Source organism: Treponema sp. OMZ 799, from assembly GCF_024181365.1.
GTDB lineage: Bacteria > Spirochaetota > Spirochaetia > Treponematales > Treponemataceae > Treponema_B.
On record NZ_CP051301.1, the window covers coordinates 288,358 to 403,700 of the forward strand.

Consider the following 115,343-nt stretch of genomic DNA (forward strand, 5'->3'; position numbering starts at 1 on the left):
ATTTCGGCTGCGGAAAGGCCTATTTAAGCTTTGCTCTTTACTACTATTTGACTGAAATTGAAAGCTTGCCGGTTAAGATATGCGGCTTGGACCTAAAAGAGGATGTTATAGATTTTTGTAATAATTTAAGTAAAGAATGCGGTTTTAAAAATCTTGTCTTTAAAGCCGGAGATATAGGCCGATTTAACTTTGATAAGGATCCGGATATGGTTATAAGCCTCCATGCCTGCGATACTGCGACCGATTTGGTTATAGCTAAGGCAATCAAAAGCAACACAAAAATAATATTTGCGGTTCCATGCTGCCAGCATGAGCTTAATACCCAAATACGTAAAAATAAGGACAAGGTTATAAAGTCCTTTTCCCCTATGCTTGATTACGGTATTATTACAGAAAAATTTGCTTCCCTGCTTACGGATACAATCAGAGGAAAACTTCTCGAATCGGAAGGATATAGAGTAAGCGTAGAGGAATTTATCGAAACGGAACATACTCCTAAAAACATTTTAATCAAGGCTGTAAAGCTTGATGATAACTCAAAAACTAAAACGGTACTTATTGAAAAAGCCAAAGAGGAATTTAAAGAAATAAAACAAGCTTTTTTAATTGAGCCTTGTTTGGAAAAACTTTTAAATGGAAACTGAGAAAAACAACGATATAGAGGAAATTATGATATACGAACAAATAGATAGTCCTATCGGAAAGATACTTATCATTGCCGATAACTCCGGTTTAAAAGAATTGAGATTTGTAAACAAGGATTCTGTCATACAGATTCCTGAATCAACTCAAAAAAATGTCGAACAAGCCGTAAAAATCTGCACTCAAGCTAAAGAAGAATTAAAACAATACTTTGAAGGAAGTTTAAAGCAATTTACGGTTCCTCTTGCTCCTGAAGGTACAGACTTCCAAAGGTCCGTCTGGAAAGAGCTTTGTAGAATACCTTACGGAAAAATTTTATCATATAAGCAGATTGCTCTAAATTTAAATAATCCTAAATCCTACCGTGCCGTAGGAAACGCCAACGGGAAAAATCCTATACCGATTATAATTCCATGCCATAGAGTAATCTGCACCGGAGGAAAATTAGGCGGCTTTTCTGCAGGCTTGGATAGAAAAAGGTTTCTTTTAAACCTAGAGCAAAAAGAGTGCCAAATCGAATTAATTCCTCTTGTGGATAACTTGTGATAAACTTAGGTTAAAATTAAGCATAAAAGCAATGTTTCACGTGAAACATTTTTATTTATAAGATAGGCAAAAATAAGCCTAAAATAGCCTTTTTGATAGACTTTTTAGAGTTTTATCACCTTTTTTCTTCCTTTTTCAAAAAAAAGATATCGATATAAAAAGATTTTATAAAATATTCTAATTTTTGCTTGTGGATAACTTGTTTATTAAATTTGAATAACTGTGAATACGTTGCACTTTACTTATTCTTTTTTAATATGGATTTTTTTAAATCTTTTAAAGCTTTTGCCAATTCGGGCGGGAGATTTTTATCGGGCTCGTTAATTGATTTTTGATTATCTTCTTCAATATCCGTTGTCAAGCCGTTTCTAAGATTTTCAGATACATCTGCTTTTTTCTTTAGCTCAAATTCGGACTCAACAAAAACCGATATATTTTGTATACCCAATGCAGGATAAAATTTATTAAAATTATATATTATTTTTTTCTTTCGCATTAAAAGCTGCTGACTCCAGCCTGTATGCTTGGTTTTTATAATTGCCGTATCATTTTTTATATCGTAAAGCTCGCAATAAGAAGCTAATTTTTTATCGCCTATTACTTTTTCCCAACTTTCATAAACGGATAAAGCTTGCTCTCCATCCAAATTTGAAGTAAGTTCAAGCATTTTATTAAATTTTTGAGAAAAATTATCTACTATTTCTTTGGATGTTTTAAAAAGCTTCATATTTTTTTAATCATACAGATTTTCTACGGCATTTTCGATAAACTTGAATCCTTTGACCTTCCAATCGGGAGTCTTATCTATATGCTTAAAAGCCATGTCAATATCGGCGGTAAAACCGGTATGGGAACTTATGATCATTTCACATTTTTTTTGAAGGGCGATTTCTTTTAGTTTAAAAAGCGAGCGGATATTTTGTGCCGTATCAATATTCCATAGGTCATACATACTGTAGCCGCCTTCATCATTCATTATAAGGCAATCGCCCGAAAAGATGATTTTATTGTTCAAGATATAAGCAAGATGCCCGAGGGTGTGGCCAGGAGTAAAAACGGCTTCTATGCTAGTCCCATCCAAATTAACGGTTTCGCCATCCTCAAGGCAGGTATAATCTTTAAATATTTTGATAGGAGTTTTAAGGTTAAAAAAAAGCACTTTTTTGCGGAAATAAATCGACTTAAGGTATTTTTCTTCTTCCTTTCCTAAAAATATTTTTGCATTCGGGAAGATATTATCACATCTCCCGTCAATGCCGCCGGCATGATCTAAATCTAAATGAGTTAAAAAAAGGTATTTTACATCGTTTTTGTCTATATTAAGCTCTTTTAAACCCTTAATAAGATTTTCACTGTTTTTATAGCCGGAATCTATGGCTATATAGTAGTTTTGTGCTTTGATTAAAAAGACATTTACATCCTTATCTCTTATACAAAAAATATCATCCGTGATCTTCCCTGTAGGTATGGGATTGAGCATATTTTTGCCTTTAGTAATTTTAGGCTTTACCGTAGTTCCGAAAAATTCTATTAAGTTCATGTGTTTTCCTCCTGCATATAATACACTCTAATTTTAATTACAAACTTTTATCTTCATTTTTTTACAAATCTCAGCTAGGGCCGTATTATTAGTGATTAATGTACCGTCATTCCTTCGAGTTAAAACCAAATAGTACATATCATAAATTGAATGATTATTTTTGATTCCTTCAGATAAAGATTCTTTCCACAATGTATTTGCATCAATGAAATCATCCACCATATCAAGCCCGTCTTGTACATATTGAATACAATCTTCATATGTTATAAGTCCGGCTTTATAATACTTCCATAAAACATTTGTGATCTCGGCAACAAATAAATCAGGAGCTATAATCCAACCGGCTTTAGAATAAAGCTCGGAGAATAAGCTGCTCTTTTCCCGTTGAAAAAGTATTTCTATTGCAGCACTTACATCAAGAATTATAATCACCTGTCTCTGTCCTCTCTGATAAGTTCTACAGGATTTACGATTTTTATTTCATAAGAAACATCCCGGCTTTGAATCTTTTTTAGAATATTTTTTCGGCGTGAAATGTTTGATTCTTCTTGCCCCAAGGCTTTTTCAAGTAAAACAATGATTTGCTGTGCAATAGTTCTATTTTCATTTTTTGCGGCATAAGTAATTTTTTTATAAATATCTTCAGGACATTCCCGCACTTACAAAAGCGGCATATCGTACCTCCTGCATACAATATACATCATTTTGTATGATTTATCAATGGAAAAAGGCCGTTTTTAAGTTTATTAATTTCTTTTAAGCCTGTAAAATAATTATCTTCGATACGCACCATTCTTATTTATCATATTCTTTTAAATACATAACCGGATAAAAGAGTATGCATTATATCTTGCAATATAGGTATTATTTTTTCCTCGGATGTTTGTTTTAAGAGAACATCGATTTTTGTTTTTAGGTCTGAAAAGGTTATTTCCATATTATATTATTTTTTAATGTGTCTAAATATATTTCAAGACTTTCTTTTAAAGAAGCAATGAGGAGTTTTTTAAAAGGAATCTCATCATTGTTTTGCTGCCAATTTTCGATTGCATCTAAATATTCATTTCGCAGGCTTACCTTTATGACTGCAGGCGGAAAACCGTATCGGATGAGGATGAGGTTCATAATTAAGCGGGCTGTTCTGCCGTTTCCGTCGATAAAAGGATGAATGCTAACCAACTTTGTATGTGCTTCGGCAGCGATAAGTACAGGATGTTCTTCTTTTTTGGAAAAAAGCCAATTAAAATAGTTATCCATTTCATCAAGAATTTTAAGCGGATCACAGAATTTATGAATTGTGCCGTTTTTTAATCTAATATAAACGGGAACTTTTCTAAAAATGCCGGCATTTTCGGTATCGATGCCTTTTAGTATGAGATGATGAATATTTAAAATATCATTACGGGTAAAACCGCTTAAATTCTTCTTTGAAAGTTTTTCTATATAATCTATGGCTTCTTTATGATTAACGATTTCTAAGTGTTCCCGAGCGGATTTGCCTCCGATGGTTATACCTTCCAAAAGCACAATACGCGTTTCTTGAAGATTGTATGTATTTCCTTCTATCGCTGTAGAGTTATAGGTAAAATCAACATCAAACAATCTTTTGAGGTTTTGAAGCTGTTTAAGCGAAAGAGGCCGTAACAAATCCAATTCTGCCTTGAGTTTGTCGATCTCAAGCAGTTCCGATTTTAAGTCCATAGCCTATTATAACCTAAAAAATTATTTAAGAAAAGACGGGGAGGATTGCTTTTCTGATTGTATCAATCACCATGAAATAAGATAAATCCTCATCCATGAATTTTTGAAAACCGTAATGTTCATAAAAGTTTTTTGAAGTTTCTTTTGCATCTACTATTATCAAATAAAGGCCGGTTATATCTGCTACTTGAATAACCTTTATAAAAACTTGTGAAAGAAGCCATCCTCCTATTCCTTTCCCCTGTAACTCTTTATCAACAGCTAGCCTCGCAATTCTTAGTGCAGGAATTGGATATTTTGGTAATTTATCTCTATATTCATCCGGAATCTCTTGATAAGCGACTTGAGCTGTAGCTAAAGTAAAATAGCCTAAAATCCGGTTATTGGCATTCAGAGCAACAAAAGTTCTACCTATACCCAACTCCTCATTTTTTATTGCATATCGCGATAAAAACTCATTTAATTGCTCAATACCGCAATCAAATTTTTTAAGTAGAGATTTTTGCTGTATTTCTTTTATTGAAACTAATCTATAATCACTAATCATTGAAATAATCTTTTCAAAGCCTCATTAGGTTCCGGCGGATTATCTAAAGCAGCAATCATTAAATCTCGATCCCGATTAGAAAGTATAAGAGTTTCATTTTCTGTTAAATCTCTCTGTGCTTGTTTTAATGCAGTCGAAAGAATATATGAAGATAGAGAAATATGCTTAAGCTCAGAAGCTCTCTCAAGTATAGATTTTTGGTGGCTGCTGGCTCTCAAATCAATTCTAACATTTTTTAATGTAATTGCCATTTTCGTTACCTCCATATTAAATATATCATAATACCTGTAATTTGTACACACAATATGATATAAAATCAGGGCAAACGCATAATAGTTTTATCTTCGCAAAAAACATAGGCTGTTCAACCCGCCTTTCGCCGCTGTGCGGCTGCAAGAGAGGTATTCACAGCCCATTTTTTTGCTATTTTATTTACCCTCATGATGCGGTTGCCCTTTTTTGAAAAATATGCGAAATTTTGTTCAAAATTTCGCACAGTAAGGAAGGCAACCGCTTCAGAAACATTCCGGTGCGGTTGCACTGATTTATGAAGTTAATATTTTCGGTCTTTACTAAAATTGTATATCCAACTTTTTTTTCTTTTTTGTGCAGTCTTTAAGATACAAATTGATTAAATTTTGATAGTTATACCAAATCTTCTATAGCCCAATCCTCAATTAATAAACCTTCGACTCTTGAAAACTCCCCGACATTGTGTGTTATCAGTGTTCCGTTGTTTGCTAAAACTGTTGCTGCAATCATCATATCATTGGGACCGATTATCACACCATTTGAAGATAAAATTTTTCTTAATTTTCCGTATTCTACCGATGCTTTTTTATCAAAAACTGCTGTCGGATATAAATCCAAAAACGGTTTATAAACTGAAATTGTTTTTTCATAATCATTGGAATTTCTTGCTCCATACTCAAGCTCGGCAAGCACAACAGACGGAATGACTATATATTTTTCATGTTCTTCCAGTTTTTCTCCAATCTTACGAAATTTTCCCTTTATAAAATAGATTACAATATTTGAATCTAAAAAATACTTCACATTGCCTCCAATTTTGTATCAGCAGAGAAATCTGGTTCATTGGGTATATTCATTTCGATATCTTTACCGCTTCCAAAATATTGCCAGATATTTTTTTTATTTGTATCATCTCTAAGATCGAAAGGAAGTCCATTAACTGCAACCGTTTTTTTCATAAAAATTCTGATGGCTGTCGGTAAATCGAGTCCGTAATGCTTATAGATATTAGTAACTTCATCTTTTAGAGCTTCATCAACTCTGAATTGAACAAGCGTTGTATTTGCCATTATTGACTCCTTTTAAGTATTCGGTATTCATACATTTGTATTAATATTATATATTTAAATAAGCAATTTTTCAAGATTATAAATCCACCAACAAGAAATAAAAAGATGAAACTTGGAATTATTGTTCCATTTTTGATCTGAAAATCAATTGTAACTAAAAAACTATTTTATACACTTTTATAAAGATTTGTTTCACTATTCTGTAATCCGATTTTGTTTCATAACCTTTTTATAGTCAAAGTTATGTTCACGTGCATAGCTGATAAATTCTTTTTCTTCTTCCGTTACTCTAATTTGAAATTTTAAGGGAGAGCCTAGCTTTTGTTTTCTACCGGCTCCGGGTCTTTTACCTCCATGCCCAAAATGAACTTCATAATAATTATCACCTGACAATTCTTTATATTCCGCCTCAGATATGATTTTTTCATCAAATTCTACCTGTGATTTTAACTTTTTAGCGACAAATCCTTCCATATCTTTTACAAAAACATAATCCATATCTATTCTCCTTTCAATCTAGTTTTAGCAAGCTTTATTAAATCATCAGGTGCTTTACGGCTTTTTTTTACATATATTAATCCTATAAGAATAATAGCATTTTCCTTATATTTAAACAAAGCTCTAATATCATTACTTTTAATTTCAAAAATACCTTTTTGTAAAAATCTACGTTTTACGAATTCTATACCGATAGTTTCAATAATTTCAAAATCTCTATCCAATATTTTTCTTTGAGTGTCTGTTAATTCCAAATATTCTTTTTCTGCTTCAGGAATTTTCTCTACCTTAAATTTCATATTATAATTATACAATATTTATCTTGATTTTGTCAACAAATTCATTTTTTTAAAGATTAAGTCAGGTGTTAATTTATTTAATATTATCAAAAGAATTTTATTAACTTGTTACCACAGAATTAATCGTAAAATTTGATTCGTTATCCATACCATAGGAATCGGTATGACAGGTCTTTAATCTGTAAATGGATTTAAAAACTATGTTAGGCGTTCATTTGTTTATTAATATCATTTAACCAATTTTTAACATTTTGAATTTGTTTTTCACGAGAATAATCGTGTGCAAGAATTTCTTCGTCTAAATTTAAGTTACCTATGATTATGTTATTATAATAGTCTTTTTCTTTCTTAAAACAAATTTTTTCGTAATCTTTTACTGAATGTTGTAAAACTTCAAAAAGAATTTTAGACATAAAAGATTTTTCATTTGGAATTACACCAAACCAAAAGTGTGCTTTATTATCTTCATTGTTCTTTTTATTTACATACCAGCCATTTCCATCTGCATAAATATATCCTTTTTCATCCAAAATATAAGTACCATTAAGCTCAGATTCTTCAAAAGCCTGCCTCAAAATATCGTTAAAATTGTTTTGCTCACTTTTTATCCTTGAAATATCAAATTTTAATGCTTGAAATCCTTCCATATCATTATCCTCTATAAATTCTCTAAATTGCACAGCCAACTCATCTCGCGATTGAGTTAGAATTTTATAAATATCTGACCATTTCTTTTGATGATCTGAGTTTATACTTTCCGTTAATAAGTTAAATTTAGTCAAACTATAGACTTCACAATTTGGTCTTTCATTTTTTAAGAGGTTATAATCATCTAACTGATCTTTGCAACCTATGTTTGATTCATGTAGACCAGAATCTACTTTAACTTCAATAAAAACATGTTTGTCATTATCTACTGTAATATGTATATCTGGTATTAACTTACAATTTTGGTTATTATTTTTAACGTAATATGCAACTTGTGTTTCAATATTAATTTCTTTACTTTCATTAATGCCAAAAAGCTGTAATATTTTGTCACCTATCCTTTTGTCGCACTCAAGAAGATGCTCAATTAACCAAACTAAAGCTTCTGTACAAAAATTTTCCAATGGTGTAACAAACTCTGTCATTTTATACTTACATAGTTGAATAAATAAGTTATGTTTCATATTCTTTCTCCAATCCAATTTTAAATTCATTAGATTTTGTATGATAGTACCAGATAGCATAATCTACCTAACAGTTTCCCTATCATATATTTAATAAAAATGGACTTTTATTTAGTATCCGAAAAATCAAATTTTTTGCTGTTTTTTTATACCAATCATATGTACTATTGCTAATATTAGAATGTATTCTTGCTATTGGAAATTCTATTATGTCTTTTTTATTAGCTAAAAGTTGATTATTTTTCAATTCTTTTAACAAATAATTACGCATCGGATCTTTATCACTTCTTATAGCTAAGACTAGATTATTAATTAAACTCACTTCTTTTTTACACTCATCAATAAAATTTATTAAATTATCTATTTGTTGTTTCTGGTCAGAAGACGAATTGCGTATAAAATAGTTTCCATTCTTGTCTTGAGCTAAAGCTAAATAATCTTTTCCGTCTTCTCCATTAGGCTATTCTTTTATTATATTAAGCATAGGTTTAATTGAACAAAACAAACTTGTTTTTCCCGCATTGCTATGACCACCAATAAATAAAACATTCATTTTTTCATCTCTACTTTGCAATTATATAATTTTTCATCCCATCCGGTATTAATATCTCAGGATGTTGTCTAATACGCCCTCTTCCACCAAATTTACTTAGCTGTTTAACTTCATCGTATACATAATTTGATAAATCGAGCAAACAAATATCATTATTTTTATTTTCTTTAACACAAGAAACGATTGAATGTGTAAAATGTCCACCTACATCTTCAGATTCTTGTGCATACTCATATTCTCTTGCAGCTGTAAATATTGCAGTACTTCTATTCTTTAATGTTCTCACTACAATATTATTGTCAATGCCACCAGACTGGCAGGTATCAATAAGTATAAGTTTTCTTCCATGAATATTTGTTACTTGCAAGATATCATTAACATTCAAGCAACCATTCAAATTTGGATGCAAACCATCCAAATCCACAAACACATCTTTTGGCAAAATGTAAAAACTTCCATTGACTGAAATGCCATGGGCTGCAACGAAAAATACAGCAATATCATTAGGGGCCATTTTTTCAAAAAAAGCCATATTTTCTTTTATGGTCTGTTTGGTAGGTTTTAGAGCAGAATCATCCGAAAGTTGTAATACATGTATTTTATTATATGTTTTTCCTTTTTGAGACTTAAATATTTCTATAATTTTATTTGAATCAGAAACAGCATTTTTTAAGTCTATCAATCCGCTGCCATTATTTGGTCTATTCTTGGGTAAACTATCATAGTCATTGATTCCAATTGCATATATCCACAAATCGGGCTTTGTTTTATGTGTCATTTCATTAGATGTCAAATTTATTGTCTGCATTCCATAACATGCTTCATTATCTGCAAGCACTTCAATAAGATTTTCACCATGTTCTAAGTCAACCTCTATTTCAAAATTCAAGAAATTTGAAGCTTTGTCTTTGGGTACAATTGATGTATCTGATACTGCTATTTTTTTACCTTTTGCTTTTGACAATTCAGAAAAACTAAGCATTCTGCCATTGATAAAGATTTGAACAGAATCTAATGGATACTTCAAAGCAGGATCTAAGACAGTAACTGATAATTTTGCAACTGTGCCTGTTAATTTCTCTTCTACTTTTACAATTGGAGGAGCTACACTCAATTTTAAGTCCCCAAAGTACCTTACTATGTTAGGGTCTTTCTCTCCTCTACTTCTAGCTTCCAACACTTCTGGATGATAATAAGCTTTGCTAAACTGATTCAATCCGAACGTATTTAATCCGTATCTAACATTTAAGTGTTCATCTCCATGTATAGAAGCATTGTAATAGCCATCAGGAGTCAGACTAATCCATTCACCGTCATCAAAATAAGAAGTTTTATAAATATAATCTAAAACATCTTTTTTTTCATCTTTTTTTGAAAGATTAGTGTTATATATTCTAACAGTCCTATCGCTACACCCAAATACAATATACTTCATATCTGAAGAAAACGAATAAATCTTTAAAAGATCAGAAGGAACTTGTTTACCATTGACTTGAAAAACTTCTTCGCCAAAATTATCTACATCTAAGCTATAAATTACTGCTCCTGATGATAAATATTTTTCGTCATCAGTCAATGTATACCACCCATCAGTAAATGGATACCAGCCTTGATTTTTAGATGTAATTTCTCGATAAGTATGTGCATCCCATATATCACCTTTTTCATTAATAAGAAATTTACCATCTGGTGTAAATATAAATAACATACCAAAATTTTTTCTTGGTATAGCTTTTATTTTATTTCCATTAAAATCAAAAACTTCCACCGTATCTGGTAAAAATGAAATCACTATATTTTGTAATGATCTATTCACTGCAATATCATAAATTTCTGTTCCATTTATATTATATTTAAATCTTGACAAATAAGCTCGTTTATCAATATCATAGGTGCATATTTCAACTTCGGAATAATATTTTCCAAAAACCCACTCTGAAATTTTTGTAGGCATAAGAAACACACAAATATTCGAATTACTTACAAATAACTCGGGTTGAGGTTTTAGGTAATTATTAAAAACTTTTTGCTTAAATACAACTTTCATATTATCTAATTCAAAAATAACTAAATAAGCATTTTTTAGATCAATAGAAACATCGCCAGAGGGATTTCCCGAAATTATGCCTAAGTATTTTTTGTCAAATGAAATCTCAATATGCATTACAATATGATTAGTCATATTTGCTTCTTCAAAAAAAGACTCTATACTGTCAAATAATGTATGAACACTTCCTGTAACTAATTCAATCTTATGAAGCCCATTCGTACCAAAAGATGTCAAAATATATTTATTATCAGGAGTAAAAGTTACAGGATTTTTTTTTACTTTTATATTAGAATCTGAATAAATCTTAATTTCTTCAGCGCAAAGTAGTAACATATTCAAAAACAATAAAAAAATAACACACAAAGCCTTTAATTTTCTGCTAGTCATAAAAACACCCCCTCACAGAATTTAGATGATTTTTTAAGGAGGCTCTAAAACCCAATTTGTGTAGAGACACTCCTTAAAAAGTATATTTCTAGTTTGTATAAACCTCAAAAGTGGCATTATATTTTGCATTGTTTTTTATGATAACTCTAAAAGTGCCTGTCCATTTAGGAAAAAATGAACAATAAGCACCTTCTATAGCTCTCTCATCGTACACAATCAAATTTCCATTTTCATCATAAACATATAAGTCTAAATCAGCACCATCCATTGAGTGAACAGCAACTTCTGCAGGTCTTCCTCCATCAAAATACCAATCATAATATGTAGTTCCTCCATTAGCATAAGCAAAACTAGCTGAATATAAAGCACCACCACTTGCTCCTCTAGTAACAGTTTTTAAAGATTTTTCTATATCATCAGCCCATGCTAACATAGTTTTATCTTTACCAGCAAATTTTCTAGCATCTTTTACTAGTTCATTGGGAATAAAATTCTTTTTTGCTACATTAGCATCTTTTCCTTTTTTCCCTTCTTGTTTAGCTGTTACTTTTGCAGGTTGCTTAGGAATTTGTGCTAAAATTTCAGCTGCTTGTAATAATGCTGAAGCTGATTCATTCGAATATCCATAATCTGCCAGCTCATAAGCTAATTGTAATGTCTTTATGTCACTATTCTCAATAACAACATCCTTTACTCCTTTAGGACCAACTTGACCAAATACCATTATTCCTAAAAATAATAGATTTACAAAAACTATTAACATTTTTTTCATAAAATCCTCCTACGATTTTATTTTTTAGTTTAAATAAATGTTACAGATTCATTTAACACAAATTTATTGGTAAATGATTAATTATTCTTATAACATTATTTATATATCATATCCCAAAACTAAATTTTTTACAATCCATATTTTAGAGATTTCTACTCCCTCTCCACACTAAACTTTCCATCTTCAACAAAAAATATTTTAGTTTTTTCTTTTTGGTAGTTTTTGTAGGGTTCGCCGGGGAGGAAGGTGCAAAAGAGTTGTTCGTAAGGGGGGAGGAGTTCCATGAATTTTTGGCGTTTTTCGGGGTCGAGTTCTAAAAGAATATCGTCCATTAAAAAAATAGGCTTTCGGCCGGTTTTTTCGGAATAGATTTTGGCTTGAATCATTCTTAAAACAAGGGAGATAAGCCTCCTTTGGCCGTTTGAGGCTCTTTCGGTAAAGGGCTTTTTATCCTTTATAAAATGAATGCGGTCGCGGTGAGGCCCTGCAGAGCTTGTTCTATCGATTAAATCGTTCTGGCGTTTTTCGGCAAGCAAAATGAGCAAATCTTCTTCAGTCTCTACCTTAACGGAGGGACGATAAACCATTTCTACACCGGAAACGCCGCTTATATCCTCGTAAATTGAAGAAAAATGCTTTGAATACTCATCTACGATATTCTTTCTTTCATTTGTGATTAAAAGAGCAAGGGAAGCAAAAATTTCGTCTATAGAATCTAAAAGAGAAGCCTTTTTTTGCTCCAATATTACATTTCGTGATTTTAAGGCCTTTGAATATCTTACTAAGGTTTCTATAAAGTCGGAATTACAAAGCGAAACCGATTGATCTATAAAAAACCTCTTTCGGGAAGGGGTTCCGACAGCAAATTCTATATCGTCTCCATGAAAAAGGATACAGGGAATCGTACTTATCAATTCCTTGGAATTTTTAATCTTTTTAAAATTCTTTTGAATGTCTTTTTTTTTATCTTGAATTATTATCGAAATTGTATGGCTTATTTGATCGGTTTCTTTATAAAGAGCCCTTACGCTGAACTCCTTTTCGTCCCTTGTACATATTTGAGCTAAAGAGCGGGTTCTAAAAGAAGTTCCATAGGAAGAAACATAGAGAGCTTCCAAAAAATTAGTCTTCCCCTGTCCGTTTTTTCCTACCAAAAAAACTTCGGGGGAAGAAATATCTACTGTGGCATTTTCCAGATTTCTAAAATTATAGAAAGAGGCGGAAAGAAAGGGCACTTAGAACCTTACTCCGTCTGCATCGGCATTATTATATGGAAAAAGTCTTCTTCCGGTTCAGGCTTCAAGGTAATAGCCTTCATAGCTTCGGTAAATTCTACCTTTATTCTGTCCGAACTTATGGTTTTCAATGGGTCTTCGATATAAACATAGTTTAAGGCAAGCATAACCTCTTGGCCGTCATATTTACAAGGAATTTCTTCACGTGCGCTTCCTATTTCGTTTTCTTGAGAAGAAATTATAAGAGAACCGGGAAGAATGTTTAAAAAGATTCTTCTTGTTTTTAATTCTACCAAAAGAGAAACACGCTTTAAGGCTTCGATAAATTCGGTTCTTGAAACTTCAAAAGAAAGGTTTTGATTTTCAGGGATTACCCTTTCGTAGTTCGGGAATTGGCCGTCAATCAAAACGGAGGAGAATTTATAAGAATTAAAGTTAAAGAATATGTTTTTTTCGCCTATTCCTACTTCTATATTTCCTTCATCGGATGCTCTTTTATTGATGATGTTTAAAATTTTAGGAGGAACAATTACTCCTTTAAATTCGGGGATAGGGATTCCGAAATTTTTCTTAATATGAGCAAGGCGTCTTCCATCAGTTGCAACAAAGAATAAAGAATCTTCTTTGTTTTCAATATAAACACCGTTCATAAAATAACGAGTTTCATCATCTGAAACCGAAAAAATAGTTTGATGAATCATTTCTTTAAATTCTTTTGTAGGAATATTAAAGAAGTTTACATTTGTAGGTTCTGTAAATGCAGGGAAGTCGTTTTCCGGTATTGTTTTAAGCTGGAATTTAGCCTTTTTTACTACCGATTTTATTGTGAGCTTTTGATCTTTTTGTTCTATTTCTACTTCACCTGAGGGCAAGGATGAAAGAATACCGGCGAATTTATCGCAAAAAACTGTTGTTGAGCCTTCTTCAATGATATTTACGGGTATCTTTGTTTCAAAGCTTACCTTTATATCGGTTGCTTTTATTGTAAGGCTTCCATCTTTAACGGATAACAATACGTTTGAAAGGATCGTAAGGGCTGTTTTTGTAGCGATAATTTCCTGAGCGATAGAGATTTCTTTTAAAAGAGCGTCTCTGTCAAAACTTATTTTCATATTTTTTCTCCTTGTTTTATAATATCTATATTATAATATTAGTAGTTATAGTAGTAAGCCTTGTGAATTTGTTGATAAGCTGCTTAATTCTATATTGAATATAGAGTTATAATATTTATAAGTCCGTAAAATTATAAACATTTTATTACTGGTTATACAGCGGTAAAAGAATTATCCACAAAACCGAACTATATATTAACATATATTCTAAAAAAAATACAGAGGTTATACACTCAAAATGGAGTGTTTTATTTTGATTTTTTGTGTTATAATCTAATTTATGGAAAATACAAGTATTTTATCTATAGAAATAATTAATGCCGACATTACAAAATTAAGGGTTGATGCTATTGTAAACGCTGCAAATACTACTCTTTTAGGCGGAAGTGGGGTTGACGGGGCTATTCATGCCGCTGCTGGTCCTGAATTATTGGAAGAATGTAGAAAATTAAAGGGCTGTAAGACAGGGGAAGCTAAGATAACAAAGGCTTATAAACTTCCTTCAAAATATGTTATCCATACCCCGGGACCAGTCTATGAAGGCGGAAAAAACGGAGAGGCTGAACTTTTAGCTAGTTCTTATAGATCATGCTTAAATTTGGCTCTTGAATACGGCTGTAAGTCCATAGCCTTTCCCTGTATAAGTACAGGAGTTTACGGTTATCCTAAGAAAGAAGCTGCAAAAATTGCCTTAAAAGAAATTTCCGTCTTTTTAAAAGAGCATAAGAATATGAAGGTTTTTATCGTTTGCTTTGGAAAGGAAAACGAGGAGATTTATAGAAGAGTGATGGAAAAAAGCTATTCTACATAAAAAGTTTAACATATTTATCAAAAACAAATATTCTATTTCGTGAATAACCGGTCCGCTCTTTTAGTATATTTAGTTCAATAAAAGCATTTATCAAGCTATTGGCTGTCTTGGCGGTAATTTTCATTTCTTTTTGTAGAGAAGCACTTGTTATGACGGGACTATGAAAAAGGAGATATAAAAATTCGTTTGCGGTTTTAGTGCGTTTTCCAAGAGAAACTAATTTGTTTTTTTCCAAATCGGTTTTTAAGTCAATTATTTTCTTTAATGCTTGGGCCGAATTTTCGGCAGTTTGACTTACTCCTTCTAAAAAATACTTTATCCATTGAGGGAGATTATTTTTTGTACGGACAAAAGTGAGGTTATCATAATAAAGGGTTTTATTTTTTTCAAAAAAATCGGAAATATACAAAAGAGGTTTTTGTAGAACCTTGCTGTGTACCAAATAAAGACTTATTAAAAGTCTTCCGATTCTGCCGTTTCCGCCTAAAAAAGGATGTATAGTTTCAAACTGGTAATGAGCTATTGCAATGCGTATTAAGTGAGGAATGTTGATATTGTTGTTGTTTAAAAAAAGCTCAAAATCCGACAAAAGATCCGGAAGTTCTTCATGTGAAGGAGGAATAAAAACTGCATCTGAAAGAGTTGTTCCGCCTATCCAATTTTGAGAAATTCGGAATTCTCCCGGACTTTTATGTTCTCCTCTTCCTGTTGAAAGTAATATTTTATGTGTATTTTTAATCAATCGATTTGAAAGCGGTAATTTTTCAAGCTCCTGTATTGCATTATTCATGGCTTTTACATAATTATGAACTTCCTGCCAATCATCTCTTTTTTCAGGGTCCAAATTATTCTGTTCATTTAAAGCTTCTTCAATATTTGTACGAGTTCCTTCAATACGGTTCGATATAACAGATTCTTTAAAAATATGCATTATGATAAACATATCTGCATCCGGAACCAAAGATGAAAAAGAATTTAATGCACCTAAATGAAAAGAAGCTTTTTCTAAAAGAGTGTTGATAGAGGGATCTTCCCATGAAAAATCATGATTTATTTTTTCAGGCATAAAATATTGATATTTATATCCTTGTTTTAAGCAGCCAGATTTAAAGTCTTTTATATCCATTTTTTCTCCTAATAGGCTCATTTTAACATAAATTTACCAAAATAACAAGTTATAATTTACTTTAAGCCATTAAAGTAAATTATAAATCTTCATAATTTACTTTAATGATGATTTTTGTATGTAAGTTGTAAAACTATCAAGTATGTTTACTATTTTTTATTGTGTTTTTAAGAAATTTTTTTAATGTTTTTCCGTTTCGCCTTTTTTAGCAAGGTTTTCAAGCCGTTTCAATTCATTTAGATAATCTTTTTCCGCCCGGCTCAAGGTTTTCATCGAATATTTTTTATACTCTGTTTCTACTTTATTTTCCATCTGTGGTCTAGAGACTGTTCCACTGCCGGTTAAAAGATTCTCCCCTGCAGCTTCAAGTATTTTATCTACATGCTCTATCCAATCTTTCATTGTCATAGGAATTTCTTTTTCTGCTTGCCTTTCGGCAAAATCCAGATATCCCGATACCAAATTATTTAAGCCTTTAAGCTCTTTTTCTGTCAAGTAGTTTTTTGCCGTTTTTGCTTCCTTTAAAGTGGGAAGTTCTCCTTTAAAAACCGTAAGCCCCATAAATTCTTTTTCGCTATCTACGCGGCCGTAAATTAATTCGGCTGCCGTGTGATTGTGTATTGCATAATGCATCTTGTTTTGTACAGTTGCAAAGAATAATTTGGCCTCTTCGGTATTAGCATTATAGTCGACACTCGTTGCAAATAAATCCAAGACCTGTCGGTAAAAAACCTTTTCGCTTGAACGGATATCCCTGATTCTGTCTAAAAGCTCTTTGAAATAATTGCCGCCTCCGAGGTCTTTGAGCCTGTCATCGTCCATGGCAAAGCCTTTAATGATGTATTCTTTTAAAATCGTTGTTGCGTAGTTTCTGAATTGTACACCCCGAACCGACCGCACCCGATAGCCTATCGCTAAAATCATATCGAGGGAGTAATAGGCAATTTTTCTTTGAATAGTTCTCTGTCCTTCGTTTTGAACTGTCAACTTATAGTTGACAGTTGAAGCTTCGTACAGTTCGCCATCGTCAAAAATTGCTTTGATATGTTTGCTTATATTCTGCTTTGTAGTTTGAAAAAGCTCCGCAATCTCCGCTTGACTCAGCCATACAGTACCATGCTCTTTTTGCAGATTTATCTTTGCCTTTCCGTCTTCGGTAGTGTAAATGATTATTTCTTTATTCATCTTCGAGCTCCTTTACGATTTTGTTTATGGCAGATCTTCGTTAATCTTACAATAAATTTAAGAGATTTCCAAGCATTGACAATAACATTTCTTTATTTATAATGTACTCGACTTAGGTAAAATCAAATGACTTCAAAGCCTTTAAATTTTAAAAACAATTTTTTTTCGATACTGCCTTTTAGGCAGCTCGCGGTCTTGTTCTTTTTGGCTCTTGTGTCGGCCTTGGCTCCCTTTGTGAGTTTTTGGGCTCTTTCAAAGACAATCGACGCTCTTTCAAGCCTTTCTCAAGCTCAAAATGTCATCCTATACATAATCTTTATAGGAGCTTTTTTAGTTACAAACGATAGTTTCGAAGCTGTCCGCTGGACCTATTCTACCTATATGGAGGGAAAAATCTTTTTGGAGATGAAAGAAAGGCTTTTGGAAAAGGTTTCAAAATATGCGTACATCGACATCTTTGAAAATCCCGACTTTTTAAATAAGTTAAGACTGGCCGATCAGCTCATCCCAAAATTTAACAGCTTTTTTAATTCGCTTGCCATGCTTTTTTCGGGAGTGCTTGGCTCTCTCCCCTTTTTATGGATTGGAATTACGACAGCTTGGTGGGTGCCCCTTGTTCTGATTGCGGGTTTTTTACCGAGCTTAATTATAAAATGGAACCTTGAAGAAAGGCTATGGGCCTTGGAAATTCAAAACGGAGAGTCCTACAAGGAGGCGGCCGTTCATGAGCACATTCTTTTGGATTCTGCCTTTGCAAAAGAAATACGCCTTTGGAATGCCGCTTCCTTTATTCTAAAAAGATGGAAAAAGAATAGATATAATCTTTTAAAGGAAACTTCTCATCTTAGAAATAAGAGTATGGGGATGACACTTTTGGCGCATATTTTTGAGGGTCTTGTGGATTGCGGAGTGATTGCATACTTATACATACTTGTAAGCCGAAATGCCTTAACAACGGGAGCCTTTGTTTTTGCGGTTACGGCGGTTATTCAGCTAAGACAAAATGCTTTTACTGTGCTTTTATTCGGTGTCGATCTTAAAAGCGATTTTAACAGGCTAAAGCCTTATTTCGATGTTATAAATTACGATGAAACTATAATAGACAAAAACCGTCCTTGCGATGAGGAAATGAAGGCTTCTCAAGCAGAACAAAATACCATAGTCCTAAAATCGCTTTCATTTTCTTATCCTAAATGCGAAGAAAAGGCCTTAAAAAATATAAACCTTGAAATTAGAAAAGGAGAAAAGATAGCCGTCGTCGGGGCAAACGGTTCCGGTAAATCTACCCTGATTAAAATCATAAGCGGAATGTATCCCGATTTTGAAGGAGCTTATTTTTTTAATGGGAAAAATTCAAAAGATATTGCGGTTAATGAATTAAGAAGGTCTTTTGCAGCCGTCTATCAAGACTTTGCCCGTTTTCCTATGACTTTTGAAGAAAATGCAGCAATTTCCGAAATTGCCGAGCAATTTAACGCTGAAGCGGATTCTTTTAAGAGAGAAATCGAAGAATTTAAGATAGATGCCTTTAAATTTGAAGAGCTTTGTAAGTGCTTTCCGATAGCAAATTCCATGTTAGAACCTAAGACCCTGCTTACAAGACAGTTTGAAGGCGGGCTTGATTTGTCGGGCGGACAATGGCAGAGGCTTGCCCTAATGCGCTGTGCTTGGGCTGATAGGGAAATAATTCTTTTGGATGAACCTACTTCAGCCCTTGATCCCGACTCCGAGCACGAGGTTCTTGAAGCTATGATTGAGCTTATGAGAAAAAAAACGGCAATAGTTGTTACGCATAGGTTGGCCCTTTGCCGCAGCGTCGACAGAATAATTGTAATTGAAGACGGCTCCATCATCGAAACCGGCACCCATACCGAACTTATAAACAAAAACGGCCGCTACGCCAAAATGTTCAAAAAGCAAAGTGCTCGGTATAAATGAAAAAAGCCCTCGGAATCGAGGGCTTTTTTGTTTAAGTGTTAGCGGGCGTATTCGACGATACGTGTTTCGCGTATTAGGGTTACGCGGATTCTTCCGGGGTACTGTAAATCGTTTTCGATTTTTTTTGCAATGTCCCGGGCCAAAATCTTGGTATCTGCATCGGAAATCTTTTCGTTGTTGATAACAACCCGCAATTCCCTTCCGGCTTGGATTGCATAGGCCTTTTCGACTCCGCTAAAGCCTTCAGCCAGCTGTTCAAGGTTTTCAAGCCGCTTAACATAGTTATCCATAGTTTCGCGTCTTGCACCGGGACGGGCAGCTGAAATTGTATCCGCAATCTGCACTATTACCGATTCAATGCAGGTGGGCTCTATATCGTTGTGGTGAGCACCTACGGCATTGACAACCCTCGGATCTTCATTGATCTTCTTTGCAAGTTCCATTCCTATCTCTGCATGGTTTTTATCGGAGTCGGTTTCTGCACCCTTTCCGACATCATGCAGCAAGGCACCGCGTTTTGCGATTTCGACATTTGCGCCGATTTCACTTGCAATCATTCCGGCTATTACTGCAACCTCTTTAGAATGTTGCAGAACATTTTGTCCGTAGCTCGTTCTAAAGTAGAGCCTTCCCAAGGCCCTTACGCCTTCTTGGTTCATGTTATGGATACCGAGGTCGAATAAAACCCTTTCTCCTTCTTCATAAACCTTTTGCGAAATTTCTCTGGTTACCTTTTGCACAATCTCTTCAATGCGGGCCGGGTGAATTCGGCCGTCAAGAATCAATCTTTCTAAGGCAACCCTTGCAATTTCCTTGCGTACAGGGTCAAAACAAGATACTACAACAGCCTCAGGTGTATCGTCGATTATTATGTCTACACCGGTCAGCGTTTCCAAGGCTCGAATGTTGCGGCCTTCGCGGCCGATAATTCTACCTTTCATCTCATCGCTGGGCAAGCTGACCGTTGAGACAGTGATGTCGCTCGCCGTTTCCGTTGCAAGACGTTGGATCGTCGTAATTAAAATATCTCGCGCCTTTTTTTCTGCCGTAAGCTGAGCTTCTTGTTCTATCTTGTTTATAATAGTAACTGCATCATGCTTTGCCTCAGTTTCTAAGTCACGGATAATCAAATCCTTTGCCTGCTGCTGGGTCAAACCGGAAATTCTTTCCAATTCTTCCCTGTATCTTTCTTCTTCGCCGCTTAAAATTTCAGCACGCTCATCAAGTGCGGCTTCCCTCTTGACAAGTTCTTTTTCTTGTTTTTCTACAGTTTCGACACGTTTATCGAGGAGTTCCTCTTTTTGTGTCAATCTGCGTTCAAAACGCTGGAGGTCGCTCCTGCGTTCCCTATTTTCCCGTTCCTGCTGTTTTTGTTCCCGAATCAGCTGCTCTTTTGCTTCAAGAAGAAATTCCTTCTTCTGAGCTTCAGCATCTTTAATTGCCTCCTGTAAAATCCGTTCTGCACGTTGTTCAGAAGCAGATAGTTGAAATCTGGCGTAAAGCCAGCGAATCGTCCATCCAAGAATTATACAGACAGCAGGAAGGATGACATACAAAATCCAATTCATCGGTATGCTCCTAAAAAGTATACTACTGTCCAGTCTCATAATACAGGCAATCGAAAAAAAAGTCAATAAAAATTAGGAAATTTATTCTTGTTTAAGCGTAAATTTTATGATATACTTTTTATTAATAAGGAGAGTTTTATGAAACATAAAAAAAATGTATTTGCAGCCGGTTTATTTTTTATCGGTTTGGTTTTTGCTTTATCGTTCACCGTCTCTTGCGGAGGTAAAACCGAAAAGCAAAAAGTAGTATTAACCGTACAAGCAGAACAAGGCTGGATGCCGTATTATAAAGAAGCAGTAAAAAGGGTTGAAGAAACTCATCCGAATACGGAAATTAAACTTATTGAAGTAGGAGCTTTCGATCATTTGGATAGGCTTGATGCCACAGATGCTTCAAATAAGGATGTAGCAGATTTATTTGCAATTCCTGCCGATAGACTTTACGGACTTGCGGAGAATGAAGCTTTAGCTTCCATCGATTCCAAAAAAATTTCTTCCGAATTGGGCGGCTGGTCGAATTTTGATTTAGGACTTGGCGGAAACTTAAAAATCGGTAACGAATATCTTGCTTTCCCCCTTAATATAGAAACACTCATTACCTTTGTAAATACAGCAAATGCAAGAGCACAAGGTGCCGATTATGCCAAACCCTTTGAACTTGCAAATCAAAAAGATCCTGCAACCGTTTTATTGCCTCTTTTTGATGCATGGTACGGAGTTGCTCCTGCAAATTCGGCTGCAATCGAATTCTTAGGAAAGAAAAACGGAACGGAACTTTTTTCCGATATGGTTATGGAATTTAAAGATTTACCGGCAGAAAAAAGAGCTGCAATTGAAACTATATACAATTATTGGAAGCTCAATTATGAAAACAAAACTCCGCTTTTTGATGCAGATGCCGGTTGGGGTTATATTGATAAAGAATTCAGTAATGGAAATAAGGGCGTTATCCGTTTGGGCGGACCGTGGGATACGGGAAGTATTTTAGAACAGACAAAAGGAAATCTTGTAATTTATCCTATAAGCCATATTACCTTAAACGGTAAACCGATTTTACATTGGAAAGGCGGCTGGGGACTTGCTATTAATTCCCGTATCGAAAAAGATGCAGAAAAATATGCACTTGCCGAAGCGATGATAAAAGAAATCGTAAACCCTAAATATGCCGTAGACTTTTTTAAAGCGACCGGTAAGATTTTGGAAAATGTTCCTGCCGAAACATATGCCGCTTCAAATCTTTCAGATACGGAAAAGGCTGTTATTAGGGCAGTAATAGAATCTTATAAAATTTCCCCTGCCCGTCCTTTATTTAAAGAATGGGGAAAAGTTTGGGATACATGGAGAAATGCCGTTCTTTCATGGAACAGTGTTAATCCTAAAAATGTCGAGGAAGCATATAAAGAATTAAAGGCTTCTTTCGATGCAATGATGGCAAACTTTAAAATGTAATGGTCAGCTCTAAAATTTATGTCAGATTTTTAGAGGTTTCCTAATATCCTAAAAGCTGTCGGCATAGTATTGTCCGGCAGCTTTAAAACCGGAGGTGAAAATGACTTATTCAAAAACTTTGTCGGACGGTATCGGTAATATTCACCCTAGGAAAAACCTATATCTGTTAGAATTGGCGGAAGCCGATTCTGCAAAACGCAAAGAACTTAAAGCTGCAAAGTCTTCACACGAATACAATATTAAACTTGAAGATTTTAAGGTAAAACGGAAAGAGTTTTTAAAAACATTAAAACGGAAAACAAAACAATATTCGGCTTCTCATAGAGAAGATGCTGCAACCGATTATTTAAATTTACGGCTTTTTAAAGCGGAGCGAAAAAAAGAATTTTATAAAGATTTTGCTGAACTTTCTTATGACGCTTTTTTGGAAGCAAAAATTGCAGAACTTGAAATACGATATATACCGGATATCCTTGCCCATAAAGCATTGCTTCAAAAGAAACTCCAGACAGTAAAAGAAAAACTAGCAGATATTGATGAAGATGAAAGAACAATTATTCAAAAAACAATTGAGCTGACCGTTGCAGAGCGTAAAGAAAAATTAAAAACTGAACTGAAAACGCTATCGGAAAAATATACATCCAAATCCATTTCAAAAAAAGCCTATAAAACCGAATGTAAAATCAAAAGAGCTGCATATAAGGAAGATGTTCTTGCTGCATCTTTTACCGACCCCAAAGTGAGTTTACAAGAAGAAATTAAAAATATTACATATCGGCTTAAAATGGATATAAAAACAAAACTGAATGTTTTAGAATCGGATATTGCCGATGTAAGAAGAAAAACGCCTATCGAATTGGAACGGTTTCCTTTAATTTCCGTTTTTACTTGTTTTTTACCCGGTCTCGGACAGTTATTAAATAAACAATATGTAAAAGCCGGTATTTTCTTTTTATCTTCAATTTTTATTTATCTCATTGCATTCCCCTATATTTTAGGCTATACGAATTATCAAGGTTCCGGAATTTCAGGGCTTATCGGACTTGCCGAAGGCGGAACAAAAATAGATAAATCAATTATTTTTATGATTGAAGGCATTATAGCTCTAATTTTAATTCTTTTTTCGGTCTTGCTGTATACTGTTTCTTTTAAAGATGTTCGGAAGGTTGAAGTAAATGCCTTAAAAGGCATAAGACGGAAAACTTGGTTTGAAAGCAAACGGAGCATTGAACGGGAGGGCTTTCCTTATTTGGTGTCAGCTCCGGCTTTAATTGTTATTGTATTTATCGTAATAGTTCCGATTTTGACGACGGTTTTTATTTCGTTTACAAATATGGATCCGGTACATCAAAATAAATTTTCATGGATAGGTTTACAAAACTATAAAACGCTGATAACGGGACACGGCGTTGCAGGTAAAGCATTTTATCTTATTTTGGGATGGACTCTTATTTGGACGGTAGGAGCCTCCACGCTTTCGATTGTTATAGGCTTTGTTTTAAGTCTTATTGTCAATCAAGAAAGAATAAAAGGAAAATCAGTTTTTAGAACAATTTATCTTTTACCGTGGGCGGTGCCTGCGTTTATAACAATTATGTTTTTTTCGATAATGGCTTCGCGCGGCGGTCCTATTTCAGAATTGCTTGAAAAACTGTTTGGGCTTTCGATTGATATTAAAAATAATCCGCATCTTACCCGCACAGCACTTATTCTTTTACAGAGCTGGCTCGGTTCCGCATATATCTTTTTACTTTCTACGGGCGTTTTGCAGGGCATTCCAAAAGATTTATATGAAGCTGCCGAAATAGACGGTGCAACCGGCTTTCAGCGTACTATGAAAATTACCGTGCCTTTAGTGCTTTATCAAACCGCTCCGCTTTTAATAATGCAGTATACCTTTAATTTTAATAACTTTTCGATTATATATCTTTTTAATTTGGGCGGGCCTTTTAACCCGACAAAATATGGAAATTTGGCAGGAAGTTCGGATATATTGATTTCTTATATTTATAAATTAACTATCGAAAATCAATATCAAGCGATAGGGGCTGCAATTACGATAGGAATTTCGCTGGTTCTTATGGTATTTGCATTTTTGAATTTTAGAAGAACAAAAGCTTTTAAAGAAGATTAAGACAAGGAGAATAAAGATGAAAAAACAAAATGAACTTTATTTGTCGGATAAGCAGCCTCTCAATACCGGAGGTAGAATTTTTCTTACCCTTTCCTATCTGATTATGATCGTCTGGGCTTTATTTATTATTTTGCCTCTGGCTATTATTGTTGTATCGGCGTTTAACGGAAATCAAGGGAAAAATATTTCACTTCAATCGGTGTTCAGTTTTTCGCTTAAGCACTTTGAATATCTTTTTACCGAGACCTATTTTTTTATGTGGGTAAAAAATACGCTTATTGTAGCTATTGCAACCGCCTTACTGACACTTTTAATCGTGTCATTTACCGGTTATGCGTATTCACGGTATAAATTTACGGGCAAAAAAACTATTCTTATGGGAATTATGCTTATCCAAATTATACCGGTTTTTGCGGGACTTACCGCGTTTTATACTCTCCATTCGATTATTTCTACGGCAATTCCGTTTTTTTCAAAAAAGGCAATGCTTGTTTTAATTTATTCGGGAGGAGGAATCGTAGGAAACACATTTATACTAAAAGGCTATATAGATTCAATTTCGCGGGAGCTTGACGACGCTGCAAAAATAGACGGATGCTCAAATATGGGGGTTTATCGGCTGATCATTATGCCGATTGCGCGTCCGATGCTTGCCATTATTGCACTTTGGTCGTTTATCGGGCCTTTTATGGATTACATGTTACCGAAAGTTTTACTTACTAATTCAAAAGATTATACGCTTACCGTAGGCTTATTTACACTTATAAACGACGCAAGAACTATGAACGCACCGGCATTTGCGGCGGGCGGCTTATTAACGGCAATACCGATCATAATCTTGTTTATCAGTTTGCAAAATCAACTGGTTTCAGGGCTAAGTTCCGGTTCGGTAAAAGGATAGAAACATGATAATTAATTATACATTACATGAAGGGGAGATAGTATGAAAGTTAGTTTAAAGGATATCGGCAAAAAATATGAAGGAAGAGAAAATTTTACGATTAGACATATCAATTTGGAAATTGATGATAAAGAATTCTGTGTGATTTTAGGTCCTTCAGGCTGCGGAAAATCTACATTATTGAGAATGATAGCGGGGCTGAATTCGATAACGGAGGGTGAACTTATTTTCGGAGAAAAGATTGTAAATAAAGTTGCTCCGAAAGATAGGGATATTGCAATGGTTTTTCAGTCTTATGCCTTGTATCCGCACATGACGGTGTATGATAATATGGCTTTTTCATTAAAAATGAAAAAAGAAAGAAAAGAAATTATCCATGAGCGGGTTTTAGAGGCAGCAAAGATTTTACAAATAAGCGACAATCTTTATGCAAAACCATCGGATATTTCGGGCGGACAAAGGCAGCGGGTAGCTTTAGGACGCGCTATGGTAAGACGTCCGGGCGTTTTTTTAATGGATGAACCGCTTTCAAATCTTGACGCAAAGCTGCGCGAACACATGCGAGTTGAATTGGTTCGGCTGCATAAACAACTTGGCACTACCTCAATTTATGTAACGCATGACCAAACAGAAGCAATGACAATGGCTACAAAAATAGTGTTATTAAATAAAGGAAAGATTCAGCAAGTGGGCAAACCCGAAGAATTTTACAATAAGCCTGCCAATATTTTTACCGCCGAATTTATCGGCTCTCCCACAATGAATATTTTTGAAGGCAAAATTGAACATGGGCGTTTTATAACCGCTTCGGGTGTCATTGAAGTATTCCCGAAAGAAGCTGACGCAAAAGTTCTTGCTGCTTATGAGGGCAAAAAACTATACCTTGGTATACGCTCCGAACGGTTTATTGCAGGAGAAAATGAAAAAAATTCCTTCCATGCAAAAATAGATGTAATTGAAGTACTCGGAAAAGAACAGCTTTTATATACAAAGTTGGACGACGGTACCGACTGTATTATGAGCGAACCAGGATATTTTAAATATGCTGTGGATGAAATTCATAACTTTACATTTGATTTAGATGCTTTGCATTTTTTTGACGGAGAAACTACCGAAAGGATAAATTAAACGGAGTTTTTACAGGAGACATTTATATTTACATAAATATTTTATATCTTAAAATAAATCGAATAACCGGCTTGCCCTATATTTTAGAATTTTGTATATTGTAACCAATCGGGAAAAATGATTTTTTCTAATCTAAAATTATAAGGAGATGATTATGGCAGTATTGGATATTACAAATGCTAACTTTGATGAGACCCTAAAGACTACCAAGCCCGTTTTAGTTGATTTTTGGGCTCCTTGGTGACCGGGATGCGTACAGCTCAGTCCTGAGCTGCAGGCTGCCGAGGCGGAACTCGGCGATAAGGCTGTGATTGCGCAGTCTAACGTGGATAATGCACGAGAATTAGCAGTAAAATTTAAGTTTATGTCGATTCCTACCCTCATCGTTTTAAAAGACGGAAAAGAGGTAGACAGGCACACAGGTTTCATGGATAAAAAGAACCTTGTAAACTTTGTTTCAAAGCATATCTAAAAGAAAAGGCGGGAGCTTTTAAAGCGTCCCGCCTTTTTTGTTTTTAAATGTAATCGGCCTTGTGGAGTATATCCCTTGCCTTGGGTAAGTCTTCTTCGCTTACCATGATTACGGGGCCGGTACAACCCATTCCCGTTTCGGCATAGATTCCTTCCTTCCAAAGAGCCTTACATGCGTCTTCGATTTCGATAACATCGATTCCGGGGATACCGGCATCAACCGTTTTCTTGGGCGGAGCCTTTACCTCTTCGGCAGCGGCTGCAGCAACAGGCTTTGCTCCGGGCATGTCTTCCAAGAGTTCATCCAAGCCTGCTTTTTTAGCGGCCTTGAGTTCTTCTGCATAAATGCCGTGAACATTGTTCTTTGCGCAGTCTGCAACGAATTTTAAGGCATTTGCGATTGCAGGAGCTCCGGATGCTCTCGAAATAATTCCGACAACATCATCATAGCCTGAACCGATACAGGGTCCGTAACCGAAGCCTGAACCTTCATAGCTTCCTCCGGTTACAAAGGAAGAAAAGAGCTTAATAAGCAGGTTTCCTGTAAGGGTATCGCAAACCATTACATCGGGAGTTCCCTGCAAGAGGTCGTTTCCTCTCATGCGGACACCTCCGTCTGCACGGTTGGATTCGGTGTAGCTTACCTTGTAACCCCTTTCCTTCATCTTGTTTAAGGCCTTTTCGATAACGGCAATGCCGTCAATGTTCAAAAGACCTACAGTGGGCTCGGCTATTCCTGAAGCCTTAGCAACGGCAATACCGCCGATAGCGTTTAAAAGCATGGCCTTGTAGCGGTTTGCATCGGTTGTTCCCGTAGTGGTAGCAAGAATCATCTCGCGTCCCTTTCCGGGGGTTACGACCTTTCCTACTGTGCTTACGCCCAAGGGGAAGTTATAGTGCATGGTAACACAGGCCTTAATTGTTCCTTCTTTAAAAAGGCGTTCCATTTCTTTATGAGCATCTTCGAGAGTTGCTGCAGGGAAATGCTTTAAGCCCTTTACTTCAGGGCCTCCGATAAGGATTACATCCAAATCGGGGTTCCTTTTTGCGGCAAGCTCTGCGGCATAAACAAGCTCTGCTTCGCCGTGTTCGCTTCCCGGAATGGTTAAACCGACGGGGAATCGGCCGGCAAATGAGCCGCCTTCAAGCCCTTCGGCAAGTCCTAAAAATAAATCAGCAATTTGTTTTTTATCTGCCATATTCTTATCTCCTTAGTTTTGGGATTTGAGAATATTTTCGGCTACGTTTCTCATTGCTTCGGCAACAATCTTCTTTATTCCGGCTGTGTCCTGACCTGCAGAAGCGGAGCCTTTTCCGTCATTGGCTTCAATCAAGAAGCTCAAGCCGTCAAAGAGGTTTGTAAGACGGCCGAGGAACAAACTTCCCTTTCCGATTATCATTGTATTTTTGAGTTTTCCTGCCATCATATCGCGGCGAGCATGTCCGATGAAGGGAACGCCTGAGGGGATGTGTCCCTGAGTGGGAGCAAAACCTACAACTCCGTGTTTTTTTACGAATTCGGCAATTTGAGTTTTTTCAAGCTGGCCTTTCATAACGCTTAAGGCTGCAATCATCTTTACGTTTGCTTCGGGTACGTTACCTGCACCTGCGGGAGCGGTAATTTCGTGGTTTTGAAGCTCTGCCGAGTATTTTTCGATGTCGGTCATCTTTAAGCCGGCAGCATTAAGAGGATCGTAAACTAATACGCTCATAACGGCCTGAGGGGCGGAACCGGAAGAAATTACGTGCTTTCCTACAACTTCGGTGTTGATAACGGGGTTTACTCCGTCGTCTGCGCTGAGCATAACGGCAAAGCCTCCGATCATATCTTCAAAGAGGGGAAGGTCTTTTTTTACATGATCCTTTCCATTCATACCGAGCTTGGGTACTGAACCTCCCGAAACGACCATTACGTTTTTAAAGATACCTGCTGCTACAAGAGCGGCTCCGTGGATTATTGCGTGAACGGGAGCTGCACAGAAACCTCGAACGTCTGAACCTGTTGCGTTTACACAGCCTGATTTTTCTCCGACTGCCTTTGCAATGTTTCCTCCGCCTCTCTGGTTAATATCGCCTGCGGCTTCTTCTGAACATTCGATGATGTATTCGACATCCTTCATATCGATGCCTTCGAGTTTTCCCATGTGCCATGCGGAAAGAATACCGGAAGCCTTTGTGGCGAGGTTTTCGAGCATGGTGTGGGCACTCAAGTTTTCGTCTGTGTCGTGAGCCTGCTTTACACAACCGATGAGCTTTCCCTGTTCGTAGAGGCCTTCAGCCGTGTGAGCGTCTACCATTTTTTGGATTTCTGCAATGTCGTGGCCTTCTCCGAGCTTAATGTCTTGGGTTTTCATAATCGGGTGATTTTCGATGAGTTTTGCAGCTTCGGCTGTGAATTCCTTTGAGAAATAAACGAGTTCAAAAACGTCGGCATGTTTCATTAAAATGTAGAACTCGGCCTGAGTCATAATTTCGCCGAATTTACCCTTCTTTTCGGCTTTTTTTGCATCCTTGTACCAAGGTTCGGGGATTTTTTCCAAATCTTCGGGAGCCATGTTTCCGATATAAACTTGGTTAGGCGGATAGTTTACTGCCTCTTCAAAGCTTCGTAAGTGAGAGGGGATTGCCTTTAAATATTCATCCTCAGGGTTTGCAAGCCTTGTGCCTGTTTGAGTTGAACCGTTGTGAAAGAGAAGATCGGGAGCATGAACTAGGATGTAGCTTGCTCCTTTTATAGCGACTTTTGCCATAATGCCTCCAAAAAATTTATATAAAATTTAAAATGATTTGCCAAGTAATATGATGGCTTTTTTATTCTATATTAAATTCGTTTATTATTCAAGTGTCTTGTGAGGAGGGGGAGAATTGATATTTTATTACGCTTGATAGAATGTGGTTTTTATGCTATATAGCTATATATAAATAAAGATTTTAGATATACTATTAGTCTGGTGTCATTGGAGGATTTATATGAAAAAGAGGATAAGTGTATTTTTTATAATCATATTTGCTGCTATTTATTGCTTTTCAGAGAATTATGAGCAAAATCAGCGAGCTGTTGAAATGCTTAATTATTTAACCATGCAGACTCAATTTATCATTGACTCTAAAAATAACAAGGTCACCCTTGAGGAAACTTATAATAAAATTATTAATAATATAGCACCCAGTGCTGTGGATAAAAAAACAAAGGAACAGTTGACTTATATCTTAGATGAGATTCACAAATTAAGATTATTGGAAGCAAATAGAGAACAGCTTCAAATTTTATTTGAAAATGATCAGGCTCAAGCTCTTTCAAAGGCAATGCCTAACCCGACTTATTTACTCAGTACGGTAATTTCCGGTGATCCCCTAAAAACGGTTGCCTCCATTGCAATGACAGGTTTAAGTTCTTGGGTAAACTATAATAATGCAAAAAATGACTCAATAATTGCTAATTTAAAATCAAAATGGGAATTAGACAAGCAAGAAATGCAATCAATTCATAGTATAAGAAAAAATGCATTTACCTATATGATAAGGATAGTTAATTCTTATAAGGGAATAAAAGATTCATATACTCTAAATGAAGACAGTGTCAAAGAATTTATCTCTTTCCAAATGACCGAAAACCCTCATCAAAGAAAACTGAGGCTTGAAGGTAATCAGCATAAATTTGAAAAATACGGACAATATTGGGGCTTACTTGCCAAAACATATTTTGAAATTGATGATTTTAAAAGCTGTTTAAAGGCTATAAAAAAATATGAAGAAACAAGGACATCAATTTTTAGATATGATTTGGAATTTGCAAATGTCCTCCCTTATGCTGTCATGGCAGCCGAGAAAGTTTATGGAGCAAAAGATAAAAAATATATTTACGAAGCTGAAAGATATTTAAAGCTTTTAGAGAAGGAAACGCCGACAAATCAATGGCAAATGAGATATTTTATTTCCCAAGCATATATTTTACTTGCTCGCAATTCTAATGATAATTCATATTTAAATAAAGCATATTCTATCGTAAAATTGGATTTACCTACATTAGCATCAGAACAAGAAAATGGGTCGAAAACTATATAAAACCGGTGGATGAAAGGATTTCTGATAAGTTAACCCCCGGTGATAAAAAACGAAGAGAGCAAGAAATAGAGCAGGAAAAATATTTAAAAAGTATAGCTTTTATACCATATCATGAAGGGTTTTATCAAAATTATCGCCTATTTCGTGAATTAGTTGATTTATTAAAGATAAGTAAAGATGAAGTGTTTAAAGTAGATCTAGCACTATTATATGCATTATCTATTTATGAAGAGCGCTATTATGTAGCTGGAAGGAAATATGACAAGGAATATATAAACAGCTTAATTGAGAAATATGCTTCAAATTTTAGTGAAGTCGATAAGCAAAGCATTTACAGAGTTTTTAATTTTCGAGCGAGGGTTGATAAAGAAATTTATGATGGTGATGAAGATATTGCAAACCTTATGAAGGATATTATAAAAAATTTTAAAACAGATAATTATTATTTACCATCGCTAAATAATTCCTATTGTTATTATAATGATCCATGGTTATCTTTATTTAAAGATAGATCATTTGAACTAGGTATTCCTCTGTGTTTATTAACTGAACAATCAAATATTATAATGCAAGTATGGGAGTCAGAACAAAATAATGACTTTACTAAGATTTATGAAGAAAAATTTATAATTCCAGAAGATCGAGTTATTGCTCATCCTTATAGTTATAAAGCATCATATCCTAATCCAAGTTATCTTAGCTATTGTTATTTAAAATTTATTCCAAACCAAAAGATAACTTTTAATAAAAAGAATAGATATAGGATAGGAATGATTATCAAGGATCCATATTTTAATATAATGCTTATATTCGATGCCACCAATATGAATGAATATAGAAAAAATAAATTGATCAATTTTATTGATGTAATAAATTTAAATGATGAATAAAAAAATATATACGACTTTAATTTTAATTTTTGTTTTTATCGGCACAGGGTTTTGTGACACATTAAAGATTTTATCTTTTAATCTTAATGGTAATTATAAAGGTCATAGGTTAGAAGTAAGTGAACTCTGGGCAGACGATATAATTACTATAATAAAGCAGTCAGAAGCAGATATTGTATTACTTCAAGAGGTTTACATTGATCTGATTAAAAGAAGTGATACTCCTTATTTTAAGAATCCTAAACCTAATAATGTTTTAGATTATTTTGTACGAAAGTTAAGCGGATACAGCGGTACTTGGAAATATTTGACCTCAGCAGGATATATGCTGCGCAAAGATATGACTGTCGATGGTAGTAAGTATATAAGCGGTAACAAAACACAAAATAATGCTGTTTTGTTCAACTCAAACAAGCTTGAAGGTATTGATCAGGCTAAAATGCTGGGATTTGATCAATTTACAGGCAGCTATTTATTTGATAAAAATTCCGTACAAGTTATCGAATTTACCGACATAAATAAAAATTCTAAATTTGTTGTAATCAATGTTCATCTTCCATATAATAACTGGGAGAATGCGGAAAGGGACTTAAATACCTTAGAGAAACTCTATTCTCTATTCAAATTGAAGACAGGAGTTATCATAGGAGGTGATTTTAATACACAAAGACAGTTCTTAACAAAGAGGAATTTTGATAATGTTGATGGAACAAAAAGCTGGTACTATGATAAAAATTTTGGTTTACCCACAACAATTTCAACAACCGATGAGGAATCCTTTAAGTTTTATAATGATTATGATCATTTTATCTTTAATAATAAAATAAAAGAAGAAACAATAATGCAACGCCTTGGTATTCCGGTAGATGACATGAGTTTTTATGCCATAAGAATTGGGAATAATAATTTTTATAACTCTAAAGATTTTTTCGATAGAATTTCAGATCATTATCCAATTATTTTTGAGTTTTCTGTTGAGTAATATAGGGATATAGAATTTTTGCGTGACAGGTTCTTGGCTCCTATAGAATATGATTCGGCAAAAAAGGGGTATTACTATACTGGAGAATATAATATGCCCCTTAACAGCATTTCGACAAAAAACTTAATGGCTCTTTCCTCTGCAAAAATTCTTCTTTCGAATTATAAGGGAACTCCTATTTACGATGATCTATGCAATGTTATTAATTTGCTGACATTTTCCGAGATAAGAGGAAATGCAGATTTTATTGACAGGATTGCCGTACTACCTGCTTCGCCCATAATAATCGATGAGGCAATTTGGAATGCAATTTACACTGCTATGAAAATAATTCGATTATAGAATTTTATTATAACGGAAGACATAATATCGAAACGACTCATCGCCGTGTGCACCCTTATCAGATTTTAATAAATGAAGGCGTATGTTTTTTATTCGGCTTTTGCGAGCTTCGTAATGCGGAACGCCTTTTTTGTCTTTCTCGAATTAAAAATCTCATCATCACTGATGATAATTTTAAGCTGCCCCAAGATTATGAATTTTCATCCCGCTGCGGAGGAGGCAAATTCGGAACCTTTATTTCAACCGATATTCGAACATATAAAATCCGTTTTTACGGTCCGGCTCGTCAGTATGTAAAAGATAAAATCTAGGCTGATGATCAAAAAATAACGGATTACGATGAAGAAGGTTTCACTGAAATTAGTTTTTCCTCTTCACAAGATGATGTTATTATGGAGTGGGTTTTAGCTCAAGGAGCAAATGTTCTGCCTATTGAACCTAAAGTGTTTGCAGATGAGTGGAAAAATCAAATAAGATGGATGGCGGAGCGGGCCGGGATATTATAATTTGACAGGACTAGGTGAAAGGTAAAATAAATTAATCAAGCAAATTTAATTACTAATCTATTTTTTTTTGAAAAAATATGATAAAATATTTATAGTATGGATTATGTAGGAGGATAAAATGACAGTTGCAGCTTCTGAACTGACACAAATGATGAAAATGCTAACAGAAGAAGATTGTAGTGCCGCTATAAAATATATTGAGTTTCTTATCAGCTCTCGTAAAAAAAATACCAAGGCCACTATTCGCCAAATACAGGAAATTTTTACCGATGATAAAGGATGGGCTTCTGAGGAAGAAATGTTGTTGGATATGGCGGCTTTTCGCCGTTCAAGGTTAGAATAATGCGGATTTTTTTAGATACTAATGTTCTTATTTCTGCATTTATATTTGCGGGTAAGGCAGGTAATCTTTTAGAAATGCTTTTTGATGATGGTTATGACTTGCTTATTTCTGAATATGTAGATTTGGAATTTAAAGCAAAACTTGAGGAAAAATGGAGTTCAAAAGCAGATAGAATTTATTCGCTATATCGCAGTTTACCGTTTATATTTTGTGCAAGTACGGATGAACGATATGACATGATCCGCGATAAAAAAGATATTCCGGTGTTAAGCGATGCTCTTTTTCATAATGCCGATATTATTCTTACAGGTGATAAGGATTTTCTTGAATCTGATTTAGAAAAACCTTTGATATTTTCTCCTACAATGTTATATGATTATTTAATAAATATGAATGATGACTGAAATGATTTTAAAGGGGACATGGCAGAAAATTATGCTTTTTTATGGAAAACTATTGATTAATCGATATGAATAATGTTCGAAGATGTAAGATTCATTATTATGAAGAGGGTTTTAGCTCAGCTTCTTACAAACATATTAAGAGTTTTTAATTGCCTATTCTTTTTTTTAGAAGTTCTTCTCTTTTTAGGATGCAGTCATTTATAGTTCGTATATATATATTTACTGTTTCTGTGTTCCAACTGTTCGGAGAAGTATTTAATTCTTTTTTTAATTTTTCATCGATATCTATAAACGGCTGAAAGCACAGACATTCAATATAATCTTCAAAATTCTTAAAAAGATTCCAAAATATTTTTGTTTCATCAAAAAGATTTTTCATTTCATTATCGCAGTCGATTGTCTTGTTATTGATATATGTTTTTACAAGTTCTAAAAACATAAAAAAATTATCTTTGTAAGGCTCCCTTGCTCTCTGCGTATTTATCGAAGCTCTCGGGCGATTCGGTTTAGGGATAATAAAAAAAGAACCTATTCTGCCGTTATTTAACAGCGTTTTATCATTACATGTACAAAACTCTAAATTTTTTAAATCAAGACCGTCTATTTTACCGAGTAAATTTTCCGTTTTTACCTTATGTTCAAATTTCCCCAGTATTGACTTATACGTTCCGAGCGTATCTCCGCGTAATATCAGCTCTTTTGAATTTTCATCTTTTAAGAGGATTTCATATCTGCCGGAACCTTCCTGCGGACTGACACAATAGTCCCAAATTTTATCCGTTTTAATTATTTTTGCTTTATTCGTGCGGAGGGTTTAATACCCCGACGCTCTGCGTCGTAACAAAGGGTATTAAAGCCGACTGCAACCACCTTATGAGAACAACATACCCCGATGCTTTGCGGCGGGGTATGTTGATTCTTTTTCTCCTCGATGATATCAAAGAAAAAATCAATATAATGATTGACAACTTTCTCATCTGAGTCGGGATCAAAATATGTTTCTGTTTTACAGGTGCAATATCTACAACCATTTTCTTCAGAATGCAATTCTATGTAGTTCTTATTCCATTTGACAGTATTATCTTTTTCCATAATATTCTCCCTCGTTGTTTACTTTATATTATAGAAGTAAGGTGAGTAAGGTCAAGCTCTTATGCGAAATCACCTGCCGCTCCCGCACTGCGCTTTCCAAAGCCGCTTGTAGTAAGTTCCGTTTTTTAAAAGCTCATCGTGTTTTCCTTTTTCGACAAGGCTCCCCTTTTGGAATATGAGGATTTGATCAGCTTTTTGGATAGTCTTTAAATGATGAGCGATGACCAGTACCGTTCTGTTTTTTGAAAGCTCTGTGATTGCTTCTTGAATAAGGGATTCGCTTACGGGGTCGACATTGCTTGTCATCTCATCGAGAATTAAAATCGGAGCGTCTTTTAAAAAAGCTCGTGCAATCGAAATACGCTGACGCTGTCCGCCGGATAAGAGACCGCCGTTTTCGCCTATATCGGTTGCGTAATTATCGGGAAGGCTCATAATAAAATCGTGTATCCTCGCTTTTTTGCAGGCTTCAATAATTTCTTCTTTGGAAGCAACTTTTTTCCCGACGCGGATATTTTCTTCGATGGTGTTATCGAAAAGCTGTACGTTTTGCATAACAATACCGATTCTGTCCAAAAGCTCGTCATAGGGAATATCGCGTATATCGGCACCGCCGAGCTTAATGCTTCCCGCTTGTACATCATAAAACCGCAAAAGCAAATTCGTTATTGTCGTCTTACCGCTTCCCGATTCTCCTGCGAGAGCCGTCATTGTTTTCTCCGGAACGGTAAAACGTACCTTTTCCATTTTAAACTCATCTTCTTCATAAGAAAATTCCACATCTTCAAAAGCAATATCGTTTTGTAAAGGAATGATGCCGTCCGTTTTATCGGCTATTACCTCGGCATGAAGAATTTTACCTAAGCGGTGATAGCTGTCTACCGCCGACACATAATACATGTAGTGAGTTTCCATAGCCGCAAAGGGTTTATAAAATTCTTTTGAAACTACAGCGATAATCATAAAGCTGAGCACATCAATACTCCCTTTAAGTGCGGCAAGACCCGAATAAACCAAAAGCACAAAATATCCTGCATCGATTAAAAACGAAAAAACCGAAAGCTGTCTTGCCTTAAAGCGGGAAGAAGCCTTGCTTGTTTCGCCGAAGGTTTTTGTCTTTTCAAAAAGTTCATTGTCAAGGCTCTTATTATGCGAAAAACTTTTTAACACAGGAATGCCGCGCACATACTCGATAAATAAACTTACCATATCGGCGAGAGCCGAGTTGTTTCGGCTTTCAATTTTTTGCGCCTGCTTAATCGTATAAAAAAGATAGAAAAGCGCAAGCGGAATTGAGGCAGCCATAACAAGGGCTGCTTTAAAATTGATGAGGGCAAGACCTGTAAAAACCGCAAGGGCGATAAAAAAATCGCCGAACATTCTGGGCCACATGTGCCCTACCACCATTGACATATTGTCCACATCCTTATGAAGAATCGTGTTTAATTCTCCCAACCGCTCATTCGTATAAAAGCCCAAACTAAAGAGTTTTAATTTTACAATCATACGCTCCCTTATTTGCTGCACCACATCAAAACCCGCCCCGTGTTTTTTTAAGTCTGCAATCATATTGCAAAGACCCTTAAAAATGACTAAGCCTATCAAAACCGCAAAATCAACATAGAGCCCCTCAAATTGAGTTCCCTCATTAATCTTAAATAAAATAGAAAACACCGTAAGAAGCATTCCCACCGAGCTTAATCCGTACAATGTAAAAAACAATGACGAAACGAATACATCGATTTTTCCCTTCTTACTCAAAAATGCAAATAATTCTTTATACATAAATACTCCTATAATTACCCTGCAACGTTCCAGCTGTCCACTTTATTTTGAGCGTCTGTCATTTCTTTATAAAAGGGACAGCGGTTTATCAATTCGGCATGTGTTCCCGAATCCAAAATGCGGCCCTTGTCCATAACTACAATTTGATCGGCGTTGCGGATTGTGTTCAGATGATGGGCTATCGTGATGACCGTTTTATTTTTTCTTAATTCTTCGACGGCTTCGTTTATGAGTTTTTCGTTTTCGCTGTCAACGGCGGCCATCGCTTCATCCAAAATTAAAATCGGAGCATTTTTAAGAATCACTCGTGCGATGGAAATGCGCTGTTTTTCTCCGCCTGAAAGTTTTACGCCCATCTCGCCGGTTTTTGTGTTGTAACCCCTAGGCAGGGCGGAAATAAAATCGTGGCAGCGTGCTTTTTTAGCGGCTTCTATAACCTCAGCCTCGGAAGCCCCCGCCTTACCGATTGCGATATTTTCAAAGATACTCATATTAAAAAGGATAACTTCCTGCTGGACACTTCCTATAAGGGCGGAAATACTGTCCGTGTCATAGCGTGAAATATCTTTGCCCGAAATGGTGAGCGAGCCTGAATCGACATCCCAAAATCCCATTATAAGGTTTGCAAGGGTGCTTTTGCCGCAGCCGCTCGGGCCGACAAGAGCATTTAAACCGGTTTCCGTAAATTTTAAATTGATATCTTGTAAGGCAAAGCCGTCTTTTTCGTACTTAAAATTTACATTTGTAAATTCTATGTCGCCGGGTTTTAATTGTTCGCTGATTTTTTCTTTTGAAAGAGGAGCACATAAAATCTTGGCTATGCTTTTGATTTTTTCGGTAAACACGATGGAAAAATGATGAAGGGTTGCCGTTTTACTTATCGCCGACACAAAGACCGACGATAGAATGACGGACAGTATAAATTGCGCCGTAGAAATATTTTGATGTAAGAGCAAAATGCTTCCTAAAATCATAACCGCAACGATCCCGGCTTCCATAAAAATATCTATGAGAACCATCGGACCCGTAACGGCTCCCATACTCTTTTTTACATCTTGAACATAAGAGCGAGCAGAAGCCAAAGTTTGTCCGCTAAAGCTTTCTTCTTTTGCAAAAGCCTTTATAACGGCAATGTTTTTTACATATTCCATCATGTCTTCCCTCATCTTCATCTCTCTTGAAAAATACATTTGAAATCTTTTTTGCATTGTCTTTGCGGATAATTCTTTTACAAGAAACATGAGCGGAACCCCTGCAATCATTATCAAAGCAAGTCTGTAATCTATAAAAAGCATTGCAATAAAAACCAAGGCGGGAAGAAGGGTTGCCGACATAATTTCAGGAAGCCCGTGAGCAAGATATATTTCGACCTGCTCTACATCGTGTTCGATAATACTGGTAAGCTCGCCCGTGTTATGCTTTTTAAAAAAGCCTAAAGTGAGTTTTTTTAAGTGATCGATTATTGCAAGCCGTAACTCCGTCAATTTGCCGAAAGCTCTGTCATGAGCTGTCTTTGTTGCAAGATAGTTAAACACAGCTTTTAAAACAAAAGAAATCAGCATACCCGTAATGAACATTTTAAAATGCGGTTGTGTAATTTCTTTTGAAAATAATTTGCTTATCATCAGCACCAATAAAACCTGCGGTATCAGGTCAAATACTATTTTAAGCGCAAGCAGCAGATTGGGTAAAAAGTTTTTACCTGTTACCTGTTTTTTCAATTCTTTTTCATTCATACAAACTCCTAAAATTGAATAATATTGAATTTTAATTCAATATTAAGCTAAAAGTTTTCTCTTGCTAACTTCAAAGTCAGTTTTTACCGTTTTTTGATCCTCATAAAATGAGAACATTTAAATTACAGTGACTCAACGCCGTTAAAATAACACTTGTTAAGAACAAAGAGCATGTCTTCGGCCCATTTTTCATTTTTATAGTGCCTTGCAATTTCCATCAGATTTTCCACATAATTATTTGCCAAAATATGGGCAAGCATGGGATCGTGCTTGGTTTTTGAATACCGTTTTAAGCCGTCTTTTATATGCTGCTCCAACCGCTTAACCCACATATCTTTTGCACTTTCATGTTTGGTTCCCGAACTTTTATCAATTAAAATAATGAGCTTGATTCTTTCCCGTAAAAGCTCCGGAAGCTGAATGCCTCCGCCTTGGGTAAATCTTTCGTAAGGGCTGCCGGCTTCCATTTTTTCTTCATCTTCCATCATTTTAATAATTCGATTAAGAATACCGCCGACCGTTTCGTCAAACAAAGAAGCTTTATCTTTAAAATATGTGTAAATAAGGGCGACGGGAACATCGGCTTTTTCCGCAATGTCCGTGAGTTTTGCAGACCTATAATCTTTTTCATAAAAGACCTTTACCGCTGCTGCGAGTATTTTATTTTTAATTTCTTCTTTTAATACTTGGGCCATTTTTTTATCCTATCTTAAAACTGAATTCTAATTTAATAATAAATCTTTATTCAATATTTGTCAATAGAGGTAAACAAAATTTATTATAGTTATCCGGTTAAAAATTCAATAGTATTTGCATCTTGATTTTATTGATTTGATATGTAATAATTTATTCCACAAACAACACAAAAGGAGGCGGTATGCCGCAAATAACCAAGGGCGGAAAGTTTATTTTCGGAAAATCGCTGATAAAACAAGACGGAACGGTTCAGATTCCTACTCAGGCGGTGGAAGAATACGACATCACCGCCGATACAAAAATATACCTTTTTACGGGAAGCAAAAAAACCGGAGGCTTTTGTATCACCCGAAAAGGCTTGCTTGAGCCTTCAACACTCGGACACATTTTAACTGATAACCCAAATCTGCAAAACTATGCTTCCGGCTGCGGTGAGTTTATCAAATACAAAGGGCGTTTCTATTGTTGGATTGATATATCGGAAGTCGGAATCATTCGCTTGACAAAAAAGATGATGGACTTTCTTGACATCAAACCCGGCATGTACCTGCTTGCTATCCGCAGCAGCAATATTGCATTTACGATGGGTGCAAAAGGGCCGTTAATTGTGAAGGCTCATAACTACGAAGGGGTTATTCCGGAATTTTAAACCGCCGGTTTTAATATGTGAGGCCTCCCGTATTTGAAGATTATAACGGTTTTGCCGGTGAACTATTCTAAACTAATAAAAAACACCTAAAAAGAGAGATTAATCGGTTGGAAAAGGTTATTAACTGATATATAATAGCGGTAGCCTAATATTCGTTAGATAGATAACCAAGAAAGGAGAAATAAATGGCGTTGTTTAATTTGGAAAATGAAAAATTAAATTATATAAAAGAAGAACCTTTTAAGTTGGAAAAAGAGATTCAAAATCTCTGTGAAAAAAATATGCAAGAGTTATTACATTGCGAATTTGTAAAGACGGAATTCGTAATTGAAAATTTTCGCATTGATTCTCTGGGCTTTGATAAAACTACATCTTCATTTGTAATAATAGAATATAAAAGAGATAAAAACTTTAGTGTGATCGATCAGGGTTATGCGTATTTGTCTTTAATGCTTAATCATAAATCGGATTTTATTTTGGAATATAATGAAACAACCGGAAAAAATTTAAAAAGAAATGATATAGACTGGACACAATCCAAGGTTGTTTTTATTGCGCCTTCCTTTACTACCTATCAAAGAGAAGCTATTGCTTTTAAGGATTTACCCATCGAATTATACGAAATAAAAAAATATGCGAATAAGACTATTTCGTTTACACAAATTATTACAAAAAATGCTGCCGAATCAATAAAAACAATTTCAAAATCAAATGAAGAACTTGAAGCCGTAAATAAAGAAATAAAAGTTTATACTGAATGGGAAAAAATTGAATTCGGCTCACAGTCTATCCAAGAATTATATGAAAAGCTAAAAACAATGATACTGAATATCGGTGATGATATTTCAATAAAACCGAAAAAACTTTATATTGCATTTTTAAGAAAGACAAATTTTTGCGATATAAACATTCAAAAAAATCAAATTAAAATCTGGCTAAATGTTTCAAAAGGAAATATATCGGATTCAAAAGGGATATTAAGAGATGTTTCAAATATTGGTCATCATGGAAATGGAGATTATGAATTAAATATTGATTCGGATTCCGATATTGAATACATAGTGAGTTTAATTCGTCAATCATACAATTTATGCGAATAAGTTATCTTTTTCGTTTTCAAAATAACTTTTTACTTTGACATAAAACCGCTATGAATGACATGCACATCATTATATGGTCTTTTCCCTTACTCTTTATACTTCACGATTTTGAAGAAATTATTTTCATTAAATATTGGATTCAAAAAAACGAAAACTATCTGCAAGCAATAGTACCGTCAAGATTTATACCTGTTATTAATCACATGAAAAAAATCGCAACGACGGCATTTGCATTCGGTGCAGCGGAAGAATATATACTTATTCTGATTATCTGCATTGTTTCTTTTTTGACTAATCGGTATTATCTATGGATCGGATGTTTTATCGCCTTTGTTTTACATATGATTGTTCATATTTTTCAGGCACTATTTATAAAAAGATATATCCCTTCATTGGCTACAAGCTTAATATGTACCCCAATATCCATAGCTATATTGGTAAATATATGGAAGCAATTTATCTTTTCAAGAATAATTTTTTATTCAATATTGAGCTGCATTATAATGATAGGAAATCTCGTTTTCATACATTGGTTAATGGGAAAATTAGAGGATAAGTTTAGCTGATAACATAATCGGTGAAAATTTGTAAGAATTTATTTAATCTAATCCGAAATATATGTATTCAGAATTAGAACCACTCTTTTATAAACTTATAGAATCCTTTCAAAAATTCCCCCTCTTCTACAAAATATTTTCCAAAAACCGCTTGCCTTGAACCTAACTGCAAGGTTTATATTATTAAAAGATACATAAATCAGGAGGTTTTAATATGAATAAAATTCACATGGGTATTTTTTTAATCGGTACGGCTGTTTTGGCACACTGTAATCTTTTTGCAAAAGAGCACATCGGGATAAAAAAATTAGCTTCATCTCTTTCCGCCCCTGTCGGAATGGCTTTTGACAGCAAGGGCTATTTGTACATTGCAAACTGGAGTGCAGGACGAATTGACCGCTACCGCTCGGGAAAAATAGAAACGGTTATAAAAGATATTCCTTCTCCTTCTGGTCTTGCAATCGACACCAAGGACGCTTTATACATAGCAACCTACAGCGGGGGCGTAATCTACAAAGTGCAAAACGGTAAAAAAAGCACTTTTATTTCAGGGCTCAGTGTTGTTGCCGGTATAACCTTTGATGATAACGGCAACCTCCTTGTTGCGGAGCGGGGAAAAAGCAGAGTTCTTTCCGTATCGCCAGAAGGAAAAATCTCGGTACTTGCCGATAAGGGCTTGAGCACTCCGGTTGCGGCTATTCAGGCGGGCAAAGACCGCTATGTCATTAACGACATCACCGGAACCATCTACCTTTACCAAGCAAAAAATGCCGAGCTCACCGTTTTGAGTAAAACGCTGAATGCGCCCGCAGCGGGACTCATTCCCGATCCGTTTCAGCCTGATTCCGTTTTGACCGTCGATTACGGCGGCAAGGGGCTCTACCGTATTTCGCTTACGGACGGAAAAACCGAACAGCTTACCGACAAACCGGTTTCTCCTGTCGGGCTTATTGCCGCAGCCGATTCAAAAGAACTGTACATCGCAGCGTGGGGAGATAATTCGCTCTATAAAATTACCTTTGAAGGGAACAGCCATGACGATTAAAGAATTTGCCTCTAAACTCGGCGTAAGCGATTCGGCGCTCCGCTATTATGAAAGAATAGGCGTGTTAAAACCCATTCGCAGAAGAAAAAACGGGTATCGGGAATTTACGGAGACGGACATCGCTTGGATGGAATTTGTATTCCGCTTAAAAGCAACCGGTATGCCCATAGCGCAGATAGCCGAGTTTGCCGAACTTCGTGAAAAGGGAGAGAGCACCGCACCCGAGCGGCTTAAAATGCTCCAAGAACACGAAAAGCGCCTTTTAGCGGAACTTGAAACCAAAACACACAGCTTAGCAAAAATCCGCGAAAAAATCGAATACTATAAAAAATTAACTCTAAAGAGGTAAAAAGATGAAAAAATACGTAGTTATCACCGGTGCAAGTTCAGGTATCGGATACGAAGCGGCAAAGCGGTTTGCGCAGCGCGGGAAAAACATCATTGCCGTCGCACGCACTAAAGAGAAACTTGAAAAGTTGAAAACCGAAATTGCCGGAGCCGGCAATGCTTCGTCGGAGGTCATCGTTAAGGTGTACGACCTTACCCAAAAAGAAAATATCTATGCCCTATACAATTCGGTAAAGGAGCTGGATATTGAAACATGGATCAACAATGCGGGCTTCGGCGATTATTGCAGCATGGAAAATCAAAACCTTGCAAAACTGGAAGATATGTTGAGGCTCAATGTAGAAGCGGTTGCGCTTTTTTCGGCTTTGTATGTGCGGGATTTTGCAAATAAAGAGAATACGCAGCTTATCAACGTGTCGTCCGTCGGCGGGTATACGATTGTCCCGTCTGCGGTTAGCTATTGCGCAACGAAATTTTTTGCCGCCTCCTTTACCGAAGGCTTAAGCCGGGAGTTGAGCGCAGCGGGAGCGAAAATGCAGGCAAAGGTTTTTGCCCCCGCCGCCACAAAAACAAACTTCGGCAATATCGCCAATGACATCACAGACTACGATTACGACAAAGCATTCGGAACCTACCACTCGTGCGCTCAGGCGGTAGAGTTTCTCATGCAGCTGTACGACAGCGACAAACCGCTCGGCATAGTAAACAGAGAAACCTTTGAGTTCAGCCTATCCGATTACCGTTTTTCCTATGTCCAAAAACCGCAGACTTTGCAAAAGGTGTAGGGGTGATGGGGTTTGTTCTCAACTAGGAATAAGGAAATAGAGCCATTCAAAGAGAAATTGTCTATTACTCCATTGATATGATTTTAGCGATAAGATATTGAGTACGCTTTGTTCATGTATTTAGTTTAGAAATTACTCAATAACGGTTTTGAAAGAATATATAGTTAAAGACTTTGCGGCAGACGATGACAGGTTCAAAAACTTCGGAGGCGGCAATGATTTCAAAGGGGTGTTAAGTTATGCCTCTTTATAAATCTGCATATCAATATACAGTTATTTTTTAGTTTCATAAAATTACTTATTTTTATAAAAATATTTATAAAAAAACAAATAAATCATTGACAAATATAAAAACTGATGGTAGCATACTAGTATGGATTAGTAAATAAGTTATTTTAAAAGTGAAGGACAGAAGTTATGAAATTTTCAAAAAGAAAGCGACTTGAGTGTGTATTAAAAGGTCAGCTACCAGATAGACCTCCTATAACTGCGTATAGACATTTTCCTAAGTCTGAAAGAAAACCAACTGAATTAGCCAAGGTTATGTTAGACTGGCAAAAAAAGTATGATTGGGATATTATGAAAATACACCCATCTGCTGTTTATATGCAAGAAGTGTGGGGAGATGTTTTTGACTACAATAATTATGTGCAGGAAATATTCCCTAAAAAAATATCAAAAGCAACTAATTGTGATGATTTATCTATCTTTGAGAAAAAAGATATGAACAATCAAACATTAAAAGATCATGTAGAGGTTATTAAAATAATCAAAGAAAATTTAACTGAAGACGTTCCAATTGTACATACATTGTTTACACCTTTGACAATAATAACAAATATATTTGAGTGCCCTTTTGTTAGAAGACATTTTCATGCTGAAAGAAAAGATAATAAAATTTTTGATATTATAAAAAATAAAGAAAAAGAACTAGAAAAAGCATTAGAAAATATAACTGATACATATATTAATTACTGGAAAGACTTAAAAGCAACAGGTATAGACGGTCTTTTTTATGCGGGTATTTCCTGGGCAAGAACAGGATATATGACAGAAGATGAATGGAGGAGATATATAAAAAAATATGATTTAAAATTTTTAAAAGAAGTAAAAAAAGATGGAGGATTAATAATATATCATACATGTGGTATAAAAAGTAATCCTGAACGATTTTGTGATTATCCAATAGATATTTTGCATTGGGATCAAGGCGGAGAAGGCAATCCTCCCATAAAAGACTCTATCAGATTTTTAAAAAAAATTGTACCTATGGGTGGAGTTAATGAGATGATTTTTGGAACAAATTCAGAAAATAAAATAGAGGAACTAGCTAAAGAGGAAATAAAAAATAATAAAGATATTCCTTATATCCTAGCACCATATTGTTCAGTTTCCATAAATACAACTAATGCAGAATTAATGGCTTTTAGAAATAGTGTTAATTTAAATTTAGGAGGAAGTTAGCATGACAATACCAGCGATAATAACATGTGTAATTTTTATTGTTGTTGTAATTCTATTAATATGGCAGCCGGTGCATCCCATATTAATTGGAGCTGCAATTCCGGCTCTTTTAGCTGCGTTTAAAATAATAGATGCAAAAACGGCATATGCAGAGTTTGGAAATACAACTGTAGTATTTTTTATGGGACTTGTAGTTGTAGGTGAAGCATTTTTTAAAACGGGACTTGCCGACTTCATAGGCGGGAAAATAATAGGTCTTATAGGTAAAACTGAAAAAGGATTAATTCTCGGAACATCAATAGTTGGCGGAGGCCTGTCCGCTTTTCTAAACGATACAGGTACTACAGCTTGTTTAATGCCGATTGTTGGATCAATGGCTGAAAAAGCAAAAATTCCTAAATCAAAATTGCTTATGGCTCTGGCTTATGCTGCTTCTCTTGGTGGAACAATAACATTAATAGGAACCACTCCACATATTGTAGTAAATGGAATGCTGGCAGATATGGGCTTAAGGGAACTTAGATTTTTTGAGTATTCTAAAATCGGTATACCGCTATTAGTTGTTGGAATGATTTATATGAGTATATTTGGAACCAAACTATTGCCATTGAAAAATATAGAGGCAAAAGATGAAAATAGAACAAGCGATAAAAACCCCAGCAAAATGTTACTTGTTGCAATAATATTTTTATCTGTAGTTATAGCAATGGCAACAAAAATTGTGCCAATGCATATAGCAGGAGTGTTTGGAGCTATTCTTGTTGTTCTTACAGGATGCATATCTGCTCAAGATGCAATAAAATCTTTCAGTGTAACAACCGTTTTTCTAGTAGGAGGAATATTTCCGCTTAGTAGAGCTATGGTTAAAACTGGTGCGGCTGAATACATTGTTAATTTATTAAGTCCTGCATTAAATGGATTACCACCTATACTTTTAATTGCTGCTATATCCTTGCTGATGTTAATTGTTACTCAATTTTTATTAAATTCATCAGCTACGGTGTTAATGTTGCCTGTTAGCATTTTGGTTTGTCAGGCTGCAGGAGTTAATCCCCTAGCAGGAGCAATGGCTGTTTCTGTTTGTGCCTCAGGAGTTTTTACAACTCCATTTGGAACAGGTCCAAATCTTCTTGTTTGGGAAGCCGGAGGATATTCAATGAAAGACTATCTAAAATGTGGCTTTCCTCTTTTGATTTTGTTTTGGATAGTTACAACAGTTTTATGTTATTTTATCTATCTATAAGAAATAAAGTCATGTATAACTATTAAATTAGTAAGTAGTAAAAATTGTAATTTGTTGTAATAATCATTCAAGCATTATTATTCTGGTGTCTGAATGATTATTTTATCCTATCCAATACCTACTATTCTCTTCGGATTATAGAACATTTTGCTGAACCTAAGTCTTATTAATAAAGTGATTTTTCCCATAAAACCAATATTTCCTGTGTTTTAGTGTGATTTTTTATAAATTTATTCTTGATAAATACCCGAATATGCCATACAACTTTCTTTAAAAAATTTCGGCTTTGACAATAAAAAACCGATTAATCCGTAGGACTAATCGGTTTTGGTTGTGTCTTTAAAAGACCGGCTTACTCTAGCCGATGCCTCCATAGAAGATACCGAGAATATAAACTATTAAGGTTAAACCGCAATATATGTATTTTCCTTGAATAGAATATGAATCTCCGATTCTCTTGAGTCTGCCCTTTGAAACTTCGTCAAGAACAAAGTCCTTACCGGCAACCCAGAAGAACATGATACCGGCAAGCAAGGCTCCGAGCGGAATTATGTAAATACTGATTACATCCATCCATGTACCGAGTATGTTTCCGTCTTCAACTACTAAACCTACTGCAAAGCCGAGACCAAGAACTATTGCGAGGGCGGCTTTTCGGCTGAGCTTAAACTTTTGCTGCATGAGTTCTACAGGTGTTTCATATAGGTTGATTAGCGATGTAATACCGGCAAACAATACGGCAATAAAGAATATAATAGAAAACAAAGTACCGGCAGGCATTTCTTTGAAGATCATAGGCATTGTGATGAACATCAAGGGCGGTCCTGCGGAGGGTTCCAGGTCATAAGCAAAAACGGCAGGGATGATAACCAAGGCGGCAATCATAGCTGCAAGTGTATCAAAGATTGCTGTATACTTTGCACTGGTGGGAGCGTCCTCCGTATCTTTCAGATAGCTTCCGTATACAACCGTACCGCTTCCTGCTAACGACAGCGAGAAGAATGCCTGACCTAAGGCAAATACCCAAGTTTTAATATTGCCTAATGCGGACCAATCCGTTTTGAAAAGGAATTTATAGCCTTCCATTGCTTTGGGCAGTGTTGCAACTCTGATTGCAAGAATGATAAACAAAGCAAAGAAGGTGGGCATCATGATTTTGTTAATCTTTTCGATACCGGATGAAACTCCTGCGACCATTACTAAAAATGAAACTGCAATTGCAATAATGTGCCAGGGTAGACTGGATAAGGGCCCTGCGATAGATCCGAAATATGCACCGCTGTTTTCTGCAGCAAGCATTGAACCTGTAAAAGCTCCGACCGTAAAACGGATAATCCATCCTACAACGACAGTGTATCCGATAGCGATGCCTAAGGATCCGATAACCGGAATCCAACCGATATAATTACCGGCTTCACTTCCTCTCATTCTTGTTGCTTTTAAAAATGCACCATGAGGCCCTGTTTTCATAGCCCTGCCGAAGCACATTTCTTCAACGACACCGGTATAACCGATAACTGCAACAAAGATGAAGTACGGAATTAAAAACGCCGCTCCTCCGAATTGTCCGACACGGAAGGGAAAAAGCCAAATGTTCCCCATACCGACAGCGGACCCGATACAAGCAAGAATAAAGCCCCACTTAGAATTAAAGTGATCTCGCTTTGATTCTATGTTTGCCATATAAACCTCCTTATTTTATAAATACACCATACATCCGATGTTTGGACGGATAATCAATAGTCATCCGTCCGATATTCGGTTATTTTATAAATTACCGATTATTTTATAGGTTCCAAATGAGCTTGGAAGTGTCTTAAAATCGGCGGTTCCCAAATAATTTTATAGCCTTTAACTTGTGATGCTCTTTCTTTAATGTTGATTAAAGCTCCTGCAATAACATCTAAGTGAGACTGTGTATATACTCGTCTCGGAATTGCAAGACGGGCAAATTCGAATTCCGATTTGATTTGTTCTCCGGTTTCGGGGTCGTTTCCGAGCATAAAGGAACCGATATCGCATGTTCGGATTCCTGCTTCTTTATACAACTCGACGCAGAGAGTGTGACCTGGAAATTCGTAATATGGAATATGGGGGAACATTGCATTGGCATCAACATAAACGCCGTGCCCGCCTGCCGGGTTTTGAATGGCAATACCGGCATCAAGAAGCTGAGAAGCAAGATACTCCATAGAAGCATTTCGATATTTTAAATATTCTTCGTCAATGCCTTCATATAAGCCGATGGCCAGGGCTTCAAGATCGCGTCCGGCAAGACCTCCGTAAGTGATAAAGCCTTCAAAAGAAATACAGTTACCCTTAATCATTTGATAGATTTCTTGATTGTTTTTAATACCAATCAAACCGCCCATATTAACGATAGCATCTTTTTTGGCGCTCATTGTAAAGGTGTCGGCATAGCTGAACATTTCACGGATAATTTCTTTGATGGACTTATTCTTGAATTCTTCTTCTCTTTGTTTTACAAAGTATGCGTTTTCTGCAAATCGTGCAGCGTCGATATTGAATAAAATACCGTATTTTTTTGCTACTTTGGCAACATCACGAATGTTCTGGATTGAAACAGCCTGTCCGCCGGCAGAGTTGTTTGTAATTGTCATTACAATCATGCCGACTTTTTCTTTTCCGTGTTCGTTAATAAGCTGTTCAAGTTTTTCAACATCCATATTTCCCTTAAAAGGAGCATATTCGGAAGGTTTTTTTGCTTCTTTGCATACGCAGTCCAGAGGCCTTCCGCCTGCCAGAGTTACATGAGCTCTGGTCGTATCAAAGAACATATTTGAAATAGCCACTTGACCTTTTTTAAGCAGCAAGGGGAATAATACTTTTTCTGCAGCACGACCCTGATGAACGGGCTGGATAAATTCATATCCGAAAATATCCTGACCGGCTTCAACTAATTTGAAATAGCTTTTTCCTCCGGCATAGGCCTCATCTCCTACCATAACTCCGCCCCACTGCTTATCACTCATTGCGTTTGTCCCGCTGTCTGTCAATAAGTCAATGTAGACATCTTCACCGCGTAAGTTAAACATATTGTACTTTGCTTTTTCAAGATACTTAATGCGGTCCTCGCGCGTTGTCATTTTGATGGGTTCAACCATTTTAATTCTAAAAGGTTCCGGTACATACTTTTTCATTAAAAAGCCTCCTATAAGTTATTATGGCTTATAGTGTACCACCCCTTTTTTTTACTGTCAAGCCTTTTTTTTGAATTCTTAAGTTTTATAACTTAGACTTTAAATTTCCCTACCTCGTCTACTAAGTTTTCTATGCTTTGTCGGTTTTTTTGGCTGATTTCATTTACCTCCTGTGTTGCTTGATTTATTTGTGAAGCTCCTGCCGCCATTTCATTTACGCTGTCGGTTATCAGACGTGTGAGGCCGTCAAGTTTTTGCATTTCAATTGCAACATTTTTTCCGCCTGCCATCATCTCGGCAGAGCCTCCCGTTACTTTTGATGTTACTGCTGTTATGTCCTTAATTGTGCTAAGTATTTCTTGGCTTCCTTGTTCTTGTTCCTTCATAGCTTCCATTAAAGAGGTGCTCATCTTTTTTACTTGATCGGAAAGGCCAAAAATGACATCAAATTTATTTTCTGCAATTTTTGAAGATGAAGAAAGGGATTCTATTTCTTTACTTAGAACCTTAAGGGTTGTTGTTATCGTTTTTCCTTGTGCACTAGACTCTTCTGCCAGTTTTCGAATCTCATCTGCTACAACAGCGAAGCCTTTTCCCGATTCACCTGCATGAGCGGCTTCAATTGCTGCATTCATTGCAAGCAAGTTCGTTTGGCTTGCAATATGTTGAATAACGCTTGAAGCTTCAATCAAGCTTCCCGACTCTTCGGCTATTTTCTGGGTAATACTGTTTGACTCCGTTAAAGAGCCTTTTCCATCGGCAGTCGCATCCGCAAGAGTTTTGATGGCATCATCGGTTTTTTTAAGAGTTTGATTTATTGAAGATATATTGCTGACCATTTGTTCCACAGCAGAAGAAGATCTGGCAACACTTACTGCTTGTAATCCTATAGCATCATTTAATTGCTGAATTGTCTTTACTATTTGATCGATAGTAGCGGCTGTTTCATTTACGCTTGCTGCCTGTGTAAGGGTCTGATGCTTTACACCGTCTATATTGGCGCTTATCTGATTAATTGCACTTGCCGTTTCCGTCATATTGGAAGCAAGTTCGTTACCTATTTGCTGCATTGTATCTGTGCTTGTACCAAAGAGTCTTACAGAATCACCTATTTTACGTATGGTATTATTAAAGTAAATAGAAAGATCAGATAGTTCATCGTTTCCTTTTATGGGAAGCTGTACAGTTAGATCTCCTTCTCCCTCGGCGATATCTTTAAGTGCGTCTACAACATTTTTTATAGGTCTTACTATTGTAAGAGCTAGTACAATAGTAATAATTATTGATACTATAATCATTAAAAACCATAGAATTCTCATCGTGCTTTTTAATGTTTTTATACTTCCGGTTAATTCATGGATGGGAGCACTTATGACTACAGTCCATGCAGTTGAGCCCATGCGGGCAAAAGATGCGATATGTTTTTCATTTTCATGAGTAAAAAGACCTGTTTTGGAAATATTTGAATTAATTGCTTCTTTTTCAAAGTCGGCTATTTCTCTTAGGTGCTCATCAGTAATAACTTCTTTTACTCTATTTGTCTTAGATGCAACAAGGTTTGTGTTCTTATGAGCTATGACTGATCCATTTCGGCCGAGAATGTAACAGCCTCCTGTTTCTCCGATTAGTATATCATGAATAAACTCCGATATAATAAAGGCATTTGTACCTACACTTAAAACGCCTGTAACTTTTTTATCGTTATCGAATATAGGTACTGCAACCATAATCTGCATTTTCTTTGTTTCAACACTTACAGCCGGTTCTGCTACAAATGGAATTCCGTGCTTTGATATCTTGTACCAGTCTATGTCACTGACGTTTGAAAAATGTCCATTTGAAGAATATCGCATTCCATTTAGATCGCACACTCCAAAGAATTCGATATGGGGATGCATAGCCGCTTCATTGATAAGACTTTGGGCTTTTTCGACATATGAGAGAGAATTGTCTCTCAGAGCGGGCATTCGAGCTAATCCTTCTAAAAATTGAACAAAGGCATTTACCCTTCCATCCATTATTTCTGCCGTATCTACAGCTTTGGCTATCAGTGAATTATCTATTTTTTCGTTTAAGGCTGATTTTGCAATATAAAGTGCTGCAGTTCCCATTGTAAAGCCTGCAATCAGAATTAACATACCAAAAAAAATAACAAGTTTATTCAAAATAGAAAAACGAGTCTTATTTCGGTTCTTTTTTAAGTTTACCATAATAGGCTCCCTGTTTAATGTTAGAGTATTTTGATTACGATTTATAAATTAGGATACTTATAAAATATACAGTTAAGATATGCTTACATAAAGCTATCATATTTCAAATTTTTTTTCTAGTGATTAAGATAAAAAAAATAAAATTTTATCAATATTTTTTTTATGTTTAAGTCTATAATATTGACATTATAAGTATATAAGATTTATAATCATATAATTCCGGCAAACTGGAGAATTTATTTATGGAAGCAATAAAAAAGAATTTCTTAGGTATCTTAGTATGTACATTGATTTGTTTACCTGCATGGTTTTTGGGCAAAATATTTCCGCTCGCCGGAGCACCTGTAATAGCCCTTCTTATTGGGATGGCTATTACCCTTTTATGGAAAGATAAAGGACAGGCAACGGCCGGAATTACTTTTGTTTCAAAAAAAATTCTTCAATGGGCTGTTGTCCTTTTAGGAGCCGGTTTAAATTACACAGCGATTCTTAAAACAGGAGCCCAGTCTCTTCCCATTATTATATGTACAATAGGAATATCTCTTCTTATTGCATTTATTCTTTATAAACTGATGAAACTGAAAAAAAATACGGCAATATTGATCGGAGTGGGCTCTTCAATTTGCGGAGGGTCGGCTGTTGCAGCTTCTGCTTCTGTAATTGATGCAGATGCCGAAGACGCTGCTCAGGCAATTTCGGTTATCTTCTTTTTTAATGTTCTTGCTGCCCTTGTTTTTCCAACTCTTGGAAGGTTCTTAGGTTTTGATACAGCATCAGGAGAGTCCTTTGGTGTTTTTGCAGGTACGGCAATAAACGACACATCTTCAGTAACAGCCGCAGCTGCTGTTTGGGACAGTATGTGGAATCTAGGCTCTCAAACATTGGATAAGGCTGTAATAGTAAAACTTACACGAACTCTCGCCATCATCCCAATTACCTTTTCGCTTGCTTTTTTAAGAGTAAGAGAGATGAAAAATTCGGCTGAAAAAAAGGTAGATCTAAAAAAAATTTTTCCTTTCTTTATCTTGTATTTTATTGCTCTTTCGGTTATCACAGCAATTTTATCTAATTTAGGAGTCCCGTCATCTTTTTTTGCTCCGGCAAAAACCTTGAGTAAGGTGCTTATTACTACCGCAATGGCGGCTGTCGGCCTTAACAGTAATATATTAAAGTTAATAAAAACAGGCGGTAAACCTCTTTTTTTAGGGGCGAGTTGTTGGATATCCATCACCCTTGTAAGCCTGCTTATGCAAAAAGTTATGGGTATCTGGTAAAATTCCAAAAACGCATCCTTATTTCTTTACTAAACCTCAATTTTTTTGTATTATTTAGACCTTAGATTTTAGTCTAAGAGGAGAAACTCTATGAGACTTATTATAAAGAAGAATTATGATGATTGTTCAAAATGGGCTGCCGATTATATAGGCAATAAAATTATCGAATTTAATCCTACCAAGGAAAGACCCTTTGTTCTAGGTCTGCCCACCGGTTCAACTCCCTTAGGTGTCTATAAAGAACTTATAAAAAAACACAAAGAAGGTCTTCTATCTTTTAAGCATGTAGTTACTTTTAATATGGATGAATATGTGGGCTTGGAGGCATCTCATCCTCAGAGTTATCATTATTTTATGATGGATAATTTTTTTAATCACATCGATATTGATCCTAAAAATATCCATATATTAAACGGAATGGCAAAAGATAAGAAAAAAGAATGTGAAGATTATGAAAAGGCAATCCGCTCTTACGGAAAAATTCACTTATTTTTAGGCGGCATAGGAGCTGACGGACACATAGCTTTTAATGAGCCCTATTCTTCTTTAACTTCCCGCACAAGGGAAAAAACCCTAACGCGGGACACCGTCATAATGAATTCCCGCTTTTTTGAAGGAAATGAAGACCTTGTTCCAAAGACAGCATTGACTGTAGGCATCGGCACTATTATGGATGCCGAAGAAGTGTTGATAATGGCAACAGGACACTCTAAGGCTGAAGCTGTGCATCAGGCGATAGAGGGCGGTGTAAGCCATGTCTGGACGGTAAGCGCTTTACAACTTCACCCTAAATCTATTATAATCTGTGATGATGAGGCTACCGATGAGCTTAAAGTAAAAACCGTAAAATATTTTTTGGATATTGAAAAGGAAAAAAGAAACTAATGTATCAAGAAAACAAGCACAGGCTTCAAACAATCTCGTTTTTTGTATTACTTGCAGGAATGCTGATCCTTGTGGGTAAACTATTTTTACCTTACGCAAGTGTTTTATTGTGGTCGGCTGTAATTTATATTTTGGTCAGCCCCTTATATAATAAAATACTGGCCAAGATGAACAAAGAAAAAAGAACTTTTCCTATAAAAAAAAGATTGCTTGCAGGCAGTTTTGCAATAATGACGGTTCTTGTTGTTGCAGGGGTCTTGTTTTTTGTCGTGATAAAAATATTCGGTCAAGGTAAAATTCTTGTCCAAAATATTCAAAGTTTTTTGGAAAACATAAACAATGCAGATTCCGGATTTTCAAAAACCGATATAGCCGCCGCAGTAAATCGATTGTCGATGGGAACAGTAGATATTTCAAACCTTGATTTACAAAAGGAATTTTTAAGTCTTTTATCGGCCTCCTCGGATCGGATCTTGCGATATGCAACAAACCTTGTAAAAAATGCGGGTTCGTTTTTTTTGTCCCTTGTTTTTTTTGCCTTTGCTCTTTACTTTTTTTATGTAGACGGAGCCTATCTTTTCAGTTTATTAAAACATGCCATTCCGATAGATAACGAAACATCAGGCAAACTGTTTTCTAAAATAGGAGAAATTACAACAAATCTTTTTAAAGGACTTTTCTTGGTTTCCTTTTACCAATGTCTTGCCTCTTTAATTATCTATCTTGCATTTGGAGTTCAAAGTGCTCTCTTGCTTGCGATTTTAACCTTTTTTAGTTCATTTTTACCCCTTGTCGGCTGCGGCTTAATTTGGTTTCCTGTCGGAGTCGGGTTATGCTTCACTGACAGTCTGCTAAAGGGGCTTATCTTTTTGGTCGTTGCAGGCTCGATAATCAGCTTTATGGATAATTTTTTACGTCCCTTCTTTTTAAAAGATAGAATAAAGATACATCCTCTTTTAATCTTTTTTTCGATGCTGGGCGGAATAAGCATGTTCTCATTCGACGGAATCGTTTTAGGTCCGATGATTGTAATTTTGTTCTTTACGATTTTGGATATGGCTTTGGATATAGAAGAAAAAAAAGAAAATGACGATGACAATTTTGAGCATTTAGTATAAGGAGAAAATTTATGATAACGGAAAAAACTATTTTGCCGCATAAGGCATTGTTTAACGAAAACGGAGATATAGAAACTCACAAACGCAAGATGATCGGAGGGAACACCACCAATCTAAACGATTTTAACAATATGAAGTATTCATGGGCAAGCGATTGGTACAGGCAGGCTATGAATAATTTTTGGATACCCGAAGAAATAAATATGACCACCGATGTTCAAGACTATCGAAAATTATCCGCACCGGAAAAAACAGCCTACGATAAGATTCTTTCTTTTTTGATTTTTTTGGACAGTATTCAAACCGCAAATCTTCCCAATGTCGGACAATATGTAACGGCCAATGAGGTAAACTTATGCCTTACCATTCAGGCCTTTCAAGAAGCTGTTCATTCGCAAAGCTACAGCTACATGCTTGACACAATTTGTTCTCCCGAAGAGAGAACCGAAATTTTATATCAATGGAAGGATGATGAACACCTTTTGCGTAGAAACAAATTTATCGGCGATCTATACAACGAATTTCAAACCGACAAGAGCGCTCTTGCTTTTTTAAAGGTCTGCGTTGCAAACTACATCTTGGAAGGCGTTTATTTTTATTCCGGTTTTATGTTCTTTTATAATTTGGGAAGAAACAATAAGATGCCCGGTTCGGTACAGGAAATCCGTTATATTAACCGGGATGAAAATACACATCTTTGGCTTTTCCGTTCGATGATTCAGGAACTGCAAAAGGAAGAGCCTCAGCTGTTTACTCCCGAAACCGTAGAGCTTTTTAGAGCCATGATAAAGGAAGGCTGCGAGCAGGAAATAGCTTGGGGAAATTATGTTATAGGAAACGATATTCCCGGGCTTAACAGTCAGATGGTAACCGACTATATCCAATATTTGGGAAACATCAGATGCGAAAACCTCGGCTTTGCGCCGATCTATGACGGACACAGGGAAGAGCCCCAATCTATGAGCTGGGTCAGCCAGTACAGCAATGCGAATCTGATTAAGACGGACTTCTTTGAAGCCAAGTCTACAGCCTATGCAAAGTCCTCGGCAATGGTGGATGATTTATAAATTCAATATTCTTAACTCGAACAGGTTCAAAAATTTTAGGCATACTCTTTTCCTCATAAAACTATTCTATATTATATCTATATATTAATCGAGAAACAAGTCTGACAGCTTGAAAAGTATAAATTAAAATAAATTTGAACTTTTTGCTTTTTTGCGACGATATTAGTATGAGGCCTTTGGTCAAGAATTTGAAAATGGAAAATACAATCGATTTAAACCTTTTGATTGATCAAGCGGGAGATTCTCTTTGGCGCTTTTGTTTAAGGCTTGAAAAAACAAGACTTGATGCTGAAGACCTGTATCAAGAAGCTATGTTGAAAGCAATTAAACTGCAAGACAAAATAGCGTTTGATAAAAATCCTAAGGCTTTTTTATTTTCGATTGCTGTCGGAATACATAAAAATAAATTTCGTAAGTTTTTTAGAAGAGTTAAACTTGCACCCCCTTCGAGTTCTGCACTTGAATCTCTCTCTTCTCCTTATGAAGTTTTACCCGAAATCGAATTCGAAAAAAAAGAATTGAAAGAAGAAATCGAAAAGGCTGTTTCTTCTTTGCCCGAAAAAATTAAGATAAGCATTTTAATGTTCTATTCGGCGGATATGAGCATTGCCGATATTTCAAAAAACTTAGATATACCGGAAGGCACAGTAAAGAGCAGGCTTAATAAGGGCCGCAGTATTTTAAAAAGTATAATAGAGGAGAGCGGATATGGAATCAAATGATAAAACCGATATTTTGATAAGTGAAATTTTAAATACAGGTGAAAAAACTCCTTTGCATATAAATAAAAAAATTTATGCACAGATAAATATGCAAAACAATAATCTTTTGGATGTTCCTATATTTATTATTTTAATAAATATAATTACCGCAATTTTTTCAGGTATTATTTTTATAAACATAGGTTTAATTTTTCCTTTTTTTATATTTAAACCTTTTTTTATATTTTTAGGGATAGGAATTATAAACATCACTATTTTTTTAAGTATTCTTTTAAAATTAAAATATAGTATAAAAGCGCTTCAATATGGATTTTAAAAATATTGAATAAAATTTTATTTGTTTTTATGGAGGAAGAAAATGTTTTTTGTTTCACTTATTACTGTTATCATCACAGCATCTATTTTTGCACTTGCTGCCCGCATTCTTATTGCATATTGGGTTTACAAGGATGCACAAGAAAGAAATGACGAAGTCTTGGTTTGGGTTTTGATAGTGTTTTTTTTATCGGCAGTGCTTGGTCTCATTCTTTATCTTGTAGCGGCTCGAAAAAGCAGGAGAATAAAATGTTCCTCATGCGGATTTACTCAAGCTGCCGGAATTCCTTATTGCGGAAGCTGCGGTAAGCAGATGCCCCCTATCTCGGAAGCTGTAAATAAAAGAAGTAAGGCAAATCTTTGGCCTTTGATTACCGCAGGTATTTTAACCCTTTTGAGCTTGATTTTTTCGATTATATTATCGATTTATATCTTTAAATCGGCTGTAAACGGAGAAATAGAAAATTTTTTTCCGAATGCAGATATAGCTCTCATGCAAAGTCAAACTGATTTTAACAACTTATATAGAGCATCGTTTAAATATCGGACTTCCGAAAAATTCAGCACCTTCACAATAAAAGAAGGTAAAAACTTAAAATGTTCATGGAATATAGATTCAGGTAATATTTCGGTAGAAATAAGTTTCGGTGAAAAGATAATTAAATCTTTTGATAATAATAAAGACGGAAATATATTAAACACCGAAATCGATATGTCCGATTATGTCGGTAAAAAAATTAAACTCAAAATCAAATGCAGTAAAGCATCGGGTTCTTTTGAATTTAGTGCCCGCTAAATTGATTTAAAATTAAAATTTTTATGAGAGGTATAAAATGAAAAAAAATATTTTGACAGTTATTTTTGCTTTATTCTTTTTTTTAAGTTTTGCTCTAGGGTCAAAAGAGCAAAATGAGTACACGGAAAAAGATTATTATGAAGCCTTAAAGGATAATACGTTTTCTATAAATTTTGAAGATAAAAAATATCTCGATAAAATTTTTGAAAAAGAAGATTTAAATAATTATGATATTATCCTTATAGGAGAAAATCATGCCGTTTCGGCCAACTATATTTTAAAATTTGAGTTTTTAAAATATTTACATGAAAGTTATAATTTTAATCATCTGCTTGAAGAAATTCCAATAAGCCAAGCTTTTTTAATTAATCTATATTTGGATTCGGGAAATGAAAAAATCTTAGATCAAATACAAAAGCATACATATAAAACTTATTTTTGTACTCAAGATCATTTTGACTTTTATAGAAAATTATATAAATACAATCAAACTCAACAAAAAGAAAACCGCATAAAAATAATCGGTGCAGATGTAGAACACCAGCCGATCCTTGCTTATGCAGCCATGTATTTATTAATTAAAGAAAAGAAAAATTTAAAACATCTTTCAGATATAAAAACTTTATTGGAAAAACTTGTAATGAAGGGAGAAGCAGATAAAGATATTTATTCCATTGCTCAAAAATGTAATAAGTTACTCATTGATGAAGAAAAAGGAGAAGAAGTTTTAGGTGAAAAAGATTTTCAACTATTAAAATTAATCAATGATAATATTTTAAACTGTAAAATACTTTACGCCGCCCCTCAAAATGAATTCAATAAAAAAAGAGATAGGATGATGTACGATAATTTCCGCATATTGGATACCGGCAAAAATAAATATTTTGGGCTATGGGGGAATTTTCATGTTTGGCAAGCTCCGGTAAACGGTCTTTTGCCATTTGCTTCATATATAAAAGCGAATAAATCTTACAGTGATAAAATATTATCTGTTATGATTCAATATATAAATTGTATGTATTCTAATCCTCATAATGATTATAAATCGGAAAAACTTGAAAATAAAATCTTTTATCTTACCGCCTCCTATCAGGATATATTGGAAAAAGATAAGGGGAATTTATACATATACAGATTAAATTATAAGGACGCCATTTTTAATAAAATGAATATCAGCGGAAAAAAAGCAGGAACGGGAGAAACTCTTATAACCGATCTATATCAATATTTGATAACGGTAAAAAATTCTCCCGCTTGCAAAAAGGTAGAATTTAAATAAGAGCCTATGCACTCAATACTTTGTCTTTGGTGCTTAGATCTTTTTTAAAAAGTTTAATCACTATGAGTGTAGATAAAATCATAACCAGAGTTTCTATTATCGGACTTGAAATCCAAACTCCTCGTGTTCCAAAAAATACGGGGAGAATTAATACGGCCGGAATATAAAGCAAGAATTGTCTGGCAATTACCAATATGCCTGCATACTTTGCCTTACCCAAGGCTTGGAAGAGAGTTAAATTGATAATCATAATTGCCGACAACGGGAATAAAGAAATGGAAAGCATTGCATTTGTTCTTCCTAAAGATATGAGTTCATTATTTTCCAAGAATAAACCTAAGACCCTTTCAGGCATAATTAAAAATACCAGCCAGAAGATAATGGATAAGAATAGTCCGAAACCGTAAAAGAGAAAGGTTCCTTTTTTCACCCTGTCAAATTGTTTAGCTCCGAAGTTTGTTCCGGCAAAGGGCTGATAGCCCTGACTTATTCCCCAAAGCGGAATAAAGGAGAGCATTAGATATCTAAAAAAGGCTCCCATTAAAATTACTTGATCTTCTCCGCCGTATTTTTTTAATGTAGAATACATAACTGCCTGTTGTAAAAGAGCAAAGACCTGCATGAGCATTGCCGAAAAGCCGATTGAAAGGGTTTCTTTTACTATGCCTTTTTGAATTTTAAAATGCTTAAATTTAATATTTTTACTGAAAAATGCAAAGTAACAAAAGTTGCATATTGCAAGTACAACTTGAGATATAACTGTTGCAATGGCTGCCCCTTCAAGCCCTTTCTTTAATACAATTACAAAGACGGCATCTAAGATAATGTTTAAGACGGCACTTATACCCATCAAAAGCATGGCCAGTCCCATTCTTCCTTCGCCCCGCATAACCATATTAGCCGCCTGACCAAAATTTACAAAGATTGATCCTAGGTATACAATTCTTAAATAGCTTATACCAAGGCGAAGCATTTCTCCCTCAGCTCCTATGAGGTGTAAAAGCTGCGGTGCAAAAATTAATCCTACAGTCATAGTTCCAAATGAAAAAAGAAGGGTTAGTAAAAGTATGTTTCCCATAATCGAATCAACGGTTTCTTGATCTTTTCTTCCCACTGCCCTAGACAAAACTGAAGCGGAACCTATTCCGATTAAAACTGCAATGCCGTTGTTTATCAATGTAAAGGTATAGGCCAGGCTGATAGCTCCTAAGGCTGTGCTTCCTACATATCTCCCTACAAAAATTGCATCTACAAAGCTGTATAAACTGATTACAAACATTCCTATAATGCCCGGAATGCTTAACTCCATCATCAACTTAAACATATTACCGGATATTAAATACTCTCTCTTATCTGTCATAAGAACCTCCATAACTGACGATTGCGTCAGTTATATTATATAAAAAGAAAGAAGAAAGTCAAGATAAGCTAACTAATTTTTAGTAATTCAGCTGACAACAAAGCTTTTTTTTACAAAAGAGTAGATGAGGTCATGGATTTCTTTTTTATCAAAAATAGTTTTATCTTCAAAAAGTTCATACATTATAAGAATTCCGTTAAAGAAGCGGGAGTAGAGTTTCCCTGCCTTATTTGTCTTATACTTTATTTTTTTTCCGGCTAAGTTTTTTCTCACAGACAAATGTTCAAGATTCTCGCTTATAAACTTATGAGCCTGATCTTCAAGTTGTAAAAAAAGCTCTTCATACTCTTTATCATATATAATTTCGGCAAGGAACATAAGGTAGAGCCGTTTTTCCGGCACCTCGTCAAAGAGTTTTCTCATTAGGGCCTGAGCTACAATTTCGTAAATATCATCAATATCTTTTACGGCATTAAAAATTTCTTCATTCCGTTTGTATCTAAAATAATTTCCGGCTTCCATTATGGCAAACATTATGGCCTTTGTACTTTTAAAATATTGATAAACACCGCCCTTTGAAAGAGTTGTGGCTGCAACTATGTCCTCCATAGTTGTATGACGGAACCCTTTTTTTAAAAATACAGTCTTTGCTGCTTCTATTATCTCAAGAGAGCGCTCTTCCCTTGTTTTTCTCGTGAATTTTGCCATATCTATATTATAAGGAAAAAGCAAAAAAAAGGAAGGGTGAAAAGTAAAATGCTTTTATGCTTCGGCTAGGGAGTCCCTTCTCTGGTTTGTAGACACAATATTAAGAATTTATACTTGACTTTTACCCACAATATTGTATACTTATAAAAAATACGGTAGATTGCTATACCGCTTTAACAGGGCGTCGTCCCTCCTTACATGAGGGGCGACCAGCCCTGTGCTTGCAAGAAACCTTCTAAGATTTTTTTGTTTAAAGTCTTGACAATGTAGTGTAGTGTGATATAATAGAAACAACGGCAGATTGCTATGCTGTTTTATAAAAGAGTTGCGTCCAAGTAGCTTATAGTGAAGATGGACGGGACTCTTATGTAAGAAAAATAACGGCAGTTTTACACCGTTTATAAGTGGGGTGACCCGCTGACCCTAAAAAATTTGCACCTAAGCAAAATCTGGCCAGCGGGCAACGCCCTTTTTTTCAGGTCAACCGCACCAAATTGCTGAAGCGGTTGCTCTGTGCCCTTTTTTTAGCGGCTTGAAAAATTTTTCATACTGCGGTATAATGAAAATAAGCGGGGCGTGAGGCGTTGCCGAGTGTAACTGGGTACCACGCAACTAACGAGAGGTTTTACCCGAATAAAGCCTGTACGTAAGGCTCGGTCTGAAAATCTCTTATTTTTCTATTTCATATAAACCGCACTTCTTTTAACTTTTGAATTCTTGTTTTGTCTCCTTTTTAAATTACACAACTCTCAAAAAAGCTCTAAAGAAATGATTTTGTAATATTCGTTTGATATCCATCTTAAGGGCATCTCTAAAAACCTTCGTGGATTTTTAGAGATGCCCTCAGGTCTTACCTTGAAGTAAAAACGGCAAATTTTATAGCTTAATTTAATCTAAAAACCGCACCTATGGAAAGGATAGCCGCATTAGTAAGCGTAAGTTTATTATTTATCGATAATAAACCTAAGCTGTTTCCAAATCCTAAAAATATTCCATGCTTGCAGCTAAAATAATAAGAACCGCTTAAACGGGCATTGAGGGCGGGAGCCAACGGCTATAAGGCTGCGGGGCCTGCGCCGAACATAAGTTCGAAATTAGAACCTATGCAAATAAGCCTAATTGCAATAGGCTCAAACAAAAAACAAGAAACACTTTTTTCACTTTCAATTCCCTATTACAGTTTAATAAAATATTTAAGGTCTTCTCTAAAAACCTTGTTGGATTTATTTCGCATCTTTCGGAATAGATATGGCTGACGAGTTTTTAATAAGTTTTTATGTAATAATGATTTATTAAAAATACCTCAAATTAAATCTAAGGAAAACCTCTAAAAACTATTTCGCAATTTGCTTTAGTGAATATGATGAATAATTTACTTACAGAACAAGCCGATAGGCTTGCTGCTTTTCGAGGTTTCATTAAATTACACAACTCTCAAACTCAGGTCAAAATCAACACGTTGGTGGTCTTGTTTGAGATCCATCTTAAATTACACAACTCTCAAACTTACTTCAACAGGGAAAGACGATCCATATAGTTTGAGATCCATCTTAAATTACACAACTCTCAAACTGTGTGCGGAATGTTTAAAACATCCTTGCAGTTTGAGATCCATCTTAAATTACACAACTCTCAAACGGATGATAAAAAGTAATAATGTCGTTCAATGTTTGAGATCCATCTTAAATTACACAACTCTCAAACCTTTCAAAGAATACCCTAGGTATTTTTCTAGTTTGAGATCCATCTTAAATTACACAACTCTCAAACTATCAAGAAATTCAGATAATTCTAAATTCAGTTTGAGATCCATCTTAAATTACACAACTCTCAAACTAGCGGTATCTGCTTAATCTGCATTATGCTGTTTGAGATCCATCTTAAATTACACAACTCTCAAACCTGTAATATCAGTTCTTTTAATTTGTCTACGTTTGAGATCCATCTTAAATTACACAACTCTCAAACCGAATAAAGTCAACATAAAATTCAGCAGAGTTTGAGATCCATCTTAAATTACACAACTCTCAAACGTAAAAATCAAGTTTATTTGATTTATATTTGTTTGAGATCCATCTTAAATTACACAACTCTCAAACGTCAGATATGGCGTAGGTGAGACTCTATCACACTATGGATAGCGGTAGTCTAAGATGATTACTTTTTAATACTATCATGAGAATTATTTATTGTCAATATATTTCACAAAGGTCCTTATCAATAATATAAGGTTTTTCACAATCTTCTTTTGTAGATATGTATGTCCCCTCTATTAAAAAAAGATTTGTTTTTATATATCGGGCAAATTTATATAATTCTGATAGATCTTTGAAATTTAAAAACTGTTTTAGGTTTATAAAAATAAAACATCTTATCTGATTTAGCTCCACAGAAGCACTTATATAGTCTATAATTTTTTCAAGTAAATTCTTGTATTCTGTTTCAAAAGAAATATTAACAGCTTTAAATATGCTAGTCAAATCAAATTCGTCATCTCTTTTGAGGGGTATGTCTAAAGAAAAAACTATCTCATCTATATACTTTAATATTTCACTTTTTATGCCGCATGTTTTTAGGTAATTGTACTCATCGGAAATACTTTGTTTTAAAATCGAATAAATTTTATTTAGATTCTGTTTATTATTTATATCAATATTTATAGGATTTAGTATAAGTTCACATGTTTTTGGAATAGAAAGTTCTTTATTATCTTCTGATAATATGAATTTTCCTTCATTGCCTGAATATTGACTAAAAAGTTCAGATGTAAATTCGGTAAAAAAAGCTTTATTTTCTATGGTTAAAACATTAACTGTGTTTTCTGAAAAGGCTATTTGATTTTCGAGATCGGGATGTACTAATTTCATAGAACAACAAGCCTTTCATCGGTATTTAAATATTTTGTTTTTGATTCTCCAATAATAATTTCCATCCTTGAATATTGTTTTTCGGTAACTGTTAATATCTCAACCAAGCCTTCAGGCGGTTTATTTTTTTCTATATTCTTTACTACAGAATCTCTATTTGTAAGATTTAAAACTAATTTTGAATAAACAGATTTTTGCTGCATAATAAAACCGGATTTAATTAAAAATTTTCGAAATGTCGAATAATTATGCCTATTTTCGGGTGTTATTACGGGTAAATCAAAAAAAACTATAACTCTCATAAATCTATAACTCATTGCGGTAAAATTTAATTTGTGAAATATCCTTTTCATTTAGAGCATCAAAGATACTGTGTACAAAAATTTCGATAGCCTTATTTAGATAATGCTCTTTATTGTTTATAAACACCTTTCTATTTATAACATCCACCATTTTTAGTTTTTCTTCATGTTCAAATTTTTGAGGATTAAGTTTAAACACTTCCGAATCAACCAGAGGCCTAAAGGGTTCCATAAGGTCTGAGGCAAGATTAAAAGGATTAAACATATTATCATGAAAAATTCCGAGTTGTGTAATATAACCGTTTGCAGTTATTTCACGGTTAAATGCAGAAAGTAAAATGCTGTATCCATAATTTAAAGCGGCATTTATAGGGATATCCAAACTTCTGGAAAACCCTGCTCCGAATAATGCCGCAAAATATGATTTTGCAGCATGAGCCTCTTTATTTGTTTTATCGTTAATGTCTATATCGATAATATATTCAGCCAGTAAACTCGCTTGCGGAAGCTCCAGTTTTTCTAAGAGGTATTTTTGCTGTCTTATTTTTTCTGTTACGACCTCAGTCCATACAAGCTGCTTGATATTCTTATCCCATTTTATTTGAAGCCTGATTTTTTCGCTGGTATCATGACTGCCGTAATATCCTACTAATTCGGAAGCCGGATTCCGTTTTTCATCACAAAAAATTATCTTGACCTTTTGTTTTATAAGTTCATTTAATAAGGCTGCGGTTATAGAAACCGCTGTCGTTTCAATGATTAAAACCGAAATTTCTTCTATAAAAACTTTTTGAGTTTTTTCTCCCCTAACTACGAGATGATTTAAATGTAAATCCAGTTTTGCTCTATTTGAAATGACAACGGTTCTCCAACTCATATCTTTAACAAATCAATCCTTTTTTCAAAAACACCAGTTATCGACTGATAAATTAAAATGCAGTTATCAAGGTTTGATATTTTTTTTCCTAATGTCGTAACACCGGCTGTAGATTTACCTTTGATGAACCCTAAATCAATCGCCTCTCTGGTAGTACAAAATAGTTTTAGAATTTCTAATGTAACTTTAATTTGATCTTCAGGCTTTAAATTTATAAATGCATCTCTTCCTTTGATTAGCATATCGAGAGTTGTAGAATTCGGCCTTTTACTATAAATAGTATCCCTATGCTTTACTAAAAGCATATCATAGACCTCCAAATTCTTTTTTTGAAGAAGTTCATTAAACTCATTTTCTACTATTTTGTCTGTTTTTTTCTTTTTTGATAGTTCTTCTTTTACATAGGATCTAAAAGATAAATCCTCATAAGGATGAATTGTTTTTCCCATCTTCTCTCTTTGACTTCTTATTTCATTGAATCTTATTATTTTTTTAAAATAAAAGATATCGTCATTTGAACAGCAAAATTGAACAGCAGGCCGGAGTAAGAAAGAATCATTAGTTTTTCCGGTAATGTGGCAAGAGAATCCGTTAATTTTTAAGAGAGAGTTGATTTTTATTTTGGGAACCAAAATCTTAAATTCTTTTTTCCCTATCTGGTTTTTTAAATAGCTTTTTAGTCCATCTTGATTTTTTTGAATATCCTTTCTCAAATATAGAGGGATGGTTTCTAAGCTGCGTATCTTTTTTCCTTTTTCTTCGTATTCTACAAGGGTATAATATGCTGCAGAAACCTTATTATAGCCGCCATATTTTGAAATATTGGAAAGAGGACCTTCCTTTTTTAGAGGATGCTGCCCCAAACCTTTTTTCATAATGGTTTGGTCAAATAGTCCTCCTTTTTTACAGGACGCTTGGCGTGTATAAATAGGAGTATTCCTTTTAAGCATATCCTTTACAGTGACAATTGTTTTTTCTTTTTCCCATGCAGTAATATTATTTCTTTTTACATCATAGTCAAAAACCTTATAGTAGTTATAAGTATCGGCAATATTGGGATTATCCCGTTTCTCCTTTATAAAATTCCAAGGATTATTTGTAAATTTTGTATTATATACATTTCCGACAACAATATTTAAATATGCATCATGGGCATGATGAAAATCGTTTACTTCTCTGCATTTTACAATATCGAATTTGTTTCTAAACATTGATACTGTTTCAGCCTTAGAGTAAACAACCTTAGTTTCGGGGAAAATTTGTTCCAATACCTTTGCTGCAACCTTGGTTGCCTGTCTTGTTTCTACAAGCTGCCGAGCAATGAATTTTGCTGTTTCGTCATCAGAGATTGGAGTTGTCCTTGTTAATCTGTTCAATTTTTCAAGGCTTATAAAGTTATTTTTTTGCAAAAAATTCCAGAAGCCTCTTTGTTTTGATTGAATTTCAGTCTTCAATGGATATTTATCTTTCTTATTTTGATTGCAGTTGCTGCAGACTAAAACCCGATTATTTATACTGTCATCTTTAATTTTTGATTGAGGATAAATATGATCGATATCATACTTGCCTGTATCAAATACATGTCCTATTTCAATTGGTTTACCGCAATACATACACTTTCCAAGCTGCGTATAATAAAGATAAAGTTTGTCACTGCGGAGTCTTAAATTATCTTCATTTTCTATTTTACCTGAAAGATCTTTTATCTCGGCGCTAAAAGCATCTACATCATTTTTACAATTATTGTACAAGTCCTGTAAAATTTTTAATCTTGTCTTAGTTCTTGCCGGTTCAAGCTCTGCACCCTTTGCCATCTCAATAAATATTTTTTTAGGAGGGGCTTGGGTAATATGAGATATTTCTTTTACAAGTTTAAGAGTCTGCCACAGCATTTTTTTCACCGACGGCGATAAAAATAATGGCTTTACCAAGCCGTTATATGAAAATCGTTTCTCGGTATCTTCAAACGTCGAATTTATCTTTTTAATATTTTCAGTAAATTTAAATTCACTGCTAAGCAGCTCCATTAAATTATTTTGAGTTTCACGCATTGCCGTTATTATATTTACAGGTTCATTAAATCCGGGAATTTCTGATGTGACAGTTTCAAGGAATTTGCGTGATAGACGGCCCCAGCCTGAAAATTTAAGGTTTAGAATTTTTTTGATTTGCTCATCGGAACAAACCTTACCATACTCATTTTTTACTTTAGTTTTAAGAATACTCTTACCTTCTCCTTCATCATAGATAGTAGCCCATCGTATAATCTCTTCAAGCATATTCTTTGTAGAAATTTCATCAATTTTATTACCAAAAATATTTTTTAGTTCTATATATGATTTTAATGAAGATGTACATTCTTTATCGATGCCTAAAATAATTACTTCATCTGTTTTACTGCAAATACCTTCATGTTTTATAAAAGTTGAAATCTGCTTTTGTGTAATTTTTTTATATTTTTTAAACAGGTCTTCGTATATCTTTTGTTTTAATTTAATATCGCAGATATTTTTACCGTCAATGATAATCTGTAAATTATTGATTTCGTTTAAAACGGTAAACTCGGAATATAAAAGAGAGTTTTTAGGTAAAACTTCTTCTCCTGTTAGGTATGTACAAAGATTGGTTCTGCTTGTAATAAAGGCTTCAGCTGTTTTATCCTTATCAATATGATTAAAAAAATTCCAAGGTGTAGTTTTACCCGAAGGAGCGTTTTCCTTTTTTATGACCCAGCATCTATCAGGAAAATATTTTTTATGTTTATCGTTTATAGGCCCAATATAATAAGGAATCTTAAATGTTAACAGCATTATGATTTTTTCACTGATAGATAAACCATTTTCATCTTTTTGTTTTAAAAAAGAAAAATGATTTTCTGCGTTGATTAATATCCTTTCCAATTCCATCCTGCGCAATTGATAAGGAATTTCTGCATTGCTTTTAGATACCTGCTTAGGTAAAAAAGTTCCTGTTTCAATTTCGGATAATATATCATTTATTTCTTTTATATCCGATTTGGGGGAAAGGATAGTTTTTAAAAATTTATAAAAATCTTCTTGACCGGTAGTCTCTTTTATAATCTTTTTTTTACTTCCGGTTTTACATACCCCTACATATCCGGAGTAATTATTATTAACCTTTTCATCTTTATTATATCCGAATACTTTTTTATAATTCTTTGGGAAATGTTTTTTTATAACATTTTTTAATTTAGTCAAATCCTTTTTATGCTTTTCGTATATCTTAACCTTTGCAAAGGAAAGATACTGTTCATCTCCTATTACCTTGGAAAGAACCGAACAATTATATACAGCCTTTGCTTTTAACAAAAGCTCAAAGGAATCTCCAAAAAATGAAGCCAGCTCATCACTTAAAACGTCAAAGTCATCCTTAGAAAAAGATATGCCGTTTCTCTCTGCATCCTTTAAGTCGGGATTATCATAAAGATCGGCAAAGTTTACCTTGTTACCCGATATTAAACTCGTAATAGCTTTTTTTTGTTTGTCGGACGGCCTCAGTCCTAAAAGCTTATTTAGCCGGCTTTGCTTTTCCAAATTTTTTAAAGAGCTGTCCTTTAAGATATCCTTTATTTTTTGACTATCGGCATCAATATCGAGCTCCATATCCTCACGCAGATATTCAAAAAGAGCCTTTATAGAAGTATCGAATTGGTTTTCCGAGTCGAAGTCTCCCTCAAATAAAAAATGCCCTCTTTTTTTGATAATATTATGGCAGGCTAAATACAAAAGGCGAGGATCAGTCTTTACCTTGTTTTCAATCCAAGCCTTTATCAGGTGATTTATGGTAGGATAGGTTTTATGATAGGTCTTATCGTTAAAATCTTTATCATTAAAAAGACTATTTTCCTGTAATATGGTCTTGTCTTCTGCATAAAGAGGGCTCTCTTTTATTCTTTGGAAAAATCCCGCGTCTTTTTTTGCAATTTCTTCGTCAAATAGCTCTTGAAGCAATTTTATTCTTTTTTTTCTTCGTTCAATACGTCGCCGGGCTCCTCTATATAGCCTTCGGCCTTCGGCTGTTTCTGCCGTATCGAAAAGCCTCATACCCCAAAGGTCTTTATGATTGGCTTTTAAAAGCTTATAATCAGCATCAGTAACAGCCCAGCCGACCGATCCGGTTCCTACATCCAATCCGAGAAAATAATCCTTAATTTCCTTTTTCATACTTGACCATTCCTTTAAAAAAGATTAAAATATACTCACACAATTTAAGATCCATCTTAAATTACACAACGAGTTCAAATAAGAATTCATCAAAATCGTCCTCCCTTGAGGAGTGACCGCTCATTGTGGAGCATCAAGGCTTAACTATGTTAAGCCTTTTTTATTAATTACTCAAAATTATAGCTTATTTTTTTCTAGCTGTCCACATTTTATATTGAATTATTTGAGGATACTGTTTGAATACTGACTACTTACCATAACTTTTCACTTGATGCTTGCTTAATTTGACGTTTTAGGGTATAATATCACCCATATATGACGCGCGGATCAAAAGGTTCTGACAGTAAAAAGACAATCTCCTCCCTTGAAGATATTTTAAAACAAGTCTTCGGCTATGATGAATTCAGACCCTTCCAAAAAGAAATTATAGATAGCCTTCTCCAAAAAAAAGACGTCCTTGCGGTAATGCCGACAGGAGGCGGAAAATCTCTATGCTATCAGATTCCGGCCCTCATTTTTGAGGGGGTAACCATAGTAGTTTCTCCCCTTATTTCTCTTATGCACGACCAGATTTGCGGCTTGGAAACGATAGGGGTAGAGGCTGTTGCCTTAAACAGCTCCTTAGATTGGGAAAAATATGCCGATAACATACGCCGTATTAAAAACGGAGAGGTAAAAATCCTCTATGCTGCTCCTGAAACTCTGGTCAGTGACCGCTGTAAAGAGCTTTTTTCTTCAATAAAAGTGGATTGTATTACAATCGACGAAGCTCACTGCATTTCGGAATGGGGACATGATTTTAGGCCTGAATATCGGCAGTTGGCTGAAATCCGCAAGCTCTTAAAAGAGGCGGCCTGTCTTGCCATAACGGCGACTGCAACCGAAAAGGTCCGCTCCGACATTAAAAAAATGCTGAAGCTCAAGACTCCGAAGGAATTTATTGCCGGCTTTAACCGAAAAAATATTTTTTTGGAAGTGAAAGAAAAGCAAAAGCCCTTTGAGCAGGCCTCGGAATTTTTAAAAGAACATAAGGGCGAAAGCGGAATTATTTACTGTTTTTCCCGCAAGCAGGCAGACACCTTGTCCGTTCAATTATCGGTTTTAGGATACAATGCAAAACCCTACCATGCAGGACTTTCCGATGAGCTTAGGCAAAAAACTCAAAATGACTTTATCAATGACGATATAGAAATAATCGTAGCAACCGTAGCCTTCGGAATGGGTATAAATAAGCCTAATGTAAGGTTTGTCATTCATTTTGATTTGCCCAAGAGCATTGAGCAGTACTATCAAGAAATAGGCCGAGCAGGACGGGATGGAAACCCGGCACATGCTCTTTTGCTTTTTTCGGCTGCCGATATTTTTAAGCTTAAATTCTTGATGCAGGATAAATCTCCCGATGAGGTAAGAAAAGCCGAAACTATGCTTTCCGCTATCAGTAATTATGCACAAGCCAACAGCTGCCGCCGCCGTGCGATTTTAAAATATTTCGGAGAAAATATTTCTGAAGAAAAATTAAAAGAAGTACAGGGTGATGCTCCTTGCTGTGATTTTTGTTCCAGAGAAAAAATAGAAAAAACAGACCTGACCGTTCCTGTGCAGAAATTTTTATCCTGTGTTGTCAGAACCGGATGCAGATTCGGTGCCAGCTACATTATCGATGTTCTTTTAGGCTCAAAGCAAAAACGTATCCTTGAAAATAAACACAACGATCTTTCGGTTTGGGGCATAGGTACGGAATTCAATAGGGAAGGATGGTTTAATCTTGTCCGGGTCTTATTGGCAGAAGACTATCTTATAAAAGATGAAGATTACTCGGTTCTGTCATTAACTCAAAAAGCAAAAGAAGAACTTCAAGCCCGAACCAGTATTATGCTTCCCTTTAATTATGAAAAAGATAACTCCGCTAAAAAAGAAGTAAAAGAAAAATCAAAACCTCAAACATCTGAAATTAAATTAGATGCCCGCGGTACGGCAATAGTGAATGCACTAAAACAAAAACGCAGGGAGCTTGCAGACGAGGCAAGAGTTCCTGCCTATATTATTTTTTCGGATAAGACAATCTTTGATTTAGGTCTTAAAAAACCTGCAACTATTGCCGATTTGGATAATATCTTCGGTATCGGAAAAGCAAAAAAGGAAAAATACGGGGATATTATTTTAAAGACAATCTCATCTACCCGTAAAAACAAATAAGAAATAAAAAAGGAATTTCAACAATGTTGAAATTCCTTTTTTATTTTATTTTAACGGAACAAGCGGAATGCGTTCAAGCTCTGCATCTTTTCCGTATGCCTTCTTCACTGCGCGGGCTGCAGCATCAAAATTATCTATCCTCTTTATTTCGGTAATATCATAAAAAGGCATTGAACATTTAATGGTAAAATCTCCAAGGTATACATATTTTACCCCTTTATGTATCCTTAGTTCTGATTGGATAGGTAAGACTAATCGTGCACAATATGCGTTACCAAAGTGATAGCTTAATTTATACAAGTTAATAATTCTTTTAGCTGAATCTAAAGTAATTTTCTTCATAACAAAATCAGTTTTTTGAGGGTCTTCATCACATTTAGTAGACAAAATATATCTATGAACAAGATAGTTTAAATATATTTGATCTGTCCCGGCATCTCCATCATTAAAATCGAAACTGCCGAATTTAATATTTCGATAGTTTGAAAAAAAAGTGTTATTAGGAATTGGTAAAACTTTTAAACTAAAAACTAATACAACTTCATTTTCTGAAGGCGGGGCTTTTTTCCCTTCATCAGCAAAAACAAATCCTGTAAGTATAAATAATAATAAACACAAGGTTTTAAATAATTTAATTTTTTTCATTTTTCCAGCTCCTTTATTCTTTCTTCAATAAGTGGTAACCATGCCGTATGTTGCAGCAGTTTTTTTAGTTTTAAAAGACATTTTAATTCGTACTGAGCACTCTCTTTACGGGTTAAGGGTACAATCATTCCTGTATTGTTTTCGGTTATAAAATCATAAGCACCGATAAACATTAAACCTTTTTTATGTGTTACAAAAGCTATCTTGCCTTCTGCACCTAACTGAGGTAAAAAAGTAGTTATTACGTTAAAATTTGAATTGCGTAAAGACACCAACTGAAAAGCCAGATCGGTTTTAAATGGAGGAAAACAAAAAATACTTCCATCTGCATAGGAGCCTGAGAATACAAAAGGTGTTGTATAGATAGGTTCTTTTGAGGGATCGGATTGAATGTACAATTGTTCTGTCGGTATTTTTAAATATCCAAACGCAAGGCAATCTTTTTCGGGATCTCCCATGGTTTTAAGATTGACCTTTTTCCCATTGATACTTGCATGACCTGTTTCAGATATTTTTTTAAAATCGCCTAAAATCGAGCATGAAGCCGCCAAACATACAGTCAAAACTAAGACTGTAAGGAGGTAAAATTTTTTCAGTGGTTTTTGCATAAAAATTTCTCCCTTAAATTAAAATTTATGATAAAAAAAACAAGTTTATTTATAAAAGCCTAAGAGGAATAAATACAGGGGGCTAATATGTTCTTAGCTTATACCCCGCATTTTAGGCATAAATATACTCTTTGTCAATTACTAATTGTATAATTTAATCAAGAAATGATATGTACAGCCATATTTTTATTGCTTAAACATAAATAATTTCTTCCTATTGACCAAAATCAAAATTTAGTCAATAATATTATTTAGTTATGAATATCTTAGTTGATAAATTTAAAGAAGTCTTAATGTCGGTTTTACCCATCGTCATTTTGACAACAATCTTGAATTTTGCATTTATTCATATCGATTATCATGTCTTTATTAGATTTTTAATCGGGAGTGTATGCATAATATTCGGACTGGCTTTTTTTCTGTTTGGAATCGAGATGAGCGTTACAAAAATCGGTTTACAAATGGGAAAAGAAATTACAAAGCGGAATAAAATTCTGATTTTGATTTTAGGCGGTTTCGCCCTCGGTTTTTTAATTTCGATTGCAGAGCCCGATTTACAAATTTTGGCAAGTCAGGTAAAGACGGTAACTAAGAACGGGATTCCCGCATTAAGGCTAATAGTAGTTGTTTCCGTCGGTGTTGCTGCCTTTGTGGTTTTCGGTATTTTGAGGACCGTATTTAATGTTTCTCAAAAAATCATTTTTGCTCTTTCTTATGGAGTTATATTTTTACTCTCTCTTTTTTCTTCTTCGGCGTTTATTTCGATAGCCTTCGATTCGTCGGGAACAACTACGGGAGCTATAACCGTGCCCTTTATTTTGGCCTTGGCTGCCGGTGTTTCCGAGATGAAAAAAGACTCGGCCGCATCCGAGCGAGATGCTTTCGGTCTTGTCGGGATGGCCTCTGCAGGAGCAATCGTAGCTGTGTTGGCATTAAGCGTATTCGGAAAAACAAAAGAAATTTCTGCCGATGATTTTGTTTTCAATTTGGATGTTCATACACGGATATTTTATCCCTTTGCGGAACACTTTTTGCCGGTACTTTATGAATGTGTTTTATCCCTTTTACCCTTAACGGTGATATTTTTAATTACAAACTTTATCAGTATTAAATTGCGGGCTAAAGATTTAATTCCTGTCATTAAAGGTCTTATAATTACATTGATAGGCTTATTTTTATTTATGTGGGGAGCAAAATCGGGCTTCTTGGATGTAGGAATCGCTATGGGAAGCCGCTTAGGCGAAATAGGAACCAGACCCTTAATTCTTTTTATCGGAGCTTTAATAGGTATTGTTTCTATTTTGGCTGAACCTGCCGTTTATGTTTTGACGGTACAAATAGAAAACGTAACGAGCGGTCATATTCCGCGCAAGATAGTTTTAATCTTTTTATGTATCGGAGTCAGCTTTGCGGTAATGCTTTCGTTACTAAGAATTATAGAGCCGGCCTTTCAGTTATGGCATATGCTTTTACCCGGATATATAATTTCACTTTTATTGTCCATTGTTGTTCCGGATCTTTTTGTAAGTATAGCCTTTGATGCCGGAGGTGTTGCTTCAGGCCCCATGACTGCGACCTTTGTTTTATCCCTTGCTCAGGGTCTTGCCAACTCCACTCCGACTGCAAACGTATTGATAGACGGATTCGGTATCATAGCCGCCGTAGCATTGGCTCCTATTATTTCGCTGCAAATTTTAGGATTGATATTTAAGATTAAAAGCGCAGGAGAACAAAAATGAAAGATTTTTCACTTCTGATAATTTTAGTGCCTTTCGGGCGTGCAAGTAAAATAGTAAGGTACGCTAAGGATAAGGGGCTTACCGGGGCAACAATAATGATTGCCTTCGGCACGGTAAAAAGTAAACTGCTTGATTTTTTGGGAATTCAAGAAACAAGAAAAGAATTGATTTTAACGGCCGGACATGGAGATTTTTTAGACGGTCTTATGGATGAACTGAATAAAAAGTTCAATCTTACCCGTAAAAATTTCGGTATAGCATTCCGTATGCCTTTAAGTTTTATTAATATTGAAAATACCCCGGATGGTGAAAAGCCCGTATTTGAGAGGGAGGAGGTAAAAACTATGAAGTCTGCAATATTTACTGTTGTTAATAGAGGAAAAGCAAATGAAGTTGTCGATGCTTCTTTGGAAGCCGGAGCTCGCGGCGGAACAATCATCCATGCAAGAGGTTCCGGGCTTAATCAAACAAAGCTTATCTTTGACATGGAAATTGAACCCGAAAAAGAAATTGTTTTAACCATTGTTGATGATGAGCAGCTTGATAATGTAGTCGAAGCAATCAGAAAAAATTCCGATGTAGAAAAAGAAGGTCATGGAATTCTTTTTGTTATTCCGATAAGCAAGGCTTACGGTATAAAATAGGTTTACAGGATGAACGAGCCCCCGCCGCAATGGCTTTATATTTTACTTTTAATTATTCTACTTTTTTTATCGATGATGTTTTCATCGGGAGAAACAGCCTTTTTATCCGTAAATAAATTGAAGATAAAATATTTACGGGAAAAGAAAAATAAAAAGGCTGCAAGAGTTGAAAAGATTTTAAAAGACAAACAAAAATTTTTAACCACCTCTTTGATAGGCAACAGTTTGGTAAATATTTTAATCTCGGTAATTTTAACCGCCCTGATGGTAGAATTAGTCGGAGCAAAAGGATTAAGCATTGCAGTAACGGCTGCAACTATTGCAATTTTAATCTTCGGTGAAATACTGCCTAAGTCCGTTGCCTTGGTTTTTTCCGAACCTATAGCCTTAAAATTCTCAGGTTTTATTTTGTTTTTAATTAAAATTCTAGCTCCTCTTGAATGGCTTTTTTCGGGCTTTACAAAATTCTTTTTAAAATTTTTAGGCGTAAAAAATCTGCAATCAAATGAGGCTTTAACCGATGCAGACTTAAAAGATTTTTTTGATGTACGCCAAGAACATGGCGATCTGCGTTCTGAAGAAAAGGCTGTTCTCGAAAAAATTTTAAGCTATGGCGATATAACCGTAAAAAATATTATGACTCCGCGGCCGGAGATAATCGGACTTACAGCTGATGTAAATCCGAAAGAAATTATAGAGCTTTCCCATTCTTCAAGATTTTCAAGATTTCCGGTTTATGAAGAAGACATAGATGAAATTATCGGTATTTTTTATATTAAGGATTTTTTGTTTTCGGAAGCTGCAGCAAAAGATTTCTTACAAGAATCAAAAGAAAAATTCGATATAAAAAAATATCTGCGTAAGCCTGTTCTTGTTTTTGAAAATACCGAGCTTTCAAAATTGCAGGAAATATTTAGAAAAGAAAAACAGAACATGGTTGTCGTCATTGATGAGTACGGCGGCACTTTAGGTATTGCAACTCTTGAAGACTTAAATGAAGAGATATTCGGGAACATTGCCGATGAGTATGATACGGATGATGCGGCTGCAGAAGAACCCAATCTTGATAATATAAATGATGCGTCAACTCAAAATATTAGTCAAACTATTTTGGGCAGCATGAGGTTGAGCGATTTAAATGAGGATCTAAGTACTTCGTTTTCCTCCGAGTATTATGACACAATAGGCGGCTTGATTATGGAAAAATGCGGAGAAGTTCCGCAAATCGGTTCTACAATAAAAATAGAAAACTATAATTTTACGGTTATCAAAACTGAAGGAAACAGAATAAGCGAACTGGAAGTAAATATTACAGGAGATGAAGAATGAAATTTGAATTAGCTTTAATGACAATCGAATTTATTGCTCTTCTCCTTTGTGCCTTTTTCTTTTCTGCATCCGAAACGGCAATTACTGCAATAACGAGGGCTGAGTATAAGGCAATAAAAAAAAGCCGGACAAAAAAAAGTAAGACTCTTGCTTTTCTTATTGAAAAAAAAGATGAGATTGTAAGTGCAACCCTGATAGGCACCAATTTTGTAAATACTCTTTCTTCCGCCTTGATAACAGCCTTTGTAATTGATATGTACGGGCAGCAGCATATTCCGGCAGCTACTGCCGTTACAACGGTTCTTATAATTATCTTTGCAGAAATTTTACCAAAAGCTATAGCGGCTTATAATGCTGTTGAAATTACAAAAACATTTTTGATTCCCTTATCGATTGTAAGATTATTTTTTAAACCGATTGTTTTTATTTTTTCGCTCATGTCCAATTTTATTATTAAATCCGTTTCAAAGCGAAGAGAAAATCAAATCTCAGACTTATCAGAAGATTATTTGGAAACGCTTATAAACATAAGTTTAGCTGACGGTACTTTTCAAACGGGAGAACATGAGTTAATTAAAAGAGCTGTAAGACTGCATGAGTTAAAACTGCAAAGTATAATGACAAAAAAAGAAGATATTGTAGGTTTCGATATTAATTCGACTCCCGAAAAGATGATAAGTATTTTCCGTAAAACAATGTTTTCGCGTCTGCCTGTTTACAAGACGGAAAAGGATAAAATAATAGGAAGCGTCCATTATAAGGATCTATTGTTTTATAAAAGTCATAAGGCGGAAATGGATATAAATAAAATTATAAGGCCGGCCTTGTTTATTCCGAAAACTGCAAATATTTTTTCTGCAATAAAAACAATGAGTAAAAATAAAAGAAATATGGCCTTTGTAATAGATGAATACGGCTCGACTGCGGGACTTATCACAATTGACGATATAAGCACTGCTATTTTCGGTTCAATTCAAGATGAATATGCTAAAATAAAAACGAATCCCTTAAGCGGAATGAAGATTGTTGACGGTACTCATATTTTAATTCCGGGATCGGTTCCTATTATTCAGCTAAACAAAATTTTGAATACGGATTTTCATTCGGATTATAATGATACGATAGGCGGCCTCGTACTTGAAACGGCAGAATATCTTCCTAAGGAAGGTGAGTTCATCAACATAGGTGATATTGAATTTAAAGTAGAAAAAGTTGAAACGAGTAAAATTATTTTTCTTATTGCGGACGTTTCTAAGATTACGGCTGGGGCACAATTCCCAAAAGCTTTTCAATAATATCGTCAGCGGTCAAGTTATCGGCAGCCGCTTCATAAGAAAGTTTAAGTCTATGCCTCAAAGCTGCGTAGGCAACAGCTTTTACATCTTCGGGTATTACATAATCTCTTCCGCTAAATAGGGCTTTTACCTTTGCACATTTTTGAATAGCGATTCCGGCCCGCGGAGATGCTCCATAAAGAATATAGCTTAGGTAATTCCCGTGAATATAATCATCCTGCTTTACATTTTTTACAGGCCTTGTTGCGGCAATGATTGAAACTATATAGCTTGTAATTTCGGGAGAACATTTTACCTGCTCTACGGCATTCCGGAGAGTTTCTAAGTTTTCCGGTGTGAGTATTGCTTCGGCAGGGCTGACACTCGAAGTTAGTCCGGGGCCTTGTCCCATGTTTTGATTCGGTCTTAGGTTTGAAAATTTATTTACTATATCTATTTCTTCTTGAATAGACGGATAAGGAACAAATAGTTTTAACAAGAAGCGGTCAAGCTCTGCTTCGGGAAGAGGATATGTTCCCTCTTGTTCGATTGGGTTTTGTGTAGCAAGCACAAAAAAGGGAGAAGGCAGGGAATAGGAATTTTCTCCGATTGTGACTTGCCCTTCGGCCATGGCTTCCAAAAGGGCAGACTGCACCTTTGCAGGTGCCCTGTTTATTTCGTCAGCCAAAATAATATTTGCAAAAACGGGTCCTCTTCTAACAGAAAATTTTCCTATGCTTTGCTGATAAATCAAGGTTCCTATCAAATCGGCAGGAAGAAGGTCCGGAGTAAATTGAATACGCTTAAAACTTACATTGGAAAGTTCTGCAAAGGTTTTTACTATGAGGGTTTTTGCAAGGCCGGGCACGCCTTCAAGTAGCACATGGCCTCCTGCAATATATGCAGTTAAAATTCCTTCGATGAGTTCTTGCTGACCTACAATGCGCAGAGCCATCTTTGCTTTAAAATTTTCTATTATAGTTTTATAGCTTGTATCAATCATAGTATTATTTTACGCCTTATGTTAAAATTTTGCAAGAGGTTTAAATCTCATTTAATTCTTATCTTGTACAGTTTTTTTATTTTCTGTGATTTAAAATTTTAAAAAATCCTTTTTTTGTTTGTTTTGAAAAATCTTCTTTTCTAGGAGGAATAAAGTTATTGATAAATTTACTTAGAGCTCCATGCTTAGATATGTCAACCAAAAAATATGTTATATCTCCTATTGTTGAAAAAACAGGTATTAAGATATTCTCCCCTTGTTCTACAGGAAGATGACTCATGGAAGCTTCTTTAAAAGCTGCTCTAATATTTATCTGCGGAACAATATCTGCAATATTTAAATCATTGTTATAATCTATCTCGGTTTTAATTTTTTGGGAGGCTTCTACTATTTCTCCATTGAGATTAACTATTGCTATAGGAATGTCTACCATATCAATTAAACTCTTTACCAAGCCGTTAAGACTTGCAATTTTTAGACTTTTTTGTGCCGTGATTGTATTGGACACACTAAGAGCATCTTGTAAAAAAAATCCTGCAGTGCCTAATTTTGCAGCTTTCTTTTCGGATAAAATTCCTCCGGTTTTTATAGTTTCCATTAGGCTTAAAAAATCTTTTTTCTTTTTTACTGCGCCTATAATAATATTAACTGTTAATATTAATTGCAAGAGCGAAAGTATAAATCCTAAAAACAAAACAAGTTCGGAGTCTCCTTTAAGGGGGATTTGCATACCTACACCGTATGCCCAAAAAGCCGTTGCAATCATAAAAATAAACGAGAGCGCTAAACTTATAAATAATAATTTTTTTTCAATAAAAATCATATTTGCTCCATTACATATTTCTAAATTCTTCAAGCTTTATATTTGAGCCTATCAAAAAAAGTTTGTCACCTTCTCTCAACTCAAAATCATCTTCAGGATAATGCATAGCTTCCTGTTTGACAGGGTTACCGACAGAATCTATATCCAAATCCATTCTTACAAGGGCAATAAGGTTAATGTTAAATTTTTCTTTTAGAGCAAGAGCACCAACGGTTTTTCCGATAAAAAATTTCGGAACAATAATTTCCCTTATTGAAAAATCCTTTGTGACTGCAATTGAATCCATTACATCAGGGGAAATAAGACGCCTTGCAATTCTTGTCGCAGCCGATATTTCAATATTTAAAACTTCGTTTGCACCTACTCTTCTTAAAACTGTTGCATGGAGAGGTGAAACAGCACGGGCTAAAACATAGGGAATATCTCTTTGTTTTAAAAGAGTAGTAGTTAAAACGCTTGCTTCTATATTATTGCCGATAGCGACGATTGCAACTTCTACATCATCTAAAGGAGCTTTTAAAAGAGCTTCTTCATTTGTAGTTTCTACAAGCATTGCTGCAGGAACAATTTTTTTTATTCTTTCCACTGCTTGAATATCATGATCAAAGGCCACTACTGAAGCTCCTCCGTCTACAAGAACTTCACAAATCCTTGATCCGAATTCTCCCAAACCTATGACAGCAAAGTTTTTATTTGTTTCCATAATATTTTCCTCCCTTATCCTATAGCTATATTTCCATAAGGATATTCTATATCGTCATTCTTTTGTTTTGTGCCGGCCGCAGTTAAAAAAGTTAAAGGACCGACCCTTCCGATGAACATTAAAATTATTATTACGATTTTTCCGGCTGGTGAAAGAGCGGCGGTTACTCCCGTAGAAAGACCTACTGTTGCAAAGGCTGATACGGTTTCAAACAATAATGCTAAAAAAGGAAGACTTTCAGTAATTGTCAATAAAAAAATTCCAACTGAAATTGCTGCGAGTCCGAAGCCGAAAATTAAAAAAGCTTTTTTTACCTGATCCTCAGGTACCGAAATATTTTTGATTACAACTGTTTTTTGATTTTTTAAAAATGATCTAAAAAAAGCAAACACCACCGCAATAGTGTTAAGCTTAATTCCTCCGGCTGTACTTCCTGCAGCTCCTCCCATGAACATTATAAATATCATAAAAAGTAAGGTTGCATTTGTTAAATTCATAAATGAAACCGTAGAAAAGCCTGCAGTTCGCAATGTTATAGCTTGAAAAAAACTTGCAAGGTATTGACTTCCCACTGATAATTCTTTCATAGTATTGCGGTGCTCAAGTAAATAAAAAAGAGCAAAAGAAATAAAAAGAATAAAAACTGTAAGGCTTAAAATCATTTTTGTATTTACCGACATTAAATAATCGCTCTTTTTTTTCTTCAAAAACTTATTTGTTATATTTGTTTTAACCTTAGCCAAAACATCATAAATAACGGCAAAACTTATTCCGCCTAAAATTATTGTAAAACCTATTGTGAGGTTTATAATAATATCGGAGGTAAAAGATTCCAAGTTGTTTGAAAAAAGAGCAAACCCCGCATTACAAAATGCGGATATTGCATGAAAAAATGCAAAACCTAGGGCTTTAAGATTGAATCCTAAAATACGTGAAAAGCCTATAAATAAAAATGCTGCACTTAAGGTTTCTATAAAAAAAGTAGATAAGACAATTACCCTTAATGTTTTAAAAAGGTTAGACATGTCATCTTCGCTCACCATGTACGAGATTGTGAGCTTTTCACTGACAGTCATTTTTTTCCGGAAGGCAAGCATTCCGAAAAATGAAAAAACCATTATTCCTAAACCGCCGACTTGAATTAAAACAATCAAAATAAATTTTCCTACTATGGTAAGTTCGGAAGAAACATCTATTACGCTTAGGCCTGTAACGCATACGGCAGATGCGGAGGTAAAAAGTGTTGTTAAAAAGTTTAAAGGTTTACCGTTTGCAGAAGCAGCAGGAAGCATAAGTAAAAAACTGCCGATGATTATAACCATAAAAAAAGAAATAATCAAAGTTTGTGCAGGATTTGAAATAATTTTTGCAGTTAAGCCGGCTCTCTTGCTTATTAATCTAATTATTTTTCCGAATAAAAATATGTTTTTAAAAATATCAAAAACAATACTTAATTCTTCAGCATTATTGTTAAAGCTTATTTGTACTTTAAATATAATAAATACTGCAGCAAATATTAGCATTGCTAAAAAATCTACAAGATTATTTTTAAAATATTTACGTATATACTTTTCTTGTCTGATAGCAAAAAAGGTTTCGGCAAGTACAGAGATAAGGATAATAATGTCTATTATGTGGAGAATAATTTCAGAAGTAGTTTTTGAATAAAATTGCTGTAAAAATAAAAGAACAAGGCTTAAAGCGAAAGCCGCAACGACAAAGTAATCCCGCTTCCTCATTTGTCTGTTCCTTTTGTTTTATACTTGTCTTCCGCTCTTAAGTTTTTCGTTAAAACGCTCAAGCTCTTTACCTTTTAACCCGCTTTCTTTTCCGGCTATCAAATTATGTATAGCTTCAAGTTCTTCTGCAGAAAAATTTACTCCGTTTTTTTCATGGCGTTCAAAAGAAGCGCAGGCAAGAGGTGCTACAGTTTTACAAATTTCAAACATAACTTCGGCATAGTCTCTGATTTCTTTTTGTGCATGAGCATCCATGCGCAGCCGCAAAAAATGGAAAAGATTGTGCAGGTCTATTTGCCAATACCATTCGGTATAAGTAGAAAGAGGGAGATTGATTCTGGCAAGTTCCCTTGCTATATTTTTATCGAGTAATTTACAGTAGCCGTCATAAACTTCTTCTTGTTGTTTTTGCAAAGAGCTTATAACTTCATTTTGAAGGTCTTGAGAAACGGCCTCACTCATTCGGCCTTGTTTATTGTCGCTGCTTTGCAAGGAGATATCCTTTCCGTCGGGTACATAAAACTCTGCTTTTAAGATGGAATACCGTCCGGAAATTTCGTTCAGACGGGCTGTTCTGTGCCTAATCCACTGGCGGGCTACAAAAATGGGCAGCTTTACATGAAAGGTAAAAACCACCTGTTCAAATGGAGAGGTATGCTTATTCCGCAAAAGGTAGTCTATTAAAGCGGCATCTTCCCGTACGGTTTTAGTGCCTTCTCCATAAGAAACACGGGCTGCCTGCACTATGCGGGCATCAGTACCCATATAATCCACCAATCTGATAAAACCTTTATCAAGAACCTTAAACTCTTTATCCAAAATTTTTTCCGCTTCCGGAGCTATACAATGTGCCATAGTGTAATGATAGCAGAAATTGTAAAAATTTACTAGATATTAAACATTTAGTTTTTTATTATATCCCAACAATTCCTATAAATATTTGCATTTATTTTTACATATTTTACCTTATTCTGATGATACACTCTAAATTCGGGAAACTTTATTCCTTTTATATTGGGTGAACTTTTTTGCATGAAAAATATTGTGTCATCAAAAATTTTAAACCAACTGATTATTTCATCATGTTCAAAAATTTTTTCGGATTTTCGTGTCTGTCCATTATGCCTAAACAAAGTATTTTTTTGTGTATAAAAAACATTACCGTCGATATCAGTATTAAATTCTCCATCCAAACATACTACATAAACCTTAAAATCATCTAGTGACATAGAAACAACTGCCGGTTTTAATCCGTCCCCCAATAAAATTTCAGTTTTATAGTATATACTATTATACTTTTTTGAATATGCAATGTGAACCGGACGAGCAAAAGGATAAGGATATTCCGCAGTTGAATTAGATATAAAAAGATAGTTATCTTCATCTTCTTTACCATAATCATAAGGATAATCTTTATATAAATCCCTGCCGGATATTTCTAATTTATAGAGCTTTGTTTCATATAACAAGACTCTACTATCAGAATCAAATTCATATTTGTACAAATTACCGCCGTCAAAAAAAATAATATCACGGCCTCCTATATTTATTGCAACAGTATCTTTATATTCCAATGAAATCACTCTAATTATTTTTTTATTTATAACATCAAGATAACAAATACACCTCCTTCCTGATATCACAGCGAGACCGTCGTCAGTCATAGTGATTGAATCTGCGGACAAATTCATCTCTTTTCCGTCTTTATTATATTTCCCAAATTCAAAAAATTGTTTAACAACATCTTCATCTACATCACCTCCATTAAACCGTACATCATACCATTTCCCTTTTTTTGATATTTCAAACCACTCATTTTGTGTAGAGGCAAATACATATTCCGATTTATCAAAGTCATAAATATATTCGCTTGAAACTTCTTGTTCATTTTGTTTCTTAAAATTTATTATTCCTGATTCAAAAAACAACCACTGAATAAAAATCCCGGCAGGAAGAATAATCATTACTGATACAATAATATAAAGTATAATTATGATTTGTTTTTGTTTCATAGTTTACTCCCAATACTCAATCTCACGATATGTGGTAGAAAACAAGACCCCATCAGAAAAAAGTTTTCTTCAATCCAGTTGTCGTACTCATCATATTTTAAAATTTCAACCACATCTCCCAATGAGGTTGTATATTTCCTTATTCTGCCCGAATGGTCATATTCACTAATTACTTCATACTTTAATTTATCATTATCATATTTTTAATTTTTTTTATCATAGTATTTTCATAATAATAAATTTTAAGTTCTTTATATTTGCCATCTTCATTGAAGATAATTTCCATATCATCGAATATATATTTATTTTCTTTTTCGTTGTATAAGATCTTTTTATCTTTACGTTTTTTTTCATATTCATTTACAAGCTGTCTGACTTCACCATCTGTATTTTCCATCTTATAAACATCTTTGCTAATAAAATTTTTATTATTATAGTAATAAGTGTATACTTCATCATGAGGATATGAATCTGTTGGAATGCAGCCTAATTCATATACGTATTTTACTACCTGACCGTTTTTATTCAATAAATCAAAACTCTTTAAAGTCTTTTGATTTTCAGGTAAATAAGCTTGACATGGCATATCATATTTCGTAACCAAGTCTGACAAATATGATATATATTCATTAGTCCATTTTTCAAAAATGCGTATCTGCTTACATTTTTTCATGGTTTCAGGCAATACATAATAATTGCTGTTAATATTTGTATATTTCAGCATTCTTATGTTTATCTCATACATAAATGGATTATAAGATTTTAAATCTGGCTCAATAAAGTCATCATTCTGTCTAATAAAATTTTCTTTTATTACATTTGGCGTCTTAGGTATTTCTTCCTTATTACAAGAAATACTCAAAATTAGAACAAATAATAAAATAATTATCTTCATTTTTTGAATACCCACCTTTTACATGCAATAAAATATTTTATACCTATATAGTACTATAAAGTTTGGTTAATTGTCAACAGAACAACACTTTAATATATTTAATGATAGCTAAATTTCAATTCAAAACGTTTGCATTATAATCTTTATACATTCCATAACCAAATTCTGCGATAAGATTTAATTTTTTTTCTTTATTAGAGTCCAAGCTGCATCAGCAAAGGCTGAAATAAAAAAATATTGGCATTAACGCCTGTTCTTGCAACATACCATCTAAGCTCAGCTCTTTAAATGTGCATCGAAGAATATTTTTTGACATTTTTAAATAAGAAACACCGCGGCATAGTTTCTTGAGATTTTTCTAAATTTTAAGAATGTTTATAATTTAAAATAAAATTATTATAATAATGCTTCCTATAGTTCCTAAAATTAGCCACACAAAAAAGAACCATCCTAAAAAAATATTTACTTTTCGTTTTTTCTCATCGTTTTTGTATTTTTCATTAACATTTTTAAAGCCTCTAGATAAAAAATAGATCAACAATCTAACTTGTATTAAAATACCTATCCCTAATAATATTTTATCAAATAAAAAATTATTCATTATTACCTCTTCTTTACTTATTCCATTTATCGCCTGTTGCTTTTCCCTGTTTTTCAATGATTGCATCTGTCAGAAATTCTATTATAAAAGCAAATGGTAAACAAGCAAGAGAAAGAAAAAGAAGAGAGATGTTTAAATTAAAAATATCTATTTCAACTTCTCTTCCCAGGCTCATAGTAATAATCAGCAGAATAGTAATTAAAAATGTAATATACAGCACAATAGTTTTAATTCCGGCTGATAAAATATTTACCTTAACTCCTTTTAATTTCTTTTTAATTTTTATTTTAAAACCGGCAAACAAACAAAATAATTGTACAAGAATAGCAGTACTGATATTTATAATAACTTCTTTTGAATCAAAAAATGATATTGGAAGATAAAAAAATCGTCTTGAAGCATATAGAAAATCATTATAATCAAAACCGTTAGGCGTGTGAATAAACATACATAAATATACAAGATAAAAATTTATTACTGCTATAATAATCGAGGTAATAAATACGCTTTTACGTATCTTTCCTTTTTTATAATAAACAAGTTCTATGGTTAAAAGTAATGAAATAATATACCATTGAATGCTTACAGTATCAATATTATACATGAATAGATAAAAGATAAGTTCTGTTCTGCCTGCAAGTAAAGCCATAAGAAGTCCGGTTAAAATAAACAGACTATTAAGTAAAATACAAATATTTGTAAGTTTAAAAAAATTATTTAGATCGATTTTTATCATAACGACAAACAGCCTCCAATATTTCTATTTTTGCAAGATGACACTACAAAAAATATTGCAAAACATAGAAAAATTATGAAGATAATCTTTTTCACTTTACTCCTCCTTGCATTGAAAAAATATTTACATCACACGCCCTGAATAATTCTGGAGACTACGCCTAAGAAAAAGATCGGCTTAAAGTCTTGATTAACTCCGGCTTGGAAAGTAAAAGGAACATTATCGAATAATGTGTAACCTGCTCCTAAGCCGAATTCCGCGATAAGATTTAATTTTTTTGTTTCATTAGAGCCGAAGCCGGCATCAGCGAAGGCTGAAATAAAAAATCCGTTTGAGCTAACTCCTGTTCGGGCGGCGTACCATCTAAGTTCAGTTCCCCAAATATGCATTGAAGAATATTTTTTGACATCTTTAAACGAAAAACGCCGCGTCATCGATTCTTGAGACTTTTCTATTTCATAATCGGTTATGGTATTTACATGCTTAGACTTTATCCTATCGGTATTATAAAATGTATAAACAAAGCCTACATCAACATAGTACAGTTTAAAAGTTACCGGCAGCTCGAATTTAAGTCTGTAATTAATAAAACGGCTTTCGGGAATCCAGTCGGTAAAAAAAGAAAAAGATGTTGTCGCTTTAAAATAACCTAAATCTGCAAGAAAAACATCAAATCTAATTCCCTGCGATAATTCGGTAACGGTTTTCGGTTTCAATTCATTTTGCGAATTCTTAAATTTTATTTCATTAACATTCCTTCTTCCTACACGGGCAGGAAAAGAAAATTTTAATTTGTTTATAACAAATATAAAATCGTTTCTTGCATAAAAAATTTGATCCGAAACTTTTTTGTGCATTGTAAATGGAACAAAATCATAAAAAGCATTTATATTCCATTTAAAAAAATCTTTTTGAACAAACATTCCTATAGAAGAACTGACTGCCGGCCCGTTATCTGCCGAAAAAAAGATGCCTGCATTCGGAAAAACGCTTACATTATTTTCTCTATGAAGCCATCCGAATTTTACCGAAAGAGGAAAACCAAAATAATGCGGAAGAATATTGAATTTGGAAACTTTTATAAAATCTTCTTCGTTATTTTTTTTGACTTCCTCTTTGTCTTGAGAAAACCCCGCCGCCATCATAAAACAAAAAACCAAACATAAAATCTTTTTCATCTTTTCTCCATCATAAATAATTTTATCAATCATTTAAAACAACCGATAAACTTAATATTCCATTCAGTATATCTTTTTTATCTAAAAGATTTTTTGAAAGATATACTATTTTAAATTTAAAATCCGAAATAAATAACTCGCTCTGAATAATTCCCATAAGCTCTTTATCCTGCAAGCCTTGTAAACCGGCAGTAATTTGAGCATAATCTTTTAAGCCTGTGCTATAAAAAAATCCGTAATTCATACCTTTAGAATTATAAGCACCTTCGGCTATTAAAGTAAAAGTATAATCATTATCTTTTACAAAGAATGTTTTAGAAATCCCGGCAAGCACGCCCCAATCATTAATTTTTTTATTTATAAATTTTACAGGAAGTCCTGCATTGGAATAAATTTTAAAATCTAAAGGAAGATTAAATAAAACTTCTAAGGCTGTTTTTAGTGTATATTCTTTTTTATTATTTTTAGCCGGTTCAAAGAGCATATCCGATTCCAATCCGATAAAAAAAGAAGATGATGAATATGCAAATTTTGTCCAAACGGAATACCAATCAGGCTTTTCAAAAATATCGACAGAACGGGTGTCGAATGCAGAACCTAAGTCTATTATAAAATTTTTTATAGGTATATCGAATTTTACATACCACAAAGCTGTATCCGATTTTATCATCTCAGGAATATTTAAATAAAAATAATTTTTAATAATACCTTCCCCAAAATAAATTAAATCTTTTCCGGATTGAAACGAAAAATAATCGGTAAAAGCGGAATAATTCAATCGTCTAAAAAAAGGTCTTACAATTTTTTTGTTTTTAAATTCATCTCTTGAAAATTCATCTTTAAAAAAAACTCCCGGTTGTAAAAATAAATTCTGATTTTTAAATTCAAAATCAAAATTTAAAAAAGCTGAAGTATCTAAGTTAGAAATAATTTGAGGTGCATAAGTATTTACATCGGTATTAAGGAAAACATTTAAGTTATTTAATTCAAAACCGGGACTGATTGCATGGAGATTTATAAAACTAAAACAAAATATAAAAAAAATAAATTTCTTCATAGTTCTCCCTATTTTTTTATCAAATTCTCCATCTTTTGAGTCAAATGCTTTAATTGAGAGTATGAAAAAAGCGATGCGGGTATATCGGCCTTTTTAATACTCATAGTAATCCATGAGCTGTAAGCATTTTTTTCAAACAGCATATCGTACACATCTATTTTAGCAAAACAAGGATAACCGTCTATATTTTCTATATGATAAACTAATTTTTTTATCGGAGTTTGTTTTGCATCGGTAAATTTGAGTTCAAAAATATTTTTAGCTTTTTTTGTAAATATAATATATTTATATGAAGCTTTTGAATTTTGTTTTTCGAGAATAAAATCATTATTCTTGTATTCAATAATTTTATAATTGCTCTTAAAATCGGTTTTTAAAATATCCTGCACTTCAAATTCTTCTATTTTATATGCACCGGATATTTTTAATGGTGTTTTCAAATTTTTATTGTAAAGCCAATATCCTTCGTTGGAACTGAAAAAATATTGTATTTTATTTTTTGATTTTATTCTTACAAACTGTCCGCTCTTATTAAAAAGGCAATAAGAGTACAGCCTGCTTTCTTCTTTTAAATCCTTATTATATTTTATTATTGCTTGCTCGGTTAAAAAAGTTTCGGATGCTTCGATATATCCCGAATTGATTTTTAAAAAATATTGATAATCTTCATCATCAAATTTTTCTTCTGAATATAAAATTAATGAAAAAATTAAAAAAAATAATCGTAAAAAGTATCTTCTAATATTCATCCTATACCTCATTGATTAGCTTATTGACTAACTTATATTATAATTTATAAGTTTTATACTGCTATGTTTTTTAATAGTATAAATCGGATATATAACCGAAATTAGAGCCGTAAAAAATATAAAAACTTGAGTTTTTATTACCGCCTTAGCTGTAATAAAAAAATTTAATAAGTAATAAGAAGTTGAACCCGGAGGATTCATTTTTATATCAAAGGTTTGAGTAATAATATTTCCTGCTTGCGATAGCAAAACGCCTCCAATAATCCCTGCAAGCGATAAAATACATACTTCTAAAATTAAAACCAAAATAAGCAAGGATTTTTTTAGGCCGATGGCTTCCATTGTACCGAATTCGCCTATCCTTTCCATAAAACTTGCCGAAAGACTTTGTGTTAAAGCTACAAATATTAAAATACACAAGATTCCGCTTATTACGGTAAACTGGACATTAAATAGATTACTTATCTGATGCCATGAAGGATTAAGCGTTTTCCAGTTTCTAACTTCAAAGTTTAAATTATTTTCTTTAAAAATAGAATTTAATTTACTTTCAACTTTTTCAACATCCTTATCATTTTTTAAGTACAATCTTATATATGAAGCCGTATCGGGCATACCAAAAAATTCGAGAATATCTTTTCGGGAAGCAATTAAAAAGCCTGCATCGTTTTGGGGAACTCCTGTATCTATATTTCCCGAAACTTCGAAAGAACCTGCTGCAATTCCTTCTTCTCCCATCGACGACATTATATTTACATAATTATCATTTTCCAAATTCAAACCGAGAGATTTAAATAAACCTTTTCCGAGAACAAGGGTATTGTCTCCTTCAAAAACAGGGACTCCTTCAGCTGCTCCTAAAGAGTGAGGTTCATCATATCCTGAGCCCCAAAATATTGAAGAAGAATTTTCCGTGCCTATTATTCCTTGAAAATTTAGAACAGAATCGAAATTTGCTATTTCGGGTATTTTTTCAAAAACATTTTTAAGTTTATTCAAATCGTTAGATGTAAGTATTAAATCTGCCGTATTTTTTTTATCCCAAAAATCTTTAACCGCAGCCTGAATATGCCCCGATTCTTGTATAAAACCTATTGCCATTCCTTGTTCTGAATATTCTACGAATCCTCTGTATAATAAGATTGCAGCAGAGGCAATTGCAATTAATAATATGGAAAGAATGCTTCGCTTTTTGTGAAACTTAATATTATCCCAAGCACTTTTTATTAAAAACATTTTTTCTCCAAAAGTTTTTATTCTCCTGCGGTTTCATTCAATGAACCGCTGACCATTCTATAAATCTTATCCGCATAATTTTTTATAATAGGATCATGCGAAACAAAAATTCCCACTCCGTTTTTTTCTTTTAAGTATTTACGCAAATATTCATAAACTTGATTTGACCGATCCGAATCAAGTGAAGAAGTTATTTCATCAGCAAGAATGTATTTTGGATTGCAGGAAAGAGCTCTTACTATCGAAACCCTTTGTTTTTCTCCGCCTGAAAGTTCATTAGGCTTTTTATAAATCAAATCTTTTAAATCAAAATATTCAAACAAAGGCATGAGCTTTTCTTTTATTTCTTTTTTGGGTTTTTTTTGAATTTTTAAAGGTATGGAAGCATTATCAAAAACGGTTTGAGATTTTATCAATTCAAAAAATTGAAAAATAAGACCGCAGTTTTCAAGCCGAAATTTAGCTCTTTCGCCGTTATTCATTTTATTTATATTTTTATCGCCCCATTCTATTTCTCCCGAATCGGGATAATCTATTCCTGTAATTAGATTTAAAAATGTGGACTTCCCTGCCCCGGAATTACCGTAAATCCAAATCATACTTCCCCGCTCGGCAGTAAACGAAATATTTTTTGTAACTTCAATTTTTTTTGTGTCAATACTGTAAGTTTTATATAAGTTTTTAACTTTAAGCTCTGCGTTTATCATAAGCCGCCTAAAATTCCTTTTTTATAATTTTCATGAAGTAATGAAACGATAGGATGATTGGGAAAAATATTTTTTGCCTTATAAAAATGCTCCCAGCCTTTTTTTGTATCATATATTTTCATATAAAATATAGAATACCATATATAAGCGTTAAATTTATCAACATCATTTAATTCTTCAATGTATTCTTCTGTTGCCTTAATTTGCGAATTAAAATTTGAAGTGGTTTCATCGGCAGCGGCAATTTGCCAGCAAGATAATTTTACAAAAGCTGTCTTATTGTTTTTATCTTTTAAAAGAGCCCTTCTGTATAAAACCGGAAGGGTTAAGATTGTGTTAAAACGTTTTGTTTCGGGAAGCGGAAGTTTTGTATAAAGGTAATCCGCATATTTCAAATATACCTCACCTTCCAAATTAGATAATTTTAAAAATCTTTTTAAATTTTTATCTATTTTTTTTATTACCCTACCCTGATGATTCATTCCGCCGTAATTATAAATTGTCGAAATAAGCTCAGCATGCTCAAGATATAAGACTAAAAGTTCATTTTGTTTTTTTATGTCTCTCATCTTTTTATTCTCTAAAAGAATTTTATCCAAAGAATCCGTAAGAGCTCCTATTCCGTCTATTAAGGTTTTCAAATCTTCATCGCTGATGCTGCTATTTCTATAATATTCGCTAAAAAGAGAATCGCACTCATCTAAGCTAAAGATTTTTGTCTTATCCGGATCTGACGGATTTACGGAAATGTCTTGTGCAAAACAAAAAAAAGAAAAACAAGTAAAGAGAAAAAAAAACGCTATCAATTTATAGGTTCTATTTTGAAAAGAATATTTGATCATTCTTATTTAGCTCCTCAATCACTAGGCTGAAATTCTCATCAGCTATTAATCCGGCAGCGGCCTTTAAATCTTTTTTGGATGAAGCTTCATTTTCAAGCGCAAAATAAACCTGTGATCTAAAAATCAGAGCCAAGTATTTTTCATAATTGTTTTTTGCATTTGATACAGCCTTTGAAAATTCCTTTAAGGAATTTTCATATCCTCCGCCTGCTATTGGAGGAGCAAAGAACATCCACAGACCATACGATATACTTGCCGGAGCAAATTTTTTATCTTGCTTTAGAGCATCAAGATAAAGCAATTTTGTGTCATAGGCTTCTTTATACATATCCTGTCCGGCTAAAAAGCTTATGTACTGAGATTTAATATCGCCCCAGCTGAGTAAAAACCATTTGCCGGCTTGCGAATTCTTTTTTCCCTGCATAAAAACAGCACTCTTATCATTTTGAGTTTTTAACTTTGAAAATATTTTTTTCTTATTACTGTTATCCTTATTTAAGAGGTTCACTTCTTCCAAAATCAAAAAATTTTGAAGTGTCAGTTTTTCTTCTTCAGAAATTTGCATTTTTTGGGTCTTTTCGCGATATTCAGCGATAGAAGCCTCCATTTTTTCTAAAGCCGTATTGTACAGTTCAGCCTTAAATTTATAAAAATTATCGTAAATTTCTTGAGAATGTAAGTTAAAACTTAAAATAACAAGCAAAATAACTAAGAGTCTTTTTCTCATATAAACCTCCAATTTTTTATAGATTATATTTTTTTTAACAAAAAGTGAAGTGCAGATAATCACTTTTTTTATGACATTTGTCATAAAAAAAATTCTAAAATCGCTAAAATGCTCTTAGTTGAAAAAAAAGCTTTTTTTTGCTATCATAGTGCCTTGAATTTTATTTTAGGAGCAAAATATGCAGGAAAATCAAGAACAAAGAAAGCGTCCGGGCTTTTTTAGAACTCTTTTTAGAGGAATAAATATTTTACGCTTGATAATAATAAACATCGTTTTTTTCTTTTTCTTTTTTACCTTTTTAGGGGTTATGGGAACTATTCCCTCAAATACAAAGGCCGTAATCCGAGTACCTAATGAGGCTGTTTTAAAGATAAATCCTTCCGGTATTATTTCAGAAAAGGAAGCGGATATTTTTTCGGCCGGTATTCCCGGAATTGGGAAAAAATCGGTTGTCCTCGTTTCGGATATTGTAAAAGCCGTAAAAAATGCTGCTGTCGATAGGCGTATAACCGGCCTTTATTTGGATTTTTCGGAATTGGCAGGCCTGTCATCCGGACATTTAAGCGAGTTAGGGGCGGCTTTAAGTTCCTTTAAAAATTCCGGTAAAAAGATATATGCCTATTCTGTAGGCTATTCGATTCCGTCTTACTTTTTAGCATCCTATGCAGACCGTATCGGAATTGACCCCTTAGGAGAAGTTTCCTTTGCAGGATTTGCCTCCCGCCCTGTATTCTTTAAAGGTTTGGAAGAAAAATTCGGTATTAAGTGGAATGTGATACAGGCCGGAGCCTACAAGGGGATGGCCGAAACCTATTCCAGAGATACTCTTTCCGAAAATGTAAGATCCAATTTAAAATCCATGTTCGATAATTTGTGGGAAAAATACACCTCGGACATCGCCGCCAATCGAAATATATCCCCCGAAAAAATTAGGATCTTCGCACAAAATAACAATGCTCTTATAAAAAAATATGCGGGCAACGGAGCAAAGGCTGCTTTAGAAGAGGGCTTTGTTACGGACATAGCCTCAGTTGATGAATTTGCCACAAACATAGGTTTTGCCGACAGTAAGACATTTTCGGTCAGTGTAAATACAATAGACTATGTTTCTTATAATGCAAATTTTGCAGAAATGCCTTCTCAAAATTCGATAGGAATTATTCATGTAAACGGAGCGATTACTTCTATTGGTACGGGCCCTATAGATGAGGCCGCCGTAAGCTATAAGATAGTCGAGCTTTTTGATATGGCCTTAGAAGATCCTACAGTAAAGGCCATCGTTTTAAGAGTAAATTCGGGAGGCGGAGAAGTTTTTGCTTCGGAAGAAATTAGGCGTGCTGTCGATAGGGCTAAGGCCTCAGGAAAACCGGTTGTAGTTTCGATGGGCTCTGTTGCAGCCTCAGGGGCTTATTGGATTTCTTCTTCAGCCGATTATATTTTTGCGAGCCCCTACACAATTACGGGATCAATCGGTGTATTGGCTACAGCCCCATCTTTTAAGGAAGCAGTAAAAAAATACCTCGGAATTACAAGCGATTTGGTTTACTCCGGTCAAAAACCTTCATATTCCGTCTTAGAAGATCCCTCGCAGGAAGAAAAAGAGGTGCGGCAGCTCGAAGTTATGCACATATATAAAACCTTTATCGAAACCGTAGCAAAAGGAAGAAGCCTTCCCGAAAAAACCGTTGCAGAGTTGGCAGGCGGCCGAGTCTATTCCGGTGAGCAGGCACTAAATTTAAAGTTAGTCGATGCCCTCGGCTCCTTGAACGAGGCTGCAAAATATGCTGCAGAGCTTGCAAATATAAAAGATCAATATTCCGTAAAAGAAATAAAAAAGCCCCTGCCTTTAACAGAGGCCTTAGTGAAGAGTATTTTGGAAGACCTTAATGCCTCGACACTTTCTCGGATGAACTTTGCAGACCTCAAGGCTTTTACGGACTTTTTAAATTTGAAGTCGAAAAAAGGTATTTATGTTTACAGTCCCGAATACCTTATTTGGGAAAATTAAGCCTGTGATGATGAAATTTTTATTTGGAGGAAAGATATGGCTATAAATTGCGGAATTGTGGGTTTACCCAATGTAGGAAAATCGACTATATTTTCGGCCCTCACAAGTGCGCCGGCTGAGGCCGCTAACTATCCCTTTTGTACAATAAATCCCAATGTGGGAATTGTAAGTTTACCCGATGCCCGTTTAAAAAAATTGGCAGAACATTTTAACCCTAAAAAGATAATTCCTGCAACCGTAGAATTTGTGGATATTGCAGGTCTTGTAAAGGGAGCCTCAAAAGGAGAAGGTTTAGGCAATCAGTTTTTATCTCACATCAGAGAAGTAGGAGTTATCGCCCACGTTGTACGCTGTTTTGATAATGACGACATTGTTCATGTTGCAGGAAAAATAGATCCTGCCTCGGATATCGAAACCATAAATATCGAACTTGCTCTTGCAGATCTTGCAAGTTTGGATAAAAGAGCCGAGCGTGCCGAAAAAGCGAGCCGCATGGGAAAGGAGGCTCAAAAAGAAGCTGCTGTCGTAATGCGTGCCATCGAAAAAATCCGCCCCCTCTTACAAGAAGGAAGGGGAGCCCGTCTTGCCGATTTAAGCGATGATGAAAGGGAAGCAATCTATGACACTCATCTGATTACGATGAAGCCTCAAATGTATGTTTGCAATGTAGATGAAACAGGGGCACAAGACAGTAATCCCTATGTGGCCGCGGTTAAAAAGATTGCGGAAGCCGAGGGAGCCGATACGGTAATTATCTGCGGAAAGTTTGAAGCCGAGCTTGCCGACCTTGAAAGCGAAGAAGAACGATTAAGCTTTTTAGAAGAGGTAGGCTTAGAAGAATCGAGCCTTTCACAGCTTGCAAGGGCTGCCTATCACTTGATAGGGCTTAGAACTTTTTTTACGGCCGGAGAAGATGAGTGCCGTGCATGGACAATTCATGCAGGTGATACGGCTCCAAAGGCTGCCGGAGTTATTCATACCGATTTTGAAAAGGGCTTTATAAAGGCGGAAGTATACAGCTTTGATGACTTTGTAAAATATGGCAGTGAGCAAAAGATAAAAGAAGCAGGACGTTACCGTCAAGAAGGAAAGGCCTATGTGGTAAACGACGGAGATGTTATGTTCTTTAAGTTTAACGTTTAATTTTTGTCCGGCAGATTATTTTTAACTTAAATTTAAATAAAAACAATAATTTTTATAAAATGTCTTGACATTTTTATATATTTAAAGTATACTCAAGCCACACACAAACGATACACACTGTTTTTCACTAGACTCACTCATTATCCTCCTTTTGAGTGGGTCTTCCTTTTTATAGCTGCACCATCTTTATTTTTATAATCTTTTCATCGTTTTTACAATCTCAATATAAGCTTATTTAATTTGAAGCCAAGTCAAAAACGGCATCTAAATCGAATCTATCATTTTTTATTTGGGAAAGTAAAATATTTTGATCCAACTTTGCTTCAAATGGAGAATTTTTAAAAAGCTTAAAAAATAATGAGCTGTGATTTTTTGTGTCTTGGTCTATTTCTACAAAGAGCTTGTAGGTTCCGGTTATGTTCCGTTTTGCAAAGATGTACAGCCGCTCTCCGTTTTTTTGTCCTGCTGCTGCAGCCTTTGATTCTGCTGCAAGAAAAAAACTTTTATCGGGGGTTATGTCAGAAACTGCAAAAGAGCCGAATTCTTCCAACATATTTTTTCCGTTAAAATTAAAGGTTCTTATTAAAAGACCTTCTTTGTTTTTACCGCTTCCTGTCTGTACCGGAAATTTTTGTATATCATTTTTTGAAAGTTCTTCTATAATTTTATTTAGAACATCGAAGCCCTGATCGTCATTTTCGATGAGGGTGCTCATAAGCCTTTTTGCAAAGGCTCCGTCTTGGCTTGAGTTTAACCTCTCTATCATTTCGGCAGGAGTTAATCTTTTTCTTGTCAAGACTTTTTCATTTTTAGGCTGATTATCTAGTTTGAAAAATTCAGGGGCTGCCGGTGCTTGAGGAATTGCAGGGCCTACAGTGTTCGGCTTAGGTATGGCCGGTATTCCCGGAATCGGCGGAACGGACGGAATGGGAATCGGATTTGAGTTTTGCGCAATCATAGGAAGTGATGTAAATACCGAAAAAATCACTGCGATTATAAAGGGGCTTATCGGCATATTTGCAAGCCTGCTTTCAACCGTTTCAAGTTTCGCTTGAAGACTTAAAATGGTTTTTTCTAAACGGCGCTTTTCTTTTTCTAAGGTTCGGCGCGGATCTTCTTCTTTCTTTTTAGAAATTTGCCCCCGTACCGATGCGGGACTCATTTTATTTAAAAACATTTCCTCCGCTTCGGCTCTTTTTTCTGCATTGCCTATATTGGCTACAAGCTTCATAGCCTCATAACCTATCGCAGGGCTTACATTATAAGCACTTATTTTTTCGAGAGCGGTTGCAGAGGCTCGCGGAAGACAGAGTACTCTGTCAACATAGTCTTCGTATCTTACCCCCGCTTTTTTACAAAGCGGACGGGCTTTTCCGAGTAAACGGCCTAGCTCTTTCATAAGCTTTCCGTCTTCTACCATTATAACCTGCCGAATCTCATCGGTTAATTCCAAAAGCTCGGGCGATTCTTCAAGGGTAATCTTATAAAGCCCTTTTTTTTCGGCCTCTGCAAGAAGGCTATGGAAGAGCGTCCAAAACTTAGGACTATGCACCCGTTTTGAATAAAAGCCGCCCTCTTTTTCGCACTGCTTGTGATGAGTATATTCATGCACCGCCGTGTAAATAAGTTCATTATCGTTTGCAAAATTCTTATTGTGAAGAATAATTTCGTGTGTGTCCGGCTTATAAAGCCCGTTTACCTTTTTACTGCTCTTGCCTGTAAAAACCACCGAAAACTCAAGCTCGGTATCTGCCGTCTCAAGCAATATTTCTTTAACCCTGTCCTGATTCATAGTTCCATTATATACTATTTAAGGTAAATTTTCAAAGAGATGAGGGAGATAACGGTTTTTATATTTACAATAATCTGTATATTAATTACTGAACTGATTAATATACAGATCTATTTTTATTTAGTAACTTTTATAGTTCGGCTTTGGATAGACAGCCATCCCAAGAATAAGTTGATTAGCCAATCGACTCCACTATAATATGTTTCAATTTTATAATCAGCTGCATAACCTACCATTGATTTAGTGTCTTGATCTCCTAAGTTTACCAATCCCCATAAGACATACCACTGTCTGCTTTTTTCAACGATTCCTGTCTGCGGTCCATTTCCTACTGTGTGGCGGTTAGTCATGCAACTTGATAATGTCATACTAGCCATAACCAAAACTAACAGCAATGCTGTAATCTTTAAAACAGAATTCTTTTTCATCTAAACCTTCCTTCTTGGAATTTTTTATATTGTAATTACTTTTATTTTTAAGCCTAATCAAATTTTCAAATAATATAGTATATTTATGATACATTTGCAAGCATTTATACTTAAAATTTTATGCTTAAACTTCAAAAGCTTTTACCGGATCATTAAAAAGCTCTCATGTATTGTTTAGGTGCTTGAATTTCGGCTTGAAGTTCTTTTGCGGCATTTAAGGCAAAATATGGATTTCTTAAAAGTTCTCTGCCTAAATATACCAGCTCAATGTTTTCATTCTCGATTATATCGTTTGCCGCCTTTGCAGTAATTATCAAGCCTCCTGCAGCAACAGGGAGTCCCGTCATCTCCTTTATTGTTTTTGCATGAGGAATTTGGTAGCCGGGAAAGGCCTTGGGTGCAACATTTACCAAGCCTCCTGTGCTGACGTTTACCGAATCAATTCCCTTATTCTTTACAAGGTTGATCATAATAGCAAGGTCTTCCGCCTTATTGCCGCCCTCTGCATAGTCATCCGCAGTTACTCTCACCTCAATAGGTTTATCCTTCCAAATAGGTTTAATTGCATCAAGAGTTTCGCCTAAAATTCTCACCCTGTTTTCATGGCTGCCGCCGTATTCATCGGTTCTTTTATTTGTGAGAGGGGAAAAGAATTCGTTTAATAAATATCCGTGTGCTCCATGGAGCTGAATCATATCGAAGCCGGCCTTATCTGCTCTGATTACAGCTTGTTTAAATTCTTCTACAGTTTCCTTTATATCTTCCTTTGTCATCTCTTTGGGAGTTGCCGATTCTGCATCAAAGGCTATTGCGGAAGGAGCTTCAATTTCCGCTCCCGGAACCTTGCTCTTTCTTCCGGCATGACCGATCTGAATTGCTATTTTACCTCCGTATCCGTGTACTGCATCAACAATTCTCTTTAATCCGGGAATATGCTCATCGCTCCAGATTCCAAGGTCGTTTGCGGAAATTCTGCCTTCAGGGCTGATTGCTGTGGCTTCGAGTGTTATAAGACCAATACCGCCTAAGGCTCTTGTTGCATAGTGCATAATATGGAATTCGGTAACCATTCCGTTTTCCGGGGCACAGAACATACACATCGGGGCCATGACAAGCCTGTTCTTAAGTTTTAAATTTTTAATATTGTATTCGGTAAATAATTTTGACATATTTTTCTCCTTAAAATAAAGTAAAGTTTTTTAAGCTAAACATTTTCCGCATTATATCATTTTTATAGAAAAAATCAAATACAAAAGGCGGCATACAGAGGAACAATCTTTTTTTTATTTTCAAAACCGAAATTTTTTGAAGAAAGTTTTATGGCATATTCGGGGTTGTATGTGTCCATATATACCTTTAGACTCTTGGCTCTGGTATTGTCTGCCGATTTTACCTCGATAGGAATAATCTTATCTTTCCGTTTTATTATAAAATCTATTTCCGCTTCTCTTTCAGATTCCCAATAATAAGTCCGATGGCCGTTTATAGAAAGCTGAACCTGCACATAATTTTCTCTGCCGAATTCTAAGATAGGATAGGTTTTGCCTACCTGTCTTGCTCCTTGTAATATTAGAGGCTTACGATGCTTGTTGTTCTTCTATTTTTCCAAATCTTTGCTGATTTTTCTGTACATAGCCTATTTTCCTGTAGTTTATAGTAAAATTATAGTAAATATTCATGTATTTATCAAAGGTAAAAACACTTTATCAATAAGACTTAGGTTTAGCAATTGGATGATAGTATAAAACTATTATACATTTAACTCTATTTTCTCTCCATTGTTAATTAGTATGGCTTGTGAGTTATTGATAGCACAAATATTCAAATCGGGATTTGATGCGAGAATCTCTTGAGAGCATTTTTTAAAAGGAGCACATAGATAATGAGGCAGTACATAGAAATCTATTAGATTCAAACCCGAATAATCTTTTTGAGAAAAATTATCCGGTACCTCATCCATTTTTTTTATATATGTAAGTTCCGGAGCACAAATAATCGCACCTCCGGATTCTCCTACATATAATTTATTATTTTCTAAATGCTTTTTAATCAGTTTATCCACTCCCTTTTTTTTTATGCTATCTATCAGAAAAAAAGAATTTCCTCCTGTAAAATAGATAATGTCTGCTTTTTCAAAAGCCTTATGAATGTCATTCATATTTGCAGTTGAGATTTCAATTTCTATAATATTTGTATTTAATTTTTTCCATAATTTTAAAGCGGACCCTACATATCCCTTATATCCTTCATTTATTGATGCTGTCGGTATAAAAACTAAGGTCTTACCTTCAACTTGATCTTTTAATAATATTCCAACCTTAGCAAAGTGAGAACATAAAAATAGTTTCATACAATTCTCCTAGTTTAATTTATTCCAATATTTTTTATGAATGCAACAGCATTTTCGATGTCCTGAGTATCAGGATGACCCTTTGCCAATCCGCCGAAAAATTTAAATAAGCCGTAGGTATGGATTGAAGCATAGATGATGGCGTTTTTTTTCATAATTATCTCCTGATGGTAAAATTCAATATCACTCCCCGTAGACAACGGCTGTATTTTTTCCGGCTTTTTTTGCCTGGTATAGAGCTGAGTCGGCTTGTTCAATAATATCGGCTATAGGTATGCCGTTTGAAAATCTGCTTATACCGGCACTAAAACTTAAGTCGGAATTTTTTAGTTGGGATAAACAAGTTTGCCTAAAAGCTTCTCTAGTTTCAGTCATCAGTTTATTGGCATAATTCTCATCGGATTTTATTATTGCCAAAAATTCATCACCGCCGTAGCGGAAGACTGCAAATGCATCCCCTAAATAAGGACTAAAAGTTTTTCCAAAAATCCTTATCACATCATCTCCGTATTTATGCCCATAGGTATCGTTGATTTTTTTGAAATTGTCAAGGTCTATCATTACAATGAATAGTTCACCCTTATAATCTTGCAATTTATTAATATAAGTTCTTAATGCTGTTCGAGAGTACAGACCGGAAAGATCATCTATCATCATTCCGTACCAATATTTTTCCTTTTCCTCAACTGCATTTAATATTTTAGAGTGTTCTGCCTTGTTGCTGTTAATAACAAATTCTGCCGTAATATGGGCTATTATTAAAATAAAGACCATGACTATAAAATTCGAAATATATTTGCTTGTTATAGTATGGTCTCCGTCGTACTTTATAACAAAGACGGCTAAAATTATTCCTATAAAAGATATTAATGATGTAATTCTTGTCAATTTTTTATCGTGATAAATAGTTGACAAAAAAATCATTAATAATAAACCTGCATAAATTGTAACAAAAAGTTGATGTACCACAATATAAATAAAAGATTGCAATAAGGAGCTCACCATAACAAGGTAATTTTTCTTTTTTGAATCGTAAGATTTTTGATTAAGTTTTTTTGTAATAAGATATACAGGAAAATTAATTATAAAAGGTACCATTATATACTTTAGGGCACCTCTAAAAACCCCCTTTAAAAAAGATTAAAAAGATGATAAAATGAGGTATGAAACAAAAAGGATTATTTGATGAAGAAGATCGTTTAAGAGTATTAAGCAAGTTAGGAGATAGTCTTGAAAAATTAAACGAAAAAATAAATTGGGAAATATTCAAACCACTATTAAAAAAAGCATTAACCAAAGAGTCAAAAGGTTTAGGCGGAAGACCTGCATACGATTATGTACTGATGTTTAAAATAATAATCTTACAAAAATTATACAACATAAGTGATGATCAAACGGAATATCAAATAAACGATCGGCTATCCTTTATGAGATTTTTAGGATTGGAATTAAAAGATAAAGTACCCGATTCAAAAACAATATGGCTTTTTAAAGAAAAACTCATTGAAGCGAGAGTATCAAAAAAGTTATTTGAAAAGTTTGGAAAAGAATTAGCTAGAAATAACTTAATAGGAAAAGAGGGAACGATAATAGATGCGACAATAGTAGAAGCTCCGATACAGCATAACAGCAAAGATGAAAATGAACAAATTAAAAACGGAAAAATTCCTGAACAATGGCAAGAAAAACAAAATAAGGCAAAATTATCGCAAAAAGACTGTGATGCGAGGTGGACAAAGAAGCATAAACGAAATTATTACGGTTATAAAGATCATATAAAAGTAGATAAGAAAAGTAAACTTATATTAAAAGCAACGGTAACAGCAGCAAATGTTCATGATAGTAAAGAATTAAAAAATTTAGTTGAAAAGGAAGATGCAAAATTATACGCAGATAGTGCCTATATAGGAGAAGAAATAGACAGGATTTTAAAAGCGAAAGGAATAGAAGGACAAATTTGTGAAAGAGGAGCAAGAGGGAAACCTCTTAGTAAAAAACAAAAAATCGGTAACAGAAAAAAATCAAAAATACGGGCGAGAGTAGAACATGTATTTGGCTTTATGACAAACTCAATGAAAGGTATATATGTAAGAACGATAGGATTAGCTCGTGCAACATTTTCGATAATAATGATGAACTTAACATACAACTTATGCCGATATTGCTATCTAAAGAAATAAAATGAGGGAGCATATAGGTAATAAAATGAAAAGTAAGGGAACTAAGATAAAGAATCCAAGTTTTACACTAGACAATTTATAAAAAAGCTACTAAAATAATAAATAGGTACACTAAAAAATAGGTTTTTAGAGGTGCCCTTTAAAAAATATAGTCTAAAAGTTGAAATCATCTGACTTTTATTAATAAAATAATAAGAAAATTCAAAACAGAATGCAATAATGATAATCATGAGCTGAATTCTTATGTGAATCGTCCTAAAGTATGTTTGCAAAGAATTTATTTCATCTCTTGCAATCTTAGCATTGTCGTTAAAAAGGTCATATAGGTTTCCTTTACCTAAGTTTTCTTTTATTTCACAATTAGGCTTGTTCATAGTCTTACCCTCACTAGAGTATTAAAGTTGTTTTTATTTATTAGGTTATTGATTGTTTTGTTCTTTAGAATCTATATGCATGATTCCGTGTAAAAGAAGTGTAATATTACATAAAATACAAAGTATTCTACATTTTTTATCTTTCCAGCTATGATTCATTACTGCATCATATAATACTTTTTGTATTTTCTTTTTCTCTTTTTTTATGATCATTTTATACATAAGTTTCCTCCCATTTATATCACACAAACAAAACAACCGCAGGAAAGATATCTGCTTCCCTGCGGCATGAGTAAGAGCTGATTAAGCTTCTTTGCTTAGCATATAGTAAAGACTCTTTACCAAGGTTCCTGTCGCGTTTTCTTTTAAATAGCCGAATTTTTCGGTAATGTAGGCTGTTCCGGCGATATCAATGTGGATCCATGGGATATCTTCCTTTGCAAGGAAGGAGCCGACAAAGAGACCTGCTGTCATCATTCCGCCTAACTTTCCGCCTGAATTTTTTAGATCGGCGACTTTTGACTCGTTCATTTTTTTGTAATATTCTATAGTAGGCATTCTCCAGACAATTTCGCCTGCTCTTTCGTTTGCATTGACAAGTTCTGCAAAGAATTCGTCATTGTTTGTGACTGCTCCGCTTACCTGCTCGCCGAATGCTGCTACACAAGCACCTGTCAGGGTTGCAAGGTCAATAAGCTTAGTCGCTCCCAAATTATTGGTAGCATAATAAACTGCATCGGCAAGGGTTAACCTGCCTTCTGCATCGGTGTTAATAATTTCGATAGTCTTACCGCTCATTGAGCCGATGATGTCGCCGTTTCTGTAACCGTCGCCTGAAATCATGTTTTCGCAAGAAGCAACAACAGCAACAACGTTTACCTTTGCTTTTAGGTCTGCCAATGCATGCATTGCCCCGATAACGGTACCTGAGCCGCCCATATCGGTAAACATGGTAACCATGCTTGTTGCAGGTTTAATTGCATATCCGCCGCTGTCATAGGTTAAGCCCTTACCGACAAGAGCGATTTTTTCTTTTGAGTCGGGATTATTATAATATTCCATGACAATGAGTTTAGGCTCCTTGGCGCTTGCCCTTGCTACGCTGAGGAAGGCTTCCATTTTAAGGTCTTCAATTTCTTTTTTACTGTGAACTGTAACTTTTACGCCCTTTGCTTCAAGCTTTTCTTTGGCAATCGTAGCCAAGGTTTCAGGGTAGATTACATTCGGCGGCTGGTTTACCAAGTCTCTTGTTAAGAAAACCGCTTCCATCAGCTTGACGGCTTCGTTGATGCCTTTTTCGGCTCTATCTTCCTTGCCTTTTTCAGGATTATAATTAACCGTAATTTCTGTTTGTTCTTTACGGTCGCTTTTAAACTTATCGTATTGGTAGGTGGCATGAAGCATACCCTCTGCGATAGCCTCGGCCATCTTATAATTACACAGATTATTAAGTTTAGGGATATTGAGTTCGACCTCTTCTACCTTGTTTTTTAAAAGCTCGCTCGCTGCCTTGAAAAAAGTTTTTCTTAAAACTTCCAAGTCAATCTTTTCTTCCTTACCTAAACCGATAAAAAGATGAGCATTAAGATTAGGGTCAAGGCTGTAATAAACCTCTTCCGCCTTTCCGGAAAATAATTCCTTTTCTTTTAAGTGATTAAGATAGCTTCCCTCAATTTTGTCCTCAAAAACCAACTTTGCGGGAATTCCGCCTTGTTTTGCAATATTAAATTTCATAATTCCTCCGAAATTTCATTAAAGTTATTTGTACTTTACAATTAGAGTATACATATTTTATACATTAACGGCAAGATATATCCAAATTCTTTAGTATACTCCTTTTTTAAAATAAGCTTTTGCAAACATTTGTAAAGTTTTTTCGGAAAAATCTCCGCCTTTAGAATAAACCAAATTTAATAAGTCTAAAGCGACCTCGTCAATATCTTTTTCTTCCGTATATTTTGAAACAATATCCTTACATATATTTAATGTATCTTGTGTTACCCCCAAAGGCAGCTTCATTTTAAACCTCCTGTCTAACTGCAAAGTTAAGCATGTATACCGGCAAAAACTCTATGCCGTCCTCTGTTTTTCTATCCTTAGAAGAAACTAAGATTGAGGAGACTAAGACCTTGGAATATTTTTTACCGAATATCTTTAAAGATTCATGCCGGCCCATACCGGAAGATTTTACCTCGATAGCCTTTACTTTTGCACCTTGAGAAATTAAAAAATCGATTTCATAATAGTGGGTGCTTTTTTCTTTATCCCATGTATGATAATAAAGCTCATGCCCTGCGGCGGCTATCATTTGAGCTGCCGCATTTTCATATAGATAGCCCAGATTAGCCGGTAATTTATCGGATAATAACTTTGTGTAAATATCATTGATGGCCTCCGGCCTATCCATAAACATAAGAGTTATAAAAAGGCCTGTGTCCGCTAAATAGAGTTTATAACTTTCAGGCGATTTAGTCAAAGAAAGACTGATTCTTGGATCTGTAGTATTATAAGAGATAAGAACGGTTTTTGAATCAATCAAATCATAGAGCCTTTTCTCATCCTTTACGCTCTTTCGCTTGCCGGTGGCTTGCGACGGGATATATCTTTTTCCGTTTTTTGAAAGCTGTGCCGGTATTGAATGATAGAGAGCTGAAACCCGGCCTGAAGGATCTATCTTTTTAAAGTCGTCTTCGTAAAGACTTATAATGCCTCTTTTTATTTTGTCGATTTCGGTAAAATTTTTCCCACCTAAATATGCTTTAACTGCCTGCGGCATTCCTCCGACAGCCATATACAGCCTAAAATCCCTCATCCATTTTCGGTGTATTTGATCCCCGGCTTTTTTACCGCTCTCATATACCTCCTTACTTAGCTGATAGGTGTTTCCCTGAGTTGCCCATTGGAATTCTTCAAAATCCATAGGATAAACGGGAATTTTCATTTCTTCCGAAGGAATCAAAATTTCTTTTACATTTTTTTTAATTGAAATTAAGGAACCGGTTTCGATGTAATGGTATCGGCCGTCCTTTACCAAATATTTTATTGCCTGCCTGACTTTTGGAAAAAGCTGAATTTCGTCAAAGATAATTACGCTGTTATTTTCTATCAAGTTTTTGCCTGTTGCCGCCTGCAATCTTAAAAAGAACATATCCAAATTATGAATATCGTCAAAGCAAGATTTTACGGCTTCGGATATATTTGCAAAATCAAGCAAAATATAAGCCTCATACTCATTTTTGGCAAATTCTTCGGCTATGGTTGACTTTCCGACTCTCCTTGCTCCCTCCAAAAGAACACTATAAGAACCTGAATACTCCTTTTTCCACCTTAGTAATTTATTATACGCCTTTCTTTTAAAAAACATGAATTACCTCACTTTCTTCAAAGTTTTAAAAGCCGAATATCGTTGTTTCTTCAAAACTATTTATACATAAAAACGTCATTTCTTCAATATTATTATACCTAAAAATAGTCATTTCTTCAATATTATTTTAGTTAAAATGCGTCATTTCTTCAAAACTTTAGAGTGTTTTGCCGATTTTTACCTAAATTATGATATTTATTCTAAAACATTTTTATTATCTTGTCTAAGACCTTTTTTTGTGCTACACTTGCGAAAGACGTTGAAGGTCTTAGGAGTTTTTTTATGATGAACAAAATAATTGAATGTGTTCCTAACTTTAGTAACGGCCGCGATCCTGAAGTTTTGGAAAAGATTATTGCCCCCTTCCGCGGAAAAGAAAAGGTAAAACTACTTGATTACGAATCCGACAAGGATCATAACCGCTCTGTTGTAACCGTTATAGGTGAGCCCGAAGAGCTTAAAAAAGCCGTTGTTGAAGCCATAGGCATAGCTGCCGGCCTAATCGACTTGCGCAAGCATGAGGGAGCCCATCCCAGAATGGGAGCCACTGATGTTGTCCCCTTTATTCCGATTAAAAATTCCACAATGGAAGAATGTATCGAATTATCCAAAGAGGTAGGAAAGCTCATCTGGGAACAGCACAAGATTCCTGTTTTCTTGTACGAAAAATCGGCATCTAATCCTTCAAGAGAAAACCTCTCCAATATTCGAAAGGGTCAGTTTGAAGGTATGGCCGAAAAGGTAAAACAGCCCGAATGGAAGCCCGACTTCGGCGGAACGGAAATTCACCCTTCAGCAGGAGTTACTGCTGTCGGCTGCCGAATGCCCCTCGTTGCCTTTAACGTAAACTTGGCTACAAACGATCTTTCAATTGCAGACAAAATTGCAAAAAAAGTCCGCTTCTTAGGAGGAGGCTTGCGCTTTGTCAAAGCAATGGGTGTAGATCTTACAGAACGCGGAATCGTTCAGGTTTCAATGAACATGACGGACTATACAAAGACTTCTCTTTATCAGTCCTATGAAATGGTAAAAATGGAAGCAAAACGCTACGGTGTAAATGTTGCAGGTACCGAAATTGTCGGTCTTACTCCGATGGCTGCCTTACTGGATGTTGCTTCTTATTATCTCCAAATCGAAAACTTCGAATTCAGCCAGATAATCGAGGCTAGGTTGCTCGAATAGATTTAACATAATAGTTTTTAAAAACAGATTATCAGGGATGCCCGGTAATCTGTTTTTTTTATTTTATGCTTGGACTTATTAGTAAAAGTGCTATATAATATTGGAGATAGGTATTCTAAGGAGGGAGATATTATGAAAAAACAAAAGAGCCGGTTTATTGATGGTATGGAAGAATCGTTAAGAGCCGAGTTTTCGGAAGCCTTTGTTTGTGAAGCAATCGGAAAAGTGTGGAAGCGTTATAATGTTCTGTTGTCTGAAAATAATAATGAACCGAAAATAATGTGGACTCACACAAGGGAAAGGATATATCCCGCAATAGCTTGCTTTGATTCGCTTCTTGAAATGGGGCTTGAAAGGGAAAAGGTCTCATTGCTTTTAAAGGATTACTATAAAAACCGAAGTCAAAAACCTGCGGCGGTGATTCGCAAAATAATGAAAATTCCGGGGCTTTATAAGAAGGTTCCGAAATTTTTTGCGAATATGACAAAAAAAGTTTTTGGAGAACCTGCCGGCTTTAAGGCTTCATTTCATGAAGTAAATAAAAATGCGATTAAATTCGATATGCTTGTATGTCCATATCAAGATATTTGCAAAAAATATAATTGTCCTGAAATAGTCGAAATGTACTGCGATGCTGATGATATTTGTTACGGAAATATGCATCCTAAAATCAAATGGCTTAGAACCAAGACCCTCGGAAAAGGCGGAGACTGCTGCGACTTTGAGGTCCGTGTTTTATAAAATATTTATAATTTTTTAACATTCCTCTCAATTCAGTCTAAGCTGGAGCTTTGAATTTTCCCCTGTCATTTTCCGCTTCCTTGACCAAGCCCCCTTTTTTATGCTAAAATAGCACGAATTTATAGATTTCGGAGTATAATGCGTGGAAGAGATACAAACTAAGGAAGGCGGAGCCGTAATTCCGATTCCTATCGAAAATGAAGTAAAAAGAGCCTACATAGATTATTCAATGTCAGTTATAGTAAGCCGAGCCCTGCCCGATGTAAGGGACGGCCTAAAGCCCGTTCACAGGCGAATTCTCTATTCAATGGAAGAAAAGGGTTTACGCAGTTCAGGCCCCACCAGAAAGTGTGCTAAGATTGTAGGTGACGTATTAGGAAGTTACCACCCTCACGGCGACGCTTCGGTCTATGATGCCCTAGTCCGCCTCGGACAGGACTTCTCTCTACGCTATCCGGTCATTTATCCTCAAGGAAACTTCGGAACCATAGGAGGCGACCCGCCCGCTGCTTACCGATATACGGAAGCCAAGATGGCCAAAATCGCCGAAACCATGGTCGAGGACATAAAAAAAGAAACCGTCGATTTTATTCCGAACTTTGATGATTCTACAAAAGAACCGACCGTTCTTCCGGCAAAATTTCCCTTCTTGCTTGCAAACGGTTCAAGCGGAATTGCAGTCGGTATGGCAACCAACATGCCGCCCCATAACTTGCGCGAAATAGCCGATGCCGTTTCGGCCTACATAGACAATCCGGAAATCGAAATAGACGAGCTTTGTAAATACATGAAGGGCCCCGACTTTCCGACTGGCGGAGTCATCTATGGAAGAAAGGGAATAAAGCAGGCCTTTAAAACTGGCCGCGGAAAAATATTGGTGCGCGGTAAATTTACAATTGAGGTCGATAAAAAGGGAAAAGAAACTATAGTCTTTACCGAAGTTCCCTATCAGGTAAACACAACAACCCTCGTATCCCGCATCGGAGAATTAGCCCGCGAAAAAGTTATAGACGGAATTGCAAACGTAAACGATGAAACTTCCGATAGAACAGGCTTGCGTATTGTTATAGAGTTAAAGAGGGGGGCTATTACAAAGGTCGTATTAAACCAACTCTTTGCAAAGACAGCCCTTCAATCTTCCTTCGGAGTTATAAACCTAGCCCTTGTAAACGGAAGACCGGAAACCCTCAACCTAAAACTTCTTGTAAAATACTTTGTTGAGCACAGGGTCGATGTAGTTACCCGCAGAACAAAATTCGATTTACGCAAGGCGGAAGAAAGGGCCCATATCTTGGAAGCCCTTATCGTCGCCATCGACAACATAGATGAGGTTATCAAAATAATAAGGGCCTCCCGCGATACTCAAACTGCAAAAAACGGCTTGATGGAAAGGTTCGGCTTTGATGATGTGCAAGCTCAGGCCATTGTCGATATGCAGTTAAAGCGCTTGACAAGCTTGGAAATTGAAGACCTCAGAAAAGAATTACAGGAATTGCAGGTTTTAATCGCTCACTTAAAAGACCTTCTTGCCCATCCCGAAAAGATTTTAGCCTTAATAAAAGAAGAAACTACAGAGATAGCCGAAAAATTTGGCGATGAGCGCAAAACCGATATTGTAGCCGATGAGGTTGAAGAGCTCAATATCGAAGACCTTATCAAAAAAGAAGAGATGGTTATTTTAATTTCCCACCTCGGATATATCAAGCGTATTCCTGCCACGGCCTATAAAAGTCAAAACAGGGGAGGCAAGGGTTCCAATTCCGCAAACCTTGCAGAAGACGACTTTTTGGATCAGATTTTTACGGCCTCGACCCACGATTATATTATGTTTATCACAAATGCAGGCAAGGCCTACTGGCTAAAGGTGCATGAGATACAGGAAGCAAGCAGAACGAGCCGCGGCTCTCACATAAAATCCCTTCTTTCCGTTTCTTCCGACGAAGAAATTACGGCTGTCGTTTCTTTAAAAGAATTCGACGATAAAACCTATCTTTTGATGGCTACCGCAGGCGGTGTTGTAAAAAAAGTTACCACCGACAATTTTGCAAATGCAAAAACCCGAGGAATCATTGCGATAAAACTTGATGAGGGCGATAAGCTTGTAAGCGCAATTCTTACAGGCGGCAAGGATGAGATCATGCTGATTACCCGCCGAGGCCAGGCCCTCCGCACAAGCGAAGAGGATATCCGCTCGCAAGGGCGCTCTTCCCGCGGTGTTACCGGAATAAGGCTTTCTTCAGAGGATGAGCTTACGGGAGCACTCCGCGTAACGGAAAATCAAAAGATGCTTGTTATGACAGAAAACGGCTACGGCAAGCGCGTAGAGTTTTCGGAATTTTCCGCTCACGGAAGAGGAACCGGCGGACAGCGTATCTACACCCTTTCCGAAAAAACAGGAGAGGTTGTCGGCCTTCTTACCGTCTTTGATGACGATGAGGTTGTCTGCATAACCGGACAGGGAAAAACTATCCGCATAAGCGTAGACTCTGTAGGTACCATGGGAAGAGCTGCACAGGGTGTAAAAATATTGGATATTGAAAGTCCCGATATGCTGATCGGGCTTGATGTTGTCGCCCGCGATGAAGAATAGGGGAAAATTATGAAAAAATTTGCGATTATGGGCTTGGGAACCTTCGGTGTACGGATGCTCGATGAACTTATCAAAATCGGTGCCGAAGTTATCATCATCGACCAAAACAAAGAACTGATCGAAATGTATAAACCTAAGGCATCTTCGGCAGTTGTGATAGAAGAAATAAGCGAGCTTTCGGTGCGTAAAATCTTGCCTTCTAAGGTGGATACCGTAATCGTAGACTTTAGCCGCAAGGTGGAGCTTTCCGTAATCAGCACGACAATTTTAAAAACGCTCGGCATTTCAAACATTGTGGTGCGAGCCCAATCCGATGAACACGGAAGGCTTTTAAAAACCGTCGGAGCTACCAGAGTAATTTATCCCGACAGTGAGGCCGCAAAAAGAACAACTCCTATTTTAGCCGCAGACCTTCTTCTTAAATTTATGCCGATTTCAAAAAATCTTGCTCTTGCAGAAGTCGGAGTGGAAGCACGATATGTCGGTAAAAGCCTTGCAGAATCAAATATCCGAAAAGATATGGGGGTAAACATTATTGCCCGCCGAAAAAAAGAAAGCGAAGACTTTATTTTTATGGATGACCCCGAGTATAAGTTTGAAGAAGATGATGTTCTTTTGGTTGTTGCCTCCGAAGAGCACATCTATAACTTTTCCGGCGGAAAGATAAGTTTAAAAAATAATTCCAAAAAAGATGGAGAGATAAAGCCGTCAATCTTTAAAAATCTTTTTTCTTCAAAAAAATTATAATTGACAATTGGGAGATTGCCGATTTAAAAACCTAAAGGAGAGTGTGCTGCTATGGAGAATCTATCCGGCTCGAAGTGTACTTGTGATGAAACTGATCTGCAATTAAAACCTAAAAAAATATCAATTAAGTTATGGAAGCTGGCCTATCCTACGATGATTTCCGCAGGCTTGCAAAACTTTTACGACATTGTAGATATGGTTTGGGTCGGGCAAATATCGAAAACAGCTCTTTCGGGTGTTACCCTCTTTTCTTCCATATATATGCTTTTTACTATTTTAAATGAGGTCGCAGGTGCAAGCTCCGTTTCGATGATTGCTCAAAATTACGGGCGGGGCGATATGGAGAAAACTCAGCGCATTGCAGAGCAGACTATCAGTTTTAAGGTTGTGCTTGCCGTAATATCGGGCATTCTTTTAGCTCTTTTTTTAAAACCGATTTTGTGGTTTTTTCTTCCGGATCAGGAGGTTTTAAATTCCGCTTTAGAATACGGCTGGCTTAGGATATTTTTTATTCCCGTTATGTTTTCTTCATATTCCGTAAATACGATTTTTAGATGTACAGGGGATGCAAAAACTCCTCTTCATATTATGATAATATCCACTATCATAAACTTGGTCTTAGATCCTCTTTTTATGTTCGATATAGTTCCCGGAACAAGTATCCCGGGCTTAGGAATGGGAGTCTTTGGAGCGGCTCTTGCAACAGTCACAGCCCGAACTATAAGTTTTTTATACGGCTTTTTAATTCTTATTAGCGGAAAAAGAAAGATTAAGATCAGTTTTAAGGGACTTTTTAGACTCGATAAAAAGATAGACTTAGATCTTTTACTCATAGGTCTTCCTTCAGGTATTAATTCCCTTGTACGCACCTTTGCTCAAGTAACGATTATGAAGTTTGTTACTGTTTATGGAGCTGATGCTGTTGCTATTGCCGGTGTAGGAGGAAAGCTTTCTCAGTTTGCCTTTATGCCGATTTTCGGATTTAATATGGGCGGAGCAACTTTGGTGGGCCAAAGCCTCGGACGGGATAATGTTAAGGAAGCAAAACTCACTTCTAAGATAAACGCTTTTATGTCGGCCTCTGTTGTAGGAATTTTTGCAGTCATAATTATGGGAACGCCTCAAACTTTTTTAAGGTTTTTCTTTCCGAATGATCCGGCAATGCTTTTGCAGGGAAGTGTGATGCTCCGTATATTTTATCCGTCCTTTATAATTTTATCTGCAGGGCTGGGGCTTGCCGTGGTTTTTTCGGGTTCAGGACATACTCGGCCGATGCTTTATTCTACCTTGGGATCCCGCTGGTTCGTTCAGATTCCGTTTTTATTTTTGGTTGTAAATATTTTACACCTGCCCTTATTTGCCGTTTGGACCTCATATATTTTTTCGGAGCTGGCCGAGTTTACGGTTATTTTATATCACTACCGCAAAGGGCTGTGGTGTAATAAGAGGGTGTAAAATTTGCTGAGTTATCGTCATGGGTTTCATGCAGGGAATCAGGCCGATGTTTTTAAGCACTCGGTTCTCTTTTCTTTTTTAAAACTTTATACTCAAAAGCAAAAACCTTTTACGGCTTTCGATTTAAATGCAGGGAGTGCTTCCTATAATCTTTTAAGCGAGTGGAGTTTAAAAACCGGCGAAGCGGAAGAAGGGATAATCCGTCTTTTGAATTTATACAAAAAAGAAAAACTGCCTCTTCCAATTCCTGAAGACTTTAAGTCCTATTTGGATTTTTGCTTAAAAAACTATGATGAAAATTCCTCTTATGCCGGCTCTCCCGAAATCATCCGCTCATTTTTACAAAAAGATTCTAATTTAATCTTATGCGATTTACATTCTGCCGAAGCCGAAAAATTAAAAGAGCTGTACAAACATGCGGAAAATGTTCATGTGCACAAAAGGGATTGCTATGAGGCGATTAGAGCCCTTACCCCGCCTCTCCCTATCCGCGGCTTTGCCCTCTTTGACCCCAGCTATGAAGTCGATTCGGACTATACCGCGATTGCAGAAGCTGTTGAAAAGGTATGTAAAAAATGGCCTGTAGGAATCTTTATAATTTGGTATCCAATATTGAATCACAAAACCGAAGTATGTGCAAATTTAAAAAGCCGGATAGGTAAAGCTGCAAACGGTAAGATGTTGAATTTTGAGGTCAAGCATTTTTCAAGTAAGGTAGATACTGAAAGCGAATACGGCCTTCAAGGCTCAGGCCTTTTAATCACAAATCCTCCCTGGGGTTTGGAAGAAAGGGTAAAGGGAATTTGTGAGTATGTTGAGAGGGCGGGTGCAGTTTAGGTTGAAGATTGGCGGGATTTGCGGTATAGCGCGTGTTAAGAGTGCATCTGATTTAGAATTGGATTAGCAGTTTTAAAAGCTTGCTGTTCATGATTTTCAATTTGCTATAGTGCAAAAATATTCAAAATATGGTATAATTAGTTTATGAAAGTTTATCTTGATAGTTGTTGTTATAATAGACCATATGACGACCAAAATTATCTGCCCATTTCACTTGAAACACAGGCAAAGTTGCTTGTTCAATTGCTTATAAAAGAAAAACGTCTTTGACTACCAATAAACGTATGTTGAAATATAAAAGCGATACTTTAAAATTGCTTGATCCGATAGAATTCATAGATTTATTAAATGGAGGTAATGAAGGTTATGACTGAAATAATTACGCCGCCGGCAACAATAGAGCTTCTTTCTCGCGGCATGGAGTGTCTTGTAGAATCTATGGGAGTCGTTGAAGCAGAATATTTT

111 protein-coding genes and 1 CRISPR repeat array (2 of these 112 only partly in view) are annotated in these 115,343 nt (G+C 35.1%); of the genes, 47 read left to right on the top strand and 64 right to left on the bottom strand.

The annotated features are described in order from the left end of the window. Positions 1–644: the 3' portion of a class I SAM-dependent methyltransferase gene (locus tag E4O04_RS01280; RefSeq protein ID WP_253709174.1), read on the top strand. 586 nt of this gene lie to the left of the window's left edge; the window shows 644 of its 1,230 coding nt (coding positions 587–1,230); the start codon falls outside the window, past its left edge; it ends in the stop codon at positions 642–644. A 25-nt stretch (positions 645–669) separates the two neighbouring features. Next, positions 670–1,188, top strand: a complete 519-nt coding sequence (locus E4O04_RS01285) for a methylated-DNA--[protein]-cysteine S-methyltransferase (protein ID WP_371922271.1) — start codon at positions 670–672, stop codon at positions 1,186–1,188. 238 nt (positions 1,189–1,426) lie between these two features. On the opposite strand, the gene E4O04_RS01290 is transcribed toward E4O04_RS01285, so the two are convergent. The 16 genes from E4O04_RS01290 to dnaN all read right to left on the bottom strand — a co-directional run bounded on the left by E4O04_RS01290 (position 1,427) and on the right by dnaN (position 14,376). Next, the gene (locus tag E4O04_RS01290) at positions 1,427–1,915 is read right to left on the bottom strand and encodes a DciA family protein (protein WP_253686182.1); all 489 of its coding nucleotides are present in this window, start codon (positions 1,913–1,915) and stop codon (positions 1,427–1,429) included. A gap of 6 nt (positions 1,916–1,921) precedes the next feature. Continuing rightward, positions 1,922–2,728, bottom strand: coding sequence for an MBL fold metallo-hydrolase (locus E4O04_RS01295; protein WP_253686180.1), 807 nt, complete (start codon positions 2,726–2,728; stop codon positions 1,922–1,924). Between the two features lie 33 nt (positions 2,729–2,761). Then, complete coding sequence (locus E4O04_RS01300) at positions 2,762–3,160, bottom strand: type II toxin-antitoxin system VapC family toxin (protein ID WP_253686178.1); 399 nt, start codon at positions 3,158–3,160, stop codon at positions 2,762–2,764. Further along, on the bottom strand, positions 3,157–3,387 hold the full coding sequence (locus E4O04_RS01305; RefSeq protein ID WP_253709177.1) for a ribbon-helix-helix domain-containing protein: 231 nt from the start codon (positions 3,385–3,387) through the stop codon (positions 3,157–3,159). Before E4O04_RS01305 ends, E4O04_RS01300 begins: the two co-directional genes overlap by 4 nt. 268 nt (positions 3,388–3,655) lie before the next feature. Beyond that, a complete protein-coding gene (locus tag E4O04_RS01310) occupies positions 3,656–4,429 on the bottom strand; it encodes a Fic family protein (protein WP_253686172.1) in 774 nt (257 codons plus the stop codon). A gap of 25 nt (positions 4,430–4,454) precedes the next feature. Beyond that, positions 4,455–4,976: a GNAT family N-acetyltransferase gene (locus tag E4O04_RS01315; protein WP_253686170.1), complete on the bottom strand. Its 522-nt coding sequence runs from the start codon at positions 4,974–4,976 to the stop codon at positions 4,455–4,457. Continuing rightward, positions 4,973–5,227 carry a type II toxin-antitoxin system TacA family antitoxin gene (locus E4O04_RS01320; RefSeq protein ID WP_253686168.1) on the bottom strand — a complete coding sequence of 85 codons (255 nt, stop codon included), beginning with the start codon at positions 5,225–5,227 and terminating at the stop codon, positions 4,973–4,975. Before E4O04_RS01320 ends, E4O04_RS01315 begins: the two co-directional genes overlap by 4 nt. Positions 5,228–5,621: 394 nt before the next feature. Next, positions 5,622–6,032: a PIN domain-containing protein gene (locus tag E4O04_RS01325; RefSeq protein ID WP_253709180.1), complete on the bottom strand. Its 411-nt coding sequence runs from the start codon at positions 6,030–6,032 to the stop codon at positions 5,622–5,624. After that, a complete protein-coding gene (locus E4O04_RS01330) occupies positions 6,029–6,298 on the bottom strand; it encodes a type II toxin-antitoxin system RelB/DinJ family antitoxin (protein WP_253709183.1) in 270 nt (89 codons plus the stop codon). Before E4O04_RS01330 ends, E4O04_RS01325 begins: the two co-directional genes overlap by 4 nt. A 195-nt stretch (positions 6,299–6,493) precedes the next feature. After that, entirely contained in the window at positions 6,494–6,796 is a 303-nt protein-coding gene (locus E4O04_RS01335) for a hypothetical protein (protein ID WP_253686164.1), read from the bottom strand. A 2-nt stretch (positions 6,797–6,798) separates the two neighbouring features. Then, positions 6,799–7,095: a type II toxin-antitoxin system RelE/ParE family toxin gene (locus E4O04_RS01340; RefSeq protein ID WP_253709185.1), complete on the bottom strand. Its 297-nt coding sequence runs from the start codon at positions 7,093–7,095 to the stop codon at positions 6,799–6,801. Positions 7,096–7,298: 203 nt separating this feature from the next. Further along, positions 7,299–8,267 carry a PD-(D/E)XK nuclease family protein gene (locus E4O04_RS01345; RefSeq protein ID WP_253709188.1) on the bottom strand — a complete coding sequence of 323 codons (969 nt, stop codon included), beginning with the start codon at positions 8,265–8,267 and terminating at the stop codon, positions 7,299–7,301. A 563-nt stretch (positions 8,268–8,830) separates the two neighbouring features. Further along, complete coding sequence (locus tag E4O04_RS01350; protein ID WP_253709191.1) at positions 8,831–11,257, bottom strand: caspase family protein; 2,427 nt, start codon at positions 11,255–11,257, stop codon at positions 8,831–8,833. A gap of 88 nt (positions 11,258–11,345) precedes the next feature. Continuing rightward, complete coding sequence (locus tag E4O04_RS01355) at positions 11,346–12,029, bottom strand: hypothetical protein (RefSeq protein ID WP_253709194.1); 684 nt, start codon at positions 12,027–12,029, stop codon at positions 11,346–11,348. 152 nt (positions 12,030–12,181) lie between these two features. Then, positions 12,182–13,264, bottom strand: a complete 1,083-nt coding sequence (locus E4O04_RS01360; RefSeq protein WP_253709197.1) for a DNA replication/repair protein RecF — start codon at positions 13,262–13,264, stop codon at positions 12,182–12,184. Between the two features lie 8 nt (positions 13,265–13,272). Beyond that, entirely contained in the window at positions 13,273–14,376 is a 1,104-nt protein-coding gene (dnaN, locus tag E4O04_RS01365; protein WP_253709199.1) for a DNA polymerase III subunit beta, read from the bottom strand. Between the two features lie 280 nt (positions 14,377–14,656). Between dnaN and E4O04_RS01370 the strand changes: the two genes are divergently transcribed. Next, entirely contained in the window at positions 14,657–15,187 is a 531-nt protein-coding gene (locus tag E4O04_RS01370) for an O-acetyl-ADP-ribose deacetylase (RefSeq protein WP_253709202.1), read from the top strand. Here E4O04_RS01370 and E4O04_RS01375 read toward each other — a convergent pair. Together E4O04_RS01375 and E4O04_RS01380 are read right to left on the bottom strand one after the other, a co-directional pair. Beyond that, entirely contained in the window at positions 15,180–16,313 is a 1,134-nt protein-coding gene (locus E4O04_RS01375; RefSeq protein ID WP_253709205.1) for a Fic family protein, read from the bottom strand. The genes E4O04_RS01370 and E4O04_RS01375 overlap by 8 nt on opposite strands. A 180-nt stretch (positions 16,314–16,493) precedes the next feature. Continuing rightward, positions 16,494–17,498, bottom strand: a complete 1,005-nt coding sequence (locus E4O04_RS01380) for a virulence RhuM family protein (RefSeq protein WP_253709208.1) — start codon at positions 17,496–17,498, stop codon at positions 16,494–16,496. Between the two features lie 126 nt (positions 17,499–17,624). On the opposite strand from E4O04_RS01380, the gene E4O04_RS01385 reads away from it, so the two are divergent. Continuing rightward, positions 17,625–19,436, top strand: coding sequence for an ABC transporter ATP-binding protein (locus tag E4O04_RS01385; protein WP_253709211.1), 1,812 nt, complete (start codon positions 17,625–17,627; stop codon positions 19,434–19,436). Positions 19,437–19,474: 38 nt separating this feature from the next. On the opposite strand, the gene rny is transcribed toward E4O04_RS01385, so the two are convergent. Then, positions 19,475–21,004 (bottom strand): ribonuclease Y, encoded by a 1,530-nt coding sequence (gene rny, locus E4O04_RS01390; RefSeq protein ID WP_253709213.1) that lies wholly within the window; start codon positions 21,002–21,004, stop codon positions 19,475–19,477. Between the two features lie 138 nt (positions 21,005–21,142). Here rny and E4O04_RS01395 point away from each other — a divergent pair, with 138 nt between their 5' ends. The 5 genes from E4O04_RS01395 to trxA all read left to right on the top strand — a co-directional run bounded on the left by E4O04_RS01395 (position 21,143) and on the right by trxA (position 27,088). Further along, positions 21,143–22,453 (top strand): sugar ABC transporter substrate-binding protein, encoded by a 1,311-nt coding sequence (locus tag E4O04_RS01395; RefSeq protein ID WP_253709216.1) that lies wholly within the window; start codon positions 21,143–21,145, stop codon positions 22,451–22,453. A 100-nt stretch (positions 22,454–22,553) separates the two neighbouring features. Then, the gene (locus E4O04_RS01400) at positions 22,554–24,587 is read left to right on the top strand and encodes an ABC transporter permease subunit (RefSeq protein ID WP_253709219.1); all 2,034 of its coding nucleotides are present in this window, start codon (positions 22,554–22,556) and stop codon (positions 24,585–24,587) included. A gap of 16 nt (positions 24,588–24,603) precedes the next feature. Then, positions 24,604–25,488, top strand: a complete 885-nt coding sequence (locus tag E4O04_RS01405) for a sugar ABC transporter permease (protein ID WP_002692172.1) — start codon at positions 24,604–24,606, stop codon at positions 25,486–25,488. A gap of 42 nt (positions 25,489–25,530) precedes the next feature. Then, positions 25,531–26,616, top strand: a complete 1,086-nt coding sequence (locus E4O04_RS01410) for an ABC transporter ATP-binding protein (RefSeq protein WP_253686143.1) — start codon at positions 25,531–25,533, stop codon at positions 26,614–26,616. A 148-nt stretch (positions 26,617–26,764) separates the two neighbouring features. Beyond that, a complete protein-coding gene (trxA, locus tag E4O04_RS01415) occupies positions 26,765–27,088 on the top strand; it encodes a thioredoxin (protein WP_253709222.1) in 324 nt (107 codons plus the stop codon). Positions 27,089–27,131: 43 nt separating this feature from the next. Here trxA and grdD read toward each other — a convergent pair whose 3' ends face one another. Beyond that, positions 27,132–28,286, bottom strand: coding sequence for a glycine/sarcosine/betaine reductase complex component C subunit alpha (gene grdD, locus E4O04_RS01420; protein ID WP_253686139.1), 1,155 nt, complete (start codon positions 28,284–28,286; stop codon positions 27,132–27,134). A 12-nt stretch (positions 28,287–28,298) separates the two neighbouring features. Further along, positions 28,299–29,837, bottom strand: a complete 1,539-nt coding sequence (gene grdC / locus E4O04_RS01425) for a glycine/sarcosine/betaine reductase complex component C subunit beta (protein ID WP_253709225.1) — start codon at positions 29,835–29,837, stop codon at positions 28,299–28,301. Positions 29,838–30,057: 220 nt separating this feature from the next. Here grdC and E4O04_RS01430 point away from each other — a divergent pair, with 220 nt between their 5' ends. The 7 genes from E4O04_RS01430 (at position 30,058) to E4O04_RS01460 (ending at position 34,619) form a co-directional block, all read left to right on the top strand. Next, positions 30,058–31,152, top strand: a complete 1,095-nt coding sequence (locus E4O04_RS01430; RefSeq protein WP_253709227.1) for a hypothetical protein — start codon at positions 30,058–30,060, stop codon at positions 31,150–31,152. A 5-nt stretch (positions 31,153–31,157) separates the two neighbouring features. Further along, a complete protein-coding gene (locus E4O04_RS01435; RefSeq protein ID WP_253709230.1) occupies positions 31,158–32,042 on the top strand; it encodes a hypothetical protein in 885 nt (294 codons plus the stop codon). Next, positions 32,032–33,024 (top strand): endonuclease/exonuclease/phosphatase family protein, encoded by a 993-nt coding sequence (locus tag E4O04_RS01440; protein ID WP_253709232.1) that lies wholly within the window; start codon positions 32,032–32,034, stop codon positions 33,022–33,024. Before E4O04_RS01435 ends, E4O04_RS01440 begins: the two co-directional genes overlap by 11 nt. 93 nt (positions 33,025–33,117) lie before the next feature. Beyond that, positions 33,118–33,366 carry a hypothetical protein gene (locus E4O04_RS01445; RefSeq protein ID WP_253709235.1) on the top strand — a complete coding sequence of 83 codons (249 nt, stop codon included), beginning with the start codon at positions 33,118–33,120 and terminating at the stop codon, positions 33,364–33,366. Next, on the top strand, positions 33,324–33,677 hold the full coding sequence (locus E4O04_RS01450; protein WP_253709238.1) for a helix-turn-helix transcriptional regulator: 354 nt from the start codon (positions 33,324–33,326) through the stop codon (positions 33,675–33,677). Before E4O04_RS01445 ends, E4O04_RS01450 begins: the two co-directional genes overlap by 43 nt. A gap of 313 nt (positions 33,678–33,990) precedes the next feature. Further along, positions 33,991–34,215, top strand: a complete 225-nt coding sequence (locus E4O04_RS01455) for a hypothetical protein (RefSeq protein ID WP_253686127.1) — start codon at positions 33,991–33,993, stop codon at positions 34,213–34,215. After that, positions 34,215–34,619, top strand: coding sequence for a putative toxin-antitoxin system toxin component, PIN family (locus E4O04_RS01460; protein WP_253686125.1), 405 nt, complete (start codon positions 34,215–34,217; stop codon positions 34,617–34,619). Before E4O04_RS01455 ends, E4O04_RS01460 begins: the two co-directional genes overlap by 1 nt. Before the next feature lie 145 nt (positions 34,620–34,764). On the opposite strand, the gene E4O04_RS14140 is transcribed toward E4O04_RS01460, so the two are convergent. From E4O04_RS14140 to E4O04_RS01485, 5 genes are all read right to left on the bottom strand, one after another. Beyond that, positions 34,765–35,409: a DUF6994 family protein gene (locus tag E4O04_RS14140; protein WP_371922272.1), complete on the bottom strand. Its 645-nt coding sequence runs from the start codon at positions 35,407–35,409 to the stop codon at positions 34,765–34,767. Further along, positions 35,406–35,711 (bottom strand): hypothetical protein, encoded by a 306-nt coding sequence (locus tag E4O04_RS01470; RefSeq protein ID WP_253686121.1) that lies wholly within the window; start codon positions 35,709–35,711, stop codon positions 35,406–35,408. The genes E4O04_RS14140 and E4O04_RS01470 overlap by 4 nt, the downstream gene beginning before the upstream one ends. A gap of 69 nt (positions 35,712–35,780) precedes the next feature. Further along, positions 35,781–37,496, bottom strand: coding sequence for an ABC transporter ATP-binding protein (locus E4O04_RS01475; protein WP_253709239.1), 1,716 nt, complete (start codon positions 37,494–37,496; stop codon positions 35,781–35,783). 14 nt (positions 37,497–37,510) lie between these two features. Further along, complete coding sequence (locus tag E4O04_RS01480) at positions 37,511–39,232, bottom strand: ABC transporter ATP-binding protein (protein WP_253709242.1); 1,722 nt, start codon at positions 39,230–39,232, stop codon at positions 37,511–37,513. Positions 39,233–39,354: 122 nt separating this feature from the next. Beyond that, positions 39,355–39,927 carry a TetR/AcrR family transcriptional regulator gene (locus E4O04_RS01485; protein WP_253686115.1) on the bottom strand — a complete coding sequence of 191 codons (573 nt, stop codon included), beginning with the start codon at positions 39,925–39,927 and terminating at the stop codon, positions 39,355–39,357. 182 nt (positions 39,928–40,109) lie between these two features. Here E4O04_RS01485 and E4O04_RS01490 point away from each other — a divergent pair, with 182 nt between their 5' ends. From E4O04_RS01490 to E4O04_RS01520, 8 genes are all read left to right on the top strand, one after another. Further along, positions 40,110–40,577 (top strand): hypothetical protein, encoded by a 468-nt coding sequence (locus E4O04_RS01490; RefSeq protein ID WP_253709245.1) that lies wholly within the window; start codon positions 40,110–40,112, stop codon positions 40,575–40,577. Between the two features lie 185 nt (positions 40,578–40,762). Continuing rightward, positions 40,763–41,677, top strand: a complete 915-nt coding sequence (locus E4O04_RS01495; RefSeq protein ID WP_253709247.1) for a DUF5655 domain-containing protein — start codon at positions 40,763–40,765, stop codon at positions 41,675–41,677. 59 nt (positions 41,678–41,736) lie between these two features. Next, the gene (locus E4O04_RS14145) at positions 41,737–42,243 is read left to right on the top strand and encodes an HXXEE domain-containing protein (protein ID WP_371922273.1); all 507 of its coding nucleotides are present in this window, start codon (positions 41,737–41,739) and stop codon (positions 42,241–42,243) included. Between the two features lie 205 nt (positions 42,244–42,448). After that, on the top strand, positions 42,449–43,279 hold the full coding sequence (locus E4O04_RS01500) for a Vgb family protein (RefSeq protein ID WP_253709250.1): 831 nt from the start codon (positions 42,449–42,451) through the stop codon (positions 43,277–43,279). Further along, a complete protein-coding gene (locus tag E4O04_RS01505; RefSeq protein ID WP_253709253.1) occupies positions 43,269–43,628 on the top strand; it encodes a MerR family transcriptional regulator in 360 nt (119 codons plus the stop codon). Before E4O04_RS01500 ends, E4O04_RS01505 begins: the two co-directional genes overlap by 11 nt. A gap of 4 nt (positions 43,629–43,632) precedes the next feature. After that, complete coding sequence (locus tag E4O04_RS01510; RefSeq protein ID WP_253709256.1) at positions 43,633–44,412, top strand: SDR family NAD(P)-dependent oxidoreductase; 780 nt, start codon at positions 43,633–43,635, stop codon at positions 44,410–44,412. Positions 44,413–44,829: 417 nt separating this feature from the next. Next, positions 44,830–45,876 (top strand): uroporphyrinogen decarboxylase family protein, encoded by a 1,047-nt coding sequence (locus E4O04_RS01515; protein WP_253709273.1) that lies wholly within the window; start codon positions 44,830–44,832, stop codon positions 45,874–45,876. A 1-nt stretch (position 45,877) separates the two neighbouring features. After that, a complete protein-coding gene (locus E4O04_RS01520; RefSeq protein ID WP_253709276.1) occupies positions 45,878–47,119 on the top strand; it encodes an SLC13 family permease in 1,242 nt (413 codons plus the stop codon). A 357-nt stretch (positions 47,120–47,476) separates the two neighbouring features. Here E4O04_RS01520 and E4O04_RS01525 read toward each other — a convergent pair whose 3' ends face one another. The 3 genes from E4O04_RS01525 to E4O04_RS01535 all read right to left on the bottom strand — a co-directional run bounded on the left by E4O04_RS01525 (position 47,477) and on the right by E4O04_RS01535 (position 52,490). Beyond that, complete coding sequence (locus E4O04_RS01525; protein ID WP_253686097.1) at positions 47,477–48,802, bottom strand: sodium-dependent transporter; 1,326 nt, start codon at positions 48,800–48,802, stop codon at positions 47,477–47,479. A gap of 98 nt (positions 48,803–48,900) precedes the next feature. Next, positions 48,901–50,280, bottom strand: a complete 1,380-nt coding sequence (locus E4O04_RS01530; protein WP_253686095.1) for a tryptophanase — start codon at positions 50,278–50,280, stop codon at positions 48,901–48,903. Positions 50,281–50,372: 92 nt separating this feature from the next. Beyond that, positions 50,373–52,490 (bottom strand): methyl-accepting chemotaxis protein, encoded by a 2,118-nt coding sequence (locus E4O04_RS01535; RefSeq protein ID WP_253686093.1) that lies wholly within the window; start codon positions 52,488–52,490, stop codon positions 50,373–50,375. A 242-nt stretch (positions 52,491–52,732) separates the two neighbouring features. Between E4O04_RS01535 and E4O04_RS01540 the strand changes: the two genes are divergently transcribed. The 8 genes from E4O04_RS01540 (at position 52,733) to E4O04_RS01575 (ending at position 59,946) form a co-directional block, all read left to right on the top strand. Next, positions 52,733–53,764 carry a YeiH family protein gene (locus E4O04_RS01540; RefSeq protein WP_253709289.1) on the top strand — a complete coding sequence of 344 codons (1,032 nt, stop codon included), beginning with the start codon at positions 52,733–52,735 and terminating at the stop codon, positions 53,762–53,764. 90 nt (positions 53,765–53,854) lie between these two features. Continuing rightward, positions 53,855–54,649 carry a glucosamine-6-phosphate deaminase gene (gene nagB, locus E4O04_RS01545; protein WP_253686089.1) on the top strand — a complete coding sequence of 265 codons (795 nt, stop codon included), beginning with the start codon at positions 53,855–53,857 and terminating at the stop codon, positions 54,647–54,649. Next, on the top strand, positions 54,649–55,767 hold the full coding sequence (locus E4O04_RS01550) for an AI-2E family transporter (protein ID WP_253709292.1): 1,119 nt from the start codon (positions 54,649–54,651) through the stop codon (positions 55,765–55,767). Before nagB ends, E4O04_RS01550 begins: the two co-directional genes overlap by 1 nt. An 11-nt stretch (positions 55,768–55,778) precedes the next feature. Continuing rightward, on the top strand, positions 55,779–56,834 hold the full coding sequence (locus tag E4O04_RS01555; RefSeq protein ID WP_253709294.1) for a ribonucleotide-diphosphate reductase subunit beta: 1,056 nt from the start codon (positions 55,779–55,781) through the stop codon (positions 56,832–56,834). 194 nt (positions 56,835–57,028) lie between these two features. Beyond that, positions 57,029–57,556 (top strand): RNA polymerase sigma factor, encoded by a 528-nt coding sequence (locus E4O04_RS01560; protein ID WP_253709297.1) that lies wholly within the window; start codon positions 57,029–57,031, stop codon positions 57,554–57,556. After that, positions 57,543–57,872 (top strand): hypothetical protein, encoded by a 330-nt coding sequence (locus E4O04_RS01565; RefSeq protein ID WP_253709300.1) that lies wholly within the window; start codon positions 57,543–57,545, stop codon positions 57,870–57,872. The genes E4O04_RS01560 and E4O04_RS01565 overlap by 14 nt, the downstream gene beginning before the upstream one ends. A 42-nt stretch (positions 57,873–57,914) precedes the next feature. After that, the gene (locus E4O04_RS01570) at positions 57,915–58,667 is read left to right on the top strand and encodes a hypothetical protein (protein WP_253709303.1); all 753 of its coding nucleotides are present in this window, start codon (positions 57,915–57,917) and stop codon (positions 58,665–58,667) included. A gap of 37 nt (positions 58,668–58,704) precedes the next feature. After that, the gene (locus E4O04_RS01575) at positions 58,705–59,946 is read left to right on the top strand and encodes a TraB/GumN family protein (protein WP_253709306.1); all 1,242 of its coding nucleotides are present in this window, start codon (positions 58,705–58,707) and stop codon (positions 59,944–59,946) included. Between the two features lie 4 nt (positions 59,947–59,950). Here E4O04_RS01575 and E4O04_RS01580 read toward each other — a convergent pair whose 3' ends face one another. From E4O04_RS01580 to cas9, 6 genes are all read right to left on the bottom strand, one after another. Beyond that, complete coding sequence (locus E4O04_RS01580; RefSeq protein ID WP_253709308.1) at positions 59,951–61,306, bottom strand: MATE family efflux transporter; 1,356 nt, start codon at positions 61,304–61,306, stop codon at positions 59,951–59,953. A gap of 87 nt (positions 61,307–61,393) precedes the next feature. Further along, positions 61,394–62,038 (bottom strand): TetR/AcrR family transcriptional regulator, encoded by a 645-nt coding sequence (locus E4O04_RS01585; RefSeq protein WP_253709310.1) that lies wholly within the window; start codon positions 62,036–62,038, stop codon positions 61,394–61,396. 1,380 nt (positions 62,039–63,418) lie between these two features. Continuing rightward, positions 63,419–64,113: direct repeats of the CRISPR family, unit length 36 nt; unit sequence GTTTGAGATCCATCTTAAATTACACAACTCTCAAAC. Between the two features lie 93 nt (positions 64,114–64,206). Then, complete coding sequence (gene csn2 / locus E4O04_RS01590; protein WP_253686071.1) at positions 64,207–64,881, bottom strand: type II-A CRISPR-associated protein Csn2; 675 nt, start codon at positions 64,879–64,881, stop codon at positions 64,207–64,209. Beyond that, a complete protein-coding gene (cas2, locus tag E4O04_RS01595; RefSeq protein WP_253709313.1) occupies positions 64,878–65,183 on the bottom strand; it encodes a CRISPR-associated endonuclease Cas2 in 306 nt (101 codons plus the stop codon). Before cas2 ends, csn2 begins: the two co-directional genes overlap by 4 nt. 4 nt (positions 65,184–65,187) lie before the next feature. Beyond that, positions 65,188–66,060: a type II CRISPR-associated endonuclease Cas1 gene (gene cas1, locus E4O04_RS01600; protein ID WP_253709316.1), complete on the bottom strand. Its 873-nt coding sequence runs from the start codon at positions 66,058–66,060 to the stop codon at positions 65,188–65,190. Continuing rightward, the gene (gene cas9 / locus E4O04_RS01605; protein ID WP_253709319.1) at positions 66,057–70,244 is read right to left on the bottom strand and encodes a type II CRISPR RNA-guided endonuclease Cas9; all 4,188 of its coding nucleotides are present in this window, start codon (positions 70,242–70,244) and stop codon (positions 66,057–66,059) included. Before cas9 ends, cas1 begins: the two co-directional genes overlap by 4 nt. A gap of 315 nt (positions 70,245–70,559) precedes the next feature. Here cas9 and recQ point away from each other — a divergent pair, with 315 nt between their 5' ends. Next, positions 70,560–72,440: a DNA helicase RecQ gene (recQ, locus tag E4O04_RS01610; protein ID WP_253686061.1), complete on the top strand. Its 1,881-nt coding sequence runs from the start codon at positions 70,560–70,562 to the stop codon at positions 72,438–72,440. A 45-nt stretch (positions 72,441–72,485) separates the two neighbouring features. Here the strand turns inward: recQ and E4O04_RS01615 are convergent, their stop codons facing one another. Together E4O04_RS01615 and E4O04_RS01620 are read right to left on the bottom strand one after the other, a co-directional pair. Next, entirely contained in the window at positions 72,486–73,085 is a 600-nt protein-coding gene (locus E4O04_RS01615; protein WP_253686059.1) for a hypothetical protein, read from the bottom strand. Further along, positions 73,082–73,693: a hypothetical protein gene (locus E4O04_RS01620; RefSeq protein ID WP_253709333.1), complete on the bottom strand. Its 612-nt coding sequence runs from the start codon at positions 73,691–73,693 to the stop codon at positions 73,082–73,084. The genes E4O04_RS01615 and E4O04_RS01620 overlap by 4 nt, the downstream gene beginning before the upstream one ends. A gap of 257 nt (positions 73,694–73,950) precedes the next feature. Between E4O04_RS01620 and E4O04_RS01625 the strand changes: the two genes are divergently transcribed. Genes E4O04_RS01625 through E4O04_RS01640 form a run of 4 tightly spaced genes read left to right on the top strand, consistent with a single transcriptional unit; the run spans position 73,951 to position 78,700 of the window. After that, positions 73,951–75,432, top strand: coding sequence for a DUF1538 domain-containing protein (locus tag E4O04_RS01625; RefSeq protein WP_253709335.1), 1,482 nt, complete (start codon positions 73,951–73,953; stop codon positions 75,430–75,432). After that, positions 75,429–76,076 (top strand): P-II family nitrogen regulator, encoded by a 648-nt coding sequence (locus E4O04_RS01630; protein WP_253709337.1) that lies wholly within the window; start codon positions 75,429–75,431, stop codon positions 76,074–76,076. Before E4O04_RS01625 ends, E4O04_RS01630 begins: the two co-directional genes overlap by 4 nt. A gap of 9 nt (positions 76,077–76,085) precedes the next feature. After that, entirely contained in the window at positions 76,086–77,405 is a 1,320-nt protein-coding gene (locus E4O04_RS01635) for a hemolysin family protein (RefSeq protein WP_253686051.1), read from the top strand. Next, on the top strand, positions 77,402–78,700 hold the full coding sequence (locus E4O04_RS01640; RefSeq protein WP_253686049.1) for a hemolysin family protein: 1,299 nt from the start codon (positions 77,402–77,404) through the stop codon (positions 78,698–78,700). The genes E4O04_RS01635 and E4O04_RS01640 overlap by 4 nt, the downstream gene beginning before the upstream one ends. Here the strand turns inward: E4O04_RS01640 and E4O04_RS01645 are convergent. The 16 genes from E4O04_RS01645 to E4O04_RS01720 all read right to left on the bottom strand — a co-directional run bounded on the left by E4O04_RS01645 (position 78,663) and on the right by E4O04_RS01720 (position 93,687). After that, positions 78,663–79,682, bottom strand: a complete 1,020-nt coding sequence (locus tag E4O04_RS01645; RefSeq protein ID WP_253686047.1) for an AAA family ATPase — start codon at positions 79,680–79,682, stop codon at positions 78,663–78,665. The genes E4O04_RS01640 and E4O04_RS01645 overlap by 38 nt on opposite strands. 76 nt (positions 79,683–79,758) lie before the next feature. Further along, entirely contained in the window at positions 79,759–80,505 is a 747-nt protein-coding gene (locus tag E4O04_RS01650; RefSeq protein WP_253709338.1) for a hypothetical protein, read from the bottom strand. Positions 80,506–80,515: 10 nt separating this feature from the next. Further along, the gene (locus tag E4O04_RS01655; RefSeq protein ID WP_253709340.1) at positions 80,516–81,208 is read right to left on the bottom strand and encodes a potassium channel family protein; all 693 of its coding nucleotides are present in this window, start codon (positions 81,206–81,208) and stop codon (positions 80,516–80,518) included. Between the two features lie 14 nt (positions 81,209–81,222). Next, a complete protein-coding gene (locus E4O04_RS01660; protein WP_253709343.1) occupies positions 81,223–82,947 on the bottom strand; it encodes a TrkH family potassium uptake protein in 1,725 nt (574 codons plus the stop codon). An 18-nt stretch (positions 82,948–82,965) separates the two neighbouring features. Next, the gene (thyX, locus tag E4O04_RS01665; protein ID WP_253686039.1) at positions 82,966–83,802 is read right to left on the bottom strand and encodes an FAD-dependent thymidylate synthase; all 837 of its coding nucleotides are present in this window, start codon (positions 83,800–83,802) and stop codon (positions 82,966–82,968) included. A gap of 47 nt (positions 83,803–83,849) precedes the next feature. After that, positions 83,850–84,959, bottom strand: coding sequence for a hypothetical protein (locus E4O04_RS01670; protein ID WP_253709345.1), 1,110 nt, complete (start codon positions 84,957–84,959; stop codon positions 83,850–83,852). Positions 84,960–85,140: 181 nt separating this feature from the next. Continuing rightward, positions 85,141–85,854, bottom strand: a complete 714-nt coding sequence (locus E4O04_RS01675) for a hypothetical protein (RefSeq protein WP_253709348.1) — start codon at positions 85,852–85,854, stop codon at positions 85,141–85,143. 382 nt (positions 85,855–86,236) lie between these two features. After that, complete coding sequence (locus E4O04_RS01680) at positions 86,237–86,455, bottom strand: hypothetical protein (RefSeq protein ID WP_253686037.1); 219 nt, start codon at positions 86,453–86,455, stop codon at positions 86,237–86,239. 13 nt (positions 86,456–86,468) lie between these two features. Further along, a complete protein-coding gene (locus E4O04_RS01685; RefSeq protein ID WP_253709351.1) occupies positions 86,469–87,191 on the bottom strand; it encodes a hypothetical protein in 723 nt (240 codons plus the stop codon). A gap of 128 nt (positions 87,192–87,319) precedes the next feature. After that, entirely contained in the window at positions 87,320–88,369 is a 1,050-nt protein-coding gene (locus E4O04_RS01690; protein ID WP_253709354.1) for a hypothetical protein, read from the bottom strand. A gap of 25 nt (positions 88,370–88,394) precedes the next feature. Next, complete coding sequence (locus E4O04_RS01695) at positions 88,395–89,426, bottom strand: hypothetical protein (protein ID WP_253709357.1); 1,032 nt, start codon at positions 89,424–89,426, stop codon at positions 88,395–88,397. Positions 89,427–89,434: 8 nt separating this feature from the next. Next, on the bottom strand, positions 89,435–90,175 hold the full coding sequence (locus E4O04_RS01700) for a LolA-like protein (protein WP_253709359.1): 741 nt from the start codon (positions 90,173–90,175) through the stop codon (positions 89,435–89,437). Between the two features lie 27 nt (positions 90,176–90,202). Beyond that, positions 90,203–91,411 carry an ABC transporter permease gene (locus E4O04_RS01705; protein WP_253709361.1) on the bottom strand — a complete coding sequence of 403 codons (1,209 nt, stop codon included), beginning with the start codon at positions 91,409–91,411 and terminating at the stop codon, positions 90,203–90,205. 17 nt (positions 91,412–91,428) lie between these two features. Continuing rightward, positions 91,429–92,118, bottom strand: coding sequence for an ABC transporter ATP-binding protein (locus E4O04_RS01710; protein ID WP_253686021.1), 690 nt, complete (start codon positions 92,116–92,118; stop codon positions 91,429–91,431). Then, complete coding sequence (locus E4O04_RS01715) at positions 92,115–92,960, bottom strand: hypothetical protein (RefSeq protein ID WP_253709364.1); 846 nt, start codon at positions 92,958–92,960, stop codon at positions 92,115–92,117. Before E4O04_RS01715 ends, E4O04_RS01710 begins: the two co-directional genes overlap by 4 nt. Continuing rightward, positions 92,935–93,687: a hypothetical protein gene (locus E4O04_RS01720; protein ID WP_253709367.1), complete on the bottom strand. Its 753-nt coding sequence runs from the start codon at positions 93,685–93,687 to the stop codon at positions 92,935–92,937. The genes E4O04_RS01715 and E4O04_RS01720 overlap by 26 nt, the downstream gene beginning before the upstream one ends. A 178-nt stretch (positions 93,688–93,865) precedes the next feature. On the opposite strand from E4O04_RS01720, the gene sppA reads away from it, so the two are divergent. Beyond that, positions 93,866–95,695 (top strand): signal peptide peptidase SppA, encoded by a 1,830-nt coding sequence (gene sppA / locus E4O04_RS01725; protein ID WP_253709369.1) that lies wholly within the window; start codon positions 93,866–93,868, stop codon positions 95,693–95,695. Between the two features lie 36 nt (positions 95,696–95,731). After that, entirely contained in the window at positions 95,732–96,838 is a 1,107-nt protein-coding gene (gene ychF / locus E4O04_RS01730; RefSeq protein ID WP_253709372.1) for a redox-regulated ATPase YchF, read from the top strand. Between the two features lie 235 nt (positions 96,839–97,073). On the opposite strand, the gene E4O04_RS01735 is transcribed toward ychF, so the two are convergent. The 7 genes from E4O04_RS01735 to E4O04_RS01765 all read right to left on the bottom strand — a co-directional run bounded on the left by E4O04_RS01735 (position 97,074) and on the right by E4O04_RS01765 (position 102,332). Next, positions 97,074–98,630, bottom strand: a complete 1,557-nt coding sequence (locus E4O04_RS01735; protein WP_253709375.1) for a hypothetical protein — start codon at positions 98,628–98,630, stop codon at positions 97,074–97,076. A 116-nt stretch (positions 98,631–98,746) separates the two neighbouring features. After that, positions 98,747–99,058, bottom strand: a complete 312-nt coding sequence (locus tag E4O04_RS01740; RefSeq protein WP_253686009.1) for a Bor/Iss family lipoprotein — start codon at positions 99,056–99,058, stop codon at positions 98,747–98,749. A gap of 152 nt (positions 99,059–99,210) precedes the next feature. Then, positions 99,211–100,227, bottom strand: coding sequence for an NADPH dehydrogenase NamA (gene namA / locus E4O04_RS01745; RefSeq protein ID WP_253709377.1), 1,017 nt, complete (start codon positions 100,225–100,227; stop codon positions 99,211–99,213). Between the two features lie 74 nt (positions 100,228–100,301). Beyond that, positions 100,302–100,562 carry a DUF4143 domain-containing protein gene (locus E4O04_RS01750; protein WP_253709380.1) on the bottom strand — a complete coding sequence of 87 codons (261 nt, stop codon included), beginning with the start codon at positions 100,560–100,562 and terminating at the stop codon, positions 100,302–100,304. 246 nt (positions 100,563–100,808) lie between these two features. Continuing rightward, on the bottom strand, positions 100,809–101,408 hold the full coding sequence (locus tag E4O04_RS01755) for a Type 1 glutamine amidotransferase-like domain-containing protein (RefSeq protein ID WP_253709383.1): 600 nt from the start codon (positions 101,406–101,408) through the stop codon (positions 100,809–100,811). A 14-nt stretch (positions 101,409–101,422) separates the two neighbouring features. Further along, positions 101,423–101,563, bottom strand: a complete 141-nt coding sequence (locus tag E4O04_RS01760) for an NADPH-dependent FMN reductase family protein (RefSeq protein ID WP_253709386.1) — start codon at positions 101,561–101,563, stop codon at positions 101,423–101,425. A gap of 28 nt (positions 101,564–101,591) precedes the next feature. Beyond that, complete coding sequence (locus tag E4O04_RS01765) at positions 101,592–102,332, bottom strand: GGDEF domain-containing protein (protein WP_253709389.1); 741 nt, start codon at positions 102,330–102,332, stop codon at positions 101,592–101,594. 239 nt (positions 102,333–102,571) lie between these two features. On the opposite strand from E4O04_RS01765, the gene E4O04_RS01770 reads away from it, so the two are divergent. Then, positions 102,572–103,588 carry an IS5 family transposase gene (locus E4O04_RS01770; RefSeq protein WP_253709391.1) on the top strand — a complete coding sequence of 339 codons (1,017 nt, stop codon included), beginning with the start codon at positions 102,572–102,574 and terminating at the stop codon, positions 103,586–103,588. A 419-nt stretch (positions 103,589–104,007) separates the two neighbouring features. Here E4O04_RS01770 and E4O04_RS01775 read toward each other — a convergent pair whose 3' ends face one another. The 4 genes from E4O04_RS01775 to E4O04_RS01790 all read right to left on the bottom strand — a co-directional run bounded on the left by E4O04_RS01775 (position 104,008) and on the right by E4O04_RS01790 (position 107,326). Next, complete coding sequence (locus E4O04_RS01775; RefSeq protein ID WP_253709394.1) at positions 104,008–104,184, bottom strand: hypothetical protein; 177 nt, start codon at positions 104,182–104,184, stop codon at positions 104,008–104,010. A gap of 81 nt (positions 104,185–104,265) precedes the next feature. After that, complete coding sequence (locus E4O04_RS01780; RefSeq protein WP_253709395.1) at positions 104,266–105,696, bottom strand: cysteinylglycinase; 1,431 nt, start codon at positions 105,694–105,696, stop codon at positions 104,266–104,268. 90 nt (positions 105,697–105,786) lie between these two features. Beyond that, positions 105,787–105,981, bottom strand: coding sequence for a hypothetical protein (locus E4O04_RS01785; RefSeq protein WP_253686000.1), 195 nt, complete (start codon positions 105,979–105,981; stop codon positions 105,787–105,789). A gap of 1 nt (position 105,982) precedes the next feature. Next, positions 105,983–107,326 (bottom strand): ATP-binding protein, encoded by a 1,344-nt coding sequence (locus tag E4O04_RS01790; RefSeq protein WP_253709396.1) that lies wholly within the window; start codon positions 107,324–107,326, stop codon positions 105,983–105,985. A 282-nt stretch (positions 107,327–107,608) separates the two neighbouring features. On the opposite strand from E4O04_RS01790, the gene ftcD reads away from it, so the two are divergent. The 7 genes from ftcD to E4O04_RS01825 form a co-directional block, all read left to right on the top strand. Continuing rightward, positions 107,609–108,508, top strand: a complete 900-nt coding sequence (gene ftcD / locus E4O04_RS01795; RefSeq protein WP_253709397.1) for a glutamate formimidoyltransferase — start codon at positions 107,609–107,611, stop codon at positions 108,506–108,508. Between the two features lie 132 nt (positions 108,509–108,640). Then, positions 108,641–109,249 (top strand): L-2-amino-thiazoline-4-carboxylic acid hydrolase, encoded by a 609-nt coding sequence (locus E4O04_RS01800; protein WP_253709398.1) that lies wholly within the window; start codon positions 108,641–108,643, stop codon positions 109,247–109,249. 142 nt (positions 109,250–109,391) lie between these two features. After that, on the top strand, positions 109,392–111,839 hold the full coding sequence (gene gyrA / locus E4O04_RS01805) for a DNA topoisomerase (ATP-hydrolyzing) subunit A (protein ID WP_253677806.1): 2,448 nt from the start codon (positions 109,392–109,394) through the stop codon (positions 111,837–111,839). A gap of 9 nt (positions 111,840–111,848) precedes the next feature. After that, positions 111,849–112,586: a potassium channel family protein gene (locus E4O04_RS01810; protein ID WP_253677805.1), complete on the top strand. Its 738-nt coding sequence runs from the start codon at positions 111,849–111,851 to the stop codon at positions 112,584–112,586. 51 nt (positions 112,587–112,637) lie between these two features. After that, positions 112,638–114,041 carry an MATE family efflux transporter gene (locus E4O04_RS01815; protein WP_253709399.1) on the top strand — a complete coding sequence of 468 codons (1,404 nt, stop codon included), beginning with the start codon at positions 112,638–112,640 and terminating at the stop codon, positions 114,039–114,041. A gap of 3 nt (positions 114,042–114,044) precedes the next feature. Further along, complete coding sequence (gene rlmJ, locus E4O04_RS01820) at positions 114,045–114,878, top strand: 23S rRNA (adenine(2030)-N(6))-methyltransferase RlmJ (RefSeq protein ID WP_253709400.1); 834 nt, start codon at positions 114,045–114,047, stop codon at positions 114,876–114,878. Positions 114,879–115,244: 366 nt separating this feature from the next. After that, positions 115,245–115,343, top strand: the beginning of a protein-coding gene (locus tag E4O04_RS01825) for a hypothetical protein (RefSeq protein WP_253709403.1). Its footprint extends 123 nt past the window's final position; only the first 99 of its 222 coding nucleotides appear in the window; its start codon is at positions 115,245–115,247; the stop codon falls past the right edge of the window.

Coding starts and splice junctions, on each gene's coding strand:
- E4O04_RS01285 (WP_371922271.1), top strand. CDS start 670: ATGATATACGAACAAATAGATAGTCCTATCGGAAAGATACTTATCATT.
- E4O04_RS01290 (WP_253686182.1), bottom strand. CDS start 1,915: ATGAAGCTTTTTAAAACATCCAAAGAAATAGTAGATAATTTTTCTCAA.
- E4O04_RS01295 (WP_253686180.1), bottom strand. CDS start 2,728: ATGAACTTAATAGAATTTTTCGGAACTACGGTAAAGCCTAAAATTACT.
- E4O04_RS01310 (WP_253686172.1), bottom strand. CDS start 4,429: ATGGACTTAAAATCGGAACTGCTTGAGATCGACAAACTCAAGGCAGAA.
- E4O04_RS01315 (WP_253686170.1), bottom strand. CDS start 4,976: ATGATTAGTGATTATAGATTAGTTTCAATAAAAGAAATACAGCAAAAA.
- E4O04_RS01320 (WP_253686168.1), bottom strand. CDS start 5,227: ATGGCAATTACATTAAAAAATGTTAGAATTGATTTGAGAGCCAGCAGC.
- E4O04_RS01330 (WP_253709183.1), bottom strand. CDS start 6,298: ATGGCAAATACAACGCTTGTTCAATTCAGAGTTGATGAAGCTCTAAAA.
- E4O04_RS01335 (WP_253686164.1), bottom strand. CDS start 6,796: ATGGATTATGTTTTTGTAAAAGATATGGAAGGATTTGTCGCTAAAAAG.
- E4O04_RS01340 (WP_253709185.1), bottom strand. CDS start 7,095: ATGAAATTTAAGGTAGAGAAAATTCCTGAAGCAGAAAAAGAATATTTG.
- E4O04_RS01345 (WP_253709188.1), bottom strand. CDS start 8,267: ATGAAACATAACTTATTTATTCAACTATGTAAGTATAAAATGACAGAG.
- E4O04_RS01350 (WP_253709191.1), bottom strand. CDS start 11,257: ATGACTAGCAGAAAATTAAAGGCTTTGTGTGTTATTTTTTTATTGTTT.
- E4O04_RS01355 (WP_253709194.1), bottom strand. CDS start 12,029: ATGAAAAAAATGTTAATAGTTTTTGTAAATCTATTATTTTTAGGAATA.
- dnaN (WP_253709199.1), bottom strand. CDS start 14,376: ATGAAAATAAGTTTTGACAGAGACGCTCTTTTAAAAGAAATCTCTATC.
- E4O04_RS01370 (WP_253709202.1), top strand. CDS start 14,657: ATGGAAAATACAAGTATTTTATCTATAGAAATAATTAATGCCGACATT.
- E4O04_RS01375 (WP_253709205.1), bottom strand. CDS start 16,313: ATGGATATAAAAGACTTTAAATCTGGCTGCTTAAAACAAGGATATAAA.
- E4O04_RS01380 (WP_253709208.1), bottom strand. CDS start 17,498: ATGAATAAAGAAATAATCATTTACACTACCGAAGACGGAAAGGCAAAG.
- E4O04_RS01385 (WP_253709211.1), top strand. CDS start 17,625: ATGACTTCAAAGCCTTTAAATTTTAAAAACAATTTTTTTTCGATACTG.
- rny (WP_253709213.1), bottom strand. CDS start 21,004: ATGAATTGGATTTTGTATGTCATCCTTCCTGCTGTCTGTATAATTCTT.
- E4O04_RS01395 (WP_253709216.1), top strand. CDS start 21,143: ATGAAACATAAAAAAAATGTATTTGCAGCCGGTTTATTTTTTATCGGT.
- E4O04_RS01400 (WP_253709219.1), top strand. CDS start 22,554: ATGACTTATTCAAAAACTTTGTCGGACGGTATCGGTAATATTCACCCT.
- E4O04_RS01405 (WP_002692172.1), top strand. CDS start 24,604: ATGAAAAAACAAAATGAACTTTATTTGTCGGATAAGCAGCCTCTCAAT.
- E4O04_RS01410 (WP_253686143.1), top strand. CDS start 25,531: ATGAAAGTTAGTTTAAAGGATATCGGCAAAAAATATGAAGGAAGAGAA.
- grdD (WP_253686139.1), bottom strand. CDS start 28,286: ATGGCAGATAAAAAACAAATTGCTGATTTATTTTTAGGACTTGCCGAA.
- grdC (WP_253709225.1), bottom strand. CDS start 29,837: ATGGCAAAAGTCGCTATAAAAGGAGCAAGCTACATCCTAGTTCATGCT.
- E4O04_RS01430 (WP_253709227.1), top strand. CDS start 30,058: ATGAAAAAGAGGATAAGTGTATTTTTTATAATCATATTTGCTGCTATT.
- E4O04_RS01440 (WP_253709232.1), top strand. CDS start 32,032: ATGATGAATAAAAAAATATATACGACTTTAATTTTAATTTTTGTTTTT.
- E4O04_RS01445 (WP_253709235.1), top strand. CDS start 33,118: ATGCCCCTTAACAGCATTTCGACAAAAAACTTAATGGCTCTTTCCTCT.
- E4O04_RS01455 (WP_253686127.1), top strand. CDS start 33,991: ATGACAGTTGCAGCTTCTGAACTGACACAAATGATGAAAATGCTAACA.
- E4O04_RS01460 (WP_253686125.1), top strand. CDS start 34,215: ATGCGGATTTTTTTAGATACTAATGTTCTTATTTCTGCATTTATATTT.
- E4O04_RS01470 (WP_253686121.1), bottom strand. CDS start 35,711: ATGGAAAAAGATAATACTGTCAAATGGAATAAGAACTACATAGAATTG.
- E4O04_RS01475 (WP_253709239.1), bottom strand. CDS start 37,496: ATGTATAAAGAATTATTTGCATTTTTGAGTAAGAAGGGAAAAATCGAT.
- E4O04_RS01480 (WP_253709242.1), bottom strand. CDS start 39,232: ATGAATGAAAAAGAATTGAAAAAACAGGTAACAGGTAAAAACTTTTTA.
- E4O04_RS01485 (WP_253686115.1), bottom strand. CDS start 39,927: ATGGCCCAAGTATTAAAAGAAGAAATTAAAAATAAAATACTCGCAGCA.
- E4O04_RS01490 (WP_253709245.1), top strand. CDS start 40,110: ATGCCGCAAATAACCAAGGGCGGAAAGTTTATTTTCGGAAAATCGCTG.
- E4O04_RS01495 (WP_253709247.1), top strand. CDS start 40,763: ATGGCGTTGTTTAATTTGGAAAATGAAAAATTAAATTATATAAAAGAA.
- E4O04_RS14145 (WP_371922273.1), top strand. CDS start 41,737: ATGCACATCATTATATGGTCTTTTCCCTTACTCTTTATACTTCACGAT.
- E4O04_RS01500 (WP_253709250.1), top strand. CDS start 42,449: ATGAATAAAATTCACATGGGTATTTTTTTAATCGGTACGGCTGTTTTG.
- E4O04_RS01505 (WP_253709253.1), top strand. CDS start 43,269: ATGACGATTAAAGAATTTGCCTCTAAACTCGGCGTAAGCGATTCGGCG.
- E4O04_RS01510 (WP_253709256.1), top strand. CDS start 43,633: ATGAAAAAATACGTAGTTATCACCGGTGCAAGTTCAGGTATCGGATAC.
- E4O04_RS01515 (WP_253709273.1), top strand. CDS start 44,830: ATGAAATTTTCAAAAAGAAAGCGACTTGAGTGTGTATTAAAAGGTCAG.
- E4O04_RS01520 (WP_253709276.1), top strand. CDS start 45,878: ATGACAATACCAGCGATAATAACATGTGTAATTTTTATTGTTGTTGTA.
- E4O04_RS01525 (WP_253686097.1), bottom strand. CDS start 48,802: ATGGCAAACATAGAATCAAAGCGAGATCACTTTAATTCTAAGTGGGGC.
- E4O04_RS01530 (WP_253686095.1), bottom strand. CDS start 50,280: ATGAAAAAGTATGTACCGGAACCTTTTAGAATTAAAATGGTTGAACCC.
- E4O04_RS01535 (WP_253686093.1), bottom strand. CDS start 52,490: ATGGTAAACTTAAAAAAGAACCGAAATAAGACTCGTTTTTCTATTTTG.
- E4O04_RS01540 (WP_253709289.1), top strand. CDS start 52,733: ATGGAAGCAATAAAAAAGAATTTCTTAGGTATCTTAGTATGTACATTG.
- nagB (WP_253686089.1), top strand. CDS start 53,855: ATGAGACTTATTATAAAGAAGAATTATGATGATTGTTCAAAATGGGCT.
- E4O04_RS01550 (WP_253709292.1), top strand. CDS start 54,649: ATGTATCAAGAAAACAAGCACAGGCTTCAAACAATCTCGTTTTTTGTA.
- E4O04_RS01555 (WP_253709294.1), top strand. CDS start 55,779: ATGATAACGGAAAAAACTATTTTGCCGCATAAGGCATTGTTTAACGAA.
- E4O04_RS01560 (WP_253709297.1), top strand. CDS start 57,029: ATGGAAAATACAATCGATTTAAACCTTTTGATTGATCAAGCGGGAGAT.
- E4O04_RS01565 (WP_253709300.1), top strand. CDS start 57,543: ATGGAATCAAATGATAAAACCGATATTTTGATAAGTGAAATTTTAAAT.
- E4O04_RS01570 (WP_253709303.1), top strand. CDS start 57,915: ATGTTTTTTGTTTCACTTATTACTGTTATCATCACAGCATCTATTTTT.
- E4O04_RS01575 (WP_253709306.1), top strand. CDS start 58,705: ATGAAAAAAAATATTTTGACAGTTATTTTTGCTTTATTCTTTTTTTTA.
- E4O04_RS01580 (WP_253709308.1), bottom strand. CDS start 61,306: ATGACAGATAAGAGAGAGTATTTAATATCCGGTAATATGTTTAAGTTG.
- csn2 (WP_253686071.1), bottom strand. CDS start 64,881: ATGAAATTAGTACATCCCGATCTCGAAAATCAAATAGCCTTTTCAGAA.
- cas2 (WP_253709313.1), bottom strand. CDS start 65,183: ATGAGAGTTATAGTTTTTTTTGATTTACCCGTAATAACACCCGAAAAT.
- cas1 (WP_253709316.1), bottom strand. CDS start 66,060: ATGAGTTGGAGAACCGTTGTCATTTCAAATAGAGCAAAACTGGATTTA.
- cas9 (WP_253709319.1), bottom strand. CDS start 70,244: ATGAAAAAGGAAATTAAGGATTATTTTCTCGGATTGGATGTAGGAACC.
- recQ (WP_253686061.1), top strand. CDS start 70,560: ATGACGCGCGGATCAAAAGGTTCTGACAGTAAAAAGACAATCTCCTCC.
- E4O04_RS01615 (WP_253686059.1), bottom strand. CDS start 73,085: ATGAAAAAAATTAAATTATTTAAAACCTTGTGTTTATTATTATTTATA.
- E4O04_RS01620 (WP_253709333.1), bottom strand. CDS start 73,693: ATGCAAAAACCACTGAAAAAATTTTACCTCCTTACAGTCTTAGTTTTG.
- E4O04_RS01625 (WP_253709335.1), top strand. CDS start 73,951: ATGAATATCTTAGTTGATAAATTTAAAGAAGTCTTAATGTCGGTTTTA.
- E4O04_RS01630 (WP_253709337.1), top strand. CDS start 75,429: ATGAAAGATTTTTCACTTCTGATAATTTTAGTGCCTTTCGGGCGTGCA.
- E4O04_RS01635 (WP_253686051.1), top strand. CDS start 76,086: ATGAACGAGCCCCCGCCGCAATGGCTTTATATTTTACTTTTAATTATT.
- E4O04_RS01640 (WP_253686049.1), top strand. CDS start 77,402: ATGAAATTTGAATTAGCTTTAATGACAATCGAATTTATTGCTCTTCTC.
- E4O04_RS01645 (WP_253686047.1), bottom strand. CDS start 79,682: ATGATTGATACAAGCTATAAAACTATAATAGAAAATTTTAAAGCAAAG.
- E4O04_RS01650 (WP_253709338.1), bottom strand. CDS start 80,505: ATGATTTTTATTGAAAAAAAATTATTATTTATAAGTTTAGCGCTCTCG.
- E4O04_RS01655 (WP_253709340.1), bottom strand. CDS start 81,208: ATGGAAACAAATAAAAACTTTGCTGTCATAGGTTTGGGAGAATTCGGA.
- E4O04_RS01660 (WP_253709343.1), bottom strand. CDS start 82,947: ATGAGGAAGCGGGATTACTTTGTCGTTGCGGCTTTCGCTTTAAGCCTT.
- thyX (WP_253686039.1), bottom strand. CDS start 83,802: ATGGCACATTGTATAGCTCCGGAAGCGGAAAAAATTTTGGATAAAGAG.
- E4O04_RS01670 (WP_253709345.1), bottom strand. CDS start 84,959: ATGAAACAAAAACAAATCATAATTATACTTTATATTATTGTATCAGTA.
- E4O04_RS01675 (WP_253709348.1), bottom strand. CDS start 85,854: ATGAAGATAATTATTTTATTATTTGTTCTAATTTTGAGTATTTCTTGT.
- E4O04_RS01680 (WP_253686037.1), bottom strand. CDS start 86,455: ATGAATAATTTTTTATTTGATAAAATATTATTAGGGATAGGTATTTTA.
- E4O04_RS01685 (WP_253709351.1), bottom strand. CDS start 87,191: ATGATAAAAATCGATCTAAATAATTTTTTTAAACTTACAAATATTTGT.
- E4O04_RS01690 (WP_253709354.1), bottom strand. CDS start 88,369: ATGAAAAAGATTTTATGTTTGGTTTTTTGTTTTATGATGGCGGCGGGG.
- E4O04_RS01695 (WP_253709357.1), bottom strand. CDS start 89,426: ATGAAGAAATTTATTTTTTTTATATTTTGTTTTAGTTTTATAAATCTC.
- E4O04_RS01700 (WP_253709359.1), bottom strand. CDS start 90,175: ATGAATATTAGAAGATACTTTTTACGATTATTTTTTTTAATTTTTTCA.
- E4O04_RS01705 (WP_253709361.1), bottom strand. CDS start 91,411: ATGTTTTTAATAAAAAGTGCTTGGGATAATATTAAGTTTCACAAAAAG.
- E4O04_RS01710 (WP_253686021.1), bottom strand. CDS start 92,118: ATGATAAACGCAGAGCTTAAAGTTAAAAACTTATATAAAACTTACAGT.
- E4O04_RS01715 (WP_253709364.1), bottom strand. CDS start 92,960: ATGATCAAATATTCTTTTCAAAATAGAACCTATAAATTGATAGCGTTT.
- E4O04_RS01720 (WP_253709367.1), bottom strand. CDS start 93,687: ATGAGAAAAAGACTCTTAGTTATTTTGCTTGTTATTTTAAGTTTTAAC.
- sppA (WP_253709369.1), top strand. CDS start 93,866: ATGCAGGAAAATCAAGAACAAAGAAAGCGTCCGGGCTTTTTTAGAACT.
- ychF (WP_253709372.1), top strand. CDS start 95,732: ATGGCTATAAATTGCGGAATTGTGGGTTTACCCAATGTAGGAAAATCG.
- E4O04_RS01735 (WP_253709375.1), bottom strand. CDS start 98,630: ATGAATCAGGACAGGGTTAAAGAAATATTGCTTGAGACGGCAGATACC.
- E4O04_RS01740 (WP_253686009.1), bottom strand. CDS start 99,058: ATGAAAAAGAATTCTGTTTTAAAGATTACAGCATTGCTGTTAGTTTTG.
- namA (WP_253709377.1), bottom strand. CDS start 100,227: ATGTCAAAATTATTTACCGAATACAATATTAAAAATTTAAAACTTAAG.
- E4O04_RS01755 (WP_253709383.1), bottom strand. CDS start 101,408: ATGAAACTATTTTTATGTTCTCACTTTGCTAAGGTTGGAATATTATTA.
- E4O04_RS01760 (WP_253709386.1), bottom strand. CDS start 101,563: ATGAAAAAAAACGCCATCATCTATGCTTCAATCCATACCTACGGCTTA.
- E4O04_RS01765 (WP_253709389.1), bottom strand. CDS start 102,332: ATGATTTTTTTGTCAACTATTTATCACGATAAAAAATTGACAAGAATT.
- E4O04_RS01770 (WP_253709391.1), top strand. CDS start 102,572: ATGAAACAAAAAGGATTATTTGATGAAGAAGATCGTTTAAGAGTATTA.
- E4O04_RS01775 (WP_253709394.1), bottom strand. CDS start 104,184: ATGTATAAAATGATCATAAAAAAAGAGAAAAAGAAAATACAAAAAGTA.
- E4O04_RS01780 (WP_253709395.1), bottom strand. CDS start 105,696: ATGAAATTTAATATTGCAAAACAAGGCGGAATTCCCGCAAAGTTGGTT.
- E4O04_RS01785 (WP_253686000.1), bottom strand. CDS start 105,981: ATGAAGCTGCCTTTGGGGGTAACACAAGATACATTAAATATATGTAAG.
- E4O04_RS01790 (WP_253709396.1), bottom strand. CDS start 107,326: ATGTTTTTTAAAAGAAAGGCGTATAATAAATTACTAAGGTGGAAAAAG.
- ftcD (WP_253709397.1), top strand. CDS start 107,609: ATGATGAACAAAATAATTGAATGTGTTCCTAACTTTAGTAACGGCCGC.
- E4O04_RS01800 (WP_253709398.1), top strand. CDS start 108,641: ATGAAAAAACAAAAGAGCCGGTTTATTGATGGTATGGAAGAATCGTTA.
- E4O04_RS01810 (WP_253677805.1), top strand. CDS start 111,849: ATGAAAAAATTTGCGATTATGGGCTTGGGAACCTTCGGTGTACGGATG.
- E4O04_RS01815 (WP_253709399.1), top strand. CDS start 112,638: ATGGAGAATCTATCCGGCTCGAAGTGTACTTGTGATGAAACTGATCTG.